Genomic DNA, 115,343 nt, shown 5'->3' on the forward strand with positions numbered 1-115,343 from the left:
AATAATCATAAAGCGAGTTTTAATAGAACGAAGTTTAAATGTAGTTTAAATAACATATATTTACTCCATGAGTAACAAAATACAGTTTGTTTGGAGGTTTTTAGACGAACTGACGTTAGCAGATATTTTACCTAAAAACACGAAAAATGAAATCAAAAAACATAATTGTATTTTTTATAATTCTTTTATTTAGTAACATAGTAATTAGTCAAGAAAAGAAATTTACTATTGAAGAATGTAAAAAAATAGACAGAAATGAGTTTATTGAAATTCAGAAAGAAAATCCGAAAATCATAATCAAGTCTATATTCGAAAATGGTAAGCCATACACGAAAAAAGAAAATGATTCTTTAATAAAAAACTCAAAAATTTTTAATTACACGCAAATACTTTTAAAAGATACAATAAGAAATGAACTTGTAATTTTGAATAAAGAATTAAGTAAAGAAGAAATCAAGAATAAAAAGACAGACATTAAAAATAAACTTAAAGCTGAAAAAGATTTTAGAAATGAATTAGACGGTTCAAAAATTGGTGAACTAAATCTTGAAGATTTAAATGGGGAAAAATTTAATCTTGAAAATCTTAAAGGAAAAATAATCGTTTTAAATTTTTGGTTTACTCGATGTAAACCTTGTGTCGCTGAGTTTCCTGAATTGAACAATTTAAAACAAAAATACATAAATCAAGAAGTAGAATTTTTCGCTGTAACTTGGAATAACACAGAAACAATAAACAAATTTCTAATAAATCATAAATTAGATTTTACAATAGTTCCAAACGGAAAAACAATCATTGATCAATTTAAAATTCCGCATTATCCTTATAATATCATAATAGATAAAGATGGAAAAATTGAATATATAAATGACGTTCTGACATTTAACGTACTAAAAAAATTAGAAAATAAAATAAATGAACTACTAAAAAAGTAAAAAAACATCTGCTAACAGATAAGGTTTCGTTGCGGCTGCAAGCCGAACAATGAAACCTGTGTTGAACGGAACCGATTACATGCCGTCAACACTTATGGAGTTATCCCCCGCTGCTCGAAGTGTTAAAAAAAACGTCCTTTAAATCTTGAGCTGCTGTGCGAATGTCTCGAGCTAGACTAGTTAGTGTTTGGGAAGTTTTTTTACTTACATCCAATTTATAGACCATGTTACCAAAAAAATCGAAATAGATGAATAAATCATTATTTTTTTTAATTTTAGTTATAATTAGTTGTAATTCAACTAAAGAAATATCGAATTCTGATAAAGAAAAAATAACTTCCGAACTGGATTACATATTTACTATTGACCAAAAATATAGTTTTGCAACTCCTTCTGAAGACCTCATTAAAAAATTTGGAAAAAATGAAGCTTGGAAAATTTTTGAAATGAAAAGAGATAGTGTTGGTATTGATAATCAAAAAAAAATTAAAAAAATATATTCAGAATATGGTTATTTGGGATATGATAAGATTGGTCAAGAATACTCGAAAAAATTCTGGATTACTATCCAACACGCGGACAATGATATTAAGTTCCAAAAGAAAATGCTTAAAGCATTAGCAAAAGAAATTGAGAAAAATAATGCCGAAAAATCTAATTACGCAATGCTTGAGGATAGAATTGCAATTAACCTAAACCAAAAGCAGAGATTTGGTTCGCAAGTTACATACAATAAAGTAGGACAAGCAATTCCAAAAAACGGATTACTTGATTCATTAAATATTGATAATCTGAGATTAAAATATAATTTATCTTCATTTAAAGAATATTATAATGAAATGACGACAAGTCACTTTGAAATGAACAAAGATTATTATTTAAAACAAGGAATTAAAGAACCAAAATTATATCAATAAAACTCACCAGCTAATTTGAAGTGTTTTTGAGAAAACGCTCTTAAAAACCCCGCTGCTCGAAGTATTATTAATAAAAACGCGCTTTAAATTCTCGACTACTGTGCGAATTTCTCCGATTTCGCACCCACACCCTAGTACATACAGCAAAAAAATTAATATCCACAATCTTCACTGAATTAACTGGAAAATATTCAGATGGAATTGTAAAAACTCAAAAAAGAATAAAAGCAGGGCGTTAAAAACGTAAGTTATGAGACAAAAAACCGTATTTCTTATTTTTGTAACAATTGCATTCTAGTTTACTAGATGTTCTTCAATTGAAAAAAGCCTAATCCCTACATACAATAAAGGTGGGTATAAAATCATTCCAAATAACACAATAAGTACAAATGATTCTGATGAAATTAATATTAGTGGTAAAATATTTGACGTGTCAACAGGCAAACCTATTGGCGATGCTAAAATAACAGCCGTATGTGTTAAAGCCAATGTTTCGCCTGCAGGGAAATACTCTTTTAAAACTGAAAAATCTACATATAAACATTTTTTTATAACGGCTAATGCATTTGGTTATAAAACAATAGAAACTAATTTTATTGATTTAAGTAATAATATAGAGGTGAATTTTTACCTAATGGAAGACGACAAACCTTTTATTCATTGCGTAAACATTATAAATTATAAATAATCGATTTTTTATTCCGCAGGCGTTGGTTTGCAATGAGTATCTACTTACCTTATAAAAAAAGTAATATCACTTTTCGCGCGACAAACTATAAAAGTTGCAGCAACATGAAAAAATAGCTACATTTATTTCCTCATCCAGCTGTTAATTTACTTTCAATAACAATTAAAAGACGTAAAACCATAATTTTGATGCTGTTTTTTAATTCGATAGCATTCGCTCAAGTTTCAAATGAAATGCATAAAAAACAAATTCAAAATTTAGTACTCGAATCGTTTGATGAAATATGGTCCAAAATAGAAGCTAAAAACATTGAGAAATATTACACCAAGGATTTCTTGCTTTTGGAACACGGAGAAGTGTGGAATAACGATATTATTGCAAAGTATTTGAATACAGCCAAACTCAATTTACCCATCCCAAAACGAGTAAACACCATTCAAATTATAGATATCAAAGTTACCAACAAAACCGCTTGGGTGTCCTACCACAACTATGCTACCATTTCCGTTAACGATAAAGTTATTAGAAAAACACATTGGCTAGAAAGCGCCACGGCGATTTCAACCCCTAAAAGTTGGAAGTTTGATATGCTGCATTCTACAAGAGTAAAAAGTGAATAAAAAAAATGCTATTAAACACTATCTTTGTAGTTGAACCAAAAATCCTATTGGTGCCTTACTTTATTACAGACCCAAAAGATTGAAAATATAGTTCTGCCAGAAAGTATGGATATAGCAATTTAACGATTTTAGTGATTAATTTGAATTGATAAAGATTATGAGCACGAGCTAAACACATAACGCTACCCATACGTTCAAGACGGCGAGGTTAATTTTACATAACCTCTCATCCTAAAAAAAGATAAGATACATATGAAGTTCAAGACATTTATTTTAGCAACATTAATATTTTCGTTTCCATCTTGTAGTAAAGACGATGATAATCTTGACAATGAAACCGAATTCAAACAAAAAATGAGAGAGTTTGTAATCGGGATCAGTCAATACTCGAAAGCAATAAAACCAAATTTCCTTATTGTTCCACAAAACGGAATAGAGTTAGTAAGTAGCAATGGTCAAATATCAGGACAACCTCATACAGATTACCTAAAGGCAATAGATGCTAATGGGCAAGAAGACTTGTTTTATGGTTATGACAATGACGACCAAGCAACCTCTTCAATAGATAATAATTACTTGAGAGAACTATTAAATATTTCAAAAAACGCAGGCAAAACCATTTTAGTAACTGACTATTGTTCTACTCAATCAAAAATGACAAATTCTTATCTTGAAAACTTTAATGCGGGATATATATCTTTTTCAGCAAATCAGAGAGAACTAACTAACATACCAGCCTATCCCAATTCAATATATCAAGAAAACAATGTAGTAATCAATAATTTATCTCAAGTAAAAAATTTCTTGTATCTAATCAATCCTACAAATTTCACATCAAAAAGTGAATTTATTAAAGCTGTTGCATCAACCAACTATGATTTACTCATAATGGACTTGTTTTTTAAAGACAATACACAATTTACAAGTTCAGAAATTACACAATTAAAAAACAAAGCTAATGGTGGAAAAAGATTAATCCTTTCTTATATGTCTATTGGCGAAGCAGAAAATTATAGATATTATTGGCAACCGAGTTGGAATACAAATAAACCAAGTTGGTTAGATACCCAAAACCCAAATTGGGCAGGAAATTATAAAGTAAAATATTGGAATAAAGAATGGCAGAACATTATTTATGATAACAACAACTCTTACGTAAAAAAAATAATAGATTCAAATTTTGACGGAGTATATTTAGACATAATTGACGCTTTTGAATACTATGAACAATAAAACTACCATTAGCAGCTAGAGTTTTTTGCGTGTACAGCACGAATAATAAAAACCTGATGTCAAACAAATAAAGCCGTTCTTTCTCAACTAGAAAAAACGGCTTTTTACAAAGATCAATATATTAAAAAAGGCCTAATCGTACGCTAGGAGCACGCACTCCTATTTGTGTACGTACCGAAGTATTGCTTGGTCCTCTTTGATAATTTCTTTGATCGTATTCATAATAATAAAATCCTGCGTGTCCATAAAAGGCATCGCTGTGTTGACAATGGGAATCACAATGAGAATGATGCCTTGTGTAAACATCTTCCTTGCTGGCAATATAGGCCTGATACGCTTTTCTATTCTTTTTCTTTAACTCCTTTTCGTACTCTTTTTGCTCTTTCCAAAAAGCCTTTTCTTCGGCTTTAGTTTGAGCTGTAAAGGTCAACTCGTAATTGGCATCTTCTCTGCCCCTTTGCTGATAATACGTAATTTTATCCGTATTGAAATTTACATTTGTTTCACTTTTTACACTGGCTTCTTGTGCATGTGCCGTTGCTATTGTTCCCAAAAAAAGTAGGATCAGTAAAGATTTAATTGTTCTCATGATTATAATTTTTTGTTACAGTTACTATCTATTTTATTTCTAACTTCAATAGTAAGACAACTAGAAAGTATTTTACCCTACCCAAGAATAGTATTATTTTAAAAAAAAAGTAAGAAACTGCACGGTAATCCTTCACTTTTAAGCATATCCTCCTTTACTAAGTTGACCAATGAACGAGACTTGAACTTAAAAAAGTCTTCTCCTTTTTTGCTTTTTCAAATCTCAAAAAAACAAATCAAACGTGTAACAAAATCTCAAAATAAGCTACTAAATGAAGAACCAAACTCTTAATTAATTATGAATTTAAAATCATCTCTATATTGTGGCTTATTGTTAGTAGCAAGCACAGTATCATTCGCACAAGATGCCCTCTGGTTGCGCCATCCAGTACTTTCTCCTGATGGCAAAAACATTGCTTTTGGCTACAAAGGCGATATCTATGTAGTCAATGCCCAAGGCGGTACTGCCGTTCCTATTACCATTCATGAAGGACATGACATGATGCCTGTGTGGAGCAAAGATGGCAAGCAAATTGCTTTTGCTAGTGATCGCTACGGTAATTTTGATGTGTTTACGCTACCCGTAACCGGAGGAACTCCTACCCGATTAACGTTTAACTCAGCCGCTGATTATCCTTATGATTTTTCACCTGATAGTAAAAATGTATTATTTGGTTCTAGCCGTCAAACGAGCAGCAATAACATTCATTTTTACTCGCCGCGTTTGTTCCAAAATTTATATACGGTTGCGGCAACTGGCGGAAAACCGGTGTTGGTTACTGAGGGCGGAATAGAATATGCTCGCTACAATGCAGCTGGAAATCAAATTGTTTTCCAAGACCGCAAAGGATATGAAGATGCCCTACGTAAACACCATACCAGCAGTGTAACCCGAGATATTTGGGTGTTTGATGTCAACAAAAAAACATACACGCAGTTAAGCACTTACGAAGGTGAAGACCGCGAACCGGTATACAGCAACGACAATCAACATATTTTCTTTTTGAGCGAAGCTGACGGCAGCAATCAAAACATTTTCAAGCAAAACCTATCTGCTAAAACAGCAACGGCTTTAACTACTTTTAAAAACAACCCAGTAAGACATTTAAGTGTAGCACAAGATAACACCATGTGCTTTTCGCAAGACGGTGAAATTTATACTTTGAAAGAAGGTCAAAGCCCAAAAAAAATAAAAATTACGATCCAAAATGATGGTAAAGGCAATGTAGAGAAAAACGTACCTATTGCAGGTTCCATTTCAGAGTTTGTGCCAAGTCCAAACGGAAAAGAAATTGCAATTGTTTCTAGAGGCGAAATTTTTGTTACCAATGCCGACGGTGGAAGTACTAAAAGAATCACCAACACACCAGAGCAAGAGCGCCACGTGCAATGGTCACCAGATAATAAAACGCTGATTTACGCTTCAGAGCGTGGTGAAAGTTGGGATCTTTATACAGCCAAAGTAGAACGAAAAGAAGAAGCTTATTTTTATTCAGCTACCTTAATTAAAGAAGAAAAACTAATTCCTTCTGATAAGGAAGAGTTTATGCCTAAATTTAGCCCAGACGGCAAAGAAATTGCTTTTGTTGAAGAGCGCAATATTGTTCGTGTATACAATTTGGCTAGCAAAACTTCAAGAACCATTTTACCCGAAGGTAGAAACCACAGTTATTCTGATGGCGATTTTGGTTTTAACTGGAGCGATGATAGCAAATGGCTTTTTGTCGATGATAGCATGGGGAATTTTAATGCAACCCATACCGCGATGATCAAAGCCGATGGTTCTGAAACTAAATACCCAATTATGAGTGGTTTTGGCGAAGATGCGGCCAAGCAACAAATGAAAGGAAAAGCGCTTGCGTGGTTGAGCAGCAAAGAAGGTCGAAAATCACTCGCCAATCAAGGCAGTAGAGAACTCGATGTGTACGCCGTATTTTTCGATAAAAAAGACTTTGAAAATTTTAAATTATCCAAAGAAGAAGCGGCACTTGCCAAAGAAATAAAAGACAAAGAAAAAGAAGTCGAAGACAAAAAAACGGCTGCTAGCACTGATAAAAATAAGAAAGACACTCCTAAAAAAGAAGAAGTTGTAGTTTGGAATCCTGATTTAACAGATCTTGAAACCAGAAAAGTACGCGTAACCATCAACAGCTCTTCTATTGCTGATTTTGTGTTTAATGATGACGGGAGTAAACTGTTCTATTTAGCTTCTTTTGAAAAAGGATTCGACCTTTGGGTAACCGATACCAAAACCAAAGAAACTAAGATTTTAGCCAAACTAGGATCATCTCCAAGTACCTTATTTTTGAGTAAAGACAATAAAACATTGTTTGTACGAAACGAAGGAGGCTTATCTAAAATTGAAACCGAAAGTGGTAAAATTACGGGAATCAGTGTATCGGCAGAGATGGTTTTAAACACTGAAGCAGAGCGCAACTATATTTTCAATCACATGTGGAGACAGACCGCTAAGAAATTTTACGACCCAAAATTACATGGCGTAGATTGGAAAATGTATAAAGAAACTTATGCTAAATTTTTACGACACATCAATAACAACTATGATTTTCAGGAATTATTGAGTGAAATTTTAGGAGAACTCAACGCCTCACACACCGGAGGACGCTACAGTTTTACGCCTCCTAATATGGATGCTACCGCATGTTTGGGTTTGCTATACGATGAAAAAAATGCCGCTGACGGTTTAAAAGTTACTGAGGTTATCGTAGGCGGGCCTTTTGATAAAACAGGCTTAAAGCTAAAAGCAGGCGCCACTATCAACAAAATTGACAATGAGCAAATTACTGCAAATACGGATTGGGCTAAGTTTTTGAACAGAAAAACAGGTAAATTAATCCTAATTTCTGGAGTTGATGCTAATGGTGTGGCGTTTCAAGAATCGGTTAAGCCGATTTCATTTGGTGAAGAATCGGGTTTAATGTACAACCGTTGGATTCGTAAGATGAATCAAATTACTGAAAAATTGAGTAACGGTAAAGTAGGCTACGTACACGTACAAGGCATGAATGACGGTAGTTTTAGAGAAGTTTTTGACCAAGTAATGGGTAAAAATTTCGAAAAAGAAGCTTTGATTGTCGATACTCGATTTAATGGTGGTGGCTGGTTACACGATGATTTGAATACGTTATTGAGTGGCAAACGCTACCTTGAATTTGCCCCACAAGGCAACCGATTAAAAGATGCAGAACCATTAGGTAGATGGACCAAACCAAGTTGTGTATTAATGGGCGAAGGCAATTATTCAGATGCATTTATTTTCCCATACGTGTACAAGCAAAACGGAATTGGGAAATTAATTGGAATGGGCGTACCAGGAACAGGAACCGCCGTTTGGTGGGAAACCCAAATTGATCCTACTTTAGTTTTCGGAATTCCAATGGTAGCTACTATCGGAAAAGAAAACAGACCCACTGAAAACTTACAAGTAAATCCAGATATTCCAGTTGCACTGAAATACGAAGATTATTTGAACGGACAAGACAAACAATTAGAAAGAGCTGTTGAAGAAATGCTAAAAACCATTAAATAAGATGCTTATTTTAGATTGCTCCATCAAAAGTTAAGCAACGTTGAGTGAACGAAAATAAAAAGAGGCTGTTCCAAATAATTTTGGACAGCCTCTTTTTTTGGTTTACTTATTGTACAATTCTATAAAAACAAACATCGATCGTGCAAATTTACAATCCGTGCTCGCATGGTATATCGGACAAAAGAAATCCTCAATTTAAAAATTTCAAAAAAGCATCCTAAACCATCTAACATTGACAATTGGAATACGCATAGATAGCAAATCCTCTGACGGTTTCCAAATAAGACAAGAACCTTCAATCGCAAACTTGCAGGTTTTTTTTTATGCTATTTCATTTCCATTGTTATAAATAGTTTCGTCTACAGTTTTTAAGGCTTTTAGATATTCAATCGCCTCAATTTCAGCTCTTGTAATTTCGTTATTATCCGAATAATGGTTGTTTTCATAGTGTTTCAGAATGCCTTAAAACTCTAAAGTTTTTATTTATTGTTTCGCCTTCTGATTAAAATTAGCCAACTCGACTTCAATAGTATTGAGTTTTTCCTTTGAGATTTTTAAATTCCCGTTTTCATAATTCGATAAATTGTAAATGGTCATCTACCTCGCTCTGAAAGAGCTCGTGTGGCAATATGGTAATCATCCTGAAGTAGTTTACAGCAACAAGTTTATGTGGACAAAGCTAGATTATATTCATCTGAATCCTGTAAGGGCTGGAATTGTCGAGAAAGCTTCTCATTATGTTTATTCCAGTGTCAATAATTATGTTTCAGATTCAGGATTATTGAAAATAGAAAAAGCTGACACTATAATTGTTGATGTTCTGAATTTAAATAATTTTACCAAATACAATGAATATTGGGTTTGATAAAGTTGGAACGGCATATAGGAATGGGTGCGAAGTCAGAGACATTCGCACAGCAACTAGTTCTAATAACATTTTGTGCTAAAAAGGAAGACTTCGGGGAGCGGGTTAGAAGTCTATTTCGTTGATTTTTAAATGATTTATTGTTTTGGCAATTACTGCTCTTTGTTGATGATATCCTATAACTGTTCTTTTTATGTCACGCTATTTCAGGACTAGACAAAATAATTTTAATAAAGCTTTCAGATAATATTCTTGAAAGCTTTTTTATTTAGAGACAATAAATTATTACTTTTACTTACAAAATATAACCTATTCTAAAAAGCAAAATAGTAACCCATGGAGAACAAACAATGCCTAAACTGTGAACAAGATGTTTCTGGTAATTATTGTCAGAATTGCGGTCAAAAAAGCAATACACACGCCATAACCTTAAAGCATTTTTTTGCCCACGATATCATACACGGTGTGTTCCATATAGAAAAAGGAATCTTATTTACTTTAAAAGAAACATTTACAAGACCTGGGCAAGCAGCTTTAGATTACATTCATGGCAAAAGAGTAAACTACTATAATGTTTTTGCACTCTCTTTAATAATAATCGCTTTGAATATTCTAACGGTGCATTATTATCATGACCTGAATCCTCCATCAGTTTCTAAAAATACAAATGAGGGAATACAATTAATGAACTTCTTATCGAATAATGTAAAATTAATTCTATTTGGATTAGTTCCGTTATTTGCGGTAAATGCTTTTCTGATTTTCAAAAGATTGAAAATCAACCTAGCGGAGCATTTCATCATTGCCGGAATAAATTTGTTGGGAATCTTGGTTTTGTGTTTATTTGTCAACTTATTGTCACTTTTGAGAGTCTTTGAGGAAATTAAATCCTTTTTAGGTATTTTAACAATCATTTATTTCTTCTTGATTGTATTGTTTCCTTTTTGGGTCTATTTTAATGCGACCTATAAAAAGTATTCCATGACAGGGTTTATATGGAGAATAATTGTGTTTTATACACTTCTGTTTTTTGAAATTGTAGTTATAATGTCACTTATTGCAAAAATCGTTACTAATACTACATCCATTAAATTACACTTCAATGCATAAAATTATTTCTGCTCTTGTTCTAAAAAGGAAGTCTTCAAGGAGTGTAGCAGATTTACGTTTATCTTTTGCAATAATATTCTAATAATAGAAAATATCCCAGCTGCTCGAAGTATTATTAAAAAAAACGTTATTTAAATTCTGGGCTGCTATGCGAATGTCTCTGACTTCGCACCTACTCCAATAGGCAACAAACACAATTTTTTACTTATACGATAAATAATTACATTTGATAAAAAGTAATGTCAGAAGGATATAAAATAAGAGCCCAAACTTAACCGCATTTTATTACTTTCACCGTTGTAGATTGGATTGATGTTTTTACAAGACAAACTTATAAAGATGTAATAATTGAAAGTTTAGATTATTGTATCCACAATAAAGGAATGATTTTGTACGGATATGTTATAATGAGTAATCATATCCACATGATAATACAATCACAAGAAGCAACACTATCTGACTTGATTAGAGATTTCAAAAAATTTACAGCGAAATCAATTTTAGAGAAAATTCAAAATAGCCCTGAAAGCAGAAGAGAATGGATGTTGGAACGCTTTAAATTGGCAACCGAAAGTCATTCCAGAAATAAAAATTATCAGTTTTGGCAATATGGCAATCATCCTGAAGAAGTTTACAGCAACAAGTTTATGTGGACAAAGCTAGATTATATTCATCTGAATCCTGTTAGGGCTGGAATTGTCGAGAAAGCTTCGCATTATGTTTATTCCAGTGCCAGCAATTATGTTTCAGATTCAGGATTATTGAAAATAGAAAAAGCAGATAATTCAATTGTTGATGTTATGAATTTAAATAATTTTACCAAATACAATGAATATTGAGTTTGATAAAGTTGGAACGGCATATAGGAATGGGTGCGAAGTCAGAGACATTCGCACACCAACTAGTTCTAATAATATTTTGTGCTAAAAAGGAAGACATCGTAGAGCGGGGGACATTCGCACAGCAGCTAGTTCTAATAACATTTTGTTCTAAAAAGGAAGACTTCGGGGAGCAGGGTTCTCACTGCTATCGGGGCTATGTGAGACGGATAATTTTTACAAACTCGTATTTCAAAATTACAATTTGTAAGATTATTTTAATATATTTGAGCAATGCATAAGATGAAATAAAAACGCTTTAATCCGGCTAGATTGGCTGGTGCTAGTTTATTGTGCTTGTTTACAACTTGGCAAAAATTTTAAAAACTAGAACCATAAAACAATGAAAGACTACAAAGTAGAAACCTTAATTTATTATTCAAAATTTTCTTTTGACAAAAATCACATTGTAATAACATCCAAACAAGAAATTCAAGAAAAACTTAATGAATATTCTAAAAATGGATATAGATTGGTTACAACAAATTCAACAAATTTTGGATTAGCAATTTATATTTTTTTGTATTTTGAAAAAGATATTTAATATACAATTCTTATTGGCAGAAAGTTTTAAAAACAAAATTTTAAATGTAAATAACTTATTTAAAGTAAAATAATTATATAGAAGTACATCACCACGGACATCATGAAGGAAAAAAAACTTGGAAATCTTATATTCGGGAATTTTTAATGTTATTTTTTGCTGTTTTTTGCGGATTTCTCGCAGAATGGAGACTTGAAGTCATGATAGAAAATCATAGAGAGGATGAGTATATTCATTCTATTGTCGAGGATATCTCTGCTGATGTTAAGCAAACTGAAAATTTACAAATCGATTTAAGAAATAGAATAACTTTAATAAATGCTTTATTAAAAGAAATAACTTCTAAAAACATTCAAGAAAATTCAAATAAAGCTAATAAATTATGGTTATCCACTCTTGGATTTCCTGATTTTGTTCAGAATGACCGAACAATTCAACAACTAAAAAGTAGTGGTTCTTTAAGAATTATAAGAAATAAAAAAGTTTCTGATAAAATTATGGAATACGACCAAACTGTAAGATTGCTCTATATTACTCAAACGAACATGAATACGATTGCTTCAAACAATACTTTATATGGTCAGTTTTTTGATTTAATAAAACTCCAAAACGAAAATTCTATAGCTATTCCTATAACAGAAAACGGGAAAAATTTATTAAATGAAGCTTACTCAAGTAGGTTTTTTTGGAGGATTAACCTACTAAGTTTAAACAAACGTCTGATTACATTAAATAAAAAAGGAAAAGAGGTAAGAGAAATAATTACTGAAGAATATAAATTACGTAAATAAACTAAAACTGCCACTAATAGCTAGCGATTCGTTTCCTGCACAGCACGAACAATGAAACTTCGGTTGAATAGCTTGTCCCGTTCTTACGGGAGAGCCAGTCATTGGCAGATACTATGGAATTATCAGAAAGTTTTAATAAAGAATATCAATAGGATTGAGTGTTCTCTTTTATTTTGAGAAGCAATTTTGTGTTTGCTATTGTGTTTCCACGCTCATGCGGATTTGACTTTTTTTACACAGCCATTACCAATCGTGCAAATTTACAATCCGTGCTCGCATTGTATATCGGACAAAAGAAATCCTCAATTTAAAATTTCAAAAAAGAATCCTAAACCATATACCATTGGAATACGCATGGATTGCAAATACTCTGACGGTTCTAAATACTACAAGAACATCCAAGCGCAAACTTGCAGGTTTTTTTTTATGCTATTTCATTTCCAATGTTATAAATAGTTTCGTCTACAGTTTTGAAGGCTTTTAGATATTCAATCGCCTCAATTTCAGCTCTTGTAATTTCGTTATTATCCGAATAATGATTGTTTTCATAGTGTTTCAGAATGCCTTTTAACTCTAAAGTTTTTATTTGTTGTTTCGCCTTCTGATTAAAATTAGCCAACTCGACTTCAATAGTATTGAGTTTTTCCTTTGAGATTTTCAGATTCCCGTTTTCATAATTAGATAAATTGTAAATGGTCATCAACTCCATTTCGACTACTTGCTGAATCAAAATTTTTAAATGAAAAGGGTTTTGCACCAAAGGAAGAATGATTCTAATGGATCTAAGAATACGCTTAACAACTGTAGGATCGTACTTGCCCCACTGAAAAATTTGATCGTAGCAGAAATCTATAAACTGTTCAAAACTAAATTCGTTGACCTGTATGTTTTTGGACTCGACAGCTCTAGAATCAGCTGATGGAAATTCTTTCAACGCTAATTCTTTGGCTATTTCGCCTATTTGGTCAATACAATTCAAACAAGTCGTAGGATCATTAACTGCTGGCGAAATTGCTTTGATGGCAATATCAACTAATTTGCGTACGCCAAAATTTATGTCTTGCGTATGACTCCTAAATTGCTCTACCTTGAACGCATCACGTACAATACTATTCACTTCCTGTCTTAATTCGGCAATTTGGTTGGGTGCAATTTCCTGATTAAAAACCAATGCCAAAAGTACGGTTGTGTCTTTCATTATAAATTCGCCAACGATTGGTTTTTGATACGCATTTTCAAAATAAGGAGCTATAGCTGAACGTGAAATATAAGTTGATACTCTTTCTAATTTCTTATAATTTACACTGTCTAAGTAACCTGATTCAAACGGACTCACAATCTGGATTTTGAACTTATTAGGATCAATGAGAGAACGTTTGTTCAAGAGATTTTTACCCACACACCAAGTGTCCGGATACAAAATATTGATTTCCTCAACCATATCAATCTTTATGCGATTCGTAATGCTGGCCACATTCATATTAATGCTCAAATAGGTAATCATCCTAGGATAAGACCAAGCCAAACCATAAAAAGCAAAAAGGGAACCCACAAAAAGTGTTAAAAGAAAAGGAGTTTGAGGGAAAAACACCGATACTAATTGCGGCAAAACACAAAGCGAAATAGTACCTACAAATAAGCCCACAAACTTTTGCATTTTAAAATCATTGACTAAAAAATGCCTCAAAATTCGGGGAGAAAATTGCGACGAAGCCAATTGCATTACCACAAATATCACTGAAAATGTAGTGAGTGAAATCCCAATAAGAATAGATATCAAGATATTAGCTACCCCTACTAAGCGCGTGTAAGTTTCTAATTTGTTTATTTGAAACAACGATCCAAAATCAACGTGGTATTCTAGAAACATCAAAGCCGATCCAATAAAAAGGGCATAAACCGCACTTAAAAAGGTCCCGAGATCTTTCAATCGGTGAATGAATATTTTTTTAAGCGTATATTTCAGTTTTTGTCTCATGGTCTATCTATAAAAAGTAAAACTACTAAAAATCAATTTACAAACGTTGATAAACTTTCGATACAAAAACAATATTTCTTTAAAAATGAACATTTCAAAATTATGGCTCCAAGTAGGGCTTTTTACTGGAATCTTATTTACATTTAATGGGAATAAACCAGCAAAATTGAGTTCTATATTTATGCTAAAATGTATTTACTGATCTCGGTTTTACAATCCGTGCCCACAAAGTTGAACAAACAATTCGAGTAAAAAAGTTATATTTTTTAAAACTACGAAAATTATTTTAAGTTGAGATTTGTAGCATTCCTGCTTGGTTAAAACATCGCGTTTTTTTGTTGCCAATTAGAGTGATACAGCATAAACAAAAGCGATAGCGAACTGAAGAAGTATTTCGGCGCTACTGGAGTTTTCTTATTTAGAAAATGAAATAGATTTTTTTGATTAGATTTGTTTTAACATGAAGCCTTTGTAGCTTTGAATTGCAAGTTCTCGCGACCAAAAGGATAATTAGAATTTTAAAATGTACCATAATGAAGAAAATATTCCTATCACTTTGTTTTTTAATTGCTTTCATCAATGGCAAAGCACAAAATTTATCTAATACAGAAAAAAAGATAGTTGCCTATATCAATGAGCATTTGCCAGAAACTAAAGATTTACTGATTAAAACAGTCAACATCAATAGTGGAACACTAAATATTGAAGGTGTAAAAAAAGTAGGCGCCATTTACAGTGCCGAGCTAGAAAAAGCTGGACTTAAAAGCGAATGGATAAGCTTGCCTGATAGTTTGCAACGAGCTGGTCATTTAGTGGCCACCAAAAAAGGAACTAAGGGAAAACGTATCTTTATTATTGGGCATTTAGATACGGTTTTTGAACCAAATATGCCTGCCAATAATTGGACAATGTTAAATGACTCAACAGCCACAGGGCAGGGTGCTATTGATATGAAAGGGGGTGATGTAGTAGTTATTGCAGCATTGCAAGCCTTAAAAAATTTAGGCTTATTAGACAGCGCATCAATAATAGTTTATTTTACAGGAGATGAAGAAAGAGCTGGTCTACCCATTAGCGTAAGCCGAAAAGATTTTATAACACGAGCTCAGCAATGTGATGTAGCATTAGGTTTTGAAACAGCCATCGGTCTCAACACGGTTACAACAGCTCGTCGTGGAGCTAGCAGCTGGACATTAAATGTGACTGCCAAAACTGGCCACTCTCAGGGTATTTTCAGTAGTAATTCTGGCTATGGTGCTATTTATGAATCTGCAAGAATTCTAAATGATTTTCGTTTGCAATTGAGTCAAGAAAAGTATTTGACCTTTAATCCAGGATTGATAGTTGGCGGCTCAGAAATGAATTATGATGCTGATAAAGCCAAAGGTGATGCAATAGGTAAAACAAATATCATTTCGCCTACAGTTACCGTTGTTGGTGATTTACGTTTCTTGACCGATGAACAAAAAGAAACAGCCAGAGAAAAAATGAAAGCTATTGTAGCCAATAATCTAAATGGCACAAAGGCTACAATTAGTTTTAGCGATGGTATACCTGAAATGGCTCCAAAAGAAGGTAATAATCGCTTACTTGCTACTATTGATAGTATTTCTCAAGACATGGGAATAGGTAAAACAGTTGCCGGAGACCCTGGTTCTAGAGGTGCTGGTGATATTTCGTATATAGCTAAATATGTAGATTGTATAGATGGTTTAGGTTCTTCTGGCAAGGGTGCCCATGCTGCTGGTGAAACTATTAACCTAAAAGAATTTCCGTATTTAATTCAACGAGCTGCGATTTAAATTTACAGATTAACGCAAAATTAAAAGGCATTTACAGCTTTTTATAGGAGTAGCAGTTTACAATTGAATGGAATTGAATTCCATTTAAGAATAAACAAGCCTACTTTATAAAATTCTCTATTTAAAGCAATTAACAACTTTTGTACACAAGAAAGTAGTTATCCCAATTTGTTTATTGAAATTTGCATCTTCAATTTAAACTATTAAAAATGATATTACAAATAGAAACTCCTGCCCTACTTTTTGGTGCTACTTCACTAATTTTACTGGCGTATACCAATCGTTTCTTGACACTTGCTACTATTGTACGTGGGCTGAAAAAAACATACAAAGAAAAAGCAAACGACCTGATTTTATTAGAAATTAAAAATCTAAACTTGCGCTTAACCCTTATTCGAAATATGCAATTAGCGGGCGTATTGAGTTTGTTTCTATCTGTTTTTGCAATGCTACTCTTATTTTTAGAGCAACAAACTGCTGGAATTTATCTTTTTGGGATGAGTTTATTGGGATTATTAATTTCCTTGGGATTATCATTTTGGGAAATCAGTATTTCTGTAAATGCCTTGCGTTTGCATTTAAGCGACTTGATGCATAAATAAGCACCTGATTTTACAAAAAAAGAGCTGTAAAATAATCTTACAGCTCTTTTTATTATTATTGTAAAATGTTATTGCGTTATAATTCCTTCTTCTTCTTTCTTCTCTTTGTTTAATAAATTCGGGGTTTCTTTGGCCAATTTATTTTTCGTTGGAATTTTATAATTTAAGCTAAAGCCAAATTTCCTAGTGTCTTGTTTGCTGCTAATTAACAAAGGTGTTTCAAAAGCGTTGAAAGCATTCCTATTGGTATTCAAAACATCATCGGCAAAAACAGAAAGTGTCAATTGGTCTTTCAAAAACTTTTTAGAAAAGGTTAAATCCAATGAATTTCTTAGCGGTTCTACTGCGATAAAATAAAAATAGTTTCCTTTTGGCACAACGTAATTATAGTTGGCTACAAACTTTATCTTTTTTGGAAGTACTATTTGCGACATGAAGTTAAACATCCAAAAACCATTGGTATCAACGTTGGGAATTTGGTGGTATTGATAACCTGTATACACGTATAAAAAGTTCATGGTATCTGGATTCACATTCATTTTCATAGTTTCAGCGAAGCCTTTAGTAAACAACATATACGGAATTGGCATGCCCACACTAAAATTATGAATCTTCACTTCGGGAATATTCTCATTTGTATTGCTCACTACATCATTATTAAGCGTCACTCTATTGATCACTTGGTTCTTTGCCGAACTGATGTTGTAACTAATAAAAGCATAATCAAAGGCGCTTAACTTTACTTCGTAATTATCAAAAATCGTAGGCTGCAGGTTCGGATTACCAGAATAATCTACATTTGGGTTTTGATAATTGGTATTGTTTGGGTTCAAAGCAGAAGTGCTTGGTAAGGTGATTTTTTTATTATAATTCACATTAAAATTAACGGATGTACTAAAATTGTACTGCGCGCTTGCATTTGGAAAAAAGCGAAACTGTTTGAATGAACTCAAAACAGCCACGTCAGTTTTACCTGTTATGTTGTAATCTTCGGCACGACCACCAACAATAAAATTTATTTTGTCAAACTTAGTCTGGAATTCTAGATACGATGCGGTCGTTCTACGTTTGTATTCCAAGTTAGTGGTTCCCATACTCTTTGCATCAAAAAGCAACTCTTCGTATAATGCTCCAAAACTAATTTTCCCTTCATCCGAAAACTTCATAGGTTGAGAATAATCAAACTTAGCGTTGTATAAATTTTGATTCGATGAATTATCTAACGTTGACGTTGAGCTTCCCACTGGATTCAATTGAAAATCATTAGTATTGTTGTTATAATTGAATTTAAATTCCAACTTTTTAGCAGCTTCTTTAAATTTTTTCTGATAGGTCACGACAGCATCTTGGCGCAAGCCCGTACTTTGAGAAGCATCATTGGTGCTAAATCCTGGTCCGCTTCCTAATGTATTGCTATCATTATTGTTGTGCGTTACATCATAATTAAGCAACAAACGATCTTTCCCAATATCAAATGTCAGCGCCGATTTGATAAAATTATTTCTCCCTGTACGATCCGCATCTGTTTTAGAAAGTAAGGAATTCATGCCATTTTCCTGTTTTTGAAGAGAAGACCACACGGCGCTTTCTCTATAATTTTGGCCAAGATTTAACTGCCATCCAAAATATTTATTCTTGGCACTCAACAAAAGACTGTTGTTCATTCTCAACCGCACATCATCATAACTCGTAAAACTTGTACTGTTGGTATAGGTTGCACTCAGGTAGTTTTTTGCATTTTTATTGGTAATAATATTTAAAATTGCACCACCAGAAGTGGCAGGAAACTCTGCTCCTGGTTGTGTAATAATTTCAATTTTTTCAATTGCATTAGCTGGCATCCCCTCTAGAAAAGCGTTCAACTCATTCGTAGAAATATTCAATGGTCTACCGTCCATAAAAACGTCCAATTGTTTTCCTTGGTACATCATTCCAGCAATATCTGAAGCGATTAAACCAGGTAATTTTTTGATCCCTTCTAGCACAGAACCAGTATTTAAATTGGGCTGATCGGCAAAGTTAAATATTGTACGATCGGCTTTTTGTTCTATCGCTTTTTTAGTTTTTATAATAGTAACCTCGTTTAATTCGGTTGTTTTTTCAGGAGCTTTTTCGGGAGTAGTTTGAGCCGAAAGGGTATAAAAACTGGTAAGACTCAACAAGGCAATCAACTGTATTTTTTTCATGATTTTTATATAGATATTCCATAAGTCCGCGTTTTAGCTGATATGTTACAACAAGAATGAAAAAATATCAACAGCAATATACCAATCAAGCTTTAGATTAAACCATAGAACACGTTTTAAGTCTAACTCGTATAGCACTTTACGATTATGAACAACCACACCCTTTGGTCTTTACGACTCGGATATTCAGCGCAACAAGCGGCGACCATCAAAAAATTAGGTTTAAAAAACTTCTTGGAGCAATCCTTTGCCACTCCATTTGATGCAAAAATTCCTGATTTTTTAGAAAATAGTCCAAAAACCATCAGTGAATATAAAGAACTCCGAAATAAGCTGAAAAACGCTACTCCAGAGCAAGTAAAGGAAATTCGCAAACAAGAAGGTCAATCGACCCTTGCCATGAAAGCGTGGTGGATTGACAAAATGTATCAAAATGAGTTGCCATTGCGTGAAAAAATGACCTGCTTTTGGCACAATCATTTTGTCACTACTTCCCAAAAAGTAAAAGTAAATTACTGGATTTTTCAGCACAACCAAATTTTACGCGAACATGCTTTTGGTAATTTCAAAACCTTGACCAAAGCGATTATTCAAAGCAATGCAATGGTGCGTTATCTGGATAATATGGACAATCGAAAAGGAAAACTGAACGAAAATTTAAGTCGTGAATTATTGGAACTGTTCACACTAGGAATAGGAAATTACTCGGAGGAAGATATAAAAAATGGCGCTAAAGGTTTGGCTGGACTCGGTATTGGTGAAGACAACGCGGTTTATCGTAAATTTTTTGAAGAGCAAGATAGTTTTACTTATTTAGGAAAAAAGGGAAATTTCAAACTGAACGAAATGGTGGATATTATTTTTGATCAACCCAATATTCCGTATTTGATTACTCGGAAAATTTTGCAATGGTTTATTTACGATCGTCCAACAGAAGATTTGGTACGCTATTATGGAGACTATTTTAAAAAGATGAACTTTGAAATCAAGCCGCTTTTAGAAAAAATTTTTACCGAAGAGTTTGCTAAAAACACTGCTGGTTCTAAGATTAAAAACGCTTTAGAATACAGTTTGCAGATCATGAACGAACTACAAATTGTTAATCCGAATACCAAACTAATTGCCTTTTTGATCAAACAACAAGGGATGGATTTATTTGATCAACCCAACGTGAAAGGCTGGGACGGTGGAAATTCTTGGTTGACATCACAGATCTTTCTGCAACGAAATAATGCCGCCGATTTACTTTGCAATGGTAAAAGTTTGAACCGTGGTGCAAAAAATGAAGACAATATGATGCGACAAAATCCCAAAAAGCTACTCTCTGTGCAATTAAATTGGAACAAGACTGGCACTAACAAGGAAATCATAAACGAACTTAAAGACCGATTGCTGTTTCAAACAGACGATTACAGTCAAACCGATTTTGAAAAAATATTGAAATATGATTTTGATCCTAAAACAGCGGGTTCCGAAAACGCTGTGATGCGCTTGTTCAATTACATGATTAAAACACCTGAATTCCAACTCATCTAAAACTACAATTATGAACAGAAGACATTTTTTGACACTGACCGGAACCTTTACAGGAGGTTCACTTCTATTGCCTGATTTTCTGTATTCCTTCGGTTCGCAAAACAATCTAGTAATCGGCGAACAATGTGTTGTTTTTGTACAATTAAATGGTGGAAATGACGGATTAAATACATTCATTCCGTTTGAAGATGCACTCTATTATGACTTGCGTCCAAAAATTGCACTCACTAAAGATGAAGTACTAAATGCAGCTAAAGGAATGGCGTTTCATCCTGCTTTGAAGGGATTTGCGCGTATGCAACAAAATGGAGATCTATCGGTTATTCAAAATGTGGGCTATCCCAATCCTGCACGTTCTCATTTTCGAAGTCAAGAAATTTGGCAAACTGCTCCCACTAATCAAGAGTATTTAAATAACGGTTGGTTGGGTCGCTACTTGGATTTGCAATGCAAAGAACACCAACCTACAGCAGGTATAAATATTGACAGTATCGATAATTTGGCACTCAAAGGCGAAGAACCCAACTCGCTTACTGTTAAAGATCCGAACCGATTTGTTACTAAAAATAAACTGGAAAATGACAGCCAGTTATCGAATAACCCACAGTTAGATTTTGTTCGAAAAATAGCCAATTCTGTTGTAGAAGGCTCTGATGACATTCAAAAAGCCATAACAAAATCAGCATCCTCGGATGTAGTGTATCCAAAAACAGGATTATCAAAAAATCTCGAATGGATTGCCAAACTGATCAAAGGCAACCTGAATTCAAAAATATATTATACCTCATTGGGTGGTTTTGACACGCACGACAACCAACTCGCCATTCATAAAAACAAGCTCACAGAACTGAACGATGCTGTTTTTAATTTTTATGAAGATTTAAAAAAAGCACAGCTGTTGCAAAATGCAACCATTGTAGTGTTTTCAGAGTTTGGTCGCCGCGTTAGAGATAACGGAAAAGGAACTGATCACGGAACAGCCGCTCCAATGTTCATCATTGGTGGAAACAACCAAGGAAAAATAATAGGTCGAAACCCTGATCTTGCTGATTTAGATCAAGGTGATTTAAAACACGATATTGATTTTAGAAGTGTATATGCTTCGATTTTGAGAAACAAACTAGACTTTGATCCTACTCGAATTGGCATACAAAACCCTATTTTGAAAGGACTTTTTTAAGTTTGCCAGGAATCACTTTAAAAACCTATCTTTGCCCGCTTTTTAAAATTGAAAAAATGACAAAGAATAGTGTATTAAAAGGAGTTTTCTTAGTAGGTCTTGGCGCAACCAGTTATGGTATGCTAGCGACTTTTGTAAAAATAGCCTACGGCGAGGGGTTTACTACGCCCGAAGTTACGATAGCCCAATTTGTATATGGCATCTTAGGAATGCTGCTCATTAATTTGTTTCAAAAAGCAAAAAAGGGTAATGACGTTGTAAAAGCATCTAAGAAAAACATTTCTCAATTAATGCTGGCAGGAACTTCGCTGGGCATGACGAGTATTTTTTATTATTTGGCCGTTAAATACATTCCCGTTTCGATTGCTATCGTTTTATTGATGCAAACCGTTTGGATGGGCGTTTTATTCGAAATGATTTTAGAGAAGAAAAGACCTTCTACCCAAAAAATAATTTCTGTTATCATCGTTTTAACAGGAACGGCGTTTGCTACGAATTTGATCCAAAGTAATGTAGAATTGGACTGGCGCGGTATCGTTTTAGGACTTTTGGCGGCAACATCTTTTACCACAACCATGTTTACCGCTAATCGGGTGGCGACAAATATCTCATCGGCACAAAGAAGTTTGTATATGCTCTTGGGCGGTGCTGTGATTGTTACCGGTTTTGCTATTGCTACACAAACAGCTCCTTTTAATTTTGAAATTTTCATGAAATGGGGAATCATCCTAGCATTGTTTGGAACTATAATTCCGCCTTTATTGTTTAATGCGGGTTTCCCACTAACAGGAATTGGCCTTGGGAGTATCGTTTCGGCATTAGAATTACCCGTTTCAGTATTAATGGCTTATTTTTTATTGAATGAAAAGGTAATTCTGATCCAATGGATTGGAATTATTCTAATCATTTTGGCAATTATAATAATGAACGTAAATTTTAAGAAAAAAGGGTAATTTCTATTTAAAACATTTGTGCTAATTTCATTTAAATTTTTATAAATTCGTCATAAATAACTTTATTATGAATTTACCTTGGCATTTATATGTGATGGCTTTTGTTTACTTTATTGCAGGATTAAACCATTTCAGAAACCCGAGATTGTACCTGAAAATCATTCCGCCTTATTTCCCGAATCCAAAATTACTAAATCACATCAGCGGTTTAGCCGAAATCATTTTGGCCATTGCCTTATGTATTCCTGCGCTGTCCCACTATGGCGCTTGGGGAGTAATTGCTTTGTTGATTGCTATTTTTCCAACGCATTTGTATATGTATTTTGACGAAAAGGCGCGTATGGGCTTGCCAAAATGGGTGTTGCTCTTGCGCATGCCGTTGCAATTATTTCTAATTTTTTGGGCGTACCAATATACCTAATCCCGTGCAATCACTTTTTGAATCCCAATCAGAACCACTCATTCTTGACTTGCCAGACGCTGAGATAATTTATTATTCTCAATTTTTTGATACAGAATTAGCTGATAGTATTTTTGCTCAACTCACCCATGATATTCCTTGGCAGCAAGATGATATTAGAGTATTTGGAAAAATTCATCCGCAACCTCGTTTAACGGCTTTATTTGGAAATGAAGGAAAACCGTATTCGTATTCGAATATTACGATGCAACCGCATCCATGGAATTTGCTGTTGCAAAAGCTAAAAACACAAATAGAAGCTGTCGCAGAAACCACATTTACAACCGTATTACTCAATCAATATCGAAACGGGAAAGACAGCAATGGCTGGCATGCTGACAACGAAAAAGAATTAGGTATAAATCCAATAATTGCCTCAGTAAGTTTTGGGGCAGAGCGAACGTTTCAACTAAAACACAATACCATAAAGGACCTAAAAAAAAGCATTGTACTGCAACACGGAAGTTTACTATTAATGAAAGGTACTACACAGCATTTCTGGAAACACCAAATACCAAAAACCGCAAAACCTATTGGTCACAGAATTAATGGTACTTTTCGGGTAATCAAATAATTATTTTAATAAAAAGCATTAAATTTGAAATAAATATTTTTTTATGAATGACATCATAGCTTATTTTTCTACTATTCCGTCTTCCCATAGAAGCTTAATTTTAGTGGGGGGTATCACTTTTTTTTGGTTGATAGAAAATGCATATCCACTTTTTAATTTCACGTATAAAAAATGGCATCACGCAAGCATTAACATTTTCATGACGATTACTACCATTATTGTCAACTTTTGTTTGGCTTTTATATTATTACAAACCGCTGATTGGACGATTGCTCATAATTTTGGAATTTTGCAGTGGCTGCCAGCGTTACCCGTTTGGTTGTACGCGTTAATCGGGTTGTTATTGTTGGATTTAATTGGTGCTTATTTGGTGCATTTAGTAGAACATAAAACCAAATTCTTATGGCGTTTTCATTTGATCCACCATACAGATACATGGATTGACACCACAACTGCCAACAGGCATCATCCTGGAGAAAGCGTAATTCGGTTTGCGTTTACCGCGATGGGAGTTTTACTTATTGGAAGTCCGATGTGGTTGGTTTTCTTATATCAAACCCTATCTGTAGTAGCTACACAATTCAACCATGCTAATATTTCACTTCCAAAAAAAGTAGATACTATTTTAAGTTATTTCATAGTCTCGCCAGACATGCACAAAGTGCACCATCATTATGTTTTGCCCTATACCGATAGTAATTATGGCAATATATTTTCTATTTGGGACCGTCTTTTTGGAACTTTTATGACCCTCCCAAAAGAGGAAATTATCTATGGAATAGATACCCATCAGAAGCCCGAAGAGCACAATGAACTTAAAAATTTATTAAAAATACCCTTTCAAAAAAAGCTGCAAAAGGAAACTAATTAAATTATAAAAAAAAATGCCTTTTTGAGAAAAAGTATTATTTATTTTTCTTAATATTGGATGTAATTAAAAATGCAATTTATTAATCATTAACAACTTATTTGAATTAATTTTCACGTGATGAAAAAGAGTAACCGAAAAGAATTGAACTGGGAACAAACAGAAAAACTTGTTACGATGGCTTTAGAAGAAAAAAATCCTTTTGAAATCATAAAAAAAGAATTTGGTTTAGTCGAGAAGGAAGTTCTTGAAATTATGAAAAAGAAAATGCCCGCAGAAAAATTCGAAATGTGGAAGAAAAAAGCGGCTGCGAATAAACCCAAACCAAAACCAGTTAAAATTGATGATTTTGATGAAGATTTAGATGGAAAATATTACATAAAAAATAAATTAGATTAAACACAAAACTCCTGATATTTAGGAGTTTTTTTTTAACTAATCCTCAAATTAACTATGGTCTCAATAACAGCAACCGAAAACGAATTTATTTTTGATATTCTAGGTAGTCATAAATTTTGGGCTTTCGAAAATAAGATTAGTGTACCTAAAAATAAAATTATCAAAGCGTACCAAAACCCGAATGAGTTTACTTTTTGGATTGGTTGGAAAATACCAGGAACTCAAGTTCCATGGGTGATTACAGCAGGAACGTTTATAAAAAAAGGAAAACGCAATTTCTGGGACGTTTGCAATAAAAAAAATGCAATTATTATTGAATTAACCGATTCCTATTACCACAAATTAATTATCGAAGTTGAAAATCCAGAACTCGTGATGCAACAACTTAATGCTAAATAACATGAAAAAAATACTATTCTTTTTACCAATCCTTTTTGTATCATTAGGATATTCTCAAACTAAGACTGAAATTTTCAATAAGGAGGAAATTAACATCAACAGCTTACTAAAAGGCTCGTTGTACACCCCATTAAAAAATTCAAAAAAAGAAACTCTAGTCATTTTGATTGCAGGTTCAGGACCAACAGACAGAAATGGAAATCAAAAGAATGTAGTTAACAACTCGCTGAAATATCTTTGTGAAGGCTTAACGCAAAATGATATAGCAGCATTTAGCTACGACAAACGCATGTTTGCTCAAATATCCTTAGGAACTCTTAATGAGGCTACTCTTTCATTTGAAGATTTTATCAATGATGCGAAAGCCGTTTTTACCTATTTCAAAAACCAAAAAAAATACAATAAGATAATCATTGCAGGTCATAGCGAAGGGTCACTCATAGGCATGATTGCTGCCAATGATAATGCTGATGCCTTTATTTCTATTGCCGGTCCTGGAAGAACTATTGATGCTGTTGTAGTCGAGCAAATAGAGAAACAAGCTCCCTTTTTGAAAGAAGAGGTGCTTAAAAATTTTGAAATACTAAAAAGTGGAAATACATTTGAATTGAAAAATGAAATGCTTGCTTCGATTTTTAGGCCAAGTGTGCAGCCTTATATGATTTCGTGGCTCAAATACAATCCACAAGACGAAATCAAAAAGCTGAAAATTCCAACTTTACTTCTTAATGGAACTAATGATTTGCAAGTTAGTGTAGGCGAAGCAGAATTACTAAAAAAATCAAAACCAGATGCAGAGCTAGTTATAATTGATGCTATGAATCATGTTTTTAAGGAGATAAAAGGAGATACTGCCGAAAATATGAAATCGTACAACGATCCAAATCTACCGATATCAGCTCAATTACTGAATACAATCACGCGTTTTATAAAAGCGTTATAGCTGTAACTAATTAGCACTTTGTACGACTGATACACAAAATAAAACAAATTAAAATGAAAAGAATATTTTTAACGTTAGCATTTGCTTCGGTACTGTGGAGCTGCAAAACGGCGAGTACTGCAACAAATAACTCGAAAACCGACACTAATCTAGTACAAGTTTCCATTAATTTGAATGATGTAAAAGAAGATAAAGTATTGGTAACCATTACTGCACCAAAAATAACCACCGATGAAGTAACGTATAGTATTCCTAAAATTGTCCCTGGAACCTATTCTATTGATGATTACGGGAAGTATATCCAAGAATTCAAAGCCTTTGATAGCAAAGGAATCGCATTAATAGTAACTAAAACCGATGACAATACTTGGAATATCAAGAATGCAAAATCATTGGCAAAAATTACCTATTTGGTAAACGACACTTTTGATACAGAAAAGGGTGGTGGTTTTGGTCAAAATGATATTTTTTCACCAGCAGGAACCAATATTGATGCCGGAAAAAACTTCATGTTAAACATGCATGGTTTTACTGGTTATTTTCAAGATAAAAAAGATCTTCCGTACCGAGTAACTGTCACGCATCCTGAAACATTATGGGGCGCAACTTCAATGACGGATCTTGATGCTAGTGCAACATCTGATGTTTTTACCACTCCACGTTACGCTGAGTTAGTAGAGAATCCAATCATGTATGCAAAACCAGACTATACCACTTTTACTGTTGATGGAATGGAAATTTTAATTGGTGTGTACTCCCCGTCTGGAAAAGTGACAGCTGAAAGTATCACTCCAGAAATGAAAACAATGATGATCGCCCAAAAAACCTTTTTAGGAAAAATAAATGCGACAAAAAAATATACCGTGCTACTTTATCTTTCAAGCATGACGCCATCCGACGCCAAGGGTTTTGGAGCCTTAGAACACCCAACGGCAACCACGGTGGTTTTACCTGAAATGATGCCTAGAGAGGAATTAGTTAAATCAATGAAAGATGTCGTTTCACATGAATTTTTTCATATCGTTACACCATTAACCATTCATTCTAAAGAAATCCATTATTTTGATTATAATTCACCAAAAATGTCAGAACATTTATGGATGTACGAAGGAGTAACAGAATATTTTGCCAATCTTTTTAAAATCAATCAAGGATTAATCCCTGAAGAAGAATTCTATTCGCGTATGGCCGAAAAGATCGAAAATGCAAATGCTTTGAATGATACTATGCCATTCACTACAATGAGTGCAAATGTATTGACAGAACCTTATAAAGCACAATACTTGAATGTGTACGAAAAAGGCGCACTTATTGGTATGTGCATCGATATCATTATCCGAGAAAAAAGTAATGGCACAAGAGGAATCTTAGATTTGATGCAAAAATTATCAAATGAGTATGGAGCCGCTAAACCATTTGATGATGCTGACCTTTTTACCAAAATAACTTCCTTTACCTATCCTGAAGTAGGTGCGTTTTTAGCTACTTATGTTTCAGGATCAACTCCAATTCCGTACCAAACGTATCTTTCTAAAGTAGGCGTTACAAAATCAATCGAAAAAGTACCTGGGAATGTATTTCTAAAAGGACAAACACCATACATAACTGTCAATCAAGCGACCAAAGAAATTATCGTTCTTCCAAATATAGAGTTGAATGTTTTCTATACCAACCTAGGATTGAAAGGTGGAGATATTATAGTATCGATCAATGAAAAACCGTATTCATTGGATACTATCTATGAAATGATAACGGAAAGCACCAACTGGAAAGAAAATGATGCGATTACTGTGAAAATAAAACGCGATGGTAAAGAGCAAATCATAACTGGAACAGTAAAATTCCCGTATGAAGAGAAAGAAGGCCTTAAGGCTACAGATGTAACCAAAACTGCTTTGAAGGATGCTTGGTTGAAATCTTAATTTCAAAAACTGTTAAAAGAAATACCAATTTTAGACTGCCCCCAAAAAGTTAGACACTATTTGGGGGTATTTTTTTTGAAAATTGAACGCATTAGCAAAATCATTCCAACAATTTTCTTTATTTTGCACCACAATAGTAATGACTAGAAAATAATAGCGATGGAATCGCAAAATTTAAAATTAATCAAAAAAATAGCGAAACCTTTGCTTCTCAAACAAATTAACTAAACATGAAAAAATCGATTATTGCATTTGTCACACTTATTCTTTTGGCCTCTTGCAACAACAATACATCAAAAACCAACTTACATATTACGGGAAATATTAAAGGACTAAAAAAAGGCACTTTGTATATCCAGAGAATCCTTGATAATAAATTAGTGGCGATTGACACTATAAAAATGGATGGTAGTTCTTCTTTTGAAAGTAATCTAGACCTTAAATCTCCAGAAATGCTCTATTTATTTTTAGATAGAGGCGTAACCAATTCTTTAGACAATAATTTACCATTTTTTGCTGAACCAGGGAACATTACTATTGAAACAAGTTTAGATCGGTATTTATCCGATGCTAAAATTAAAGGATCAAAAAATCAGGAAATATATGAAGAGTATAAAAAAATCAATACTCGTTACACAGACGAAAATCTTTCTTTGATTGAGCAAAAATTCAATGCCATCAAAAGTAAAAACACGAAAAAAATTGATAGCATCATCATAAGACAAGATTCAAATATCAAAAGAAAGTATTTATTTGCCACTAATTTTGCACTAAATAATAGGAAATTCGAAGTAGCGCCTTTTATCGCACTTTCAGAAATATACGATATCAATATCAAATATTTAGATACAATACAAAAATCAATGTCTCCCCAAGTAGCCAATTCATTATACGGAAAAAAGCTAACACAATATATTGCCAGTATTAAAAGTCAAAAATAGAAAGCACTGTCTAAATTTTACTTTTCCTTTTTAAAACAAAAAATCATCTTGATTTCACAAGATGATTTTTTTTGTTTTAAAACCCAAGCAATACTTAAAGCACAATAAAACAGAATTAGATATAAATACAAATTAGATGCTACCCATTGCTGCACCACCAATAAAAGCAATAATGATCATTAAAAAGTATAAAGAAAAAATAACTATGGTCATTATGCCAATAAACTTGTAATGCGATTTTAAGTATTGAAATGAAGCCGTCAATTTATCGGAATCGTTTGTCGCACATGCAATTTTAGCATTTGAGGCAAACTTATTTAAATAATATACTGGAAAGAAATAAAGAGCGGCGATGAGTAAATAAACGACAGCCATTATTATTCCAAAAGAGCTACCCATACTGCTCATGGCAGGGTTCATTTTTCCCATTGTAGAGAATAGTGTACCTGCAAATAAACCTGCAAGAACTATAAAACCAATTCCTACATACCCCAAAATGGATAAAAAATAAGCCCATTTCGCGGTCTCTTTCAAAAAGTCTTTTGCAGACTCGTTTAGTTTCATTTCTAAATTCTCAGTAATTGAATGCTCTTCCATAATTTCTTTTTTTTAGTTAGTCATCAAATTTAACATAAAAAATAGGACATCCAAATAAAAAGAATTTTATTCCTGTAGTACTAAAAACAAAAAACCATCCCGAATGAAAGGGATGGTTTTATTAAGAGCCGGCGGAGGGACTCGAACCCACGACCTGCTGATTACAAATCAGCTGCTCTAGCCAACTGAGCTACGCTGGCGACTCATTACGGGTGCAAATATAAGTCTGAATTTCTATTTTGCAAAACAAATTCAAACTTTTTTTGCTTTTTTTTTGACTACAATTCGTTGATTTTAGCAATCAATTGATTAGCAGTTTGTTCCAATTCAACATTGATTTGTTTGAAATGTGCTTTTTTATTTTCAACTTTTTTTGTATTCACTTTTGTGATTAAAGCGTCAAAAGCAGCGATAGCTTCATCAATTAAATCATTAGTTTCAGTTGTTGGTTTTCCTGTTGTAGAAATTTCGAACAAGTAAACTGCTTCAATAATATCTCCTAAAACGTAGTTGATGTCTTTTTTTAAATTTTTAACGTTTGCCATTTTTATTTTTTTAAAATTTGAATTTTAATTTGCGTTTGCAAAAGTACACATAATCTTTCTATTACCGACTATGAAATGTAAATTTCTAAAATGGAAGCTTTTCCACTGAGAATGAACGCATTCATTGCCGCAGGAATCAAAACAGTATCTCCTTTTTTATATTGCGTTTTTGAGCTACTATATTCCAGTTCAAATGCCCCTTCTGTACACATATAAACCGTAAAGGATTTAGCAGATTTAGAAATAGAAATCTGTCCGTCTAACGGAATAAAATTAGTCGTAAAATAAGGACACTCAACAATTTCGTTTGAACAATTTATTTTCTTAGTATACTCTTTCTTCGTTTCCACCTTATCATAATTGATAGCTTCCAAAGCTAAATCAACATGTAATTCTCTTGTATTACCATTAGCATCTAGCCTGTCAAAATCATAGAGACGGTATGTAATATCCGAAGTTTGTTGTATCTCAGCAACCACTAATCCAGCACCAATAGCGTGAACGGTTCCTGTTTCTAAAAAGAAAACATCACCTGATTTTACTTTTATATCGTCCAGAATAGAAAGTAAGGTTTTGTTTTTTAGATTTTCTAAATACTCAGTGGCATTAGATTTTTCTTTGAAGCCCACAATTATTCGGGCGTCATCATCAGCTTGCATGATATACCACATTTCTGTTTTACCAAAAGAATGATGTCTTTTTTTGGCCAACTCATCATTTGGATGCACTTGTATGGACAAATCTTCACGAGCATCTAGATATTTGAAAAGCAACGGAAATTGTTTTCCAAATCTGGCATAAACTTCAGTTCCCAAAATTTCGACCGGTGCATCATCAATAATAGTGGTCAATGATTTACCTTTCCATGCTCCGTTTGCTACAACACTTACATCACCTTCAACAGTAGACAACTCCCAACTTTCTCCAGTAATTGTTGACGTTATTGGTTTTTTAAGTAGTGTTTTTAGTTTTTCGCCGCCCCAGATTCTTTCTTTAAAAATGGGATCAAATTGTAAAGGATAAAGTTTCATTCAGATGATTATTTTGAAATTGTAAGATATAAAAAATACATATTATTCTCGAGAATATAGATTCTCTTTTTATAGAAATCAATAAATGGCCAAAAACAAGGCATAAATTGAAATCTATCAGAATAGCCTTCAAGTAGATTTTTACTATAAATTACAATAATTTTTTAATAGCCTCCAGCGCTTTGGGAATATGTTTTGTAGCCAGCATACTGTCAAATATCATTTGAATCACTCCATTTTTATCAGTGACATAGGTAACTCTTCCCGGCAGTAAACCGAACATTCCGGTGGGAACACCAAAAAGTTTTCTGATTTTTTTATCTGAATCTGACAAAAGAATAAAAGGAAGCTTGAATTGCTTAGCAAATTTTTGATGGGAAGCAATAGTATCACTACTAATACCTATTACTTCTGCCCCAAGATCCTTAAAATCTTCGTATAAATCTCTAAAACTACAAGCCTCAGCTGTACATCCTGGTGTATTATCTTTTGGATAAAAATAAATCACAAGCGGCTTTTGGCCTACTAGAGTTTTACTATCAAATTCACTCCCTGTAGCATCTTTAGCAATAAAATGGGGAATGGTATCCCCTACTTTTAGTTCTTTCATTCTCCTTTATACGTTACAAAATTTCTAGGGGTTTCATATAGAACCACTTCTAGTTCAAATTCTGGTTTGATTCTTTTTCTGATTTTATTCCAAATAACGACTACTATATTTTCGGCAGTTGGATTCAAATCCTGAAACTCTGGCACATCCAGATTTAGATTTTTATGATCAAATTGATTCTCTACATCTTCTTTAATGATGTCGCTTAAAAACTTTACATCCATAACATATCCTGTTTCGGGATCAATCTGGCCTGTTACACTAACTATTAGTTCATAGTTATGACCATGAAAATTGGGATTATTACACTTCCCAAAAATCGCATCGTTTTGTTCCCATGTCCAATCCTTTCGGTGTAATCTGTGAGCCGCATTAAAATGGGCTTTGCGCGAAATAGTAACTTTCATGATATATAATTTAAGATTGCGATGCGTTAGAAAATCTATTTTTAATGTCCCGTTATTGATCTTCTCGCAACAGCGCTATATTTTGTGGTCTTCTAGAAAATGGTAAAACTCATCGAAAATAATTTTGAACCAAACTGTATACAAAGCCGGATGCGTCTCCATATCTGATTTAACATCCTCAATTTTCATCCACTTCCAGTCTTCTACTTCCTCCCGATTTATATTTGGTGCATCGTCATAATACCCAATCATAACGTGATCAAGCTCATGCTCTGTTAAACCATTATCAAAAGGAGCTTTGTAAATAAAATGAAAAAGCTCTTTAAGTTCTGTATTAAAACCCATTTCTTCAAATAATCGACGACTTCCTGCTTGAATATTAGTTTCTCCGTCGCGCTGGTGACTGCAACACGTATTCGTCCATAGCAATGGCGAATGGTATTTTTGACTGGCGCGCTGCTGTAACATGATTTCATTTTTGTTGTTTAAAACAAAAACTGAAAAAGCACGATGTAAAACTGCTTTTTCATGTGCTTCAAGTTTAGGCATCAATCCGATTTGCTCATCGTTGTGATTAACTAATATTACGTTTTCTTCTACCATAGTATTCTTTTACTGATCAAAAATACAAAAAAGATTATTAGAGACCGGGGCTTTAACGTTCTGTTTCGAATTGTTGAAGTGAATTTATTTTGTTACTAATCTAAGCAAATTCAATGTTTACTTGCAAAAGTTTTTTTTGTAATTTTAAATACTATAATATTCAATAAGATGCACCAAATAATCATTCGAAAAGCACATCCAAACGATTTAGAAAAACTCCTTGAATTTGAACAAGCAATTATTACTGCCGAACGTCCTTTTGACCCCACTCTAAAAGCAGAAAAGATACATTATTATGATATCGAAAAAATGATTTCAGCACCACATATAGAAGTATTGGTAGCCGAAATTGATTTGGAAATCATAGGATCAGGATATGCGCGAATAGAGGTAGCGAAGCCTTATTTGAATCATGTGAACTATGCCTATTTTGGATTTATGTACACAGTTGCTAATCACAGAGGAAAAGGAGTAAACGCTAAAATTAATGAAGGGCTCAAAAATTGGTGCATCCTTCAGGATGTATTCGAAATGAGACTAGATGTATACAACGACAATACTTCGGCAATAAAAGCCTATGAGAAAGTAGGCTTCAAAAAACACCTTATCAACATGCGAATGATTGTATAATTATAATGCTTTGTTAATTCTAAATCCAGAACTGTATTTTACGCGTAACTAACGTTAGTTAAAACTTACTTAAATAACTATTAATTTGCAAAGTAGGCGACATTTTTTGTTTCAAAATCGCTTTACATTTGTACTATAAAAAGAAAATTATGAAAACAGCAAGATATTTTTTAAGCCTATTATTTTTACTTCCTTTATTCATGTTCACTGCCTGTGGACAAACGAAAAATAAAAAGGACAGTACAGAAAAATCGATAGCAATGGGAAATTCAATCAACAAACCAGGGAATCCATATTATTCTAATACAGACACTAAAAAAATAAAGGTTAGTGATGCCGAGTGGAAAAAGATTTTACCCGAAGATGTTTATGAAGTATCCCGTAACGCAGATACCGAAAGACCTTTTACCGGAAAATATTGGGACACCGATGAAAAAGGAACGTATTACTGCGCCGCTTGTGGAAATAAACTTTTTCGCTCAGGGGCAAAATTTTCGAGCAATTGCGGCTGGCCAAGTTTTTTTGAACAAGACAGTAAAAGCAGCGTGGTGTACAAAACGGATAACTCTCTTGGAATGGAAAGAATCGAAGCCCTTTGTGGAAGATGCGATGGGCATCTAGGACATCTTTTTGATGATGGACCTGCGCCTACTGGCAAAAGATACTGCATGAATTCTATCGCACTTGACTTTATACCAGATACCAAATAAAATGAAAAAAATATTGCTACTGTGTTTAATAACCGCTACTAGTTTATTTGCACAAAAATCTGCAAACAAACAACCCAATTTTGAAACCATTACGCTAGCGGGAGGCTGTTATTGGTGTGTTGAGGCCGTTTATGAAAATTTAATTGGAGTAAAATCAGCCGTGTCTGGTTACGCTGGAGGTAAAAATGCTAATCCTAGTTACGAAGATGTTTCTACAGGAAGATCGGGCTATGCCGAAGTAGTGCAAATAACCTATGATAAAAACGTCACAAATCTTGATGAAATTTTTAAAGTGTTTTTCACAGTACATGATCCAACTACACTAAACCGACAAGGTGCTGATGTTGGAACACAATACCGTTCTGCTATTTTTTTTAAAAATGAGATTCAAAAAAAAGCTGCTCAATCGGTAATTACCGCGATGAAAAAAGCAAAAATTTATGACAATGCAATCGTAACCACATTAGAACCACTTACTAAATTTTACAAAGCGGAAGACTACCATCAAAATTACTATGTAAACAATAAAAGTCAACCGTATTGCCAAATGGTAATCCAACCTAAAATGGAAAAGTTTGAAAAACTTTTTAAAAGCCGATTGAAAAAAAAATAAAACACCAAACCAACGCCTTGTCCTTTAAAACATGGCGTTTTTTTTTGCTCATAAAAAAATTAAATTACAGTAATCTTTCATGCGACTGAAAACTTTAAAATTTTGTTATATTTGTTTAAATCGAAGTCAATTGACAGCCCTTCAAACTGAATTTCAGTAATGTAAATTGACATTAACCAACCAAAACCACCTTTCAATTCATGAAAAAAATCATTCTTTTCACAAGCATATCGTTATTCTCCGTTATTGCATCTGCGCAAAACACAGCGCTCAAATCTAAAATTGACACAAAAGCAGCATCATTAGAATCCAAAGTTATTTCTTGGAGAAGAGACTTTCATCAAAATCCTGAATTAGGAAATCGCGAATTTAAAACCGCTGAAAAAATTGCTGCACATTTGCGCAGTTTAGGTATCGAAGTACAAACCGGAATCGCAAAAACAGGGGTTGTAGGTATTTTAAGGGGAAGCAAACCAGGACCAGTTATTGCTCTTCGAGCAGATATTGATGCGTTACCCGTAAAAGAGCGCGTAGCAATTCCATTCGCTTCAAAAGTAGAAGGAGAATACAACGGAAAAACAGTTCCTGTAATGCATGCTTGTGGTCATGATACCCATACTGCAATACTCATGGGAACTGCAGAAATTTTAGCTTCTATAAAAAGCGAATTAAAAGGGACTGTGAAATTTATTTTTCAACCAGCCGAAGAAGGTCCTCCCGAAGGTGAAGAAGGAGGAGCAAAATTGATGGTTAAAGAAGGCGTTTTGGAAAACCCTAAAGTCGAGGCCATTTTTGGTTTGCACATTAACGCTCAAACCGAAGTAGGCAAAATAAAATACCGTTCACGTGGGACTATGGCAGCTTCGGACTGGTTTACCATAAAAATAAATGGAAAACAAACACATGGCGCCTATCCATGGTTGGGTATTGACCCTATTGCTACAGCAGCACAAATCATCATGGGAATTCAAACTATTGTAAGCCGAAATATAAATCTTGCAGAATCTCCAGCAGTGATCAGTGTCGGACAAATAAACGCTGGAGTAAGAAGTAATGTGATTCCCGAAGAACTAATCATGACGGGAACTATTCGTTCTCTTGATGTTAAAGTTCAGGAAATGTTGCATTCTAGATTAAAAAAAGTAGTAACGTCTATCGCCGAAAGTGCGGGAGCAACTGCCGAAGTTAACATAACAAACCAAACACTTATTACGTACAATGATCCCACATTGACGGAAAAAATGATCCCTACACTTGAAGCTACAGCCGGAAAGGAAAATGTTTCAATTACTCCTGCTGTAACTGGTGCTGAGGACTTTTCTTATTATCAGGAAAAAATTCCAGGTTTGTACTTTTTTCTTGGTGGTGCCCCAAAAGGCAGACCAATATCGGAGACAGCGCCGCATCATACACCTGATTTTTACATCGATGAAAGCGGTTTTCTGTTAGGAATGAAAGTATTATCCAACTTAACAATTGACTATATGGAAATGCAATCCAAAAAGTAACAACTAGCAATTTTTAGAACTATCGATATTAAAAACAAAATAGTTACATCGACAGTTCGAGCGCAATCGTGAACGAAAAGTCAATGTAGACTTATGATTCATCAAGGGCAGCCAAAAACTAGTTTTAAACAATTTTAATTACAAGGAGTAAATTTATTTGATAATTTAGTACTCTCAAGTGGTACTTTTTGAACCTTATATTTTTTGCTATCTACCATTTTTATGAAAAAGTGAACTATGACACAGATTAGATGTTTCTTTAAACACAAAATACTTTTTACACTAGCGTTACTTTTCATCCAAAATATAGCAATTGCTCAAGAAAAAAAAGTTGCCCCTACATCTGATGAACTGTATCGTGAAATAGAACAAATGGACGAGATTATGTTCAATGCCTTTAATGATAAAGACTTTGAGAAATTTAAATCTTTATTTACCAGTGATTTAGAATGGTTTCAAGACAATGGTGGATTGCTTGCGTATGATACAGTTTTTACTAATTTTTCTAATATGTTTAAAAATGAAAATAGACTAACGCGAAAACTTGTCAAAGGAACACTCGAAGTGCATCCCATAAAAGACTACGGCGCAATTGAAACAGGAATACACGAGTTCCGTCATATGGAAAACGGAAAGGAAGAAATTGGAACCTTCAAATTTCTTATGATTTGGCAAAAAAAAGACAATCAATGGAAGATTTCAAGAGTGGTGAGTTACGATCATTAGCGTAAAGCCCAACTTATTATTTGTTTTAAAAAAAAACCTAGCCAATCAATCAATTGTTAGCTATTTCTATACAAAGTGCGTAAACACAGATTTGCAAATTATTCTATTAATAAATATTTTAAAATCTGCGAATTTGCGGTGTGATTTTTTTTTAAAGTACAACGAAAAGCTCTAAAAATGGATTGTCTTGAACTTTATTAGAGCACAAAAAAACAACTACTCCTTATTGATTCAAAATAGCTCCAATCATCAGTGCACATTTTTCTCCATCAATAGCTGCCGAAATTATTCCGCCTGCATAACCCGCTCCTTCTCCACAGGGATAAAGCCCTTTTATTTGAAAATGTTCATACGTTAATGGATCTCTTGGAATTCGGACCGGTGATGAAGTTCTAGATTCTGGTGCATGAAGTATGGCTTCATTTGTCAAATAGCCACGCATCGATTTTCCAAATTCTGTAAAACCTTCACGTAATATGTTTGTTAAAAATTTGGGGAAAACCTCTCCCATTTCAACTGAAGTGGTTCCGGGCACGTAAGACGTTTTAGGAATATCTGAGGAAACTCTCTTTTGTGTAAAATCGATCATACGCTGTGCTGGCACTTTTTGACTTTGCCCAGCCAAATGCCATGCATTTTGTTCAATACTTTTTTGAAATTCCATTCCTGCTAAAGCACCAAATTTGGCAAAGGGTTTAAAATCTTCTAACTGTAGCTCAATGACGATTCCAGAATTAGCGGTAGCCTGATCCCTTTTAGACGGCGACCAACCATTAGTTACCACTTCTCCGGGACTTGTTGCACAAGGTGCAATCACACCGCCTGGACACATACAAAACGAATACATTCCCCTACCTCCTACTTGCTTCACGATTGAATATGGTGCTGGTGGCAAATAATCGCCCCGATAATCACAACTGTACTGAATGCTATCTATCAACGTTTGTGGATGCTCTGCTCGTACGCCCAAGGCAAAAGGTTTGGCCTCAATAAAAATTTGTTTTCGATCTAATAATTCAAAAATATCACGAGCCGAATGTCCAGTGGCCAAAATCAGTTTATTAGCAAGAATTGTTTCTCCTGTATGCGTAACAATACCCTGTACCTCATTGTTTTTTACTAAAATATCGGTCAAACGTGTTTCAAATAAAACCTGTCCGCCACATTCTATAATTTTCTCTCGAATATCTTGAATGATTTGTGGTAATTTATTGGTTCCAATATGCGGATGTGCCTCAATCAAGATATCTGGCGAAGCGCCAAAAGCAACAAACAGTTCTAAAACCCGCGTAACATCGCCTCTTTTTTTAGAACGTGTGTACAATTTTCCATCAGAATACGTTCCTGCGCCGCCTTCGCCAAAACAATAATTAGAATCTTCGTTTACAAGATGATCTACATTTATTGCTTTTAAATCTCTACGACGTCCACGTACGTCCTTTCCACGTTCAACCACAATTGGTTTTAACCCCAGTTCGATCAATTGTAAGGCTGCAAATAACCCTGCAGGTCCAGCTCCTACAACAAGTACTTCTTGAGCATTTGTTACATTAATATATTCTGGTATATTTATTTTTTCTTGATTTACTGTTTCTCCAATAAAATATACATCTGCTTTGATATTGAACTTAATTGCTTTTTGACGGGCATCAATAGAGCGTTTTAAAATTATAACTTTTTGAATTTCCTGCACAGAGGTATTGAAAAACTTTGCAACGTAATCATTCAATAATGATTCATTGTGAGCTACTTCTGGTGATACTTGGGTTTGAAATACGCGAGGCATAGTACGATTTTTGGCAAAAATAGTAATTTGAAAATTGTTATCGTAGTTTTGCCATCCAACAACAAATAAAATGTCTAGAAAAATAAAACTTATTTGGGATTTTCGTGGGCCTGCCTCAGCGAAAACAGCAGAACACCACGAAATTCATTTGAAAGAATATATTGCCATTGAAAAGCTGCCATTGAACATCACCGGTTTTGAAACGCAAGGTGAAATGCAAGCCATTGCTTTCATGGTGGTAACTGATGATCATATGATTCAAGTTCGCGATGCCTTAAAACCACATCGGGGCGAATTGTATCAGGAATAAATATATTTTATAGCTTTTGAATAGTTTCAAAAAACAATTGACTCAATTTCGCATCAGCCATCCCAGCAACTTCCATTATTTCAGGGATATTAACGGGTTTTAAATTGTCTGGATCACATTCATCTGTAATCACACTTATCGCTGCACATGGCAATCCTAGTTGATTCGCCACAATAACCTCTGGTGTGGTACTCATACCTACCATATCTGCGCCTATAAAACCCAAATACCTGTATTCTGCTCTGGTTTCTAATTGAGGTCCAAAAACAGAAGCATACACTCCTTTTTTTAGATTTACGTCTAAGTTTACTGCTTGCTCCACCAAAATACTGTTCAATCGGGCATTGTATGGCGCACTCATATCTGGAAAAATACCACCGTATTCAAAGCTATTCAAGCCAGAAAGCGGACTGCCTCCTTGTAAATTGATGTGATCATCTAGCACTATTAAATCTCCTTTTTTGAAGCTTTTATTGATTCCACCAGCCGCATTACTCAAAAATAATTGCTGAATTCCTAATTTTTGCAAAACGCGAATAGGAAACGTTATTTGTTGCAAACTGTACCCTTCGTAAAGATGGAATCTACCTTGCATCACAATAACTTTTTTAGAACCTATCGTTCCAAATAATAATTTCCCCTTATGAAATTCTACTGTAGAAACTGGAAAGTGTGGGATTTCAGCATAATCAATGGTCTGTTCTACTTCTAAATAATCTAAAAATTTACCTAGCCCTGTACCCAAAACGAGACCCACTTCTGGATTTAATATTCCCTTTGAAACCAGATAATCAGCCGACTGCGAAATTTGTTCTAAATATGCCATACTTTAAAAAACTATTGTTGGTAAATTTCGTAAATATTAATAGATTTACAAAAAAACATTCTATGAAACATCTAGTAATATTATTTTTTTTCACACAAATGGGTTGGTCTCAAACCACAGATTATGTTAGAATTTCACAAAAACTTATAGAATCTTTAAAGTCTAAAGAAACTAATACGAAGGAATATATAGACATTATTGCTAATGCAAATGAGGAGGAGTTAATCAACCAATTAAAAACTGATGATTTAAAAAAGACTTTTTTCATTAATGTGTACAATGGTTTTACCAATTATTCTCTAAGAAAAAACCCAGGACAATATAAAGACAGAGGAGCTTTTTTTAAATCGGAACAGTTTACTATAGCAAAGAATAAAGTGAGCTTAGATCTTATTGAACATGGGTTCTTGAGAAAATCGAGTGTTAAATTGAGTTTGGGTAAATTGAGTAAAATTTTCCCGCCCCAAATAGAAAAAAAATATCGAGTCGACAAAATCGATTACAGAATTCATTTTGCTTTAAACTGTGGGGCAAAAAGCTGTCCACCCGTTTCTGCATATGACTCAAAAAACATAAATGAGCAATTAGACAAGTCAACAAAGAATTATTTAATGACAGATGCTAAATACGATAAAACAAAAAACATTTTGTTTGTACCTTCATTAATGAGCTGGTTTAGAGGTGACTTTGGCAATAAAAAAGGAATTTTAAAAATTTGTAGTGACCTAAAAATCATTCCGAAAGAGGCAGATCCAAAGTTAGAATACAATGATTACGATTGGACTTTATATTTAGAAAATTTTAAATAATAATAAAAATAATAATACTTATGGACAAGAATTATTACAATTCAGACGATTTAAAAAAATTTGGTAACATAGTCGATTTTCAAAAGGAAATGGGCGAAAAATTCTTTGGGTATTACGGTGAAGTTTTCAAAGAAGGCGCCTTGACAGCCAGAGAAAAATCATTGATTGCTTTGGCGGTATCCCATGCTGTTCAATGCCCGTATTGTATAGATGCTTACAGCTTTGATGCTTATGAAAAAGGATATAGTGAGGCTCAAATGATGGAAGCAGTTCATGTTGCAGCAGCTATACGTGGTGGTGCAAGTTTAGTTCACGGAGTTCAAATGATGAATAAAGTTAAGAAAATTAGTTTATGAGTGAGTTCAAGAGAATCAAACTAAAATCATTAAAATCCAATGCCAATTCTTTGTCAAAGGCAGCCAATCAAATCAACCTTTTAGAACAAAATCCTGAAGATTTCACACCTTTTAGAACAAAATTAGGGGAAATTAATTTGAATCCCTTGCCACCGACTGCCTTGGAAGTGTTCCAAATCAATCTAGGTAAAATGTGCAACCAAGTTTGTACGCATTGCCATGTTGATGCAGGTCCCGATCGCAAAGAGATCATGACCAAAGAAACCATGGAGATAATTTTAGAAATTTTGAAATTAAACCCTAATTACAAAGTGGTTGATATGACTGGTGGCGCACCAGAGATGAATCCAAATTTTAGATGGTTTGTCGAGGAAATTAGTGCACTAGGCATTCAAATGTATGTAAGATGCAATCTAACGATCATCACCGCCAATAAAAAATACAATAACTTACCGGAATTCTTTAAAAAACACAAAGTAGAAGTAATATCCTCTTTGCCCTCTTACTCTAAAGATAGAACTGACAAACAACGAGGTGATGGTGTTTTTGAAAGCTCCATAAAAGCATTAAAAATGCTGAATGAAGTAGGATACGGGAAAGAGGCTTCTGGCTTAACATTAAATTTAGTTTACAATCCTGCAGGTGCTTTTTTACCTCCAGATCAAAATGCCCTCGAAAAAGAGTATAAACTTGCACTTGAAAAAGATTTTGGTATTGTGTTCAATAATTTATTTGCGATAACCAATTTACCAGTATCTCGTTATTTGGATTACTTAGTCTCATCTGGAAATTTTGAAGACTATATGAGTAAACTTATTGACGCTTTTAACCCAACAGCCGCATTGAATGTGATGTGTAGAAATACAATTTCTATTGGTTGGGATGGCTATATTTATGATTGTGATTTCAATCAAATGTTAGAGTTGAAAGTGGCTTGCAGAGATTCCCAACACATTTCTGAGTACAATTCCGATTCACTATTAAATAGAAACATCATTGTTAGCAATCATTGTTATGGTTGTACGGCTGGCTCTGGAAGTAGCTGTGGCGGTGCAGTTGCTTAATTAATAGCAACTAAAAAAATATAAGTCAACCTAAATTACAGCAAACAAAAATAAACTTTAGAAGTTCAATAACAAAAGAACAAACTTTAAAAAAACTACTTACTAAAATGGAAAATTATTTAGACGCAACCGTCAACTTATACCGAGATGCAGCACTAACCCCAGACGTAGGATTATGTTGCACAACCACACCTATTTGGAAATTCCCAGGCCTTGAAATTCCAAAAATAATGCAAGAAATGAATTATGGATGCGGAAGCACAATTTCGGCCCAAGACTTGATTAACAATCCAAAAATTTTATATGTAGGAGTTGGAGGCGGAATGGAATTATTGCAATTCTCCTACTTTTCTCGTCAAAAAGGGGGTGTTGTAGGTGTAGACGTTGTTGACGAAATGCTAGAAGCTTCACGCCAAAATTTTATAATCGCAGAGCAAGAAAATGATTGGTTCAAAAGCGAATTTGTAGAGCTTAAAAAAGGAGATGCTTTAAACTTACCAATAGAAGACGAAAGCATTGATATTGCAGCACAAAACTGCTTGTTCAATATTTTTAAGACGGATGACTTGAAAAAAGCATTGCAAGAAATGTATCGTGTGCTAAAACCACGCGGACGATTAGTAATGAGCGATCCTACTTGTGAGCAAGAAATGAATGAAACCTTGAGAAACGATGACCACCTGAGAGCACTTTGCCTTAGCGGAAGCATCCCAATTAAGGAATACATACAAATGCTGACTGATGTTGGTTTTGGAACTATCGAAATTAGAGGCAGAAGACCGTACCGAATTTTAGATACGGAGAACTATGCTACTGATGAGCTTATCTTTATTGAAAGTATCGAAGTGTGCGCTATCAAAGACCCAATGCCAGAGGATGGAGCATGTGTATTTACAGGTAAAGCCGCTATTTATTATGGTAAAAATGCCTATTTTGATGATAAAAAAGGACACACATTATTGAAAAATCAACCTTTAGCAGTGTGCGATAAGACCGCTCAAGCACTTGCTGATTTGAACAGAGACGATATTTACATTAGCGAATCAACCTTTCACTATAACGGTGGAGGCTGTTGCTAAAACAACAAAAGCTGCAACTGCAATTTTAGTTGCAGCTTTTATTATACTATTTATGCAAAATAAAAATGCCATACTACTCTTTACCAAAAATCCGGAACTTGGGAAAGTAAAAACGCGCCTAGCAAAAACTATTGGTAACGAAAGAGCACTTGAAATTTATAAAAAACTTTTGACCCATACCCAATCTATTGCAAGTCCAATTGATGCGGATAAATTTGTCTTTTATTCGGATTCCATCAATAATGACGATCAATGGAGCGCTACTGATTATTATAAAAAACTACAGTTTAACGGAGACTTAGGCCAACGCATGGCTGCCGCATTTGAAGAAGTTTTTAGCCTTGGTTATCAATCGGTTTGTATAATCGGAAGCGATTGTTTTGAATTGACCTCAGCAATAATTTCTGACGCTTTTTCAAAATTAGAGAATCATGATGTTGTTATCGGACCTACATATGATGGAGGTTATTATTTATTGGGAATGAAACTTTTGCATGAACCTCTTTTTCAAAATAAAAACTGGAGCACAGATACTGTTTTTCCGGATACCATAAATGATTTTGAAAAACTAGCGGTAACTGCATATCATTTGGAAAAATTATCAGATATTGACGAAGAAAAAGATTTACCTGAACATTGGAAATAAACTACGTTGTATCATCTCTTTAAAATAGCAGCTTCCCTCGCAATAAAAATCTATTGCAGGAAAACCGTGGCTTATTTTGATCCAAATTTTGTTTTGGATGGACCAAAAATCATAGCGTGCAATCATCCAAACTCTTTTTTTGATGCAATAAATATTGCAGTTCAGTACCCCAAACCCATTTATTTCCTAGCTCGTGGAGATGCTTTTAAGAAACCATTAGTTGCCTTATTTTTAAAAAGCTTGCATTTAATTCCCATTTACAGACTAAGTGAAGGAAAAGAAAATCTAAGTAAAAATATGGAGACTTTTGAAATGTGTCTGACGCTGCTAAAGCAGAATCAAACTATTTTAATTTTTTCTGAAGGAATTTGCGTCAACGAATGGAATCTAAGACCTTTGAAAAAAGGAACCGCTCGACTGGCTTTACTCGCTTTGAAGGAAGGTATAACAAACTTAGAAATTGTGCCTACCAACATCAATTATTCTTCATTTTCAAAAAACCCAAAAGACAGTATTCTTAATTTTAACGCGAGTTTCAAACCTGAAACTTTAACTAAAAACCCAGAAGCTACATTCTACAATTCGTTTACCGAATTGCTAAAAGTTGGTATTTTACAAAAAATGATTGTGAAAAACGATCTTTCGGATGTTACTTTATTTCCTAAGTTAAATACAATAGCAACCAAAATTAAGAAGATTTCGCTGGCTATTCCGGCATTAATTGGCTTTTTAGGGAATTATTGGATCTATCACATTTTTAAAATAATGGCTTTGAAGAAAACAAAAAATACGGTGTTCTATGATTCGGTACTATTTGGGATGCTACTACTTTTTTATCCAGTAATCATCGTACTACTTTCTATTGTGATTTCAGTAATTTTCAATTTCAAAATTGGACTTTTATTTTTCATGACAATGCCAGTAAGTGCTTGGTGCTACAAACTGTACAAGAGTTTCTAAATCACTTTACTTTACTTAAAGCGAGCATTTTTATCATCCATTTGGGTAATGGTTTTTCCTGATTTCGCTTTCTTAAATCTAAATACCAACCCATTTTTTTCAGGATAGGCACTCTATGTGTTTCAACGAGTTCAATTAAGGTACCATCAGGATCTTCTATGTAACAAAAGCGACCAGACGCATTATCCATTGCAAAGGTATTATTACTATCAACAGTAAAATCTAATCCCCGACTTTGTACGTGTGTTTTTAAATCGTCCATGGCTATAACATCAAAACAAAGGTGAATAAAACCACAATCACCCCAATACCTATTTCTATAAATTTTGGGTGCTTGTTGATCTAAATTTTGAATCAATTCAATCGTAACATTTCCTAATAATTTATTAAAAGCACCTTTACCAGTAGCGCTTTTATGGAGTCCAATTTTTCTGAAATTATGATTATTTTCATTGATTTTGATATCATAAAGTACGGTATCTAGCCCAAGAATAGTTTGGTAAAACTCGATCGACTTTTCTATATTTGACACTCCTATTACCGCCCCTATAACACCTCCCAAATCATGTTTGTCTTTTTGAAACCAATCCTCGGATGGAACTATTTTGAATGTATTGCCTTGGTTATCTGTTACATAAAAATAGTGAATACCACTTTGACAAATATGTAATTTTGAAGTATTTAGTCCCGAAATATTAGAAAGCCTTTGATGTGATTTATAAATATCAGCCGATTTAATAATGGCAGCAAAAATTCCGATATCACCCAAATTGACCGTATTTACTTTGCTCGGAACTCGATCCAAAAACTGCCATAGCTCAAAACCGCCTCCGCCTCGTAAATTCATCGTTAAGATTGCTCTTCTATTGAATTCTTGGCCGCCAGTATATTGCGTCATTAAGCTGGCTTTAGCCTCATCATCAAAAATTAAAACATCCATTCCAAATAAATGTTTGTACGTATGTTTAGCCTTTTCAGCATCACATACTCCTATTCCGATTTGTTGAATTCCTGATAAAAATTGATGCATACCCTACTTAAATTATTTTTGTAAACCTTTTGAATGTGCGATTTTATAGTACAGCGAAGGAACAAACCACCACAACCATAACAAGAGTCGCTCCGCTTGACCAATAATAACCGTTTTTTTATTGGATTTTATACCACTAATTATTTTTTTGGCACAAACATCGACTTTCATGCCAACTTCATTGTTCGCATCCGTCGCGCCAAATTGCTGACCATCACCCAATAAGGCATTTTTAGAAATATTGGTGTCGATCCTTCCTGGATATACGATAGAAACAGTAATATTGGTTTTATACAATTCGCATTGTAGCGTTTCTAAATACCCCTTAATGGCGTGTTTCGATGCGGAATAACCCGATCGTAGCGGAAAACCAATTAAACCAGCAATGCTACTAATTACGGTAATATTGCCTTTATTGTGTTTTTTAAAATGAGGTAATATGGCTTGTGTAATTGCTACTGGAGCAAAATAATTGAGGTCCATTAATTTTTTATAAACAGCAATAGCCGTTTCTGATGCTTCGGCACGCTGACTAATTCCCGCGCTTTGGATCACGCAGTCAATAGTACTTTCTAGTGCTAAAGCACGAGATACAAGATCAGGTATACCATCTAAATTCAATAAATCATACGGTAAAATATAGACTTTTGAATAATTCATTTCGGCTGCTACATCCTTCAAAAGTGATTCATTAGAAGAGGTTAGAATAAGTGTTGCACCTTGTTGAGACAATTGAATGGCTAATTCTTTGCCAATACCAGATGAAGCACCAGTAATCCAGACCACTTTATCTTTAAAATGCATTTTTTCGGTAGCTTAAAAGTTCTTTATATTCATTGATCATATCCGATTGCGAAGCACCTTTTTTATACATCTTAACTATTTTTAAATTAGCCAGCTGAACGGTTAACCAGGAGTTTTCCTCATATTTTCTTGCAGAAACTAACGTTGCTTTTGGAATAAGTTTGAAAGTAGCATTTTTCCAAAGACGCTCCAAGTAGTCATAGTCTTCCATAATAAACATTTCCTCGTTGTATGAGCCCACTTGATCCCACACTTTTTTGGTCACAAAAATGCCTTGGTCACCACCTCTAAAAAAAAGGTAATTAAATTGAGTAAAAAAAGAATTTATTCGTAGCAACAAATTAGAACTATCAAATCGTGTTCTAAAACTGCCACAATCGAAATTGTTTTGAATTGCATTTTCTATCAGATCAAAAAAAGTAGGTGGTGGTAAACAATCTGCATGAACAAAAAAGTAAACTGTTCCAGTAGCATTCTGTGCACCATAATTCATTTGTCCGGCACGCCCTTTGAGTGGTGAGTGCAATGCTTTTATGCCTAAACTTTCCGCTATTGCAATGGTATTATCGGTACTGCCAGCATCTGAAATAATTATTTCATACGCTTTACCCAACAGATTATTTTGCAAATACGTGATTGTTTTTCCAATTATTGCTGCTTCATTAAATGTTGGGATAATAATGCTTAAAATCATACAGAGAAATTTAATAGTATTCTAATGCCTTTTTGAAAGTGAGAGCATGTTAATTAGCTACTTCACTTATGAATTTGATGCGCATCAATCGCAGTTCATCAATATCATAATCTCCATCAAATTCTCTGAGTGCATTTTCTATATTATCTGATTCCGATTCCATGAAATAGTCATGAATTTCTTCCTGTTGCTCATCGTCAAGCATATCATCAATCCAATATTTAATATTCAGTTTGGTTCCTGAATACACTATTTGTTCCATTTCTTTTATCAAATCATCCATCTTCAACCCTTTAGCGGAAGCGATATCATCAAGCGATAATTTTCTGTCGATGTTTTGAATAATATATAGCTTATTGACTGAGTTGACTCCAGTTGACTTTACTACCAAATCTTCTGGGCGAATAATATCATTATCAGCGACATAACGGCTTATTAATTCTAAGAATGCTGCACCATATTTTTTAGCTTTACCCTCTCCTACTCCATGGGCGTTTATTAATTCCTCTTGTGAAATAGGATATTTCAGAGCCATGTCTTCAAGCGAAGGATCTTGAAATACCACAAATGGAGGTACGCCTAATTTTTTAGCTACTTTTTTACGCAAATCACGCAACATACCCATTAATACTTCATCGGCGGTACCACCAGCTTTGGCGGCGGTGACTATGGCTTCATCTTCTGACTCGTTGTATTCATGATCTTCAGACATCATAAAGGATTCCTTATTCTTGATAAAATCCAATCCCTTTTCGGTAATTTTTACAATACCGTACGTCTCAATGTCTTTCGATAAAAATCCAGCTACAAGAACCTGCCTCAATAATGCCATCCAATATTTTTCATCAAACTCAGAACCACAACCAAAAAACGATTGCGTATCTGTTCGATGTGCCTTTATGACCGCATTGACTCGTCCAATAAGCGTAAAAACAACTTCTTTTGATTTGTATAAATGTTTGGTATCGCGAACTACTTCTAGTAATTTCACCACTTGATCGCAAGCTTCTACTTTTCTTTTTGGGTTGCGAACATTGTCATCCATATCTGCACCATCTCCTGTCACTTCATCAAATTCCTCTCCGAAATAATGCAACAAGAATCTCCTTCTAGACATTGATGTTTCGGCGTAAGCCACAACCTCCTGCAATAAAGCAAATCCTATTTCTTGCTCTGCTATAGGTTTGCCCGACATGAATTTTTCTAATTTTTCTACATCTTTATAGGAGTAATACGCTAAACAATGCCCTTCGCCACCGTCACGACCTGCACGACCCGTTTCTTGATAATAACTCTCTAGTGATTTAGGGATGTCATGGTGTATCACAAAACGCACATCCGGTTTATCAATTCCCATCCCAAAAGCAATGGTAGCTACTACAACATCTACATCTTCCATCAAAAACATATCTTGATGTTTGGCACGAGTTTTAGCGTCTAATCCCGCATGATACGGCACAGCACTAATTCCGTTTACTTGTAGCACCTCTGCAATAGCCTCTACTTTTTTGCGGCTCAAGCAATAAATAATTCCTGATTTTCCTTTGTGTTGTTTGATGAAACGAATAATATCCGATTCTATATTTTTCGTTTTGGTACGTACTTCGTAATATAAATTTGGCCTGTTAAAGGACGCTTTGAAAGTTGTCGCATCAGACATATCCAAGTTTTTAAGGATATCTTCTTGTACTTTGGGTGTAGCAGTTGCGGTAAGACCAATAATAGGAACATCGCCTAATTGCTTAATGATGTGCTTTAGATTTCGATATTCCGGTCTAAAATCATGGCCCCATTCAGAAATACAATGCGCTTCATCTATCGCTACAAACGAAATTGTTACATTTTTAAGAAAGTTCACATTCTCCTCCTTTGTCAAGGATTCAGGCGCCACATAAAGCAATTTTGTCAATCCAGACGTAATATCTTTTTTTACTTGTGTGATTTCAGTTTTCGTAAGAGAAGAATTTAATACATGAGCGACCCCATTTTCTGAAGATAAACTTCGAATGGCATCCACTTGATTTTTCATTAAAGCAATTAGAGGAGAAACTACTATAGCAGTACCCTCTTGAATCAAAGCAGGCAATTGATAACACAGTGATTTTCCTCCTCCTGTAGGCATGATCACAAAGGTATTCTCTTGGTTTAAGATACATTTTATGACTTGTTCCTGCAGCCCCTTAAATTGGCTAAAGCCAAAATATTTCTTTAATTCTTTGTGTATGTCAATTTCGTTTGAATTCATTCCTTATTATATGGTATTTTGTTTAAATTTGCGATACCTAAAGGTACAAATTTCTTTTACACACACAAATTTTAATCATTCTGTTTTGATATCTAAAGAAAATATATTGGCTAGCGCCAAAAAAACTATTTTATCGGAAAGCGAATCTATTGCCAAACTAACTGATTTTCTTGATGAAAACTTTATTGAAGCAACACAAAATATCTACAATTCTAAAGGACGATTAATTGTAACAGGAATAGGGAAAAGTGCTATTATTGCTCAAAAAATGGTCGCAACATTTAACTCGACTGGAACGCCATCGCTATTTCTTCATGCCTCAGAGGCAATACACGGAGATTTAGGAATGATTCAAAATGATGACAGTATCATTTGCATCTCTAAAAGCGGGAACAGTCCAGAAATTAAAGTTCTGGTACCACTTTTAAAACGATTTGGAAATACAGTAATAGCCATAACAGGAAATACAGGTTCTTTTCTGGCAAAAGGTGCCGATTTTGTTTTGAACACCACAGTAGATTCTGAAGCTTGTCCTAATAATTTAGCGCCAACAAACAGCACAACTGCGCAATTAGTTATGGGCGATGCACTTGCCGTTTGCTTAATGGAAATGCGTGATTTTAAGCCGGAAGATTTTGCTGTTTACCATCCTGGTGGTGCATTAGGCAAAAAATTATTGTTGCGCGTAAAAGATATATTAGAACATACTCTAAAACCTATGGTTTCACCTGATGCGTCAATTAAAAAGGTTATTTTCGAAATATCTGAAAAACGTTTGGGTGTTACAGCAGTGGTCGATGCAGAAAGAGTAGTAGGAATTATCACAGATGGAGACATAAGACGCATGTTGAACGACAGAGATTCATTTAGCGATTTGACTGCAAAAGACATTATGACCAAAAATCCAAAATTAATTCCATCTACCGCTATGGTCGTAGATGCATTGAATATCTTGGAAGATTTTTCAATCACACAATTAGTTGTGGTCGATGAAGGTGTGTACCAAGGAGTGTTACATTTACATGATATTTTAAAAGAAGGTATATTATAATGGCAAAAAAAAACTTAAACGAAATGTCGTTTTTAGATCATCTTGAAGAATTAAGATGGTTGTTGGTTCGAAGTACTATTGCAATTTTAATCCTTGCAACCGTTACTTTTTTTGTGAGTGATTACATCTTTGACGTGATCATTTTTGGTCCAACTAATGCTAATTTCGTTACCTATCGGTTTTTTTGTGACCTGTCTAATCAATTGGGTTTCGCCGAGAGTATTTGTGTAACAGACATGCCTTTCATCATTCAAAACACCAATATGGAGGGCCAAATTAACGTTTTGATTTGGACCTGTATCACTGCCGGATTTATTCTGGGTTTTCCATTTATCCTTTGGGAAGTATGGAAATTCATCAGTCCTGCCTTGTATGAAAAAGAGAAAAAACACGCAAGACTTTTTATTGTCTCCTCTTCTTTACTTTTCTTTTTAGGAGTATTGTTTGGCTATTATGTCATTGTACCCATGTCTGTTAACTTTTTTGCTACGTTCACCGTTAGTACAGTTGTCAAAAATCAGTTTAGTATCGACTCGTACATCGGAATGGTAAAAACAAGTGTAATCGCTTGCGGATTATTTTTTGAATTACCCATAATTATCTATTTCCTAACTAAACTAGGATTAGTAACGCCTGAATTCTTACGAAAATACTGGAAATATGCAGTTATTATAATTTTAATTGTAGCAGCAATTGTTACTCCTCCAGACGTTGTGAGTCAAATTATTGTAACCATTCCGATGTTGTTAATATACGAAGCTAGCATCTTCATTTCAAAAATAGTAGTAAAAAATCAAAAAAAAGTAAATGGCTGATATCATAGAAGAATTCAACGAGTACCGTTCTAAAATGAACGAAAAATTATTGGCAGACAACAATAAAATTGTAAAACGCATTTTTAATCTAGACACCAATGCCTATGCTGCGGGAGCGCTAGATGTGAAAACAAAAGAACTTCTGGGACTAGTAGCCTCAGCTGTTTTACGTTGTGATGACTGTGTAAAATACCATTTGGAAACCAGCCACAAGGAAGGGGTTACCAAAGAAGAAATGATGGAAGCCATGGGAATAGCGACTCTAGTTGGCGGAACAATTGTGATTCCTCATTTACGAAGAGCCTATGAATTTTGGGAAGCATTAGAAGAAGCAACAACCAAATAAATTGTTAAGAAGTTAAATCGTTTAATTGTTTATTCGTTTATTTGATACGATTAAACGAATAAACAGTTAACACATTTAAACGATCAAACTAAAAAAAATGAAATTAAGAGCCGAAAATTTAATCAAAACCTACAAAGGAAGAAGTGTAGTAAAAGGCATTTCGGTAGAAGTGAATCAAGGCGAAATCGTGGGGCTCCTTGGTCCTAACGGTGCCGGAAAAACAACTTCATTTTATATGATTGTAGGATTGGTTAAACCAAATTCCGGGAATATATTTCTAGATAATCTGAATATTACAGATTACCCGATGTACAAGAGAGCACAACAGGGAATTGGATACTTAGCACAGGAAGCTTCTGTTTTTAGAAAATTAAGTATCGAAGACAACATATTAAGCGTACTGCAATTAACTAAACTTTCCAAAGCCGAACAAGAGGCAAAGATGGAAAGTCTAATTGAAGAATTCAGTTTAGAACACATTCGCACCAACCGTGGGGATTTACTATCTGGAGGCGAACGCCGTCGTACCGAAATTGCACGTTGTTTGGCTACTGATCCAAAATTCATATTATTGGATGAACCTTTTGCGGGTGTCGATCCTGTAGCTGTTGAAGATATTCAAAGAATTGTAGCCCAATTGAAAAATAAAAATATCGGAATTCTTATTACCGACCACAACGTACAGGAAACCTTGGCTATTACTGACAAAACCTACCTAATGTTTGAAGGCGGAATTCTAAAAGCTGGTATTCCAGAAGAATTAGTAGAAGATGAAATGGTACGCCGCGTGTATTTAGGGCAAAATTTTGAATTGAGAAAAAAGAAATTGGAATTTTAGGAAAGCTCGAAATAATTTTTTTGTACTTGCTATATCCTAATTAGAAAATAATCATTTCAAAAAACACACATCTAAAAAAACTATACCTTTGAAAGATGAATATAATTAACCAAAACAAAGAAACAATTAAAAATTTATGTGAAACACATAATGTAGAAAAGTTATATCTTTTTGGTTCTGCAACGACTTCTTCTTTTAATGAAAAAAGTGACATTGATTTTTTAGTAAAATTTAAATCTTTTGATTTAAAACTATACTTCATAAACTACATCGACCTTAAAAACAAACTTAAAAGTTTACTACACAGAGATATTGATTTAGTGGAAGAACAAACTTTAAAAAACCCTTACTTAATCAGTTCCATTGAAGAAAATAAAGAATTGATTTATGGATAAAAAAATCCTAAAATGGCTCTATGATGTCAAAGTATCTATTGATGAGATAAATAGTTATTTTAATGATGAAAAGATGGGTTTTTTTGAATATAGAAAAAACTTGATGAGAAAAAGAGCCGTAGAACGGAATCTTGAAATCATTGGAGAAGCCATAAATAGAATATTAAAGACCGACAGTTCTTACACTTCAAAAATTACTGATGCAACCGCAATCGTTGGATTGAGAAACCAGGTTATTCATGCTTATGATAACATATCTGATGAAACTATTTGGGCTATACTCACTAATCACTTGCCAAAATTAAAAATCGAAGTAGATAAATTATTGAAAGGCAACTAAAAAACTACTCCACAGTAATAAACCGCAACTGTTGCAAATCTCCATTGTAAATATTGACATCGACATTCCCTTTAATTCCAGGAATGGAAGCCTTTTCGGTAAATTGCCAAAACAACCAATCTTCGGCTATTTCTTCTCTGTAAAAATTATAATTGGCTATCCAAAAAAGATAATCGCTGAACTCTTCTTTCAAAAAATCATCGTAATACCGTTCACCAGTATAAATGATAGGTTTTACACCATAATGCGCTTCTACAGCATTTAACCATCTTTTCAATCCTAATTTAAGATTTTCAATCGACTGGTTTTTAGGCAATTTTTCAATATCTAAAACGGGAGGTAAATCACCTTTTTGGAGTTGTACTGTTTTAATAAAAAGTGCCGCTTGTTCGAGTGAATTTTCATTGGGACGATAGTAATGATAGGCACCACGAATCATTTTGTTTTCTTTGGCGCCAAGCCAATTTCTATTAAACTGAAGATCCTTCCGGTCCTTTCCAATAGTAGCTCGAATAAATACAAAATGCAACGGGTATTTTTTTTCTAAAGTATCAACATAACTCCAACGTATCCTTCCTTGGTATTCGGATACATCCAAGCCGATACTTTTTCCCTCATGTTTTTCCAAAACCTGATAGTTTCGAACATCAGAAATACGTTTGGCCTCGCTTTCTTCCCGCAGTACTTTATCTGATTTAAAACTAAAATAGTACGCTAAACCACCCCTGTAATGATAAACTATGACAGCAAAAAGCATGAATAAAACAGCAACAATACAATAACGCAAAAGCTTTCCGGATAAAACAGTTCCTTTCTTTTTAGGTTTACGAACTACCGTAGTTTTTCTTATGATCGTTTTTCTTTTCATCCAAAAAAAACTACTTTTTAAGCACTTTATTATTCACTATAGACAACACGACATAAAAAATAATCACTAACGGAATTCCTAAATAGCGCAAGAATATCAATAGCAAAAGGGACAAAGTTAAAAAGACAATTTGAAGTGCATTTTCTTTAAAACTAAATTTCTTGATCTTCAAAGAAAATAACGGAATTTCAGCATTCAACATATAAACACTCAAAACAGATATCACTAATAAAAACCAAGGATTTGTCAATAGTTCGATGATAATCAAAGAATCAGTATATTTTAACACCAAAGGCAAGCTTAAAATAAACAAGGCATTTGCTGGCGTTGGCAAACCTATAAAAGAGTCGGTTTGACGGGTATCGATATTAAAATTCGCTAAGCGGTAACAAGAACCCAATGTAATCAAAAAACCCAAATAAGGAAACCATTGCATATGGGCGACCACTGCTGTAGACGAATGATCAATCATCATTTGAAACATTACTAAACCCGGCACCACACTACTGGTGACCATATCTGCCAAAGAATCCAATTGTAAACCTAGCGGACTCGAAACGTGGAACAACCGTGCAAAAAAACCATCGAAAAAATCTAAGAAAATACCCAAACAAACAAAATAAAATGCCATTTCAAAATCTTGGTTGAATGCAAAAACAAGGGCGATGCAACCGCAGAAAAGGTTGAGTAAAGTAATCGTGTTGGGGATGTGTTTTTTGATTGTCATATGTATACTATTTGGTAAACCACAGTTGGCAAATTTAGTATAATATGTGGATCGAAAATACGTTTTGTAAGGAAGATTTGAAAGAAACTCTACTGGCATTATTATTAACAGCACCAAAATTTAGAAACGTCTGAATTTCTAAAGAGACAAAAGATGTACTAACAATATTCTATTGCAGCTCATTCATTCTTAAATTTATTTGTTGAAAAGGAGAAATAAGCTCGCTAAAAAATTATATTTTTGATAAAAATTAAACAGTCCTATCGATTGTAAAAAACACCCCATTGAAAACAAGCTTCCTAATAGCCGCGGTATTGGTCAGTACACTTCATTATAGCCAAACCGTACGTAAATACTCGAATGAGTTTATGAATATCGGCGTGGATGCCAGATCATTAGGCATGTCTAACACGATGGTGGCTGCGACTAGCGACGTGAATTCTGGGTATTGGAACCCATCGGGATTAATCAATCTTGAGGACCAACAAGTGGCCGCCATGCATGCTAATTATTTTGCCAATATAGCCCAATACGATTATTTGGCTTATGCTAGCCCTATTGATGATAGAAGCGCTTGGGGAATTTCCTTAATCCGTTTTGGTGTTGACGATATTTTAAATACAACAGAATTAATCGACAGTCAAGGCAATATTGATTACAATCGCATCAGTCTTTTTTCAACGGCTGACTATGGCTTTACTTTTTCGTACGCACGCAAACTGCCTGTTCCTGGATTTCAATATGGTGTAAACGCGAAAGTGATCCGAAGAATTATAGGTAAATTTGCCAACTCCTGGGGTTTTGGTTTTGATGTAGGAGTACAATTCGAAAAAAACAATTGGCAATTTGGATTGATGCTACGAGACATCACAACAACCTATAATGTGTGGAATATAGACGAGGAGGAATATAAGAAAATCGCAAATGCCATACCTGGAGAGAATCAAGAATTACCAGAAAGTACTGAGATTACAGCCCCAAAAGCACAATTGGGAATCGCTAAAAAATTCATTATCCGATACGATTATAGCATTCTGGCTGCTGCCAATATGAACATGCGGTTTGCTAAAACCAACGACCTTATTGCTACTAATTTTGTAAGTGTGGATCCGGCTTTGGGATTAGAATTTGGCTATACTGATTTGGTTTTCGTTCGTGCTGGTGTAGGTAATTTTCAAAATGTACAACAACTTGACAATTCTGAAAAAATAGGTTTTCAACCTAATATTGGATTGGGATTCAAATACAAAGGCATTCAAATTGATTATGCTCTTACTGATCTAGGCAATCAAAGCACAGCGTTGTACTCTAATATATTTTCTATTAAGGTGGACTTAGGCATGTTCCGAAATTAATTTAAAATTCAAACATTTAAAAAAATGAACCTACCTTCTTTCAAAAAAACAGTACTACTTTTTCTTTTGATTTATACTGCTAGTTATAGTTTTGGACAAACCATTTCCTTATCAAATGCAGCAAAAGTCAGCATTATTACTTGTGGAACAGGAAATGAATCCTACTCTCTTTTTGGACATACAGCTATTCGCGTAAGTGATGCGGTTCTAGGTGTTGATGTGGTATACAATTATGGTGCTTTTGATTTTAGTACTCCAAATTTTGTTATGAAATTCGTGAAAGGTGATCTACAATATTTTGCAGTTGCACATCCCTATCTGGAATTCATTAATCAATATGGATACGAACAGCGATCGGTTTATGAGCAGGAACTTACTATTTCGCTAGCCATGAAACAAAAATTATTTGATAACCTTAACACCTCTTTAGCATCGGGCGATAGCCATTACACCTATAAGTTTATAGACAAAAACTGCACTTCGATGGTTGTTGATATTATCAATAAAACACTAAACACAACCGCTATTGTCAAAAATACAGATACAAATCGTACCTACAGAACCATTTTATTTCCCTATTTCGACGGTCATTTTTATGAAAAACTAGGAACCAGCGTTATCTTTGGTACTAAAGTAGATGAAATGGGAACCAAAATTTTCCTACCCTTTGAACTGCTTAAAAGTTTAAAAAAAGTTTCTTTTGAAAGCCATCCTTTAGCCTCAGAAAATAAAACTTTGCTAGAGTTCAAAAAAGAAACACCGATTTCGTGGTGGAATAATCCCTACACCTATATTATTTTCCTTGCATTTATTGTAGTACTAAACAAGAAACCCATCAATCTATTTTACCTCAGCGTAATGGGATCATTAGGAATCTTTTTTACATGGATTGGTTTGTATTCGTCACATTTAGAATTAGGATACAATTACAATATATTACTTTTTAATCCTACATTATTGGGGTTGCTTTACTTCTATTGGACCAAAAACAAAAAAGGTATTTACAATCTGGCGGTGGTAAATGTATTCTTTTTAATTATTTACATTTTTGTACTGATCAACAAAGCACATTTTCTGTTAGTCTTACCTTTAGTAGTATGCAACGGATTTATTTTAGTGAGAATAGCAATTCAAAATAAAAAACGCATTCCAATTATCATTTAAAATTGCACTAAAATCTTATGCAATTGAGTAACACCTATTTTTATTACAAAAAGCAAAGGCACAATCAGAATTTGAAATAATAATTTAAGAATTTGAATTACTGTCCTCTGTAAAATAAAACAGTTGTAATTGTTTTGAATGCAATGCTTAAATCCAGAAAAATACTTCGGTGTTTTATATAATACAAGTCGTATTGTAATTTTATCAAACTCTCATCTATAGTGGCACCATACGAATAATTCACTTGTGCCCATCCTGTGAGACCTGGTTTTATAATATGCCGTGTTTCATAAAAAGGCATAATTTTAGCAATTTCTTTAACAAAAAAAGGACGCTCAGGTCGGGGACCAATCACTGCCATATCGCCTTTTAAAATATTTATAAATTGAGGAAATTCATCAATTCTAGTTTTTCTTAAAAATTTACCAAATATCGTCACTCGATCATCATTTGTAGTTGTAAAAACGGCACCATTCGTTTCGGCATTGCTAACCATAGTCCTAAATTTAAAAATTTCGAAAATTACGCCATCTTTTCCCACACGTTCTTGGGTATAGAACAACTTCCCGCGATTTCCTATTGTATTTCCTATAACTACAAATGGAGTAACTATAATACCAATACCTGCACCTAACAATGAAATTAAAATTTCAAAAAGCCGAACATTTATGAGGTAGAGTTTGTTTTGGTTGCTTCGGCTAAAAGGAAAGAAACGATAAAAATCCCGAGACATATACTGTACCGGAATGCGTTGCGTTTTGCTTTCATATACCTGAGTATATTCTCTAATGATGATGCTTGATTCTAATAAACGAAGTAATTGCTGATACAAATCAGGAGTCATTCCCGCCGTTTTTTGGGACGCGATCACTACTTCGGATATGTTGTTTTGTTTCACAAAAGAGAATAAGTAATCTCTTTTTATATTTTTACAATAAGGATAATCTGCTGTGGCGTCTTCGGCACTATCGATATTTACGAATGCTATTATTTTGTAGTGAGGATCAATGTTCTCTAATCCTGAAATCAATTCTTCAACCTGCTCGGTATCACAAATTAAAACTGCATTTTGAAAAAAACGATTAGAAGCTAAAAACGAAACATAAAACATGCGCCACATCAATAGAGCAAAAAAAACAACCAGATAAAATAAAACAATCTGAATTCTATTCGAAGGAAGTTCGGGAGAATAAATCGGTGTTAATAAATACACAAAAACAGTTGTTGATGCCGTAAGGATTAAACTCTTGAAAACTTGAAACTGATTGCTGGCAACCTGAAGATTATACATTTCGAAAATAGTACCAAAAAAATTAAGGTAGACACCAAGAAATACCATCCAATACCAAGTATTTGTAACTCGAACTAAATAATCTACATCAAAATAATTTCCAATTAAAATTAAAAAAACAAAAACAAAAAACACATCGAAAACTCGAAGGATCATCTTTCGCTCTGATATTTCAAAATGTATTTTGTGATCTAAAAACATAGTTTATATAGCTTTACAATTGCAATTTAACGCTTTTGATTTTAAATAAATTTAAGAAATGTTACTGTTTTTAACAATTTTTTAAATAATTGGCAATTTTGTTTATTATCTGTCAATTTTGAAGTCCAAACTTGAAAAGTAGTTTTACAAAAGAAGCATTAAAAAGTTAAAGATTTATGATAAAATTTGTGTGTACCACTATCAATCGTCTCCCTTTTTGCGAGGAAATCCCAACTGGATATTTAATAGTGATAAGGAATAAACAAAAGCAGGCGCTGCGGTTCGCATGGCGGCATGATTAATAGTCAAAAACCAAAAAGCAACAAAACACAACAAAAACATATTAAACTTGTTCTCTAAGTACAATACTAAAGGGGTGAAAAATAAAATCAATAATCCTAAGATTCCAAGCGTTCCGTGTTCGGCCAGCATGCGCGTAATTTCATCATGAGACAAGACTTTAACTCCTGTTTCGTCCTCTCTAATTTCGGCTCCTTTGCCCACTCCTACCCCAAAAATTGGGTTTTTCAAGAAGCTGACAATCTCGTTTTGAGCAACATCTTCCCTTCCTGTAAATTGACTCTCTTTAGCCCTTCCTGCGGCATCTTGATTGGCGTATCGTTTGTCAATAAGTCCGCCCGTTTGATAAGACGTATAGGTCCAAGTAGCAATTATACCGATAATCATAAAAACAATAATGTAGTTGAGTTTGACCCTGCCACTAAAATTAGATTTAAAATATAAAAAAGCCAACAACAAAATAATCATCAAAAAACCCGTAATCATACCTCCTCTAGAAAACGTAACCATCCCCCGATACGTGATATTTAAAACTAGTATCAGGTTAAGAATGGTTTGGAATTTTGTTTTTGAGTCTAAGATGATTCTCGAAAAAAAAATAAACATTCCCAATCCTAAAATAGTAGCCACTTGGTTGGGCCCGTAACCACCTGAAGTTTCAAAACTAGACTGTGTACTAGTGATCACATCGCGAATATTAGGAGTGTACAACGTTAAATACACCATACAAGAAACAATAGGCAGTCCCATACTTAACAAAATCGTATTAATTTGTTCTAGTGCCATCTTACGTCTAAAAGTGTATAAAGAGGCTAAACCCAAACAAACTGGACCTGAAATATTGAATGCTATCGCCTTTCTAATATTCGTATCAAAATTCAAAGTAAATGTTGAAATAATTACACTTGGAATTAATAACAGAAGAAAAATCCAATAGGGGGCAGCCCCTTTCGCAAAACCATTATAATACATTCCTATAAAAATAAAAACAATAACCCCATACTTAGAAATCTCATACAAAGGATTGCCATCGGTCATTCTCAAAAAAACTTCACTCCCTACAACATAAGCCGCTGCAATTAGTGCTTCATTATTTCTATTTTGTTTTTTAATAATGTAGTATGCCCCAAAAATAAAAATACCGTATCCAAATATTTTTGAAGTCAAGGGTACATAGAAAGCCAATGCTCCAATAAGGACATGGAACAAAATTAAATAGAGATAGGATTGGTCTTCTTTTTTCATTTTTTACACTAGAATTGCCGCATACTTTTGTACTACTGCTTGAATAATTTTTTCTCTCGAATAGTTTTCAATCACTTCAAGCCTCAAATTTACAGCAATATGATTTCGAAAATCCGAATTACTTATCAATATTTTTAATTGATTTTGAAGCTCTTGAATATCATTCGGATTGAAAAGCAAACCACTAAAATTTGGCTTAATAAGAATCGAACAATAGCCGACATTAGTAGATAAAACTGCCAGTTGCGCTAATCCATATTCGAGTAAAACTAAAGGAAATCCCTCAGCTGTTGAGGCCAGTATTCCAATAGTTGCTTGAGATAAAATATGCTGAATGTCATCTTGAGCATCATAGATAAAAACACTAGTATTCAAATCAAAATTGTTAACATACTCTTTCAAAGCAGTTGAATAATCATCCTGAAAATCCTTGCCTACAAAGTGCAAACTCCATCCTAATTCATACAATTGTAATTGATGAAAGGCACAAAGTAACGCCATATGATTTTTAGGCTTTTTTAAATTTGCTATACATACAATTCGTTTTCCCACCTGTCCTTTCAAAATAGTTGACTCCAGATTCACATTTGCAACCTCAACAAAATTGGGAATAAAAAATACCTTTTTAGTAAATAAATTACTTAGAGCCCATTCTTTCATTTTTGGGTTTACGACGAAAATGGCAGAAAATGTGACAGAAGTAAGTAGAAGCGCAAGATTTTGCATTTTACTCTGCTTTTCTCGTACCCCTAAATGATCATGCCAAACCAATTTTATAGATGGCAAAACTAACTTCAACAAAAACGCAAAGAAAAATGAGGTACCATGTGCGTGAATAATTTCAATATTATTTTTTAAAATGAATTTTCGTAATTGGAGTAACGCAATACTATCCAACGTACTGCTTTTATTTAGAAACAAATACGGAACATTATTGTTGATCTGATTTCGCAAATTACCTTCCTTTCGAGTTACCACGAGTGCCGAAAAATCAATTTCATTAGCCAACGCATTAGCATAATTTACTGCCATTCGTTCTGCTCCTCCTGCCTCAAGTGAATCTATAATTTGAACAACGCGCATTATTTTAAAATCTTTAGTATTTCTGATTCAAAAAGCTCTGTAGTATATTTTTGGGACCAACTTACTGCTTGATTTTGCATGCTGTCATAAAGAGGTTGATTTTTTATGATTTTTTCCATTTGTAAAGAATCATTTGCTAAATCCATAGTCAGTAGTAACCCCCGATTTCCAAAGTCTAGCATAAAAGGAATACAAGAAACTTGAGTTGAAATAGGAACACATCCCCAAAACATACCTTCTGCAATAGCTTTGGGCCAGCCTTCGCTAGCGGATGGCAAAATCACAAAATGACTTTCTTGATACGCTCTTTGAATTATTTCTCTATTTTGATTTCCATTTAAAAAAACTACTGAGTCTAGCTGCTTTGTTTCGATATAATTTTCGAGTAGTTTTCGTTCAATACCTTCTCCATAAATACGCAAACGCACCGGATGACCTTTGAGATGTATACTCTCTATCATTTTAATGGCGTATAAAGGATTCTTTCCTTTGACTAAAACTCCAACAAACACAAAATCAATCGGTGTTTGTGATTTTTTTGGAACTAATCGCACTTTGTCTATCTCAGAATAGCTCGCCGTAAAAAAAGGATAAATATTTTGGGACTGACCATCCCAAACTCCATACACTAAAACTTTCATATTTCTGGTTAAGAAAGTATTGCTTAAAATCCATTGTTGCAATTGGTACGACCAAGGTTGTTTGGATTTAGGATCCCAATTACCAGCGTATTTAGCGGACTTAGGTGTTTTAGGAAAAAGAATTTGAACCAAGCAACCCATCAACCCAACATTACCAGGGCAACGCAAATGAATATGATCTGCAACTCGCATGGCTTTGTATAGGGTCCAAAACAAAACAGGAAGTTTAAAAAAAGTACGCAGAATAGCTTTTACAGATAATAAATCAAAACTTGGAACCGAAATAAACTGCATGTTTTGATGGCTATAGGAAGCATCAATAACCGTTACCTCTTTACATACTAAAGGAGCAACAACTAGAAATTCATCCACATTTTTTGCCCAAATATTCATTTCGGTCACATAAGGAGAATACGCAAAGTACAAGTTGTCAACTTGATGGTGCGGAACATGTGTGAAGAGTACAAACTTCATAACGGTTTTATTTTTGGTTTATTGAACCACAAACTCCACCAACCTACAGTTCGTCCCACAGCCTCCGTAAAAGCTTGTTTTTTTGTAGGTGTTGTTAGTGCATTACCAAATCTGATGCCTGTTAATAAAAGCGTAATGGCATGCCACTTGAACCAGTCTCTCCATGCAGGATTTGGATTTTTAACTCGCCAAACATACCAACCATTTCGCACCACCATTTTTCCGTATTGGTATTGATTGGGTCTTCCCTGAACATCATGATAATGGTGCAATTGTGCTGCTGTATTCAAATATAGTTTTCCCATTTTTGCAACTCTCAAAGCAAAATCAGCATCTTCATACAAACCATAACCTTCAAAATAGTTTGAAAATTGTTGATTTTTAAATACCTCTTTTCGATACGAAGAAACTCCTCCCATCAACAGCTCTACTTCATAAATTTTACCACTTGGAGGCAGGAAACCCACACTTCTACCATGTGAATATAATGAGGAATAGCCCGGCGGACAATCACTGTCTAATCCCAATTTCTTTCTTAAAACAAAACGGCTTCCATCGCTTCTAGTCCATCCATCAAAATAATATTCCGTTACTTTTGGCTGATAATCTATACCTACAAATTCGGTTTTAGACTCATTAACAATATAACCACCTGCACCCAAAGCTTCGGGATGGATTTCGTATGTTTTTAATAATTGTTCAAAATAATCCCATTCTAAAACGGTATCGTCGTCCAGAAAACAAATTACCTCAGCATCAACATTTACTCTTGCGATACCATAGTTCCTTTGTTTGGTGAGTCCGCGTGTTTCTGGCGGTACTTTATAGTACTGCAAATTCTCAAAAGTACTTTCTGCAATTACTTTTTGTGTCGCTTCGTCAGTTGAACCATCTATAATTAAAATTTGATTGGGATAAAACGTCTGTTTTGCAACCGATTGCAATAAAGTAAGCAAGGGCTGTGGACGCATATACGTGCATACAATTAATGAGAAATTTATCATTACTTAGTTCTTTTTCCTAGTATTAACAATTTTCTTGCATAAAATAGGGATTTGGCAAATTGCCTATTTTTATAAGGCATTCGGATTAAACGCCATATGAATGAAATTTTAGAGCCTTTAAAAAGATACAGAAAAAAATACTTTTTTTTGTATTCTAAAACTTGTTTTACGGTATAATGTTTAAGTATCCCATACAAAACCGTTGGACTTGGTACTGGACGTATGCCACTTACAGGTACATCCAGTTCCCAAGGTTGTTTTTTTCTTACTTTTCCACTAATCTTTGCTTGGTTTCCCCAAAAACGATAACCGCCTATTGCTGGTTTGAGATGCAAGTTTACAGAAAAAGGATTGTGCAAAACTACAACTCCAATTTGCGATAAGGACATCCCAAAATCACTATCCTCTCCGTAACCTCCGTCAAAATTAATATCGTTTCCTATTAATTGATTGACAAAAGTTCTTTTTACACAGGAATTGGCATTGCTGAACATCTGTGTTGCGCCAACTATCCATCTTTTGGATTCATAATCCAATATCTTTTTTTGTAAATCCTCTAAATTTTGAGTCTGATTATCCGCTCGGATATCCAAGCCGTTGCAAGCACCAGCATTATAGGTTTGCAACAAGCGAATATGATTCTCTATAAAATCTGGCGGAATACGAATATCATCATCCCCGAAAACAATATAATCCCCTTTACACAAAGCTATTGCTTCATTACGGGCGCGACAACTTCCCTGCGTATTTTGATGCTGAAACTGTACATCAAAAGGATAGTTATCAGGATTGTACAAACTGAAATTAAGTTGGTCGATTGGTGTTGCGTCTACAACAATTACTTGCGTTGGCAGATAAGATTGGTTCTTCAAATCACTCAATAAATTCAATGTGAAATCCTGCCGCATCATGGTTGGAATAATATAACTAACCGTTGGTTTACCATGAATTGGATTCAATTTTCTTGGTATAATTCTCGGGCCTATCGTTCTTTTTTGATGATTTTTTATCGCATACAATACCCCTTTCCATTCTTCTATTCTCCAAAAACCTTGACGGTACAACATGTAAAAAGAATGTTCTATTTTAAAATTTTTTCTAAAAAAAATGTACCGGTCTGCGGCAGTTATTTTAATTTTTTCATGAGTTGATAGCACAAACAAACCTTTAACATATAACGGAACTGCACCTCCATTTCGCAAGGCATTATACCCAAAATCGAGCGCCATTAGTTGCTTATTTTGATACTCTTCATCAAATCCATTTAAGGTATCCCAAACTGATTTCCGAATTACAAATGCGTGTGGATTAATTCGCCAACTCACACATTGGTCCAAACCATCAAAATCATTTAAATACCAGAAAAAAACTGCCGTTTGATATACCAATTCTGAAAACGCATTTTTGTAACCTTGTTCAAAACTACTATGCCAAATATCTCCCGATTCGAGTACTAAAACTTCTAATTTTTCAAAATCGGGAGCTCCACAGTACAACAGTATCTCTCCTGATTTTGTCTGGTACTGTTTAAGATCGATTTTCATAAACTTATATTTTTTTGGATGCAAGACAGGATATACATAAGCAATATTGCTACTACTGATTTAATTTAGTGGTTAGTACAGTATGGTAAAATAATACACTTTGTTGCGCTACTGTTGTTGTACTGAATTTTTCAATTACACTTTTACGGGCTGATAAACCAAATTGATTTCGCAAATCAGGACTTTCAAGCAAAGTTACAATGCGATTAGCATACGCTTTATGCTGCGTTGGATGAACCAAATATCCATTGACCCCATCATCAATTACTTCACTAGCCCAGCCAATATTGGAAGCGACAATTGCTTTTTCCATAGCCATTGCTTCGATCCAGGAAACAGGCAAAGCTTCTGCAAATGTTGGAAACACACATACCGTTGTTTCAATAATGTGTCTTTTTATTTCTTGGTAAGGAACAACTCCTAAATAAGTAACATTTGCAATTGCCTCAGGTGTAAACAATTGCTGCATCATTTTCCAAGTAGACACATTGCCCGATGCAATATCTCGGACATCTTTACCTACTAAAATCAATTTGGTATCTGGACTTTTTCGAATGACTTCATTAAAAATCAATGGCAACTCCAACAATCCTTTTTTTCGAATTAAACTCCCAAAATACAAGATAGAATTATCATTACTACTACTATCAACATCATTGCTAAAGACGTTCGTATCAATACAATTTGGAATGACGGAAAATTTTTTATCTAAATGAAACACGGTGTTGGTGGTGTCAGCAGTAAACTGACTTACAGAGAGCAAAGCGTCAGCAGTATTAAGCGCTCGCTTTTCATGAAATTTATTAACCCATTTTACAGGACGCTGGTCTAAATGACAAAAATAAGCATCTGATCCGTTCAATTTTAGTACAATAGAACATTTTTTTGGACGTATAAACGAGGTGATTCCTGTCCAATCGGGCGCTTCTACCAAATCGATTTCCTTTTTTTGGTATAGCGCATCAATAATCCGCTGGAGTTTTTTTCTGGTGAGATACCACGATAACCCTTTAAATTTTACATTTTTTATCTGTTGAATGCAAATACCGGCATCATCAAAAATGCTATCTTTCTTTTGACCATATACCAAAACGCGAACAGTACAACCAACTGCCAATAGTCCGACTGCTAAGTTTTTGATACTCGTTCCCAGTCCGCCAGAACTGCCAGTAAAAGCATGTGGATATTCAGGCGTTAGAAAAGCTATTTTCATCCAATTTTTTGATTTTTGAGTAACGATTTTTGGTTTCAGGGGTAATACACTTGAAGTGATGCTTCGTATTTTTTTTAAAGTAGTATATGGTTATTTTTTTTGAAAAAATCCTTAATAATTCTCATCGTAAACAATCTTGCTCCTGCATCATTCATATGCCCACAAGAAGAGAAATACTGGTCGCCTTCTACTGCGTTTTCATAATTATGGATTTCAGGATACATTTTATTCACTTTTTCAAAATAATCCAACCCCTTTGTATTGGCGCACATTGGCGTCATAACAGCAATTAAATTGATGTTGTTTGCTTTACAAATTTTCTTTATTTCTTGGTAATATTTATTTCGTATGGGTTTTAAAGCGCTGATATCATTTTTCATATTTCCTTTTTTGTTTACCAAAGGATAATATCCCAAATTTTGAAGATGTGAGGTTTTTTTATGTATAAAATTGAAAAACATTTCTCGAAAACCAATTTGAGCATCGAAAACAATGTACCGGTAAAAAGGAATATAAAACAACTTTGAAAAATCCTTTTCCTGACTAAAATGTTTCTCTATTACATTTGAATTATGAATGTAAGGTAAAAACTTAGATGAAATGCCGTCTGCTCTTTTTTCATTAGACAAATTGAGATCTGTTTCAATAATCACGTTTTGAATTTTATATTTTCTCTCAATCATTAATTTTAAAATTAAAGATGCTTCGAATAAATGACCTCCGCTCATTCCGTAATTAAAAGTTTTCAAACCGTTTTTTTCAAACATAGGTGCTACGAAATGATTGTTCGCGCGGGATGAGCCAAGAATAACAACATCATAATTCTTTGCAGTGGAGTTGTATACGTGTTCAATTTTTCCTCTCGAGGAAGATTGCAAATACACAGTGGTATATAAAAAGTCTAAAACAAAAGTAGTTACTACAGTTAAGACTACTATTTTTAAAGAGAATAATAAGAAATTTTTCATTAAAACTGGAAATATATAAATTCTTTATAATCAGAATAGGTTCCTAATGCTACAATTGCCGCCAGACAAAATGTTAATTTCAGCCACGAATACCTTCCTGAAATAGGTTCAATTTGGGTTCTGCTGTTCCACTCCACCAGTACAAAAGCCAAAATCAGCAATAGCAATTCATAATTATAACGTTCGTTCTCCAGATATTGCGAATCAAAGCTAAGATCTAAAAACATTCGTTTAATGTAATCAAAAGCATCTCCAATTGATTTTGCTCTAAAAAATATCCATGCTAAACAAGTCAGTGCAAATGTGCTTAAAATGTTTAAAAACACTCGAACCGAACTTAAATGCCACTGCAATGAAACGGTTTCCATGTTGGATCGGTTTTTATTCAAAAGTAACAACGGCAAAAAATAGAGCGCATTGATAAAACCCCAAGCGATAAAGGTCCAATTAGCACCGTGCCAAAAACCACTAACCAAAAAAATAATAAACGTATTCCTTATTTTCATGCCAATGCCTCCACTGCTTCCGCCCAAAGGAATGTACACATAATCCCGAAACCAGGACGACAATGAAATATGCCACTTGCGCCAGAATTCAGCAATATCTCTAGAGAAGTATGGATAATTAAAATTTCGCAACAAATCAATTCCAAAAAGCTTTGACATTCCCAATGCCATATCCGAGTACCCTGAAAAATCACCATAAATCTGGAAAGCAAAATACACGGCTCCCAAAATCAGAGAAAGCGAATTCATAGATTCATAATGATCAAAAATAGCATTGGCATAGGTAGCGCATGTATCTGCAATGACTACTTTTTTTAATAAACCCCAAATAAATTGGTAGATTCCTTCTTTTGCTTTTTGATAATTAAAACTGCGTTTTACTTTTACTTGAGGCAACAAGTGGGTCGCTCGTTCTATAGGACCTGCTACTAGCAAAGGGAAATAACTAACAAACAACGAATAATCGACAAAGTTATATTCGGCTTTTATTCTTTTTAAATAAATGTCAATTACGTAAGAGAGGCCATGAAAAGTATAGAAAGAAATACCAACAGGGAGAACAACATTTAATAGTAGCGGACTCGTTTGCAGTCCAAAACCATTCAAAAGTTGAGAAAAAGAATCTGCAAAAAAGTTGTAATATTTAAAAATTCCCAAAAAACCAAGGTTCATACTAATACTCAACCAAAACCAAAATTTCCTACTATTTTCAGATTTAGCTTTCTCAATTTGGATTCCAGTATAGTAATCTAAAAAAGTGGAAAAAACCAGCAAGAATAAGAACCGCCAGTCCCAGCAAGAGTAGAAGTAATAACTCGCAAGTATTAAAATAGCATTTTGACTGCTTTTGGTTTTATTGAAAACAAACCAGTATAATACAAATACAAGTGGCAAAAAAAGAGCAAAAGAAAGAGAGTTGAAGAACATAATATCGTATTGTAGGGCTGTGCTAAATTAATTTAAAGTAATTATCCACCATCGAATCTAATGAAAAACGAGTTTCAACTAATACTCTGGTGTTTTGAGTGATTTTAAAATCGCCCAAATATACTTTTTTAATTACATGTTGTAGCGCCGAAATATCTTTTGCAGCAGTAATAAAACCATTTTTATTGTTTGTTATCACTTCCTGGTTACCGCCAACATTAGTTGTAATTACGGGAACATTTGCCGCCAAACTCTCCAGAATAGACAAGCTAAAACACTCCATGTGTGTGGGCTGCAACATATAATCATAATGACAATAAAGTTCTTTTAAGTTCGAAACACTACCTTTAAAAATAAAATTAACCTCCAATTGTTTGTCCCTTATTTTATCGAAGAGGGCAACTTTATAAGGACCGTCACCATAAATATCGATTACCAATTTAGATTTTATAGCAACAGGTAAACGTGCAACAGCCTCGATTAAATCTTGAATCCCTTTTGACTCTCTTAAGTGTGACGCTACTAAAAACGTAGCGTTTGTAAAATTTCTTTGCGTTCTTACTTTTATGTCTTCAATAACAACGCCGTTGTAAATGGTTTTTATCTTATGTTGTAAGTGATTCCCAAAATCATGTACTAATGCATTTACCGTATATTGAGAAACGCCAACAAACAAATCAATGTATCTTGAAAAGAGTATTCCTTTTAATCTTTTTTCTATTTTCTTTTTTACTGAATATCCGCTGATAGGTCTAGGATTATGATCAACTGCAATAACTTTTGCATTAGATAGTCGCTTTATTTTTTTAAAAATAGGCGTGCATAGTTCTACAAAATGAGTAATCACATGAGTATAGCTTGGATTATTTTGAAAACAAAAATCAAGAAAAAAAGACTCCAGATTTTGATTATTACTGTCAAAAATTGTCAAATTTCCATATTCGCCATGCTCAGATCGATTGGGAAAGAACCAATTTACTTCTATATTATTCTGCTTACACTTAACGTCAAATTGCCAAAAAAAATAATCCATTCCGCCTACTCGTTCTGAGAGCAATTCATAATTGCATAGGATTGCTATTTTTTTATTTACACCCATTTTAATAGTGTTGCTGCAATTCGGTTTCCAGTTTTAGAAACTGGTTTACTCACTTGTAACTGTAATAATTTTTTTCGATTTACAGAATCTAAGTGTGGATTTTCTAGGTATACTTGTATGGCATTGACCAGTTCGTCTTGAGTCTTTACAATTTTAGTAGCGTTGCTGCGCACCACATTTACAATATGGGCGTAGTTTAAAAATCGTTGGTCATCGTACAATCCGTTTGTAGCAGAACCAAAAACAATATTAATTACTGGCTTATCAAATTGAATAAAATCCAAACTCATTGTAGACAACATATTGATATTCAAGTCAGAAAATTCCAGTAAGCTTCTCAAATCTTTGATGTCTTCAATAGTCGGTATGCGTTGTGACCACGCTTCTTGGTGCCCTTGACGCGATAAATTCCATTTGGGATAATTCCATTTTATAAAAGGATATCGTGCTACATAGTCAGTAAAACGTATCGGATCCTCAGCTGGTGATGTTCGCACCATAAAATTTATATTTCTAATTTTTTTGGCGACAATCGCATCCGCAATGGTTTCAATATACAATTCATCATTTTTACTCGTTGAAATATCCCCACAACTAAAACAAATGGTTTTCAAAGTATCATCTAAATTAAACTTCTCTACAAATTCTGCTTTAGTTACTTGGTACCTTTCTAACACATAAGGTTCAAATTGTGGCGTTCCAACTACCTGAATGTCTTCTTTTTTAACCGAGGTGTAAAACTGTTGCAATTCGGTTTTCATTAAATCACTCCAAACCAAATAATAATCAAAATTGGCTGCCATTCTTCCTTTGGAAGCCAAATTATCCCAAGAAAAAATAAATGTAGCGGTCTTCACTTTTAATTGTGCTGCCTGAAAAACCAAAGGGGCAATATAAGGCGGTCGCTGGTGTGTAAAAAACAATAAATCAAAATTCTCGTTTTCTAAAATTGTTTTATATTGAGTAGTTATCGAATTACTTTTAAATGATTTTTGTTGGCAAAAATTAAAGCGTTGAATCCATTTTTCAGAATGCAGAAAGGCGGTAAGTTTAAAAATAAAACGGGTTGCATAGCCTCTCGGTGATTTAGATGCGGTCGTGTTGACTCTTAAACTATCTTGAATTCCAAAATTATTATTTTTATACAATTGCAAATGCGCTATATCTTTGGCTTTTCGAAAAAACCATGTTTTGAACCTTTCTTCAAAAACATCCAGTTCAATAATTCTTGATTGCGTAACAAAGCCTCTATAGATGTGGTCTGGCAAACAAGAGAGTATGACTACCTCATCGAATAATTTCTCGGCTTCTGCCAAAAAATCGCTCAATATAAAATTCCGGAACCCTACTCCATCAGTAATTACAACTCCAAGTTTTTTCATTTGGTCAATTTTCTATAGATTTTCTCGTAAAATTTTAGCACGAGCTGCTCTAGTGCAAAAGTACTTTTTTTGTAAAGCTTTGTTTGAATTGACAATGAGTTTTTTGGAATTGCTACGATCTGCATTTTTTCTATGACACAATTGATTCTTTTGGTGTGCTTTTCATTTTCTCCGTAGCTTCTAGCATACCAAGTATGACATAAGATTTCTTGATTATTGAAAACTACTTTGTTTGAAATTCCATCTGAATCCATTACAGCCTCTAAAAAAAGAAATTGTTTCCCTTTTCTTCTCAGCCAGAAATAAAAGCAGTAATAAGGTTCGTAAAGACTAGTGATATCATAATCAAATGGTAATCTAGTTAAGTCATCATGAAATTCATTAGGAATATAAAACTGATTTTTGAGCATTTCCTTTGTATTCCAAATGGCTTCAATTTCTTTGAAATGTAGTATTGAAAAAAAAGTGTTTATAACAAATGGATTTTTATTTCGATGGGCAATACTTCCCCCGTCTCTAACACCACAAACTGTGATTTGATTTGCTTTCATTTCGTTGATAATATCAAAAACCGAATTCGGATTATAAAAAATCACATCCTCATCTGACATTATTAGCCACTCAATTCCTTTGCCTTTCAGCCTTTTCATCATGTATTTGAGGCTATGAATTCCATGCATTCCGTTGGTCCCATCAATTATATAGTGCGGGATTCCTTTTGGAAAAAACGATATAGTTTTAGCATACAAATCAAAATTTGCAACAGTAGTTAATAGTGCTATTGAAGAAGTATCCAAATCCTTAAATATTAAAAATTGTCTTTGAACTGTTTTTGATGATTGATCTGCCAAAAACTGCTCTTTTGAAGGGTTTTTACAAATAATTGAGCACTATTTCCTGCTCCAAAATGGCCTGTATCAGTACTAACTTTATGTAAAACCACACTTTCTAAAGCTTGTTTAATAGTGTTTGCGTCATAATCTATATTTATAATATCTGAATTTAGCACTCGATTTTGTTGGCGCGTGCCAATGTTTATAATCGGAATTCCGTAATACGGTGCTTCCCGGATTCCGGCACTACTGTTCCCGATAATAAATTGTGCATTTTTTAATAAGGTTAAAAAATATTCAAATCGAAGGGATGGAATAATACGAAATCTAACATTGCCTTTCAATTTTTGATATTCATCAATTATACATTGGCTTCCTAAATCGTTGTTGGGATAAATAACGATATAATTACGGATATCGACTTGTAAAGCTGCTACAAAATTTTGAACGTAGGCTTTCATGGCAGTAGCTTCGGTTGTCACAGGATGAAACATTACAATAGCGAAATTCTCAAAAGGAATTTCGTAATATTTTTTTACGTCTTCAATATTTGGTAAGTCTCCGGAAAACATAATATCAATATCGGGAGAGCCAATAGTATGTATTGAAGATTCCATTTCTCCCATTTGTTTTAAGCGCCTTGCAGCGTCATCGTTTGAAACAAAATGAATGTGACTGAGTTTAGAAACACTATGCCGAATTAGCTCGTCTACTGTTCCCGACAATTCACCACCTTCTATATGAGCGACTAGAATATTGTTGAGTGAACCCACAATCGCGCCTGCCAAAGTTTCTACTCGATCTCCATGAACTACAATTAGATCAGGATTTACCTTTTTGCAATAGCTAGACAATCCTTCGATGGTTTTAGCCAAAGTCAAATCCATGGTGGTTTCGTGAGTACTATTTTCAAACGTATGCACGTTCTTAAAATCACATCGTTCAATTTCAATCAGCGTAAGTCCATATAATGCTTGCAAATGCATGCCTGTAACAAAAACAAATACTTCAAATTCTGGATCGTTATCTAGTATCGAAATGAGTGATTTTATTTTACCAAAATCAGCTCTTGTTCCAGTTAAGAAAACTACTTTTTTCATTTTAAAATTTTAATCTTATTGAATCACAGCCAATCTCGACTGTACTCGATTTAATATTGTGTGATTGAGATTTTTTTCTATTCAGAACTGTTTATTATATATTTCCATAAATAAACTTTTGAAAGTATATGTTCCAAATAACACACCCCTAGCCCCTCTCAAGAGGGGTATTCGAATATTGCTACTATTTTTATTTCATTTGTCAACAGGTTTGATTTAGGAAAACTTGTTTAATTACAAACTTCTAGCCGCTCTCAAGAGGGGAATTCAACTATTGCTACTTTTGATATACTATTTGTCAACAGGTTTGATTTAGGAAAACTTGTTTAATCACACACTTCTAGCCCCTCTCAAGAGGGAAATTCGAATATTACTACTATTGTTATTCTATTTGTCAACGACTTTACTTTAGGAAAACTTGATCAATTACACACTTCAAGACACTCTCAAGAGGAGAATTCAAATATTGCTTCTATTGTTCTTTAAGTTCTCAACAGTTTTATCAATTAAAAATCTTTCTCTATTTACGGTCCTCGCTCCCCTCTTGAGAGGGGTTGGGGGTGTGTTTTTTATTCAAAATCAGAAAAGTCTAACTGTTCGTCATTCTCAATATCGCGTCTTGCAATTTTTCCCAATACTTCATTAAAATGTTCTGCTAAAATTTTTCCTGTTCCTGGACGTTTTACCCAAATATTTTCTTGGGTCAGTACTTCCCCTTTCTTTATTGTAGCAATAGTACAAACCGTTGCAAAAGCAAAGTCTATCGTTACCTGTTCTTCTAAAGCTGGTTCCTTAGTCCCGCCGCGCATTTGCCAAATCTCATTGGAAGAAACTATTAATTCAGAGGCCGTTTTTTCATCCATACTACATACAATATCTGGTCCTGTACGTTGCATATGATCTGTAAAATGACGTTCTAAAATGCTCGCACCTAAAGCAACTGCTCCCAAACACGCATTGTTGTTTAAGGTATGATCAGAAAGTCCAAAAACCTTGTCAGGAAAAGCTTCGTGCATTTGCGTCATAGCACCATAACGCACCAAATGAATGGGTGTGGGATATAAATTAGTCGTATGTAAAAGTGCTACTGGTATATTATGTTTGTCAAAAATAGCAAGCGCTTTTTGAACACTTTCAATAGTATTCATTCCAGTGCTTAGAATAATCGGTTTGCCAAAAGTAGCAATGTGCTCCAAAAGTGGGTAATTATTGCACTCACCAGAACCTATTTTGTAGGCTGGAAGATTCATTTTTTTCAACCTTTCGGCTGCAGCACGTGAGAAGGGCGTTGATATGAAAATCATTCCCTTGCTTTCAACATAATTTTTCAATTCCAACTCGTCACTTTCATTCAATGAACAGCGTTCCATAATTTCATAAATAGATACGCTTGCATTACCTGGAATTACTTTTTTTGCCGCACCACTCATTTCATCCGCAACGATATGCGTTTGGTGTTTCACAATTTCTACTCCTGCACGTTTTGCTGCATCGACCATTAGTTTAGCAATTTGCAATGAACCTTCATGGTTAATCCCTATTTCGGCAATAACTAAAGGGGAGAAATCTTGCCCTATTTTTCTACCAGAAATTTCTATATATGGATTCATAATACCAGTTAGGAGTTATATCGCTCGACTTGACTCGAGGTGATAATCATTTAAGATTTATCATGCCAAGTCCTGTCGAGACACTTTTTTTATTAAATATTCAGCGTAATCGAAATCCTCTTGTGTGTCAATATCAACTTGGGCAAAAATATGATTTACAAGGTATGGAAAAGCTTTTTCTGAGATGATATTATTGTCCAAAATCAGTGTAGCTTTTGTGATATAAAGCAAGCCATTCTCAAAATAAAGCGGCTTTAGATCTTGGCTGCGTTGACCTATTTCGTAATTGAACGGAATAAAGATCCCAGATTTAATTTCTCCAAATTTCTGCTGGTTTTGAGTAACGGTAAACAAACTATCGACTTTTTCGTTTTGGAATTTCTCAAAGCACTCGTTTAACAAATTTGGTGGGCGCAACGGATTAGTGGGTTGCAATACTATTACATTTTCAACTCCCTCATGAATAGATTGCAGTACGTGTTGCAAAATAGTAAGGGTTGGTTCTAAATCTCCAGAAAGTAAGGCTGGCCGATCAATCACTTGGGCTCCAAAAGCTAAAGCAATTGCTTTGATTGTAGAATCATCAGTTGATACATAAACCGCATCAATGATGTCGATATTGGCTTGCGCATATAAAATACTATGAACCAATAACGGATAATCGCCGAGCAAGAGCCTATTTTTATTAGGCAATCTTTTTGATCCGCCACGAGCCGGAATTATGGCAATGGTTTTACTTTTCATTTTCAAAATTATTTTTTTATTGCAACCATACCATAACTCATTCCTATTGTTTTTGGGTTTCTTTTTTCGAGAAATGTTTCTATTTTTCTTTTAAACATATCTTTCAAATTAGATTTTCTATTTTTTGAATTAGATATATCTATACAAGCATACTCTAAAATTTCAAATCCACATTCTTCAAGAAAAAAGCGAACGATATGCTCCCAAGGAGTAAAAACATGATGCTCAACGAGGTGTTTTTCTTGAAAGGAAAAAAGTCTTCCTTTTAAAAACAAGTTGACAGTGTTTTGGCTTGAGCTAGGATTTGGAGTAGTTAAAATTAAAATTCCTCCTACTTCCATATGATTAGTTATATTTTGCAACCCTAATTGCGGATTTCCTAAGTGTTCTAAAACCTCTAAAAAAACGACTGCTCCTGCATTTTTAGCTTCAATTGGGCACGATTTGTTTAAATCCCAAATTATGGCTTTGTCAATTTTTCTAACATAATCAAAAGGTTGCCAAGTTGCTCCAAGCGATTCAATTTTGTTTTGCATGTGTCCAAAACCAGATCCTACATCACTAATAATAGTATTGGGAGAAGTTTGATAATATTTATCAAGCATTTCATTTGCAAAAATTGCTCGATCATTAAAAATTTTAATTTTTTCTTTCATCTTTTGGAGTCCAATAGATTTTTGCATTAGGTAATTGTAAATACTTTTTATATTCGGTAGAAGATAATCTATTGCTTTGAAGAATGATTTTCGGCAAATTTAAAAGTACATTCCCTAGAGCTTTGCTGATAGCAAGCGCAGCTCGAAAATCTCCTTTAAGAACTTTATTTTTAATTTGCATTCCTATCGAATACAAAAAGGATTTTGGTATGCATTGCAACGGATAAAACATAAAAAACAAGTACCATCCAGAACTTAAACTTCTTGTTAATCTATTACAGTAATCTGTATTGGTTTTTCTAGAAATATTATCCACTCTATGTTGTACTAAAACTTGTGGAAGATACTGTATTTCTATATTTTTTTTAAACAAATGGTAGGAAGCAAAATCTTCTTCTCCATAAAATACAAACCATTCTGGATAATTAGGAATTTTTCTCCAAGAATCCATTCGCCATGCATGACCACATCCTACAAAGCTTTTCACTTGCAAAGGTTTCTCCTCTGTTTCTAGATAATCCGTTTTGTTTTTTCCCCAAAAAATTCTAAAAGCAAGTAAACCACAGTTGGCATTTTTCAAAAAATAGTCTTCTATAATTTCTAAAGGATTTTCAGTCAAAAAATGTGCATCATCATCAAGAGAAATAGCAAAATTTGCACTGGTTTCACTGAGCATTTTGTTTCGGCAGTAGATATAACCTTTTGAAACTTCATTTCTTAAAAGTATAATAGTAGGATAGTTACTTTTTATATACAAATAAGTATCATCGTTTGAGCCATCATCATAAACAATGCATTTTACATCCTTTCTATCCAACAAACTACTAATCCTTTTTAAAGTAATAACCAGATCATGCAGACGATTCTTAGTAGAAATGTGAATAGAAAATTTTATCAAAAATGGGATGTATTAAAAATAGTATCTGTGGATTGTTTAAAAAAATCGTCTGAGAAATAAGATATTTCGTTTTGAACTAAAACTTCAGACAAAGTTAAAATCTCACGCAATTTTTCTTTTGCCTCTTTAATATTATTCATATCATAAGTATACTTATAATCTTTAAATATTTTTTTTAACTCACTCCTTTTTGGTGAAGAGATTAACACATGCTTATTCAATGCGAATAAAAAAGGTACTTTCCCTCCTAATATATTTGAATAGTACGGCCCGTTTTCAAGAATTACGGTAACATCGCTCTCGTTAATTTGTTCATTAGATGAATTAGAAAAGTCTAGTGTATCTAAGACGACAATATTATCTATTGAATTAGCTATTTCTTTTAATTTATCTAGTCCTTCGCCTTTAACTCTTAAAACAAATTCTACATCCTCTTTTATCCAAACTTCTTCGTCAATCAATTGTTTAAAAGCTTCTACTAATACCAATATATTTCTCCCAAACATTAAAGCGCCATGATAGGAAATTTGTATTCTTTGTTTTTTTTCTCTTACTTTAGTTGTATCAGATAAATCAAAAACAGAACTATCAAATTGATGAGGCAAAGTGTAAAAAAATTTATCTGAGGCATAGAGATATTGTAAATCTTTAGCCATGTAGTATGCTGAAGCGCAACATCCTTTAGCAAAATTAACCACTTCAATCATTTTCTTTAACCTTAAAAGTTCCCTCTTTGTTATTTTGTCGGGATTTCCAGAATACCAAGAATTAGGGTAAGGATCGTGAAAATTAATAATACTATGCTTAAGAATCGGAAGTTTGTGCATTGCTAATATAACTTCATGATTAAGACCAGCACTTCTAACCATTATATGATCGTATTTTGTACGATCCACTCGCGAAATTTCGACGGCGTATTTTTCATGTAGATAATTTTCTGCATATAGAACATTGAAAAATCTATACGTTATTCTACTAATCCATTTTATATGAAAAGGAATTCTTGATGAAATAATTTTTCTCTTTAAATTATCAACAGGTAAGATTTCTAAATTATCATTTGTGGAATGTCCACTTAAATATAAGACATCAATTATAGATTCTGGATAAGCTCTTCTCATTTTACCCAGAAAAGAACGCTCTATTATACCTTGACTTGTACCTGATACACGTAGGTCTTGTGTTATTATCAAAAATTTCACGAAGTATATTTTTTAATAACCATTTGACCCATTTTTAAAATTAAATTAAAGTATCTTTTTATATAAATTCTTGAAAAATACAGCTTAGTAAATGTTTTCCAAAAATGGACATTGCGTTTGTTGTCTAAAAATACTTTTTCAAGTTTATGCAGTAAAAAATGCTTTTGCAGAGCATCAAAGTAACGAGATTTTTTATCAATTAAGTAATAATAAAATGCATAAGTAGCGATATTTTTATTGACAAGATTATCGTTTTTACTTGATATGTTTTGACCACTTAACCTAAAATAGACTAAAGTCTCATTTATTGTGAAAATATTTTTAAAATCTGAAAATTCTAAAACTCCTAATAAATCACTGTACCAAGCAAGTGGAAAATCTCTGAATTGTGTAGTTATCAATTTGTTTTTATCAAAAATATATTCGCTTAATGAGCTTCTTGTATGACCTTTTAATTTCCGCATTACAAATTCTACGCTATTTTCTATTTTTGGATGGTAAAAAATATCTGAAATTATTTTGTTATCTTGATTAATAACTTGTGTTGCAAATCGTACTACTTTACAGTCATTTGCATTTATTTCACTTAAATTTGCATAAAAAGATGCTACACAATTTTCTTGTAGGACATCATCATCACCTAAAATCATGATCCATTGTTCATCACCAGTCATAGCAATGCAACGCTCCCATTGCTGCACTAAGGAGATTCCACCAAGATTGCCCTGAAACCTACAATATTCAAAATCAAACTTTCCTTTGTATTTTTCTAATAAATCATTTGGATTTTCAAGACTAGCATCATCACCTATATAAACTTTAAAATGCATATTGGTTTGAATTGACAAGGATGCTAAGGTGGCATCAAAAAAAAAATGTTTGTAATATGGAATTACTATTGCGAGCATGAGCTAATCACTTTAAAGGATTCAGGGACACAAACACAGCTTTTGCCACAGTTATTAACCCTATTTTTTTGATTATTTTTTTACACAACAAACCAAATTGATAGGTATTGGATTTTTTTAAGTTTTGTTCTCGTTTTCGCCAGTACAACATGCCTATATTATTTCTGATAATAGCCGATTCATACAACAACCGAAAATCATCTCCATTTAAAAATTCTTTTAAATAATGGATAGCTTGCAGCGTTTCATCAAAAAAATCTCCCGTTTGAATTCTTCCATTTGGATTCAAACGGTACAAAGCCAACGGTTTCTGCAGATAAAATGTTTTGGGTTTCTGTTGAAAAATTAACAACCACATCGCCCAATCCTCTTGGGCTGTTAAATCTAGTGGAAAAGACATGTTTTCGAACAGACTGGCCGTAAAAAACCAACAATGACATGGAACAGTAAAGCCATCATTCCAATATCTCGCAAGATTATAAAAATTAAATTCGAAATGATCCAAATTTGAAAAAGGTGGCTCAATAACTGTTACTTTTGCAGAAAAAACCAAATAATTGGAGCAAACTATACCAACTTTATATTTTTGTACGGCATCAAGCGATAGTGCTAATTTATCAGCTGTTAGTAAATCATCCGCATCAAGAAATTGTACGTATTCTCCTTGTGCTATTCGCAATCCATAGTTTCTGGCTGCACTAACACCCGAATTTTTGGTTTTACAATACTGAAATCTTTTGTCCCTTTGTACCCAATCAAGTATAATTGATTCACTGTTATCTGTACTGCCATCATTTACAATAATACATTCCCAATTTGAATACGTTTGATCAAAAACGGATTGCAAGGTTTCTGCCAAAAATTGATCTTGATTGTAGCAAGGGATGATAACCGAAACTAATGATTTCATATTTTTATAAAAATATCTAACTAATTATGTTTTTGTAAATGAAAGCCCATTTTTCCTGTATTATGTGGAGAGCGTACTCAGTTTTAACAAATAGTGTAGCTTGCGTACCCATTTTTTTAAGTAATAACCTATTTTGATATAAAAGCTCAATCTTTCCCACAACAGCAGTTGTATCAAATTCACCACATATAAAGCCTGAATATTCATTTTGAACGGTATACTTAACGCCTCCCGAATCAAAAACAATTGCAGGTAGCCCGCAAGCTTGTGCTTCTATTGTTGCTAAACCTTGCGATTCTCTTCTTTCAAAATCAACAGGCACAGCTAATAACAAATAAATATCATGTGCTTGTAATTCATTCCTAATCTCTTGCGCATTCTTACTGGCTAATAACAAAATATATTTTTCAAGTCGATACTGCTGAATTAAAGTTTCTAAAGCTAAACGTTCAGATCCTTCACCAATGATCGTTAAAGAAACGTTTAATCCTTTTTGTACTAATTCATTAACAACTTCTATACAGTACAAATGTCCTTTAACTTTATCTAATCTTCCAACAGTTATTAATTTTAAAACCTCTCTTGTTTCTCTATAATTTTTAGCTGGGGTGAAAAACTCGGTATCTACTCCCACTGGCACAATTTTTAACATTTCAGCTAGGCAACCTAATTCGATCAGCTGATTCCCTAAATAAGGTGTATTTGCAGTTATTAATGTGCTATTAGTGAATAGTTTTTTATAGTAGCCGTTATTTTGAATGTTGCCATATATTGGAAAAAATGCATCGTGACCATGAAAGGTGACGATCACTTTTGGTTTGAAAATATTTTTATGGTTGATTACCCTATAGGGATAAGAGTTGGTACCGTACTGCACATGGATAATAGCTGCCTCATTAAATTGAAAATAAAAATGCCATTGATACAACCAACTTAAACTAAATTTTGCAAATTCTCTATGAAAATTAATTATGGAGCGCAAGTGATACAAATTAGTCAACAACAACAGAAACCACCTTAACAACCTGACCCCTTTATTTTTTGGAATTTTATAATCTTCAATTATAACACTATCCAATAATTTATATTTACCTATTGCAGATGCCATTAATGAATTTTTATTCACAATCTTCCTTGTTACTATTTCTATAACATACCCTAGTTCGATAGCTGTTACTAGTTGAGCAATAATAAAAGTTTCTGAAATATGTGGAAATTCAGGTACTTTAAAAACTATTTTATTTACTTCATTCATTTTTTAAACAACCTCCTTCTTAATTCTCTTACTTTTAGTCTTATAACAAACTTTAAATCACTTAATGGCAGATAGAGCAGAATTTGAAATCTCCATTTCTTTGTTATGCCAATGTCAGTTTTTTTAAAATATAATTCAAAAAGCACTCTGCGCTTAATTCGTGATAAAACGGACTTAAATTGATTAGACGAATATATAAATGTTTTATTATTTATTTTTTGTAAAACTTCAATCCAATTAATAAATAACACAAATTCTTTAATTGAAATAAAATTATTCACTAATAATATTTTAGTTAATAATTCGTCCGAATATTTTAAAGAATTGTAATTTAATTTTTTAAGTAATGACAATTGTATTTTGACATCATCAATAATTTGTTGTGTTTTATTTTTTTTTGATGCTTGATTTTCATGAACTCTATAAAATAATAAAACTTCTTGAATATTATAAAATTCACCTAAACCAACAATTTTACACCAAAAATCATAATCCTCGCCGCTACGCTTTTTTTCATCATAGAAATAACTTTTTAACTCTTTCCTTCGAAACATTGCGGTACCCATGCAAACTGAGCATGATATAAGTAACTCAGTGACAATTTCGCGATTAGTTTCCTTGTATTTAATTATACTGTTTGTACCCCCTAAATATTTCACTAAACCACCACACACAAATATATCTGGATTATCTTCTAAAATTCGTAATTGCTTTTCAAATCTGTCTTTTACAGCTATATCGTCTCCGTCCATTCTAGCAATATATTTTCCTCGAGCTAGTTTAAAACCTTTATTTGTGGACTTAGATACACCTTCATTACTTTGATTATTAATAATTTTAATTCTAGGATCAACAAACTTTCTTAAAACTTCAACCGTCCCATCAAATGAACAATCTTCAATAATAATCAGTTCAAAATCTTCAAATGTTTGTTTCAATATACTATTTATAGATTGTTCTAAATATAATACACAATTATAGACAGGCATAATTACTGAAATTAAAGGCCTATGATTCATACTTGATACAATCTTTTAGCATTCGTTTTAAAACTTTCTTTAATGAAACATAATCAAAATATTTTACGTAGCTGAATAGTATTAATAACCATTCATAAATAAACAATTTTCTACTATTTTTAATTGAATATTCGTATCTATCTAATATGCGATGTCTAATATATTTATCATAATACTCAAGCTTCGAACATACAATGTATTTTAAAAAGTGATAATTCGCAGTATTTTTATCATATTCATTACCTTTACTTCCTGACAAACTTTGGTCAGACAATCTTATATAAATTAATGCTGTATTTATAGTATAAAGAGGTTTATTATCTGAAAAATCAAGCCAAGCGCGATCATCACTGTTCCAAGCGATGGGATAATCATAAAAACCATATTTACAATAAGACATTCTTGAAAAAATATGCTCAGACAAAGAACTTCGTGTTTGATGTTCAAATTTACGATAAAAGGAGTCTGTAGCTGATTCCCAAACCTGATGCGTATACGTCTCAGAAACTGTTTGTGTTTCCTCAAATACTAATTTAGTAACAAAACGAATTACTTGCGCTTTTCCATTAAATACGTTGTGATTTGCATACCATGATGCAACTACGGTAGAACTCAAATAATCATCATCTCCCAAAATCATCAACCATTCTTCGTCGTTTGATAATTTAATACATCGTTCCCATTGTTTAGTAAGCGAAATTCCACCGAGATTTTCCTCAAAACGATGGTATTTAAAATCGAATTTACCCTTATATTTTTCTAATAAATCAGCAGGATTCTCTGGACTAGCATCATTACCTATATAAACCTTAAAACGTTGATCGGTTTGATTTGCTAAAGAATCAAGTGTAGCTTCAAAAAAAGTAAGTTTGAAATATGGAATAATTATGGCAAGCATTTATTTTATCTTGAAATAGGACAAAGTCGTTTTTATAAATAGCTTTAAAACAAATTTTTTACTTTTAAGTCTTTCTTTAAAATATAATGTTTGTTTGCGATTTACATCATTTAAATACATAAAAGAGCCAAATTGCGTTACAAAAAAGTCGGCATGTTTAATGCTCAAATATTCAAATAAAGTTTTTCTTTTCTCTACATTTAATTGCTCAATCATCGATTTAGTTTTAATTCTGCAGTAGAAATTCACTTCATCTAAACATTTAACTGTTCCCCCATTCTTCAGAATAGCAATCCAAAATTCCCAATCTTCTAAACCATAAATCATCTTTACATCATATCCTCCCACTAATTCCCAATCTGATTTTTTAAAAACACCGGAACAGAAAATCATATTGTCAATAGCTAAATTTCTTCTAGAATAATAAGGTAATTTCCATTCACCCACTGCGTTTCCAAATTTTTCAGCTTTACAATACACCACTTTTAGCTCGTCATCATTTTGAAAAGCATTTAATGCAAATGACACGTAGTTTAAACCAATTCTATCGTCGGCATCTAGCGGTAAAATAAAAGTGCCTTTTGCATAATTTATTCCCTCATTTCTAGCACTACTTAAACCTCCATTTTCTTTAAAAATATATTTAAATCTTGAGTCTTTTTCTACCCATTTTTGTGCTATTTGTTTTGTATCATCGGGACTTCCATCATTGACAATAATGCATTCCCAATTTTCATAAGTCTGTTCTAATACAGATTTTAGTGCCTCGGACAAATACTGAGCTTGATTAAAACAAGGGACGATGATAGAAACTTGAGGATTATTCATTAGTTTTTTTTTGAAATAACCATAATTGATAAATTTCAATTTTTGGTTTACCTATAACTGGAGAAATAGAAAAACGATCTAAAATTTTTTTGGTAAAACCATTAGTAGTGACAAGATTTTCTAATTCTGATTCCGAAATCCAGTCTTCAATTGGCTGATTTGGGTTACTATATTTAATCCATTCCTTTTGAGCCTCTTTTCTCGGTGTCGTCACTATTAAATGTCCGTTATCATTTAATAATCTAAAGATGTCTTTTATAAATTGTGTTTTATTTTCATTAGGCACATGTTCAATGACTTCTGAAGTAACAATTAAATCAAACTTTTTAAATTCCCGCTTTTTTAGCAAATCTTTTGAATTCCCACACATAAATTTTATTTTAGGAAATATTTTTTTTGCATACTCAACAACAGGTCTTACTGGCTCAATCCCAATGACATCGCCATAATCTGACAACAAATTAGTGAGCCATCCTCTCCCACATCCTAAATCTAAAATAGAAAAGCCTTTAAATCCTTTTTTTAATTCTATTGTCTTCAAAAAGGTTTCAATAATTTCCCATCGTATTTTTTCCTCTTCATTTGGCTCAGTTGAATTCCAGTGGGAGTTTTCAATAAACATTTTTTTGTAATACTCTGTTTCTTTTTGCCTTTTTGATTGAAAAACATTTACTAAAAAATTAATAGCTTTTTTAAACATTACCTAATCATTTATTTTATTATACCTCCAAACAATCGTATCGTGAAACACTTTATTAAGCTTAAAATTTAAACTATTAAGTACTCTATTATCAAAAGATTCACCTATTGTAAACTTTATTGCATCATTTACAATTTCAATATCAGTTGCAGAGTCTCCTAAATACAGATCTATTTTATATTCACCTGGAAAAAGTTTTAGAGATTCAATATAAACTGTCACCATACCATTAAAGGTGTCAGAACTATTAATTTTTTCTTGATGATAATGTCTGTTATTAACTCCTATTAACGCGACATCATTCAAATCTTTAATTACTAAACCAAGAACCAAATTTGTTATATTATTATCAGCTTCAAAATAGACATCTAATTTAAAACTACAATTGTATTTAATCAAACCATTAGAAGAGTGTAGTAACGCTTTTTTTATAATTTTAATTCCATTGTATTGAGTTTCATTTTCAAAAACTGAATCAGAATTATATTTTTCAATACTCTCCTCAATTCCCCCCTCAAAAACCACTTTCCCATTTTCTAAAACAATACCTCGAGTACACAAACTTTTCACCGCCGCCATATTGTGACTCACAAACAGCACAGTTCTTCCTTCGCCTTTAGAAATATCCTGCATCTTCCCAATGGCTTTTTTCTGAAACTCAGCATCACCTACTGCTAAAACCTCATCTATGACTAGTATTTCGGGCTCTAAAAATGCCGCTACTGCAAAAGCCAACCGCACCGTCATTCCAGAGCTGTAACGCTTTACAGGCGTGTCTATATAACGGGCACAACCCGAGAAATCTATAATCTCGTCCAGCTTAGAGGCTATTTCTTTTTTGGTCATGCCAAGTATGGCCCCGTTCAAAAAGATGTTTTCTCTACCCGTCATTTCGCCATTAAATCCTGTCCCTACCTCCAATAATGAAGCAATGCGACCTCTCGATTTTATGCTTCCGGTTGTAGGTGCTGTAACTTTGGATAATATCTTGAGTAAAGTAGACTTCCCCGCACCATTTTTACCTATAATACCCAAAACTTCGCCTCGTTCTACTTCAAAATTGATGTCTTGTAGCGCCCATACGTACTCGCTTGTGCCTTTTGTAGCACGATCATTGCTATCTCCAATCTTTAAATACGGATTCTCTTTGCCTAGAATTTCATGCCACCAGCGGTTCAAATCGTGACTTAAAGTACCCGTACCTACTTGACCTAAGCGGTATTGCTTCGAAATATTTTCGGCTTTTAATATGATATCCTTCATAATTTGTGAGAATTGAATAATGAACGGTGAATAGAGAATAACTTGTTATAATTCACAATTCCTCTTCATTTTACTCGTTTTTTAGCTATATGATATTTTCTTTTTTATTTGTTTTGCAAAGGAATATTGTATCTCACTCTACACTTCTCACTCCCCACTATTCTCAGTCCTCACTTTCAACTTCGAACTCTTTCCACTTCTAACTCCTCACCATTAAAAAATTAAACCGTATCTATAAAACTCTTCTCGGTTTTATTGAAAATCAATATACCTATTAATAAAAAAACAAAGGTCACAATTGTTGTGTACGTCAATCCTAAAATAGATATCTGCCCCACATCAAGCAACATGTAGCGTGTGGTTTCTATAATATAAGCAAGCGGATTGTACTGAACCAACCAAACATAGTCTGGCATTTTTTGTTGTACTAGTGCTATAGGGTAAACAACAGCGGAAACATACATTATCAATTGAACTCCAAAACCTATCAAATAACTAAAGTCTCTGTATTTTGTAACCAACGATGAAATAATCATTCCCAATCCTAATCCCAGTACGCCCATTAAAACAATTAAGAAAGGCAATAAGAAAATCCAAATGTTCAAACTAATCGCTGCTCCTTGAAAGTAGAAATAGAGGTAAAAAATGATAAAAATAAAAAATTGGATTCCAAACTTAATTAAATTGGAGATCACAATGCTAAGGGGAACAATAATTCGAGGGAAATAAACCTTTCCAAAAATTCCAGCATTGGCACCAAAAGTATTAGAAGTTCCTGTTAGACAAGCCGTGAAATAATTCCATACTGTAATTCCTGCAAGATTAAACAAAAATGGAGGAACAGTTCCAGTATCTATTCCTGCTAAACTATTAAAAATAATAGTAAATGTGACTGAGGTAAACAAGGGTTGAATTAAATACCATAACGGACCTAAAACTGTTTGTTTGTACACTGTTACCACATCCCGCTTTACAAAAAGCAAAAGCAAATCACGGTATTGCCAAACCTCTTTTAGATTTAAAGAGAAAAATTTATTTTTGGGCTTTATTTCAAAAAGCCATTTAGACTCTATTGGTTCTGTCGAATTCATTGCTTAACAAAAATCAATACATTCATATTTCTTATGCTTTTTAAAATACTAAACCATGCCAAGGCTTCGCCCTCTTAACCCCCAATGGAGTAAGAGGACTGCACCAAATATAATAATTTAATGATGAAAAGTGCTTGTACAAGAATCCTTTTTTGACCGTTGCAAAACATAACTCAAAATGAATAGCAAACACATTAATTCCTTTTAATTTATAAAGTTCCATGATCCTAAAAATAGTCCTAAATAAGATTCAATACGTACTAGTTTACGGCTTTAGAATTGTAAAGAAATTACATTTATAAAAATCAAACTAATACTTTCTTTAAAAATATCTATCGAAACAAAGAACCAAACTTTTAATGAAAAAAGCGAATTAAAACAAACCACAACATTTCGCCCCCTAGCTATAAGGACAAAAATTCCGTTAACCAAAACACATTAGAGCAACTAAAATAACAAACCTTTTGACTAATTTTGTATCATGTTTACATTTTTTAAATCAAAACCAGTACTCAAAGATCTAATTCCAGAGGGTCATATTGACATTCACTCTCATTTGTTACCCGGTATCGATGACGGAGCCAAAACTTTTGAAGATACACTGAGATTAACCAGAGCCTTACAAAAAATTGGAGTTTCAGAGTTCATTACTACCCCACATATAATTCAACATGTTTGGGACAACACGCACGAACAAATTATAGAGAATCAATCGATTACTGTTTCTGCATTGGAGAAAAATACTATTGCGGTACCGTTTCATGCTGCGGCCGAATATTTGATGGATGATCAATTTGTACAGCTGTTTCAATCCCATAACTTATTGACGCTAAAAGACAATTACGTTTTAGTCGAAATGTCATACATCAACCCGCCGATTCAGTTGTACACCATACTTTTTGATCTGCAGGTTGCAGGCTACATTCCCGTTCTAGCGCACCCCGAGCGGTATTTATTTTACCATAATAACTTTAATGAATACCAAAAGCTGAAACGCGCTGGCTGTTTATTTCAATTGAATTTACTTGCTGTAGTTGGTTATTACGGTGCTGGAATTGCTAAGGTCGCTGAGGAACTACTCCAAAAAGGCATGTACACCTATGTAGGCTCAGATGTACACCATGACAAGCATATTGAGGCTTTCAGTCAAAAAATAAGTCTAAAAGACACCTCCCCACTTCAAGAAATTATTGCAAATAATCAATTTTTCAAAAGGTAATACTATCTTTTCTAAACAAAAAAAGACCCAAAGTCTATACTTTGGGTCTTTTTTTATCTTTAAAAAGGCTTGCTACTTGTCTAACAACTCAAAAGTGGAATTCATACTCTTAAACTCCGGTACGATCTGCTTCATTTTTGCTACAATTTGACCGTCGTCAAAGTGATTAGCAATACGGATTAGTTCTTCAATATCAGCATTCAAACCATCAAAATCATCTAATATTTCTTCAGCAATCATAATTTTTTCATGATATGTCGGAAGTGTTTTTGAGGTATCATTCAATAACTCTTCATACAATTTCTCACCAGGTCGCAAGCCTACAATTTGTATTTTGATATCCCTTTCAGGTACAAATCCGGCCAACTTGATCATTTTTCTGGCTAAATCCACAATTTTCACTGGCTTACCCATATCAAAAATATAAATTTCTCCTCCATTACCCATAGCGCCAGCTTCTAAAACCAATTGGCAGGCCTCGGGAATAGTCATGAAATACCGAATAATATCGGGATGTGTAATCGTTATGGGTCCACCATTTGCAATTTGTTTGGTAAACAAGGGAACAACAGAACCATTCGATCCTAAAACGTTTCCAAAACGGGTCGTAATAAATTTAGTATAGTTTTTTTCGCTGGTGATTTTATTTTTAAATTGCAAAGATTGCACGTATTTTTCGGCAATTCTTTTACTAGCTCCCATCACATTACTAGGATTTACCGCCTTGTCGGTAGATACCATCACAAATTTTTTAACTTTATACTGGCAAGATAAATCAGCCAAAATTTTAGTACCTTCTATATTGGTCAAAATAGCTTGCGATGGATTTTCTTCCATTAGCGGGACATGCTTGTATGCGGCTGCATGAAAAACAACTTGAGGTTCGTATTTTTGAAAAACATTTTGCATGGCTTCCTTATTACGAACATCACCAATTACTGAAAAAATTTTCGAATTTAGATCTAGTTCATTCATCTCTAAACACATATGGTGTAATGGAGTTTCGGATTGATCTAAAATAACAACTACTTTCGGATTAAAACCCAATACTTGACGCACTATTTCACTCCCAATTGAACCCGCTGCACCAGTAATTAAAATCGTTTTATCTTTTAATTGCTTGGAAATAGATTTGTTGTCTAATACAATCGGTTTACGTTCTAGCAAATCTTCAATTTGAATGCTCTTTACTTTTTGAGAAATCTCTTTCTGGTTTTCCCAGTCAGAAATTAAAGGTACCGTGAACACATTGTAATTAAATTCTAAACATTGGTCCACGATTATTAATTGCTCTTCTTTAGACAAACTTTTATCAGCAATAATAATCGCTTGGGCATTAACCGAACGCATTAAAGGTGGTATTTTTTTCTTTTTAATCAAAATGGGTAAATCCAGCATCCGCTTTGTTGCATTTTGATTGTTTTTATCCACAAAACCAACAATTTTAAATCGCGATGGGGTTTCAAATTTTAAAGCGTTTGCAACAGATATAGCATTCGCATCAGTCCCATAAATAATAGTTCTGATTAATTTGTTCGTTCCTTGTTCTGAAAAGTACATCTCAAAAGTTTGCTTAATAATTACGCGATACAAAAACAAGCCACAGAAGGAAAGTACGATATTAATAAAAAAAGCAGTGTTTAAAAATGCTTTCTCACCATGCATTAATTCATAGACAAAATTAAAAAAAAGAAACAGCACTAAAACTGACAGTTGAGAGAACAAAAGCTTTACCGCATCTATATAAGAGGAGTGCCTGATGATTCCCGAATACGTTCTGAATAACCAGAAAAAGAAAACGTTGACACAAAACAAACTAATAATAAAACTAAAATTATAGGGCGTAATAACATAGTCTAATCCCGTTCCTTTAAAAATAAGAATGGTAAAAAAAAACGATACTACCAAGACTGAAACATCCATCATTACAATGATCCATCTGGGTAAATAACGTAAATTATGAATATTGAATTTCAAATTTTCTCTTGAAAAAAAATCTGGTTTTTCCGGCTGTGAATCTATATTTTTAGTCGTATTCAAAATAGCTTACTATATAAGATTATTTATTTTATTAGTGCAAAAATAACAATTAATAAATGGTTATTGAAACAAATTGAAAGAACAGTAACTCCCTTTTAACAACTGAACTACTATAAACTTGATATCCATTGATTTAGTTTGACAGACGTAAAGCTGCAAGGTTAAGCTTTTTACTTTGGCACAGATTAATCCGTGATAATACATTTAGTCTGTGGCCAAACATTTCTGGGAAGCTAAAGCAAAATGTACAAAAATTTATATTTTTAACTTTTCATAGAGCCAATAAAAGTGCTGGGACCAACTACGCCATAAACTACTTTTGGCTTATTGATTCTATGCTGAGTATCGGTGTTTACAACAAGGAGGTGATAGCATCATACAATATATATTATGTTTTAAAAGATTCTATTCTGATTTCAGAATAAATTATAATAATAATAATAATATTAATAATGGTACTAATTTCGAGCGTTTCCACCCATTCACTTCTCACTCTTTACTTCTCACTTCTCACTTTAAACCTTTTGCTTCAACAAGCCCAAAAGATATTCTCCATAACCCGATTTTTTCAAAGGTGTCGCTAATGCAGCTAGTTCTTCATCTGAAATAAAACCTTGACGCCAAGCAATTTCTTCGATGCAACCTATTTTCAATCCTTGGCGCTCTTCAATAACCTGAACAAATTGTCCAGCTTGCATCAAACTGTTAAATGTTCCAGTATCCAACCAGGCCGTTCCTCGGCTTAAAATACCTACCTTTAAAGCTCCTTTGTCCAAATACACTTTGTTAACATCAGTAATTTCATATTCGCCACGCGCACTTGGTTTAATATTTTTTGCAATTTCTACTACAGAGTTATCATAAAAGTACAAACCTGGTACTGCATAATTAGACTTAGGTTCCAATGGTTTTTCCTCAATAGAAAGGGCCTTAAAATTAGCATCAAACTCCACTACCCCATAGCGCTCTGGATCCGATACGTGGTAAGCAAATACAACACCACCTTGCGGATTGGAATTTGATCGCAACAATTCATCCATATTGGCACCAAAGAAAATATTATCTCCTAAAACCAATGCGACACTATCATCGCCAATAAAATCTTCTCCAATGACAAAAGCTTGCGCCAACCCATTAGGAATAGCCTGTTCTGCATAACTGAACCTACAGCCTATAGATGCACCGTCGCCCAACAGTTTTTTGAAATTAGGCAAATCGTGCGGAGTCGAAATAATTAATATTTCATGAATTCCAGCCATCATCAAAGTGGATAATGGATAATAAATCATGGGCTTATCATACACTGGCATCATTTGCTTGCTCATCGCCAAAGTCAGTGGATGCAAACGCGTTCCTGAACCTCCTGCTAATATTATTCCTTTCATAGTATTTTTATTTTTACGAATTAATTCGAATGTCGCGAATTAAAAACGAATTATTCCAATTAATTATTTCCTTAAAAGTTAAGAAAGTCCTGCTGAATTTAAGCAGCATAGCCTACTAATGATTTTAATTTGGTACTATAATTACTATGTATTTTTTTACCACAAATTTCACAAATTACCACTAATTAAATCATTTCATATTGTAACAGATCTTTTTAATGCTCTCATTCTGAGACAAAAATGTCTTTAATAATTAAGACAGTATATTTTTCACACTTCGTATTTATTACTAACATAAACGCTCTCCAAACCAATACTCACAACGCCCTAAAATCAAAAACGTAAAAAACATTAAAAAAACGAAGTGGCAGCAGTCCGCGAGTTGAGCCTGAAAGGCGAACGGCTCGCGCTGCGAAGCATAGTTTTGGGGTAGTTTTTAATTTTAAAGCTTGAAATCGAAGATTCATGAGTGCAAAAAAAACAACCCATGAACATTTTTTTGTTACTTTTATAATCAAGCGAAAAAGTAAAAACATCATTCGAAAAAACTACTCACCTAAGTACCACAAATATTTTATCCCTTCAATAATAACCATCTGCGACTGATCACTGAACACTGACCACTAATTATACTGTTTCTCGTAATAATTCGAATACTCCCCACTTGTAATATTATTCAACCAAGTCTGATTTTCTAAATACCAATTTACGGTTCGTTCTAATCCCTGCTCAAAAGTAACCGAGGGCTTCCATCCCAACTCTTTATTTATCTTACTTGCGTCAATGGCATAGCGCAAATCATGTCCGGGACGGTCTTTTACATAAGCAATCAATTGTTCTGATGTTCCCGCTGCTCTTCCTAACTTGTCATCCATTATTTCGCAAAGCAATTTAACCAAATCAATGTTCTGCCATTCGTTAAAACCACCAATATTATAGGTATCGTGATTTTTACCTTCGTGAAAAACCAGATCAATGGCAACGGCATGATCTTCTACAAATAACCAATCACGCGTATATTTCCCATCACCATAAACGGGTAAAGGTTTATTTTGAATAATATTATTAATAAACAACGGAATCAATTTTTCTGGAAAGTGAAAAGGTCCGTAGTTATTAGAGCAGTTGGTCAACACATACGGCAAACCATAGGTTTCGCCATAGGCACGCACAAAATGATCTGAACTCGCTTTTGAGGCAGAATACGGAGAGTTGGGGTCGTAAGCCGTAGTCTCTGTAAACAATCCTTCGGCACCCAAACTTCCATATACTTCATCGGTACTGATGTGATAAAATCGCTTGCCTTCCATGCTATCTTTCCAAATGGTTTTGGCTGCATTCAACAAATTCATCGTACCAATAACATTCGTTTTCACAAAAGCCAACGGATCTGTGATAGAACGATCTACATGAGATTCTGCGGCCAAATGCAATACGCCATCAAATTGATGCTTAGCAAACAACGCATCAATAAAATCGGCATCCACTATATCCCCTTTAATAAAAGTATAGTTAGGCGCTTTTTCGATATCAACAATATTTTCTAGATTCCCAGCATATGTCAGCGCATCCAAATTAAATATCTGATACTGCGGATATTTTTTTACAAAAAGCCTTACAACGTGTGACCCAATAAAACCGGCCCCACCGGTGATTAGTATTTTTTTCATTTATTTTTAGTTTTTGGAATTAAAACGAATTTTACAAATTAGTTTATATTGTCTATTCTTTTTTGTTTTCTCTTACCCTAAAGGGAGCAAAAAAGAATCAAGACAACTAGTTAATTCTTTTTTGTTTTCCCTTACCCTAAAGGGAGCAAAAAAGAATCAAGACAACTAGTTAATTCTTTTTTGTTTTCCCCTACCCTAAAGGGAGCAAAAAAGAATCAAGACAACTAGTTAATTCTTTTTTGTTTTCCCCTACCCTAAAGGGAGCAAAAAAGAATCAAGACAACTATCATACATATCATAATTCTTCTAATTCTATATATCTTTTTAACTTATTGAGAACATTTTTGATATCCTGCATAACTTCTTCATTAGTAAATCGAATGACTTTTAATCCCTGAAATTCAATCGCAGCAGTTCTTGTAGCATCTAACACCTTTTGTTCAGCTGTTTGATGGTAACCACCATCTATTTCAATAACTAGTTTTAATTTATGACAATAAAAATCTGCAATATAGATATTCAACGGATGTTGTCTTCTAAATTTATATCCTTCTAATTTATTATTTCTCAACTCCAACCACATGCTCTCTTCTGCTTTTGTGGCTTTATCTCTTAAATCTTTTGCATTAGAAAATATCTTAGGACTAGCACCTTTCCACATATCATCAGGTTTGAACGGATTCTTCTTCATTTTAAATTATGTAATTAAAACACTCAATTTTTTTTAAATTTCTCCCTTTAGGGCTAGGTAAAAAATTTAAAAAAAATCATTTAAGCAGCCCCATACATCTCGTTAAACTTTCCTTATAATCTGGAACAAGTACTCCAAAACTAGCTTTAATTTTACTTTTATCCAATAAAGAATACTCCGGACGTTGAGCTGGAGTTGGATAATCCGAAGCTGGAATTCCGCTAATTTCACAATCAAAACCACCAATTTCCTGAATAGCTAAAGCAAATTCGTACCAACTGATTTCCCCTTCATTCGAAAAATGATATATTCCTGGCTGCCAATTGGCGTGATTTATGATCTTCACAATCGCTTGTGCCAAATCGGCTGCATACGTAGGAGAACCTATTTGATCGTTAACAACGTTCAAAGTAGCTCTTTCTTGCATCAACTTCGACATCGTTTTTACAAAATTAGCACCAAAACTAGAATACACCCAAGAAGTCCTGATTATAATTGAATTTGGATTTTCTTCTAAACAAGCCTTTTCACCAGCTAATTTGGTCACCCCATAAACATTGATAGGATTTGTTGCAGCAGTTTCCGTCAATGCAATGGCTGCAGTACCGTCAAAAACATAATCGGTAGAAACATGCAGCAGTTTACAGTTGTTGTTCTGACTCCATTTTGCCAGTAGTGCAACAGCTTGATGGTTCAAAATATCCGACAACTCCAATTCTGTTTCTGCACGATCAACAGCAGTGTGAGCAGCGCAATTAATAATAAATTGTGGATTAATTCTAGCTACTTCAAATGCTAATTGTTCTAGATCACACAAATCTAATTCCTCCCTATCCGTAAAAACCCATTCAAACTGACTGTAGTCTTTTGACAACACCTGTAATTCAGAACCCAATTGTCCTTTCGCTCCTGTGACTAATATTTTATTCATTAAAATTGGCTATTACAATTAATAAAATCAGGCAAAATCTGGTCTTTTTCAGATACTATGGCGTTTTTCAAATCCATTCCCCAGTCAATAGCCAAAGTAGGATCATCAAATCGGATGCCGCCTTCGCTCTCTTTATTGTAATATTGATCACATTTGTATAGCACCACAGCGGTTTCGCTAAGTACTGAAAAACCATGGGCAAATCCTTGTGGAACGAGCAACTGTTTTTTATTCTCAGCCGAAAGCAAAACAGAAAAATGCTTCCCAAAGGTGGGCGAATCTTTACGTAAATCAACTGCTACATCGATGATTTCACCTTGTAGCACCCGTACGAGTTTGGTTTGAGCAAAAGGAGGATTTTGATAATGTAAACCACGTAGCGTCCCTTTTTGTGAAAAAGACTGATTGTCTTGCACAAAATCGATACTAATACCTAAATCACTAAATTTACTTTTGTTATACGCCTCAAAAAAATAACCTCTAGCATCTTCAAAAACACCAGGGGAAATCAGTACTAAATCTTGTATAAAAGTTTTTTCTATATTCATTTGGTTAAAAAATAATGGTGAGCTTTGCCTGCCGTACTATTAAAATTTTATTTTATTATGTTTGCAAAAAAAATCTCGAACTACAACCGCTATTCTTTCCCTCTCGACATCCGTAAGATTAGACCCAGAAGGAAGACACAACCCATTTTCAAATAAGGTTTCAGCAACTGCGGTGCCATAGTATGTGTACTTCTCAAAAATAGGCTGCAAATGCATCGGTTTCCATAACGGTCTTGATTCTATATTTTCAGCCTCTAATGCCAATCGCAAAGTCTCACGAGTTAACCCATTTGCTACAAGCGGATCTACCACAATAGCACTCAACCAGTAATTAGCAAAATAATCACTGTTAGGCACCGTAAAAACGGTTACTGCTTCAATATCACTGAATAAATCAACATAAAAATCATTCATTTTTCTGCGCAGCGCCACATGGTCGTCTAAAACTTCCATTTGACCGCGGCCGATACCAGCACAAATATTACTCATTCTATAATTATACCCTATTTCACTGTGTTGGTAATGAGGAGCGTTGTCTCTGGATTGAGTCGCAAAAAACAAAGCTCTATCTTTCAACTCCTTCGTACGAGTAACAATAGCCCCACCACCAGAAGTAGTAATGATTTTGTTCCCGTTAAAAGACAATACCCCAATATCCCCAAAAGTACCGCACTTTTGTCCTTTGTAGGAACTCCCTAAAGCCTCCGCACTATCCTCTAGAATTGGGATTTGGTAGGCATCGGCTACTGCTCGAACTGCCTCAATTTGATACGGAACCCCATACAAATGAACGGCGATTATCACTTTTGGTTTTTTGCCTTTGGCTATTTCACTTACTATAGCTTGCTCTAAAGCTACGGGACACAAGTTCCAAGTTTGTGATTCACTATCAATAAAAACAGGTAAAGCGCCTTGATACAAAATAGGATTTGCTGATGCCGAAAAAGTCATGCTTTGACACAAAACTACGTCCCCTGCTTGTACCCCTAACAAAACTAAACCCAAATGAATAGCAGCTGTCCCAGAACTTAGAGCTCCGACGTGAACTTCATTACCTAGGCAATTTTCAAGGGCCAATTCAAAGGCATCAACATGAGGTCCTCCAGTGGTAATCCAATGGGTTGTTAAAGCTTCGTGGATATACCGTTCTTCGAAACCACTTCGCTGAGACAATGATAAAAAAATTCTATTTCTACTCATTGAGCTTCCAATAATTGGCTTCGTAACGAACATCATCATCACTAACATTGTGCAATGGCAAAGTCGAAAACGATAGCAATTTCGAATGTGATTCTAAGGATTCAATGGCATTGGCATAACCGGCCGGAATATGAACCATTTTACTTTCTAACACTGTTAAAGTGGTGGTCTCTATTGGTAAATCTTTAGATGGACAATCCCAATCATCAATTTTTACATAATGAATCCTGAAAGACCCACTTAAACAATAAAAATTTTTGGAGTCTAATTTATGTCCTTGCCAAGCACGCACAGGATGCGCATCTGAATTGCTGATAATATAAAATCGTTCGATGCCATTAAAACTAAAATCATTGACATAGGATACCATACCGCGGTGATCCGAAAAATTTCCTCCTGTAATTATTGTGGGCTTCATGTATATTAAATTTTGTCATTATAAAAAAGTCCCGTTTCCAGTTCGAAGTATATTTTTTTTAAAACCTGACTTCAAATGTTCTTAGCTACCTCCGTCGCGCGTCAAACATTAGAACAATCTCTAACCCGACTACCTGATAACTAAACACTTCTTACTATTCACTACTGATAACTCACTCCTCTCCCGCCCTTACATTAAAAACGTAAAAAAACAAAGATAAAATGACGTCGCAACTGTGTATGGGATAAACCTGAAAGGCGGATGAATGTGGCTGCAGAACATAATTTGAAGTAGTTTTTAATTTTTTTATTTTCAGTCTAGGTTTTTTGTTTCTTTTGCATCAAGGAAAAAGAAAAAGTTAAACAACGGTGACTTATAATTAAAGTAATGTGATGTAAAAAATAAAAACTAGTCTCATTCTCTCTAACCAAATTAACAGTTTAAGTAGCAAGAAAGATATAGTGTCGCAATTATTAAAAAGAGTTTGTGCCACAGATTGTAAGGATTAAAAAGATTTTTAAAATTACATAACGAATTAATCTGTGCTAATCTGTGAAACTGTGGCAAATAAATTTAGTGCTTTACTAAAATACGACATTAAATTTTAGTCATTACTTACTGTTTTATATTTTTTTTATGCAACAAATAAAATTTCATACAATAAATAAGTAGCAACGGCCCAATAACAAGCACAAGCAAACTAAAATCCGAAATGTTCTGATACAAACCAATTACCATTACCGAAACAATTACCTGAACCATACCATAAAACGCTGCAATAAATCGGTGTTGAATTTTATATTCATTACTCAAAACCTGATAGAAATGCAACCGATGTGCCTCGAAAATATTGTCTTTTAAATACAATCGGTGCAGAATCGTACAAACAGCATCTACTCCATAAACCGCTAAAAATAAAAGCCAAACCAACGAATTTGTGACCAGAATAAGTTTCAAAACCAAATAAATTACCCAAAAAGCTATCGCAATACTACCCACATCTCCGGCAAAACATTTGGCCTTTTTTCTGTAATTAAAAAATAAAAAAACCAAACTGGCAAGCATCGCATATTTGATAAAAGCTTCGTCTATAAAAACGTGGATATTTTGATTCACATACAACAATGACCCCATCACCACCAAAGTATACAAACCCGTTATACCATTGATACCATCCATGAAATTATACGCATTAATCAAACCTATGGCTAGAATATAAGCGAACACAATGCCTAAAATGGCAATAGAATTAAAAACACCTAAATCATAAAAAATTACGCTAATAGCGAGAAAATGAACCGAAATTCTAATTTTATTAGACAAACTCTGAATGTCATCCCAAAAACTCACGACACTGACCAATGTAATTCCTATAAAAAAAAAGTAATTGTTTTGGAGGTGCTGTGCAAAATAAAGTAAAGCCGCAAACCAAAAAATAATACCGCCTCCTCGTAGCGTAATTTCAGTATGTGCCGACCGATGATTGGGTTTGTCCACGATGTTATACCGATCAGCTACTTTGAAATAGAGCAATTCTAATAGGAATAAAACAACAGTAATGAGTAGGTATTGCATGTGAATAGAAAAAATTTGTAAATATAGAGCGAAATGTAATTTTTTTTAAGTTCACTCTTTAAGAAAGTGAGGAAGTATTCTCAAAATTTATGCGTTTTCAAGGTGTTGTAGATGCTCAAAAAAAATGTTGTAGGTATAACCAAGTGTAATGACATCACAACATAGCAGTACTTTGAGATGTAAAGATTTAATAGACAACTGACTACAAACGTATTTTAATTAAAAATTAAGATCAAAGAGTATTGTGTAAAAAAGAAACAATAGTAATTAGGATTAAAAAATTCTAAGATCATGTATTCTAAAATAACTCAATTCATACTGGTTGTGAACCAAAAGACTTGAATGTTACAATCAAACCATCTGGAGAAGAAACGGGTAGAGGTTTGCCCATGGCTTCTATAATTTTTTTATTACTTACCACATAATTCTCCGTCAATTTTTGCAAACGTTCAGAGTTAAGTGGCAGATACAAAAAATCGCCAAGTTTTGCAATACCTTTAATAAATGAGGAAGGAATCTTCCAAATTGTATTTTTTTTCTCTAAACTTTCTCCTAATAATTGAATCAATTCATTCGTTGACAAAGGTATGTCGTCTGCAACTTGATAAACGCCTGAAGGAATTGTAATATTCTCTAATAACTCTTGTATTACAAAACAGAGATTTTCAATGCTTAAAAAAGAACGTTTATTTTGAAAATCTCCTAATGGCCATGGCAATCCTTTATAAACCAATTGGTACAATAAGTTCAAATTGCCTTTGTTACCAGGACCATGAATCATACAAGGTCTTAAAATATAAACTCTTTTTGCTTGTTGTAAATCATGCGATAAAATATACTGTTCTGCCTGCTTTTTGGATATCCCATAATGAGTTTGAGGGTTTGCAAGAGCATCTTCTGTTAGTATTTCATTGACTGTGTCAGCAATTGCTTTTACTGTACTCATAAATATAAAAACGGAAGCAGTCGATTTTAAAAAAGAATCAAACAGCTGTTTGGTTAATTCAAAATTAGCATCATAATAATCTTGTGGAATAGATACTTTCTTTAAATCATGTGCTTTTCCTGCAAGATGAATAACAACATCCGTCTCAAACTCAAATTTTTGATTAGGAATATAACGAGCACTCATCGATTCTATTTTATGTGAAGTCTTCAAATAGTCTTTTAGATTTGTGCCAACAAATCCTGTGGTTCCTGTTATTACTACTTTCATTTATTTGAATTGAGATAAAGCTTCCTTATTTATTTTCTTCCTTTCAGAATCAAAAAACCAACCCCATTTATTAAAATACGTTATTGCTGACTTTATAAATATTTTAAATAATTTTTTACTTTTATTAGCCCCTGATTCATATTCGTGTATGACCGAAACTTTTGGGAAATAAATGGTTTTATAGTACATATGGATTCTACGCGACAAATCCCAATCTTCAAAATACATAAAAAAAGTATCATCGTACATTCCCACTTTTTTTATAGCTTCAAGATTTAGTAAGGTAAAACAACCCGAAAGTACTGGCGCATTGTAAATCACATCTCTGGGTACTTGACGAAGTTCATATTGATTAATAAACTTTTGATAGGCTGCTTCAGGTCTTTTTAATTTCCTCCATAAAACACTGAATGGACTCGGCAAAAGTTTGGGCAAGTTTTGAATCGTTCCATCTTCATTCAAAATTTGAGGCATCATCATTCCAATTGTGTCATCATTTACCATATAATTAACCATTGGCGAAATCACATTTCCCTCAAAATAAATATCAGGATTGACTATGAAATGGTATTTCGACCCCCACCCTAGTGCTTGCACGATAGCTACATTGTGGGAAGCTCCAAATCCAGGATTAGCAGGATTGTGGATATATTCAATTCTAGAATCGGTAACCAGTATTTTTAATTCGTCCGTAGGGGAATTGTCAACCAAAAAAATTTTATCAATCCCCCCTGTTTTTGTTATAGATTGGATTGCATTCTGCAACATAAAGATGTCGTTTCTATATAGAACAATACTAGAAGTTATTTTTTTATCCATTATTTTTTATTCCCATAAATAAAATGTATCCTGATTTACAATTATTTATCATCCCGATAAAATTCATTTTATTCATAATTTAAGTAATGAGCTATGATAATTTACCATCATAATAAACCTCTAGACAGCTTATTTCTTATAAATATGCTTTGTCTCTACAATTCGTTTCCCAGTAAAACTTCTAATTGTTTGTCTTAAAAATGCATCTGCTCTTAAAAAAATATTCTTAACCGTTTCTTCTGGCCTTCCGTAAAAAGAAGTTACATGAAAATACTCAGAAGCTTCAGCTGGTTTTTTAGAAAAATAATAATTTGACACACAACACCTTTTACCTAAGGCTGTGACCTTACTTACTGAGTGTATCGAAGTTTTATTAGTAATCATAAGTACCAACCGATTAAATTTCGAATGAATCACTCTTTGAGGTTCCCCCATACCGTTATCCCACAACTCTAAATTTCCTCCATTATTTATATCCCAATCTGGGGTAACATAATACAATAAATTCAAAACACGGTAATTTTCTCTGTCATTATCATGAGAATTATCCAAATGAGGATTTAAAAAATTACCCGTAGCCATCAAACTAATACCTCCCGCATACAAATGCTCATCTGGAGTCATTTCTTTTAGACCAGTAATCTCTTCAACTATTTTAACTATTCTTTCATCCTGGAATGCAAATACCGCTTCTTCTAGTAACGGATTATATAAATCCATTTGAGCTGCAATACGTTTATTTTCTCTCATAGATTTATGCAATGCCATTTCCTCTGGAGAAGGATAGGCAGCGTAAATTTCTTTAGCCACATGTTCAGGCAAAAGATCATCAATAACACATGAATTAATCCTTCCTTCTTGATTAAATTCTTTCTTTAATTTCTCTTTGTGAATTAATAATTTATCAAATATCAATTCGGCTAAATATGCCCTAGTTAATTTCATAATAATTTATTTTTTTATCCATTTATTAATTTTAAAATCATACTCTTTAACGACTTTAGCGGGGCTTCCTACTGCTATTGAATATGGCGGTATCGATTTCGTGACAACCGACAATGCACCTATAACACATCCTTCGCCAATTGTCACTCCTGGCAAAATACAAACCGATTCTCCCAACCAAACATTATTTCCAATCACTACTGGCTTACATATTGCTTTTCTATCCATCGGTATACTCAAAGGGTGATCACTTATTAACTCATCATAACTTCCATGATTATGATCAGAGATGTAAATTTTACTAGCCATCAAAACATTATCACCAATTGTAATAGACCCAACAGCCCCAATATGAACATAATCATTTATTTGTACATTTTTACCAATTGAAATGCAGATTTCGTTATCTACATTCAAAGGAAAAGCTTCAATTCTACAACCAAAACCTGCGGTGAAATTTTTACCAATTTTTATATATCTTTTATTTCTTATATCGAATGGTAGCCTAATGAGTCTAGCCTGTCTGAAAACTATTTTTGTATAAATCAATGATGCGAGTAATCGCATCGTTCCTAAAATACCATATCTCTTTATCATAACTACCCTTATCTTGCTTTAACAATCAGTATTCTTCTGTAATATTTCAAGATTGAAAACACAAGCAAACACGAATATTCTAAATGATTAATTATTTTTAAATTTAAAGCATCTTTTAGATTCTTTAATTCGCCTTTCTCCATGGCTACTAAATTTCCCGAAAGGCCCGAATGACCAAAATGTGCTTTACCATCTCCGGTTATTACTAAGCTTTCATTCAAAAGAAAACAATTATATTTTTGAGCAATTCGTATAAAATAATTCCCCTCTTCAGCATATTTTTGAGTTTCATCAAAATATCCAACATCAGAAACAATATCTTTCCTAAAAATGACGGTAGGAACAACAAAAATAAATTTAACCATTAACAATTTAGGGGAAATCCTAGTTAAGACACTGAGCTTTTTCCATAAGATTTTATCAAAATATTCCCCATTACGATTAGTTCCTAAAAAATCAATTGTAGGATTGGCTCTTAGTACTTGAATTTGTCTTTCGAGTTTATTAGATAACCATTCATCATCGCTGTCTAATAAGGCAATCCAGTCCCCCTTTGCTAATTTAATCCCTGCATTTCTTGCCGAAGATACACCTCCATTCTCTTTATTAATTAACTGAATTTCAATATCTGAATTATTATTTTTTATAATTTCTTCAACTATTAATTGTGAATTATCTATGGAACCATCATTTATAACGATGATTTCTATTTTTCCTTTATAGGTTTGATTTAAAGCTGAATAAATACAGGTTAAAATTGTATTTTCAGAATTAAACATAGGTATTATAACAGACAAATGAATCATATGCATTTTACTTTTCATAATAAATTTCGTGTTCAGACACCATTTTTTGTATTGAAAAAATTTTAGAAAACAATAATGCGTTTTTACTTATCTTATTATATAATTTATCATCTTCAATTAAATTAGAAATACATTTTGCCAATTCAACTTCGTCAAACATTGAAAACAGTAAACCATTTTCTCCATTGCATATAAGTTTTTTAAATATTTGATTATCCGCGGCCACTACTGGAAGACCCATTGCCATCTTTTCAATCAAAGTCAATGTAAATCCTTCAAATTCAGAAGGAAACACTGCTATCTTTGTAACCATCAAAAGTTCTTCTACATTTGAAATAGAACCTAATAGTTGAATATTATCTTGCAAACCGTCTTCAATAATAATTTTTTCAATTTCTGCCCGCATATCTCCGTCACCTGCTAAAAACAATTTAACTGAAGGATGCTTCTTTTTAAGAAGTGTGATTGCTTTCAATAATGTAAAATGATTTTTGCCTTTGCACAATCTTGCTACATAAGTTATCACAATATTTTCATCCAATACTCCAAACAATGAAGAATGAACTTTAATTCTTTCTGTATTAAAAATATCTAAATCTATTCCGTTAGGTATATATATAGATGTCTTCGTTTGACTTTTAAAATATTTAATATTGTTCTCCTGAACTATTTCAGAAATACCAATAAGCGTAGGTCTATTCAAACCTAATGCAAACCCGTCAATTGACAACTTAATCTTGTCTAACAACCGATTTGAATCATAATACATCCCTGATGTATGAACTGTATGAAAATATTTAAAATTATTTGAAATAGACTTCATAGCAATACCTGCTATTAATAATCTATGTAAATAGGAATGAGTATGAATTATATCAGGATCAATAGAAACTAATAATTTTCTTAAACTAAAAACAGCTTTTCTAAAATTCAAAAAAGTATTGAATCCTACCAAATCATTATGCTTTATTGGCAATGAAAAAAATATGATATTTGAATTTAATTTTATTTTAGCATCATTTTCATCATTTGTCAATGTTATGACAAAAACGTTATACTTTTCAATATCTAAATTATTACAAATATCAATTACAACATTTTCTCGGCCTCCGATACATAAAGTATCTACAATATGAACGATATTTTTCATAATTTTTTTTTATAACTCTAAATAAAATTGAGTAAATAATTCAATTGGCGAAAATCTATCAATAGCCCAATTTGAAAAATTTGATTCTTTTCTTTTATTGCTATCTAAATAATATTCTTCAATAATTTCACAAAAACCAATCACATCTAATGGATTTACCAGTTCTTTATGTAATTTTTGTGGTGTAGTTTCTATTATAGGATTAATATTAGAAGTAATTATTGGTAATCCTGCAACCATAGCCTCAATTAATGCATTAGGTTGCCCTTCAGTTATTGATGGAAAGAAATATAAATCACAAATTGTAAGAATACTTGATACATCATCTCTGTACCCCAATAATTTAACTTTTTTTCTCAAAATATCGTTCTCATCAATAGTTTTTTTTAAATAAATATCTGTGTTTTTTCCACACAATACAAAATAAATATTGTCAAATTTAGAACAGATCTTTTCGGCAACTTTAATAATTGTTTCATGATTTTTAGCTCTATTAAATCTTCCTGTATGACCGATTACAAAGCCATCTTGTGGAATCCCGAAATCAATTTTATCATATCTATTAAAAATCAATTTATTAGTATCAATTCCATTATAAATTACTTGATATTTTGGGTTATTAAAATCTCTTTTGGGAAAATAAAAATCAAATGCAGCTCTTGAGTTGGCTAAAATTTTCGTTGCATTTAATCGAGCTAAATTCTTTAAAAAGTCAACGTATAATATTTTATAAAAAGTAGGCTGAAAATCATGACTTGATCCTCTGTAAAATAAAACTCTTTTTTCTAAGCCTGCTAAGTTTGCTAATAGCATCAAAATTCCTGCATAACTTCCAGTAAAATCAACAAAACTGTCAGCTTTAGATTTTCTTAAAATTGTATAAAATTTAGAATATGAAACAACATTATATCTTATTAAATCCAATTTAATTAATTGTATTTTATCTATTTTACGATATTCAGTTTCTAATTCGCCGAAATGATTCCCCCTACAAATTACAATTGGTTCTATTTTATTTTCAAAGAACCTCAAAAATCGCAATAAATAATTTTCAATACCACCAGAATCTAAGGTAGTAACTACAAAAACTGTTTTTTTCATTTTTTTATTCTATAAAATCACTACTTTTCATTGGCGGATTGCTCATAATTAAAACTAATACCAAAGAATTTTTATTAATAAATGTTTTCGTAATATTAGGCAACGAAAATAATATTTGAATAAAAAGTATTAAACTTAAAATGACTCCAAAAAAATAGACCCCTAATTTTTGTTTATTTTTATACAAATCGATGATCAGTAAAATAACAAAAAAGAAACCCAACACGATAGAATACCTAAAATAGACTGTGGGGACTGAGAAAAAGATATTAATTATCGTGGCAGTAAATAGGACTATATTTTTAAAAATACTTTTATTCTTTATCTTAAAATAAGTATAAAAATAAATTCCGAAAATCCAAATTAGTGATAAAAAATACATTATCTTTTGCAAATATGATTCTTCTAAACCTTTTTTTACGAAATCATCACCTCCCAAATAAGCTTCGCTTTTCATTTCCAATCCCTCGGAAATACCCAACGAGTTGAAAAAAAACATAAAATAATCAATCGGAATTAATACAAATAAAAATGAACCTATAAATAAAACTTTATATAACTTGTCCGTGTTAGGAAACAAATACAATACAATAAATATTAAAACAAAAATAAAAACACTAAAATGTATGCATACTGCTAATAAGAGTAATAAAAATGCTATTTTACTTCTTTCAATTAAGCCTTTATAAAAAGCCATTAATACAAATGAAGCTGCAAACATAAACCTAGTACCAGACAATAAATCCACATAAGGAATAGCAAGACACAATAACACTATAGCAATAAACCTTAATTGTGGAGTTGTAGAGTAATAATCTAAAGTAATTTTGCTATGAATGTATAGTATAAAACTCATTGTAACAATTGTCGTAAATGCAAAAACAAATTGGGCAGGAAGACTTATTTGTGATGCTAAATAAAACATCGTTTGTAAAACAAAATCCTGTCCTGTTAGCATTAAATAGGCAAATAACTGCAAAAATGTACCATCTTTAAAATCTTCATACAATTCAAAATATCTTGCTCTGTCATCAGATAGATTAGGAATGTAAATATAACTGACTACTCCAAACATCAATACCAATAATTGTAATGAGAATTTTGATTTATTTACAATCCCCAAAAAAATTGTGGGAATAGCCATAAATGGAGATATTACAAATAGACTTCCATTCAATAAATCAGACTTTTTTAAAATTATTTTCATATTCAATAATTCATTCTTAACGACTGTTAGTTATGTATATATGCTATAAATACTAAAAATCGAATTCTTTATACCATTTCGCCAAAACAAATAGTTTCCAAATATTAAAGGTGTAATCTGTTTTACCTTGTAAATGTAGTTTAAGTTGCTTTTTAAATTTCAAAACATCTAGATTAGGAATCTTATTTAAAAACTCATCCGACAACTCCTCTACTATAACTTGATTTAAATCTTCTCTTATCCATTTATTTAATGGAACTGCGAACCCTCGCTTTGATTGATTAAAAACTTCTTCGGGTATATACTCCGATAATATATCTCGCAAAATTTTCTTCTTTAACCCTTTGTCATACCTATACGTAACTGGTAGAGTTCTTGCAAATTCTATAATTCTATAATCTAAAAAAGGACTTCTCACTTCTACTGAAAAAGCCATACTAGCACGATCTACTTTGACATTGCTATCATTCTCTAACCATAATTTAATATTCAAATCAGCCATTCTTTGTATAGAATTAGTTGACCATTTCTTGTATCCCTTATAAAAGTCAAACCAACTATTTTGCTTTTTAAGCTGAATACTATCAAAGCTAGTAAAAATACCTTTGGAATAGTCATCGCTATCTTTCGTTTTTAGCAATGAATTTATTCCATCAGCTCTAAATTTGAATAACTTTTCATTATAAAATAATGAGCAAAATTTTCTTAAAAAGTAAGGGACTTTACTAATTCTCTCAAATCTTTTTAAATAATCAAAATGATTATAACCTAAAAAACTTTCATCACCACCATCTCCAGACAAAGCAACGGTAACATATTTCTTGGTGATCGAATTTAAAAGTAAAGAAGGCAAAGCCGAACTATCGGCAAAAGGTTCGTCATAAACTTTGATTAACATAGGTAACATAGCTAAGGCATCATTTGGACCACAAATCGTCTCTGTGTGATTTGATCCTATAAAAGTTCCAAACTGAGCGGCTACTTTACTTTCATCAAATAAAGGGTCTTCAAAGCCAATGGTGAAGGTGTTTATTGGCTCTTTTGATAGCTTTGCAGCAATAGAAGACACTAATGCTGAATCTATGCCTCCAGACAGAAATGCCCCGATTGGAACGTCAGATTGAAGCCTGATTTTGACAGCATCAATTATAAGCTCATGTAATTGAAATTTAGCTTCTTCATAAGAAATATCACTCGTTTTAATCGGTTTAAGATTCCAATATTCTGAGAGTATCATGGTTTGATGATTCAAATCAATCATCATAGTATTCCCTGGAGGCAATTTGTAAACATCATCCAAAATAGAATAAGGACTAGGAACATAACCGCAATCTAAATACATTGAAACTGCTTCTTCAGATATTTTACTTTTAGAATGAATCAATGGTCGTAATTGACTGCATATTTCAAACTGACCTGCTTTCCAAAAATAAAAAAAGGGCTTTACGCCCGTTCTATCTCTCGCACAAAAAACCTTGTTAAAAATAACATCGTAAATAGCAAAAGCGAACATTCCGTTCAATTTTGAAGCAAGTTGTGCACCCCATTCTTTATAACCACAAAGTAAAACTTCGGTATCGCTTTTAGTATGAAACTCATATCCTAATGCAGTTAGTTCTTCTTTAATCTCTAAATAATTATAAATCTCACCATTGAAAACAATATGAAGATTTTCAAAAATCATTGGCTGATTAGATCGTTGATCCAAATCTAAAATCGATAATCTTAAATGTCCTAAAGAAATTAAACCAATTTTTTCATACCCTAAATTATCTGGTCCTCTGAATTCAATAGACTTTAATTTATCGACAACAACATCTTTTTGAAAAGGTATATTCGTTATATATATTCCGCACATAAATTACTAGTATTTTGGATAAATTAAACTTATAAAGTTTCTTGAAAATCGTCTTAAGAATTTGTGCTTCATGTCTGTAAAAGTTTATTTTTTATCCAATCCAAACCATAAATAAATGATGGAGACTTAAAAATAAAACTAAAACTTGTAAAAGAAATAAAACCTACAACTATCATAAAAATAAATTCATAAATCGATTTCATTCCTACACAAAATGTAACTTGAAATAAATACATAACTAAATACATTAGTAATGAATTAAGCAGAATAACGGAAATTATTTTTAACTGTAATTTTATGGGAAAATTCAATACAGTGTTTGAAAAATACATGCTAATAATTGTTGTAAATATAGAATTAAGAACTATACTCCATATGAATGCGTAAAAGCCAATAAAATATGAAATAAAAATAGTAATTACAATAAATACATTAATTATAATTTCTTTTTTTAAAATCAAATCGGAACGTCCATAAATTTTAATTACATTCATGTTTAATACCTCAATAGTATAAAAAGCGCCTCCGATACAAATAATTTGCAATATTGGTACGGAGGGCATCCACTTTTCTCCTAAAATAATCATTACTAACGGCTTTGCAATTGCAGATAACCCAAACATAATAGGTGCTGTAATAAAAAAAGAAAAATCAAGTAATTTTTTAAAAACAGCTACAAACTTATCTTTCTCTCCTTGAATTTCTGATAATATTGGTAACGTAACCTTACCTATAACTTGCGTTAAGATAATCAATGGATATTGACTTAAAGTCTTACCTCTGTCAAAATATCCAAGCTTTCTTAATGGATAAATTTTACCAATTATTAGGTTATATAGATTACTAACGAAACAAGAAATAAGAGATGAGATTAATAACTTAAAACTAAAAACATAGTGATATTTTAATTTATCAAAAGAAAATATCCATTTAGGTATCCATCCTGAACCAAACCATAATGTAATCATTTGAAATAATTGTGGTAATAAAAACATAGCAACTATACTCCAAACTCCAAAACCATAGTACCCCATTAGTAACGCTAAAATATTACCTACTAAAACTCCTGGAATGTTCAAATACGTAATTTTTTTGAATTGTAAACTTTTTAACAAAACTACAATTTGAACTGAAGAAAGGGCAGTTATAATAAAACTTAAACTATAAACCCTAATTATCGAAGTCAGCATTGGTTGCTTATAAAAGGTAGCAATAATAGGAGCAAAAAAATATACTATTAAGTACATAACTAAACTTAATAATAAGTTTATAAAAAACACTGTACAATAATCACTTTCTTCATTATTAACATTTCTAATCAAAGAAGATGATAAGCCACTGTCAACAATTATAGATCCTAGTGAAACAAAAATTGTTATAATTGCTATTAATCCAAAATCACTAGGAGTAAGCATTTTTGCTAATAATAATGTACCTATAAAAGAAAATCCTTTTAAGAAAACATTATCAACAAAAACCCAAAACATTCCAGAAATTGTTTTATTTTTTAAACCCAATTAATGTAATTTAAATATTATAACTTACCATCAACTTTATCTCCCATAACGCCCTTGACATCATACAAAATGCTAATATCTTTTTGCATCGAGGATAAATTCATTTCTAAAAATACTTTATGTGCAACACCCAAAACTACTCCATCAAATTTTTCGGCTGGTAAAATAGTGGTTGTTTCTAAATTATACTCATGTTTTACCTCCTCTGTATTAGCCACTGGGTCATATATAGTAACTTGAATTCCATAGTCCTTTAGTCCTTTTACTACATCCACAATTTTTGTATTACGCACATCAGGACAATTTTCTTTGAAAGTAATCCCTAACATCAATAAATTAGCCCCTTTTATAGCAATCCCTTTTCTAATCATCAACTTAACCACTTGCGAGGCTACATACTCTCCCATACTGTCATTTAAACGGCGTCCAGCCAAAATTATCTCTGGATGATAGCCAAATTCTTGAGCACGCTGCGCCAAGTAATAAGGATCAACGCCTATACAATGACCTCCAACCAATCCTGGCTTGAATGGTAGAAAATTCCATTTCGTACCCGCTGCCTCTAATACAGCATGGGTATCTATATCCATTAAATTAAATATTTTAGCCAACTCATTTACAAAAGCGATATTGATATCCCGTTGTGAATTTTCAATTACTTTGGCAGCTTCAGCAACTTTAATACTTGGAGCTAAGTGAGTTCCAGCAGTAATTACACTTTTGTACAATTCATCAACAACTACTCCTATTTCTGGAGTAGAACCTGCAGTAACTTTTAAGATTTTTTCTACTGTGTGTTCTTTGTCTCCCGGATTTATCCTTTCTGGTGAATAGCCTGCAAAGAAGTCAACGTTAAATTTCAATCCTGAAACTCTTTCAAGAACAGGAACACATTCTTCCTCTGTTACACCAGGATATACAGTTGATTCATAAATAACAATATCACCCTTCTTTAAAACGGAACCTACAGTTTCACTTGATTTATATAAAGGTGTTAAATCAGGACGATTATTTTTATCAACTGGTGTTGGTACAGTAATTATAAAAACGTTACATCCTTTTAGGACTTCTAAATTATGGGTACAATAAAGCCCATTTTCATCAGAAAGTTGATTTACTAAAACTGCTTGTAAAACGACGTCTTCCACTTCAAGAGTACTATCATGACCCATATTTAAGGCAGAAATTCTAGCTTTATTTATATCAAATCCTACAGTAGGATATTTAGTAGCAAATAATCTGGCTAATGGAAGCCCCACATAACCTAATCCAATAATTGCAATTTTTTTCATCCTTAATTAAATTCTTAATATTATAATTAACAACTATATAGATTATAAATCTTAACGATTTTATTTTAAATTATTGTAATACCACGCGACAGCATCTTTTAAGCCATCTTGTATAGAAAACTGAGGTCGATACCCCAATAAATTTTTAGCTTTTTCTATACTAGCCAAAGAATGGGGTATATCTCCAGCTCTATTAGGACCATGTATCACTTCAACATTACCTATTTTAGCATCAAAAACAGATAAATATTCTTTTAACAAACCAACTAATTGTGTCAAAGTAGTTCTGTCTCCATAAGCGGTATTGTAAACTGTATTTATAGCCTCTGGATTTTCGGTGGTCATAGCTAGCTCATTCATCTGAATGACATTGTCGATATAGGTAAAATCCCTAGAATAATTACCATCCCCGTTAATCACCGGACTTTCATAATTCATAAATTGCATCACAAACTTGGGTATTACCGCTGCATACGCTCCGTTTGGATCTTGTTTCCTTCCAAATACATTAAAATAACGCAAACCTATAGTTTCCAAACCATATGTTTTACTAAAAATCTCAGCGTACAACTCATTCACATATTTAGTAATGGCATATGGAGAAAGCGGTTTCCCTATCACATTCTCTACTTTGGGCAAACCTGCAGAATCTCCATAAGTAGATGAACTTGCAGCGTATACAAATCGCTTTATTTTGGCATCTCGTGACGCAGTAAGCATATTTAAAAACCCCGAAACATTTACATCATTTGTTGTAATGGGATCATTGATAGAACGCGGTACAGAACCCAAAGCGGCTTGGTGCAACACATAATCAACACCTTCTACTGCCTTCTGACAATCTGATAAATGACGGATATCACCTTCTATCAAAGTAAAATTTAAGTCATTTATAAATGCATCTAAATTATTTCTATGACCAGTGGCAAAATTATCTAAACAAACAACTTGGTAGCCTTTATTGAGGAAATACTCACTTAAATTAGATCCTATAAATCCTGCACCGCCCGTAATTAATATTTTCATAAATTTTTAAAAAGTTTATTTCCCGCTAAAAAAAGTAACATTATAAACCCGGCTAAAAAACCTCCTATTGCCAGTCCTTTCACTTTTCCTAACTTTTCCTTTTTCAAAGGCAAAATAGGACGATCTATCACCTGAATTAATGGGGTTTCCTTACGCAAAGTAACTTTCGCTAATTCTGTTTGTTTTACCAACTCGGTTAATATGGCCGTATTGGCCTGCACATCGACCTGTCTTCTGGCAGACGGTGCGCGACGAACATTCATAGCTGGATTCAATCCAAAAGTAATATCATTGGCAACAGCCACACCCGTAATCGCTCCGTTTAACTCACGACGAATAGAATCTGTTTGTCTTTGCAAAATATCCATGTTCATGCGGGCTTTTTTACTCTTCGTAGTAACGTAAAAATAGGATACTTCTTTTACCAAAGATTCGGTAAAATATTTAGCAAAAAACTCATTGGTAGACTGTGTCGTAATCGTGCCGATGGCCACTTTTTTATCCTTTTGTTCCACCGTTAGACCACTTTTTGATAAATCACTATAAATCAATCCTAAAATACTGTCTTGTTCTCTTGTAAATTGATTCCTATTGGCATTGGGTAAAAACTGGATACTTTTTAGTTTGGGTTTTTCCTTCCAGTTGTCACGCCACTTCTTGTCTTGAATGTACATCTCTGCCAGAGATATATTTTTTCCTTGAAATACTACTGGTGACAACAATGTTTTTTCAACCATGGAACGTGACTTAAAAAACTCCATTAGGTTGGCTGCAGAAAAAACTCCTCCGCCGCTGGATCCCAAATCCAAACCAAATGAACTCGCCAAACTTAAGGCCCCTAATCCCGAACCTGATTTTTCATCTTCTAATGCATAGGACAAAGTAGCGGTATACACTGGTTTTTTGATAAAAGAATAGGCTAATCCTAAAACAGCTCCTATTACGCCTGCCAAAACAATGATTTTCCATTGCGAAAGCAAATAAGAAAACCATTCCTTTCCTTTTTCAATTAGTTCTTTAAGCGATATTTCGTCGTTAGGTATTTCTTTATTCATTGTTTCAAGATTTTACGCTTGTATTTTGTTTAATTGTATTGAAATATTTATTTTAAATGGGCTCCTGTTATCTGAGACTGCAACCTGATCACTGAACACTGTAACCTGATCACTGATCACTGCAACCTGAATGCTGATCACTGAATACTGACCACTACCTTAATATCGCAATAATAACTCCTGCCAAACTCGCTAAAACTCCTGCAATACTTACAAATTCTCCCGTACTCATCTTTTTTCTCTCTGGTTTTTCAGGAACAATAATTTGAGATCCTGGTATTACTTTAGGATGGTTTCTTATGAATAAGAACTGACGTGTAACTGAAGCTTGTCCGTTTGGGTAAATGATGTATGACTTTCTTTTCCAGCCTTTGTTATCAGCGCCTCCCACAGCATCGAGATAGTATTCAAATCCTCTTCCTTTTTTATACGGAATTTCTGAAGTTAACAATACGTTACCCGTTACCTTTACTCCTTCGTTAAAAGTTGCCACTTCAATAGCGTCTCCAGGAAACAAAATAATGTTGGTGCTGCTTTGCTGATTTTTTAAAATCGCATCCCAATTCACTGGGATTGTAGCATATTTTAAATCCTCTTTTAGTTTCTTCTCTAATTTATTTTGAATGCTGTCTTTAGTTCCTAAATTGAGATTAATACTCTCTACTTCCTCAATTTGCTTGGCTTGAATTGGTCTTTTGATTTTAACACCATTCACATTGGCTACTGACGTTAATCCACCTGCTCTCATTACTACATCAAAAACTCTTTCTTTTTTGTTGGCCAAAACGTACTTACCTGCATACTCCACCGCACCAGTGATAGTTACCATCTCCGGTTTTTCATAGACCGCCATTTTTCTAATGTTAATGACATCAAACGGACGCAATTCAAAATTTTTGGCTTGCTCATTGTTGTCGGGAGCAATCTCGATGTTGAACAATTCTGCCTTATTCGGATTGGCATCGTCATTTTTTTCAGAAACGATCATCCTTGCAATCTCTACTCTCTTCGATGCAGAACCTGTTAAACCACCGGCTTGTACTAACAAATCGTTTAAAGTTAAACCCTCATTATAGTCATACACTCCTGGCTGTCTGATTTCGCCATCGATAGTGATTTTATATTCCTCAACAAAATCCAATATAGAATAAACGGTAACTAGATCTTCTTTTTTTAAAGCCACATTAGCGGCTTCATCACCTCGTAACGCTTGCTCTAAATTAACCATAACAATCTCAGTAGTCAAATCAGACTTGAGTCTAATAATTCGAGCTCTTTTACTGTATGCATCTTCTTTTAATCCATCGGCTTTGCTAATTAGATCCGAAATGCGC

112 protein-coding genes and 1 tRNA gene (1 of these 113 running past the window's edge) are annotated in these 115,343 nt (G+C 33.4%); 45 read left to right on the forward strand and 68 right to left on the reverse strand.

Annotation, left to right across the window (positions count from 1 at the left end):
* The first annotated feature begins 146 nt into the window (after positions 1-146).
* From ACNQGO_RS01450 to ACNQGO_RS01470, 5 genes are all read left to right on the forward strand, one after another.
* On the forward strand, positions 147-935 hold the full coding sequence (locus ACNQGO_RS01450; RefSeq protein ID WP_417983938.1) for a peroxiredoxin family protein: 789 nt from the start codon (positions 147-149) through the stop codon (positions 933-935).
* A gap of 248 nt (positions 936-1,183) precedes the next feature.
* The gene (locus ACNQGO_RS01455) at positions 1,184-1,852 is read left to right on the forward strand and encodes a DUF6624 domain-containing protein (protein ID WP_417983939.1); all 669 of its coding nucleotides are present in this window, start codon (positions 1,184-1,186) and stop codon (positions 1,850-1,852) included.
* A 430-nt stretch (positions 1,853-2,282) separates the two neighbouring features.
* Entirely contained in the window at positions 2,283-2,540 is a 258-nt protein-coding gene (locus tag ACNQGO_RS01460; RefSeq protein ID WP_417947999.1) for a hypothetical protein, read from the forward strand.
* A 233-nt stretch (positions 2,541-2,773) separates the two neighbouring features.
* A complete protein-coding gene (locus tag ACNQGO_RS01465) occupies positions 2,774-3,160 on the forward strand; it encodes a DUF4440 domain-containing protein (RefSeq protein ID WP_417948000.1) in 387 nt (128 codons plus the stop codon).
* 252 nt (positions 3,161-3,412) lie between these two features.
* Positions 3,413-4,393 (forward strand): endo alpha-1,4 polygalactosaminidase, encoded by a 981-nt coding sequence (locus ACNQGO_RS01470; protein WP_417983940.1) that lies wholly within the window; start codon positions 3,413-3,415, stop codon positions 4,391-4,393.
* Positions 4,394-4,514: 121 nt separating this feature from the next.
* Here ACNQGO_RS01470 and ACNQGO_RS01475 read toward each other — a convergent pair whose 3' ends face one another.
* Entirely contained in the window at positions 4,515-4,982 is a 468-nt protein-coding gene (locus tag ACNQGO_RS01475; RefSeq protein ID WP_417948188.1) for a hypothetical protein, read from the reverse strand.
* Positions 4,983-5,279: 297 nt separating this feature from the next.
* Here ACNQGO_RS01475 and ACNQGO_RS01480 point away from each other — a divergent pair, with 297 nt between their 5' ends.
* From ACNQGO_RS01480 to ACNQGO_RS01505, 6 genes are all read left to right on the forward strand, one after another.
* Entirely contained in the window at positions 5,280-8,531 is a 3,252-nt protein-coding gene (locus tag ACNQGO_RS01480; protein ID WP_417983941.1) for a S41 family peptidase, read from the forward strand.
* 589 nt (positions 8,532-9,120) lie between these two features.
* Positions 9,121-9,396, forward strand: coding sequence for a hypothetical protein (locus ACNQGO_RS01485; protein ID WP_417983942.1), 276 nt, complete (start codon positions 9,121-9,123; stop codon positions 9,394-9,396).
* 336 nt (positions 9,397-9,732) lie between these two features.
* Entirely contained in the window at positions 9,733-10,506 is a 774-nt protein-coding gene (locus ACNQGO_RS01490; RefSeq protein WP_417983943.1) for a DUF3667 domain-containing protein, read from the forward strand.
* Positions 10,507-10,790: 284 nt separating this feature from the next.
* Entirely contained in the window at positions 10,791-11,345 is a 555-nt protein-coding gene (locus tag ACNQGO_RS01495; RefSeq protein ID WP_417984065.1) for an REP-associated tyrosine transposase, read from the forward strand.
* A 382-nt stretch (positions 11,346-11,727) separates the two neighbouring features.
* Positions 11,728-11,928 (forward strand): DUF4177 domain-containing protein, encoded by a 201-nt coding sequence (locus tag ACNQGO_RS01500; RefSeq protein WP_417983944.1) that lies wholly within the window; start codon positions 11,728-11,730, stop codon positions 11,926-11,928.
* A gap of 200 nt (positions 11,929-12,128) precedes the next feature.
* Complete coding sequence (locus tag ACNQGO_RS01505; protein ID WP_417983945.1) at positions 12,129-12,719, forward strand: hypothetical protein; 591 nt, start codon at positions 12,129-12,131, stop codon at positions 12,717-12,719.
* Between the two features lie 424 nt (positions 12,720-13,143).
* Here ACNQGO_RS01505 and ACNQGO_RS01510 read toward each other — a convergent pair whose 3' ends face one another.
* Positions 13,144-14,697 (reverse strand): DUF2254 family protein, encoded by a 1,554-nt coding sequence (locus tag ACNQGO_RS01510; protein WP_417983946.1) that lies wholly within the window; start codon positions 14,695-14,697, stop codon positions 13,144-13,146.
* 533 nt (positions 14,698-15,230) lie between these two features.
* Between ACNQGO_RS01510 and ACNQGO_RS01515 the strand changes: the two genes are divergently transcribed.
* Both ACNQGO_RS01515 and ACNQGO_RS01520 read left to right on the forward strand, forming a co-directional pair.
* Positions 15,231-16,499: a M20/M25/M40 family metallo-hydrolase gene (locus ACNQGO_RS01515; RefSeq protein ID WP_417983947.1), complete on the forward strand. Its 1,269-nt coding sequence runs from the start codon at positions 15,231-15,233 to the stop codon at positions 16,497-16,499.
* A gap of 209 nt (positions 16,500-16,708) precedes the next feature.
* On the forward strand, positions 16,709-17,101 hold the full coding sequence (locus ACNQGO_RS01520; RefSeq protein WP_417983948.1) for a DUF2721 domain-containing protein: 393 nt from the start codon (positions 16,709-16,711) through the stop codon (positions 17,099-17,101).
* Positions 17,102-17,169: 68 nt separating this feature from the next.
* On the opposite strand, the gene ACNQGO_RS01525 is transcribed toward ACNQGO_RS01520, so the two are convergent.
* On the reverse strand, positions 17,170-19,287 hold the full coding sequence (locus ACNQGO_RS01525; RefSeq protein WP_417983949.1) for a TonB-dependent receptor domain-containing protein: 2,118 nt from the start codon (positions 19,285-19,287) through the stop codon (positions 17,170-17,172).
* Between the two features lie 147 nt (positions 19,288-19,434).
* On the opposite strand from ACNQGO_RS01525, the gene ACNQGO_RS01530 reads away from it, so the two are divergent.
* The 11 genes from ACNQGO_RS01530 (at position 19,435) to ACNQGO_RS01580 (ending at position 29,462) form a co-directional block, all read left to right on the forward strand.
* Positions 19,435-20,823, forward strand: coding sequence for a DUF1800 domain-containing protein (locus tag ACNQGO_RS01530; RefSeq protein ID WP_417983950.1), 1,389 nt, complete (start codon positions 19,435-19,437; stop codon positions 20,821-20,823).
* A gap of 10 nt (positions 20,824-20,833) precedes the next feature.
* A complete protein-coding gene (locus ACNQGO_RS01535; RefSeq protein WP_417983951.1) occupies positions 20,834-22,003 on the forward strand; it encodes a DUF1501 domain-containing protein in 1,170 nt (389 codons plus the stop codon).
* 56 nt (positions 22,004-22,059) lie between these two features.
* Complete coding sequence (locus tag ACNQGO_RS01540; protein WP_417983952.1) at positions 22,060-22,956, forward strand: DMT family transporter; 897 nt, start codon at positions 22,060-22,062, stop codon at positions 22,954-22,956.
* Positions 22,957-23,023: 67 nt separating this feature from the next.
* Entirely contained in the window at positions 23,024-23,377 is a 354-nt protein-coding gene (locus tag ACNQGO_RS01545) for a DoxX family protein (protein WP_417979337.1), read from the forward strand.
* Between the two features lie 4 nt (positions 23,378-23,381).
* Entirely contained in the window at positions 23,382-23,990 is a 609-nt protein-coding gene (locus ACNQGO_RS01550) for an alpha-ketoglutarate-dependent dioxygenase AlkB family protein (RefSeq protein WP_417979336.1), read from the forward strand.
* A 43-nt stretch (positions 23,991-24,033) separates the two neighbouring features.
* Positions 24,034-24,861, forward strand: a complete 828-nt coding sequence (locus ACNQGO_RS01555; RefSeq protein ID WP_417947477.1) for a sterol desaturase family protein — start codon at positions 24,034-24,036, stop codon at positions 24,859-24,861.
* 117 nt (positions 24,862-24,978) lie between these two features.
* A complete protein-coding gene (locus ACNQGO_RS01560; RefSeq protein WP_147673428.1) occupies positions 24,979-25,257 on the forward strand; it encodes a DUF2805 domain-containing protein in 279 nt (92 codons plus the stop codon).
* Positions 25,258-25,311: 54 nt separating this feature from the next.
* The gene (locus tag ACNQGO_RS01565; RefSeq protein ID WP_417947478.1) at positions 25,312-25,656 is read left to right on the forward strand and encodes a hypothetical protein; all 345 of its coding nucleotides are present in this window, start codon (positions 25,312-25,314) and stop codon (positions 25,654-25,656) included.
* Position 25,657: 1 nt separating this feature from the next.
* Positions 25,658-26,599 carry an alpha/beta hydrolase family protein gene (locus ACNQGO_RS01570; protein ID WP_417947479.1) on the forward strand — a complete coding sequence of 314 codons (942 nt, stop codon included), beginning with the start codon at positions 25,658-25,660 and terminating at the stop codon, positions 26,597-26,599.
* A gap of 53 nt (positions 26,600-26,652) precedes the next feature.
* A complete protein-coding gene (locus ACNQGO_RS01575) occupies positions 26,653-28,521 on the forward strand; it encodes a M61 family metallopeptidase (RefSeq protein WP_417983953.1) in 1,869 nt (622 codons plus the stop codon).
* 230 nt (positions 28,522-28,751) lie between these two features.
* Positions 28,752-29,462: a DUF4369 domain-containing protein gene (locus tag ACNQGO_RS01580; protein WP_417948226.1), complete on the forward strand. Its 711-nt coding sequence runs from the start codon at positions 28,752-28,754 to the stop codon at positions 29,460-29,462.
* Positions 29,463-29,594: 132 nt separating this feature from the next.
* On the opposite strand, the gene ACNQGO_RS01585 is transcribed toward ACNQGO_RS01580, so the two are convergent.
* From ACNQGO_RS01585 to idi, 7 genes are all read right to left on the reverse strand, one after another.
* Positions 29,595-30,059 (reverse strand): hypothetical protein, encoded by a 465-nt coding sequence (locus tag ACNQGO_RS01585; RefSeq protein WP_417983954.1) that lies wholly within the window; start codon positions 30,057-30,059, stop codon positions 29,595-29,597.
* A 126-nt stretch (positions 30,060-30,185) separates the two neighbouring features.
* Positions 30,186-30,259, reverse strand: a tRNA-Thr gene (locus ACNQGO_RS01590).
* A gap of 78 nt (positions 30,260-30,337) precedes the next feature.
* On the reverse strand, positions 30,338-30,604 hold the full coding sequence (locus ACNQGO_RS01595) for a hypothetical protein (RefSeq protein WP_417983955.1): 267 nt from the start codon (positions 30,602-30,604) through the stop codon (positions 30,338-30,340).
* Between the two features lie 68 nt (positions 30,605-30,672).
* Positions 30,673-31,635 carry a type I phosphomannose isomerase catalytic subunit gene (locus tag ACNQGO_RS01600; protein ID WP_417983956.1) on the reverse strand — a complete coding sequence of 321 codons (963 nt, stop codon included), beginning with the start codon at positions 31,633-31,635 and terminating at the stop codon, positions 30,673-30,675.
* Between the two features lie 151 nt (positions 31,636-31,786).
* Positions 31,787-32,245, reverse strand: coding sequence for a peroxiredoxin (locus ACNQGO_RS01605; RefSeq protein ID WP_417983957.1), 459 nt, complete (start codon positions 32,243-32,245; stop codon positions 31,787-31,789).
* On the reverse strand, positions 32,242-32,652 hold the full coding sequence (locus ACNQGO_RS01610) for a 6-pyruvoyl trahydropterin synthase family protein (RefSeq protein ID WP_309757837.1): 411 nt from the start codon (positions 32,650-32,652) through the stop codon (positions 32,242-32,244). Before ACNQGO_RS01610 ends, ACNQGO_RS01605 begins: the two co-directional genes overlap by 4 nt.
* Before the next feature lie 75 nt (positions 32,653-32,727).
* The gene (gene idi, locus ACNQGO_RS01615; protein ID WP_417983958.1) at positions 32,728-33,255 is read right to left on the reverse strand and encodes an isopentenyl-diphosphate Delta-isomerase; all 528 of its coding nucleotides are present in this window, start codon (positions 33,253-33,255) and stop codon (positions 32,728-32,730) included.
* Positions 33,256-33,423: 168 nt separating this feature from the next.
* On the opposite strand from idi, the gene ACNQGO_RS01620 reads away from it, so the two are divergent.
* The 5 genes from ACNQGO_RS01620 (at position 33,424) to ACNQGO_RS01640 (ending at position 37,442) form a co-directional block, all read left to right on the forward strand.
* On the forward strand, positions 33,424-33,885 hold the full coding sequence (locus tag ACNQGO_RS01620) for a GNAT family N-acetyltransferase (protein ID WP_417983959.1): 462 nt from the start codon (positions 33,424-33,426) through the stop codon (positions 33,883-33,885).
* A gap of 149 nt (positions 33,886-34,034) precedes the next feature.
* A complete protein-coding gene (gene msrB, locus ACNQGO_RS01625) occupies positions 34,035-34,595 on the forward strand; it encodes a peptide-methionine (R)-S-oxide reductase MsrB (protein ID WP_417946729.1) in 561 nt (186 codons plus the stop codon).
* 1 nt (position 34,596) lies between these two features.
* Positions 34,597-35,208, forward strand: coding sequence for a peptide-methionine (S)-S-oxide reductase MsrA (gene msrA / locus ACNQGO_RS01630; RefSeq protein ID WP_417983960.1), 612 nt, complete (start codon positions 34,597-34,599; stop codon positions 35,206-35,208).
* Between the two features lie 200 nt (positions 35,209-35,408).
* Positions 35,409-36,716 (forward strand): amidohydrolase, encoded by a 1,308-nt coding sequence (locus ACNQGO_RS01635; RefSeq protein ID WP_417983961.1) that lies wholly within the window; start codon positions 35,409-35,411, stop codon positions 36,714-36,716.
* A 237-nt stretch (positions 36,717-36,953) separates the two neighbouring features.
* Entirely contained in the window at positions 36,954-37,442 is a 489-nt protein-coding gene (locus tag ACNQGO_RS01640) for a nuclear transport factor 2 family protein (RefSeq protein WP_417983962.1), read from the forward strand.
* A 223-nt stretch (positions 37,443-37,665) separates the two neighbouring features.
* Here ACNQGO_RS01640 and ACNQGO_RS01645 read toward each other — a convergent pair whose 3' ends face one another.
* On the reverse strand, positions 37,666-39,228 hold the full coding sequence (locus tag ACNQGO_RS01645) for an NAD(P)/FAD-dependent oxidoreductase (protein ID WP_417983963.1): 1,563 nt from the start codon (positions 39,226-39,228) through the stop codon (positions 37,666-37,668).
* A 70-nt stretch (positions 39,229-39,298) separates the two neighbouring features.
* Here ACNQGO_RS01645 and ACNQGO_RS01650 point away from each other — a divergent pair, with 70 nt between their 5' ends.
* Positions 39,299-39,538, forward strand: a complete 240-nt coding sequence (locus tag ACNQGO_RS01650; RefSeq protein ID WP_309757850.1) for a hypothetical protein — start codon at positions 39,299-39,301, stop codon at positions 39,536-39,538.
* 7 nt (positions 39,539-39,545) lie between these two features.
* Here the strand turns inward: ACNQGO_RS01650 and ACNQGO_RS01655 are convergent, their stop codons facing one another.
* Complete coding sequence (locus tag ACNQGO_RS01655; RefSeq protein WP_417983964.1) at positions 39,546-40,364, reverse strand: purine-nucleoside phosphorylase; 819 nt, start codon at positions 40,362-40,364, stop codon at positions 39,546-39,548.
* A gap of 62 nt (positions 40,365-40,426) precedes the next feature.
* On the opposite strand from ACNQGO_RS01655, the gene ACNQGO_RS01660 reads away from it, so the two are divergent.
* The 6 genes from ACNQGO_RS01660 (at position 40,427) to ACNQGO_RS01685 (ending at position 45,278) form a co-directional block, all read left to right on the forward strand.
* Positions 40,427-41,173, forward strand: a complete 747-nt coding sequence (locus tag ACNQGO_RS01660; protein ID WP_417983965.1) for a DUF547 domain-containing protein — start codon at positions 40,427-40,429, stop codon at positions 41,171-41,173.
* Between the two features lie 20 nt (positions 41,174-41,193).
* Positions 41,194-41,529, forward strand: a complete 336-nt coding sequence (locus ACNQGO_RS01665) for an arsenosugar biosynthesis-associated peroxidase-like protein (RefSeq protein ID WP_417983966.1) — start codon at positions 41,194-41,196, stop codon at positions 41,527-41,529.
* A complete protein-coding gene (gene arsS, locus ACNQGO_RS01670) occupies positions 41,526-42,593 on the forward strand; it encodes an arsenosugar biosynthesis radical SAM (seleno)protein ArsS (protein ID WP_417979318.1) in 1,068 nt (355 codons plus the stop codon). Before ACNQGO_RS01665 ends, arsS begins: the two co-directional genes overlap by 4 nt.
* Before the next feature lie 107 nt (positions 42,594-42,700).
* On the forward strand, positions 42,701-43,672 hold the full coding sequence (gene arsM / locus ACNQGO_RS01675; RefSeq protein WP_417983967.1) for an arsenosugar biosynthesis arsenite methyltransferase ArsM: 972 nt from the start codon (positions 42,701-42,703) through the stop codon (positions 43,670-43,672).
* A 52-nt stretch (positions 43,673-43,724) separates the two neighbouring features.
* Positions 43,725-44,318, forward strand: a complete 594-nt coding sequence (locus tag ACNQGO_RS01680) for a TIGR04282 family arsenosugar biosynthesis glycosyltransferase (RefSeq protein ID WP_417983968.1) — start codon at positions 43,725-43,727, stop codon at positions 44,316-44,318.
* 66 nt (positions 44,319-44,384) lie between these two features.
* The gene (locus ACNQGO_RS01685) at positions 44,385-45,278 is read left to right on the forward strand and encodes a 1-acyl-sn-glycerol-3-phosphate acyltransferase (RefSeq protein ID WP_417983969.1); all 894 of its coding nucleotides are present in this window, start codon (positions 44,385-44,387) and stop codon (positions 45,276-45,278) included.
* Position 45,279: 1 nt separating this feature from the next.
* On the opposite strand, the gene ACNQGO_RS01690 is transcribed toward ACNQGO_RS01685, so the two are convergent.
* Genes ACNQGO_RS01690 through recQ form a run of 4 tightly spaced genes read right to left on the reverse strand, consistent with a single transcriptional unit; the run spans position 45,280 to position 50,051 of the window.
* Positions 45,280-46,308, reverse strand: coding sequence for a VOC family protein (locus ACNQGO_RS01690; RefSeq protein ID WP_417983970.1), 1,029 nt, complete (start codon positions 46,306-46,308; stop codon positions 45,280-45,282).
* A gap of 12 nt (positions 46,309-46,320) precedes the next feature.
* Entirely contained in the window at positions 46,321-47,112 is a 792-nt protein-coding gene (locus ACNQGO_RS01695) for an SDR family oxidoreductase (RefSeq protein WP_417983971.1), read from the reverse strand.
* Positions 47,102-47,806, reverse strand: a complete 705-nt coding sequence (locus tag ACNQGO_RS01700) for a TIGR04283 family arsenosugar biosynthesis glycosyltransferase (RefSeq protein WP_417983972.1) — start codon at positions 47,804-47,806, stop codon at positions 47,102-47,104. The genes ACNQGO_RS01695 and ACNQGO_RS01700 overlap by 11 nt, the downstream gene beginning before the upstream one ends.
* Positions 47,807-47,855: 49 nt before the next feature.
* Entirely contained in the window at positions 47,856-50,051 is a 2,196-nt protein-coding gene (gene recQ, locus ACNQGO_RS01705) for a DNA helicase RecQ (protein WP_417983973.1), read from the reverse strand.
* Positions 50,052-50,136: 85 nt separating this feature from the next.
* On the opposite strand from recQ, the gene ACNQGO_RS01710 reads away from it, so the two are divergent.
* The 6 genes from ACNQGO_RS01710 (at position 50,137) to ACNQGO_RS01735 (ending at position 53,836) form a co-directional block, all read left to right on the forward strand.
* On the forward strand, positions 50,137-51,102 hold the full coding sequence (locus tag ACNQGO_RS01710) for a KpsF/GutQ family sugar-phosphate isomerase (protein WP_417983974.1): 966 nt from the start codon (positions 50,137-50,139) through the stop codon (positions 51,100-51,102).
* Complete coding sequence (gene tatC / locus ACNQGO_RS01715; RefSeq protein WP_417979313.1) at positions 51,102-51,917, forward strand: twin-arginine translocase subunit TatC; 816 nt, start codon at positions 51,102-51,104, stop codon at positions 51,915-51,917. Before ACNQGO_RS01710 ends, tatC begins: the two co-directional genes overlap by 1 nt.
* On the forward strand, positions 51,910-52,263 hold the full coding sequence (locus ACNQGO_RS01720; protein WP_417983975.1) for a carboxymuconolactone decarboxylase family protein: 354 nt from the start codon (positions 51,910-51,912) through the stop codon (positions 52,261-52,263). The genes tatC and ACNQGO_RS01720 overlap by 8 nt, the downstream gene beginning before the upstream one ends.
* 97 nt (positions 52,264-52,360) lie before the next feature.
* On the forward strand, positions 52,361-53,101 hold the full coding sequence (lptB, locus tag ACNQGO_RS01725) for an LPS export ABC transporter ATP-binding protein (RefSeq protein WP_417983976.1): 741 nt from the start codon (positions 52,361-52,363) through the stop codon (positions 53,099-53,101).
* 95 nt (positions 53,102-53,196) lie between these two features.
* Positions 53,197-53,496, forward strand: coding sequence for a nucleotidyltransferase family protein (locus tag ACNQGO_RS01730; protein ID WP_417983977.1), 300 nt, complete (start codon positions 53,197-53,199; stop codon positions 53,494-53,496).
* Positions 53,489-53,836 carry a HepT-like ribonuclease domain-containing protein gene (locus ACNQGO_RS01735; RefSeq protein WP_417983978.1) on the forward strand — a complete coding sequence of 116 codons (348 nt, stop codon included), beginning with the start codon at positions 53,489-53,491 and terminating at the stop codon, positions 53,834-53,836. The genes ACNQGO_RS01730 and ACNQGO_RS01735 overlap by 8 nt, the downstream gene beginning before the upstream one ends.
* A gap of 4 nt (positions 53,837-53,840) precedes the next feature.
* On the opposite strand, the gene ACNQGO_RS01740 is transcribed toward ACNQGO_RS01735, so the two are convergent.
* Together ACNQGO_RS01740 and ACNQGO_RS01745 are read right to left on the reverse strand one after the other, a co-directional pair.
* Complete coding sequence (locus ACNQGO_RS01740; protein ID WP_417983979.1) at positions 53,841-54,704, reverse strand: glycoside hydrolase family 25 protein; 864 nt, start codon at positions 54,702-54,704, stop codon at positions 53,841-53,843.
* Positions 54,705-54,714: 10 nt separating this feature from the next.
* A complete protein-coding gene (locus ACNQGO_RS01745; protein ID WP_417983980.1) occupies positions 54,715-55,431 on the reverse strand; it encodes a CDP-alcohol phosphatidyltransferase family protein in 717 nt (238 codons plus the stop codon).
* Positions 55,432-55,715: 284 nt separating this feature from the next.
* Between ACNQGO_RS01745 and ACNQGO_RS01750 the strand changes: the two genes are divergently transcribed.
* Entirely contained in the window at positions 55,716-56,786 is a 1,071-nt protein-coding gene (locus tag ACNQGO_RS01750; protein ID WP_470303415.1) for a putative type IX sorting system protein PorV2, read from the forward strand.
* A 24-nt stretch (positions 56,787-56,810) separates the two neighbouring features.
* Entirely contained in the window at positions 56,811-57,950 is a 1,140-nt protein-coding gene (locus ACNQGO_RS01755; RefSeq protein WP_417983981.1) for a lipoprotein N-acyltransferase Lnb domain-containing protein, read from the forward strand.
* A 97-nt stretch (positions 57,951-58,047) separates the two neighbouring features.
* Here ACNQGO_RS01755 and ACNQGO_RS01760 read toward each other — a convergent pair whose 3' ends face one another.
* The 27 genes from ACNQGO_RS01760 to ACNQGO_RS01890 form a co-directional block, all read right to left on the reverse strand.
* A complete protein-coding gene (locus ACNQGO_RS01760) occupies positions 58,048-59,442 on the reverse strand; it encodes an exopolysaccharide biosynthesis polyprenyl glycosylphosphotransferase (RefSeq protein WP_417971450.1) in 1,395 nt (464 codons plus the stop codon).
* A 201-nt stretch (positions 59,443-59,643) separates the two neighbouring features.
* Positions 59,644-60,987, reverse strand: coding sequence for an O-antigen ligase family protein (locus ACNQGO_RS01765; protein WP_417971448.1), 1,344 nt, complete (start codon positions 60,985-60,987; stop codon positions 59,644-59,646).
* A 3-nt stretch (positions 60,988-60,990) separates the two neighbouring features.
* The gene (locus tag ACNQGO_RS01770; RefSeq protein WP_417983982.1) at positions 60,991-62,070 is read right to left on the reverse strand and encodes a glycosyltransferase; all 1,080 of its coding nucleotides are present in this window, start codon (positions 62,068-62,070) and stop codon (positions 60,991-60,993) included.
* Entirely contained in the window at positions 62,070-63,185 is a 1,116-nt protein-coding gene (locus ACNQGO_RS01775; protein ID WP_417983983.1) for a glycosyltransferase family 4 protein, read from the reverse strand. The genes ACNQGO_RS01770 and ACNQGO_RS01775 overlap by 1 nt, the downstream gene beginning before the upstream one ends.
* The gene (locus tag ACNQGO_RS01780) at positions 63,182-64,189 is read right to left on the reverse strand and encodes a glycosyltransferase family 2 protein (RefSeq protein WP_417983984.1); all 1,008 of its coding nucleotides are present in this window, start codon (positions 64,187-64,189) and stop codon (positions 63,182-63,184) included. Before ACNQGO_RS01780 ends, ACNQGO_RS01775 begins: the two co-directional genes overlap by 4 nt.
* Positions 64,189-65,733 carry a glycosyltransferase family 2 protein gene (locus ACNQGO_RS01785; protein WP_417983985.1) on the reverse strand — a complete coding sequence of 515 codons (1,545 nt, stop codon included), beginning with the start codon at positions 65,731-65,733 and terminating at the stop codon, positions 64,189-64,191. Before ACNQGO_RS01785 ends, ACNQGO_RS01780 begins: the two co-directional genes overlap by 1 nt.
* A gap of 52 nt (positions 65,734-65,785) precedes the next feature.
* On the reverse strand, positions 65,786-66,946 hold the full coding sequence (locus tag ACNQGO_RS01790) for a glycosyltransferase family 4 protein (protein ID WP_417983986.1): 1,161 nt from the start codon (positions 66,944-66,946) through the stop codon (positions 65,786-65,788).
* 74 nt (positions 66,947-67,020) lie between these two features.
* The gene (locus ACNQGO_RS01795) at positions 67,021-67,914 is read right to left on the reverse strand and encodes a hypothetical protein (protein WP_417983987.1); all 894 of its coding nucleotides are present in this window, start codon (positions 67,912-67,914) and stop codon (positions 67,021-67,023) included.
* On the reverse strand, positions 67,914-69,347 hold the full coding sequence (locus ACNQGO_RS01800) for an MBOAT family O-acyltransferase (RefSeq protein ID WP_417983988.1): 1,434 nt from the start codon (positions 69,345-69,347) through the stop codon (positions 67,914-67,916). The genes ACNQGO_RS01795 and ACNQGO_RS01800 overlap by 1 nt, the downstream gene beginning before the upstream one ends.
* A gap of 22 nt (positions 69,348-69,369) precedes the next feature.
* Positions 69,370-70,446 (reverse strand): glycosyltransferase family 4 protein, encoded by a 1,077-nt coding sequence (locus ACNQGO_RS01805; protein WP_417983989.1) that lies wholly within the window; start codon positions 70,444-70,446, stop codon positions 69,370-69,372.
* On the reverse strand, positions 70,437-71,828 hold the full coding sequence (locus tag ACNQGO_RS01810; protein WP_417983990.1) for a hypothetical protein: 1,392 nt from the start codon (positions 71,826-71,828) through the stop codon (positions 70,437-70,439). The genes ACNQGO_RS01805 and ACNQGO_RS01810 overlap by 10 nt, the downstream gene beginning before the upstream one ends.
* Complete coding sequence (locus tag ACNQGO_RS01815) at positions 71,825-72,679, reverse strand: hypothetical protein (protein ID WP_417983991.1); 855 nt, start codon at positions 72,677-72,679, stop codon at positions 71,825-71,827. Before ACNQGO_RS01815 ends, ACNQGO_RS01810 begins: the two co-directional genes overlap by 4 nt.
* Positions 72,637-73,761: a UDP-N-acetylglucosamine 2-epimerase gene (neuC, locus tag ACNQGO_RS01820; RefSeq protein WP_417983992.1), complete on the reverse strand. Its 1,125-nt coding sequence runs from the start codon at positions 73,759-73,761 to the stop codon at positions 72,637-72,639. The genes ACNQGO_RS01815 and neuC overlap by 43 nt, the downstream gene beginning before the upstream one ends.
* Positions 73,762-74,330: 569 nt before the next feature.
* A complete protein-coding gene (locus tag ACNQGO_RS01825; RefSeq protein ID WP_417983993.1) occupies positions 74,331-75,371 on the reverse strand; it encodes an N-acetylneuraminate synthase family protein in 1,041 nt (346 codons plus the stop codon).
* Between the two features lie 60 nt (positions 75,372-75,431).
* On the reverse strand, positions 75,432-76,115 hold the full coding sequence (locus ACNQGO_RS01830) for an acylneuraminate cytidylyltransferase family protein (protein ID WP_417947940.1): 684 nt from the start codon (positions 76,113-76,115) through the stop codon (positions 75,432-75,434).
* Between the two features lie 8 nt (positions 76,116-76,123).
* Complete coding sequence (locus ACNQGO_RS01835; RefSeq protein WP_417983994.1) at positions 76,124-76,771, reverse strand: methyltransferase domain-containing protein; 648 nt, start codon at positions 76,769-76,771, stop codon at positions 76,124-76,126.
* Positions 76,755-77,669 (reverse strand): glycosyltransferase family 2 protein, encoded by a 915-nt coding sequence (locus tag ACNQGO_RS01840; protein WP_417948090.1) that lies wholly within the window; start codon positions 77,667-77,669, stop codon positions 76,755-76,757. The genes ACNQGO_RS01835 and ACNQGO_RS01840 overlap by 17 nt, the downstream gene beginning before the upstream one ends.
* On the reverse strand, positions 77,666-78,871 hold the full coding sequence (locus tag ACNQGO_RS01845) for a glycosyltransferase family protein (RefSeq protein ID WP_309754926.1): 1,206 nt from the start codon (positions 78,869-78,871) through the stop codon (positions 77,666-77,668). Before ACNQGO_RS01845 ends, ACNQGO_RS01840 begins: the two co-directional genes overlap by 4 nt.
* A complete protein-coding gene (locus tag ACNQGO_RS01850; protein WP_417983995.1) occupies positions 78,868-79,779 on the reverse strand; it encodes a glycosyltransferase in 912 nt (303 codons plus the stop codon). The genes ACNQGO_RS01845 and ACNQGO_RS01850 overlap by 4 nt, the downstream gene beginning before the upstream one ends.
* A gap of 7 nt (positions 79,780-79,786) precedes the next feature.
* The gene (locus ACNQGO_RS01855) at positions 79,787-80,689 is read right to left on the reverse strand and encodes a glycosyltransferase family 2 protein (protein WP_417983996.1); all 903 of its coding nucleotides are present in this window, start codon (positions 80,687-80,689) and stop codon (positions 79,787-79,789) included.
* Between the two features lie 16 nt (positions 80,690-80,705).
* Positions 80,706-81,944 carry a glycosyltransferase gene (locus ACNQGO_RS01860; protein WP_417947793.1) on the reverse strand — a complete coding sequence of 413 codons (1,239 nt, stop codon included), beginning with the start codon at positions 81,942-81,944 and terminating at the stop codon, positions 80,706-80,708.
* Positions 81,941-82,963 carry a glycosyltransferase family 2 protein gene (locus tag ACNQGO_RS01865; protein WP_417983997.1) on the reverse strand — a complete coding sequence of 341 codons (1,023 nt, stop codon included), beginning with the start codon at positions 82,961-82,963 and terminating at the stop codon, positions 81,941-81,943. The genes ACNQGO_RS01860 and ACNQGO_RS01865 overlap by 4 nt, the downstream gene beginning before the upstream one ends.
* Entirely contained in the window at positions 82,953-83,861 is a 909-nt protein-coding gene (locus ACNQGO_RS01870) for a glycosyltransferase family A protein (protein ID WP_309754916.1), read from the reverse strand. Before ACNQGO_RS01870 ends, ACNQGO_RS01865 begins: the two co-directional genes overlap by 11 nt.
* The gene (locus ACNQGO_RS01875; RefSeq protein WP_309754914.1) at positions 83,862-84,689 is read right to left on the reverse strand and encodes a glycosyltransferase family 2 protein; all 828 of its coding nucleotides are present in this window, start codon (positions 84,687-84,689) and stop codon (positions 83,862-83,864) included.
* Complete coding sequence (locus tag ACNQGO_RS01880) at positions 84,682-85,389, reverse strand: class I SAM-dependent methyltransferase (RefSeq protein WP_417983998.1); 708 nt, start codon at positions 85,387-85,389, stop codon at positions 84,682-84,684. The genes ACNQGO_RS01875 and ACNQGO_RS01880 overlap by 8 nt, the downstream gene beginning before the upstream one ends.
* A gap of 3 nt (positions 85,390-85,392) precedes the next feature.
* Entirely contained in the window at positions 85,393-86,652 is a 1,260-nt protein-coding gene (locus ACNQGO_RS01885; protein ID WP_417983999.1) for an ABC transporter ATP-binding protein, read from the reverse strand.
* A 221-nt stretch (positions 86,653-86,873) separates the two neighbouring features.
* Positions 86,874-87,743, reverse strand: a complete 870-nt coding sequence (locus ACNQGO_RS01890; protein ID WP_417984000.1) for an ABC transporter permease — start codon at positions 87,741-87,743, stop codon at positions 86,874-86,876.
* Between the two features lie 481 nt (positions 87,744-88,224).
* Between ACNQGO_RS01890 and ACNQGO_RS01895 the strand changes: the two genes are divergently transcribed.
* Entirely contained in the window at positions 88,225-88,962 is a 738-nt protein-coding gene (locus tag ACNQGO_RS01895) for a tyrosine-protein phosphatase (RefSeq protein WP_417984001.1), read from the forward strand.
* Between the two features lie 72 nt (positions 88,963-89,034).
* Here the strand turns inward: ACNQGO_RS01895 and ACNQGO_RS01900 are convergent, their stop codons facing one another.
* The 23 genes from ACNQGO_RS01900 to ACNQGO_RS02010 all read right to left on the reverse strand — a co-directional run.
* A complete protein-coding gene (locus ACNQGO_RS01900) occupies positions 89,035-91,002 on the reverse strand; it encodes a polysaccharide biosynthesis protein (RefSeq protein ID WP_417984002.1) in 1,968 nt (655 codons plus the stop codon).
* 515 nt (positions 91,003-91,517) lie between these two features.
* Positions 91,518-92,387 carry a glucose-1-phosphate thymidylyltransferase RfbA gene (gene rfbA / locus ACNQGO_RS01905; RefSeq protein ID WP_417969146.1) on the reverse strand — a complete coding sequence of 290 codons (870 nt, stop codon included), beginning with the start codon at positions 92,385-92,387 and terminating at the stop codon, positions 91,518-91,520.
* Between the two features lie 623 nt (positions 92,388-93,010).
* The gene (gene rfbB / locus ACNQGO_RS01910; protein WP_417984003.1) at positions 93,011-94,057 is read right to left on the reverse strand and encodes a dTDP-glucose 4,6-dehydratase; all 1,047 of its coding nucleotides are present in this window, start codon (positions 94,055-94,057) and stop codon (positions 93,011-93,013) included.
* Between the two features lie 295 nt (positions 94,058-94,352).
* Complete coding sequence (locus ACNQGO_RS01915; RefSeq protein ID WP_417984004.1) at positions 94,353-94,748, reverse strand: endonuclease domain-containing protein; 396 nt, start codon at positions 94,746-94,748, stop codon at positions 94,353-94,355.
* 76 nt (positions 94,749-94,824) lie between these two features.
* Positions 94,825-95,679 carry a dTDP-4-dehydrorhamnose reductase gene (gene rfbD, locus ACNQGO_RS01920; RefSeq protein ID WP_417984005.1) on the reverse strand — a complete coding sequence of 285 codons (855 nt, stop codon included), beginning with the start codon at positions 95,677-95,679 and terminating at the stop codon, positions 94,825-94,827.
* Positions 95,679-96,227 carry a dTDP-4-dehydrorhamnose 3,5-epimerase gene (gene rfbC, locus ACNQGO_RS01925; protein WP_417984006.1) on the reverse strand — a complete coding sequence of 183 codons (549 nt, stop codon included), beginning with the start codon at positions 96,225-96,227 and terminating at the stop codon, positions 95,679-95,681. The genes rfbD and rfbC overlap by 1 nt, the downstream gene beginning before the upstream one ends.
* 39 nt (positions 96,228-96,266) lie before the next feature.
* Positions 96,267-97,427, reverse strand: a complete 1,161-nt coding sequence (locus tag ACNQGO_RS01930; protein WP_417984007.1) for a DegT/DnrJ/EryC1/StrS family aminotransferase — start codon at positions 97,425-97,427, stop codon at positions 96,267-96,269.
* Entirely contained in the window at positions 97,420-97,845 is a 426-nt protein-coding gene (locus ACNQGO_RS01935; protein WP_417946908.1) for a cupin domain-containing protein, read from the reverse strand. Before ACNQGO_RS01935 ends, ACNQGO_RS01930 begins: the two co-directional genes overlap by 8 nt.
* A 615-nt stretch (positions 97,846-98,460) precedes the next feature.
* Complete coding sequence (locus tag ACNQGO_RS01940) at positions 98,461-99,420, reverse strand: MraY family glycosyltransferase (RefSeq protein ID WP_417946910.1); 960 nt, start codon at positions 99,418-99,420, stop codon at positions 98,461-98,463.
* Between the two features lie 313 nt (positions 99,421-99,733).
* A complete protein-coding gene (locus ACNQGO_RS01945; RefSeq protein WP_417946912.1) occupies positions 99,734-100,636 on the reverse strand; it encodes an NAD-dependent epimerase/dehydratase family protein in 903 nt (300 codons plus the stop codon).
* Positions 100,637-101,455 carry a glycosyltransferase gene (locus ACNQGO_RS01950; protein ID WP_417946914.1) on the reverse strand — a complete coding sequence of 273 codons (819 nt, stop codon included), beginning with the start codon at positions 101,453-101,455 and terminating at the stop codon, positions 100,637-100,639.
* Between the two features lie 129 nt (positions 101,456-101,584).
* Positions 101,585-102,400 (reverse strand): 2OG-Fe(II) oxygenase, encoded by an 816-nt coding sequence (locus ACNQGO_RS01955; protein WP_417946916.1) that lies wholly within the window; start codon positions 102,398-102,400, stop codon positions 101,585-101,587.
* Positions 102,401-102,406: 6 nt separating this feature from the next.
* The gene (locus ACNQGO_RS01960) at positions 102,407-102,997 is read right to left on the reverse strand and encodes a DapH/DapD/GlmU-related protein (protein WP_417984008.1); all 591 of its coding nucleotides are present in this window, start codon (positions 102,995-102,997) and stop codon (positions 102,407-102,409) included.
* 8 nt (positions 102,998-103,005) lie between these two features.
* Positions 103,006-103,821, reverse strand: coding sequence for a glycosyltransferase family 2 protein (locus tag ACNQGO_RS01965; protein ID WP_417946920.1), 816 nt, complete (start codon positions 103,819-103,821; stop codon positions 103,006-103,008).
* The gene (locus ACNQGO_RS01970) at positions 103,811-104,953 is read right to left on the reverse strand and encodes a glycosyltransferase (protein ID WP_417946922.1); all 1,143 of its coding nucleotides are present in this window, start codon (positions 104,951-104,953) and stop codon (positions 103,811-103,813) included. The genes ACNQGO_RS01965 and ACNQGO_RS01970 overlap by 11 nt, the downstream gene beginning before the upstream one ends.
* Before the next feature lie 9 nt (positions 104,954-104,962).
* On the reverse strand, positions 104,963-106,054 hold the full coding sequence (locus tag ACNQGO_RS01975) for a glycosyltransferase (protein ID WP_417946923.1): 1,092 nt from the start codon (positions 106,052-106,054) through the stop codon (positions 104,963-104,965).
* A 4-nt stretch (positions 106,055-106,058) separates the two neighbouring features.
* Positions 106,059-107,261 (reverse strand): EpsG family protein, encoded by a 1,203-nt coding sequence (locus ACNQGO_RS01980; protein ID WP_417946925.1) that lies wholly within the window; start codon positions 107,259-107,261, stop codon positions 106,059-106,061.
* A gap of 52 nt (positions 107,262-107,313) precedes the next feature.
* Complete coding sequence (gene asnB, locus ACNQGO_RS01985; RefSeq protein ID WP_417946927.1) at positions 107,314-109,119, reverse strand: asparagine synthase (glutamine-hydrolyzing); 1,806 nt, start codon at positions 109,117-109,119, stop codon at positions 107,314-107,316.
* A gap of 68 nt (positions 109,120-109,187) precedes the next feature.
* Entirely contained in the window at positions 109,188-110,636 is a 1,449-nt protein-coding gene (locus ACNQGO_RS01990) for a lipopolysaccharide biosynthesis protein (protein WP_417946929.1), read from the reverse strand.
* A 17-nt stretch (positions 110,637-110,653) separates the two neighbouring features.
* The gene (locus ACNQGO_RS01995; protein ID WP_417984009.1) at positions 110,654-111,928 is read right to left on the reverse strand and encodes a nucleotide sugar dehydrogenase; all 1,275 of its coding nucleotides are present in this window, start codon (positions 111,926-111,928) and stop codon (positions 110,654-110,656) included.
* Between the two features lie 60 nt (positions 111,929-111,988).
* Positions 111,989-112,954 (reverse strand): SDR family oxidoreductase, encoded by a 966-nt coding sequence (locus tag ACNQGO_RS02000; RefSeq protein ID WP_417984010.1) that lies wholly within the window; start codon positions 112,952-112,954, stop codon positions 111,989-111,991.
* On the reverse strand, positions 112,951-114,009 hold the full coding sequence (locus ACNQGO_RS02005; RefSeq protein ID WP_417947851.1) for a Wzz/FepE/Etk N-terminal domain-containing protein: 1,059 nt from the start codon (positions 114,007-114,009) through the stop codon (positions 112,951-112,953). The genes ACNQGO_RS02000 and ACNQGO_RS02005 overlap by 4 nt, the downstream gene beginning before the upstream one ends.
* A gap of 154 nt (positions 114,010-114,163) precedes the next feature.
* Positions 114,164-115,343, reverse strand: partial view of an SLBB domain-containing protein gene (locus ACNQGO_RS02010; protein ID WP_417984011.1) — the 3' portion only. Its footprint extends 1,235 nt past the window's final position; only the last 1,180 of its 2,415 coding nucleotides appear in the window; its start codon lies beyond the right edge, outside the window; the stop codon is at positions 114,164-114,166.

The organism is Flavobacterium frigidum (genome assembly GCF_048286735.1).
Classification (GTDB): domain Bacteria; phylum Bacteroidota; class Bacteroidia; order Flavobacteriales; family Flavobacteriaceae; genus Flavobacterium.

What these genes read in the sequence shown, in the direction of transcription:
- ACNQGO_RS01450 (WP_417983938.1), top strand. Translation starts at nt 147, where the DNA reads ATGAAATCAAAAAACATAATTGTATTTTTTATAATTCTTTTATTTAGT.
- ACNQGO_RS01455 (WP_417983939.1), top strand. Translation starts at nt 1,184, where the DNA reads ATGAATAAATCATTATTTTTTTTAATTTTAGTTATAATTAGTTGTAAT.
- ACNQGO_RS01465 (WP_417948000.1), top strand. Translation starts at nt 2,774, where the DNA reads ATGCATAAAAAACAAATTCAAAATTTAGTACTCGAATCGTTTGATGAA.
- ACNQGO_RS01470 (WP_417983940.1), top strand. Translation starts at nt 3,413, where the DNA reads ATGAAGTTCAAGACATTTATTTTAGCAACATTAATATTTTCGTTTCCA.
- ACNQGO_RS01475 (WP_417948188.1), bottom strand. Translation starts at nt 4,982, where the DNA reads ATGAGAACAATTAAATCTTTACTGATCCTACTTTTTTTGGGAACAATA.
- ACNQGO_RS01480 (WP_417983941.1), top strand. Translation starts at nt 5,280, where the DNA reads ATGAATTTAAAATCATCTCTATATTGTGGCTTATTGTTAGTAGCAAGC.
- ACNQGO_RS01485 (WP_417983942.1), top strand. Translation starts at nt 9,121, where the DNA reads ATGGTCATCTACCTCGCTCTGAAAGAGCTCGTGTGGCAATATGGTAAT.
- ACNQGO_RS01490 (WP_417983943.1), top strand. Translation starts at nt 9,733, where the DNA reads ATGGAGAACAAACAATGCCTAAACTGTGAACAAGATGTTTCTGGTAAT.
- ACNQGO_RS01500 (WP_417983944.1), top strand. Translation starts at nt 11,728, where the DNA reads ATGAAAGACTACAAAGTAGAAACCTTAATTTATTATTCAAAATTTTCT.
- ACNQGO_RS01505 (WP_417983945.1), top strand. Translation starts at nt 12,129, where the DNA reads ATGATAGAAAATCATAGAGAGGATGAGTATATTCATTCTATTGTCGAG.
- ACNQGO_RS01510 (WP_417983946.1), bottom strand. Translation starts at nt 14,697, where the DNA reads ATGAGACAAAAACTGAAATATACGCTTAAAAAAATATTCATTCACCGA.
- ACNQGO_RS01515 (WP_417983947.1), top strand. Translation starts at nt 15,231, where the DNA reads ATGAAGAAAATATTCCTATCACTTTGTTTTTTAATTGCTTTCATCAAT.
- ACNQGO_RS01520 (WP_417983948.1), top strand. Translation starts at nt 16,709, where the DNA reads ATGATATTACAAATAGAAACTCCTGCCCTACTTTTTGGTGCTACTTCA.
- ACNQGO_RS01525 (WP_417983949.1), bottom strand. Translation starts at nt 19,287, where the DNA reads ATGAAAAAAATACAGTTGATTGCCTTGTTGAGTCTTACCAGTTTTTAT.
- ACNQGO_RS01530 (WP_417983950.1), top strand. Translation starts at nt 19,435, where the DNA reads ATGAACAACCACACCCTTTGGTCTTTACGACTCGGATATTCAGCGCAA.
- ACNQGO_RS01535 (WP_417983951.1), top strand. Translation starts at nt 20,834, where the DNA reads ATGAACAGAAGACATTTTTTGACACTGACCGGAACCTTTACAGGAGGT.
- ACNQGO_RS01540 (WP_417983952.1), top strand. Translation starts at nt 22,060, where the DNA reads ATGACAAAGAATAGTGTATTAAAAGGAGTTTTCTTAGTAGGTCTTGGC.
- ACNQGO_RS01545 (WP_417979337.1), top strand. Translation starts at nt 23,024, where the DNA reads ATGAATTTACCTTGGCATTTATATGTGATGGCTTTTGTTTACTTTATT.
- ACNQGO_RS01555 (WP_417947477.1), top strand. Translation starts at nt 24,034, where the DNA reads ATGAATGACATCATAGCTTATTTTTCTACTATTCCGTCTTCCCATAGA.
- ACNQGO_RS01560 (WP_147673428.1), top strand. Translation starts at nt 24,979, where the DNA reads ATGAAAAAGAGTAACCGAAAAGAATTGAACTGGGAACAAACAGAAAAA.
- ACNQGO_RS01565 (WP_417947478.1), top strand. Translation starts at nt 25,312, where the DNA reads ATGGTCTCAATAACAGCAACCGAAAACGAATTTATTTTTGATATTCTA.
- ACNQGO_RS01570 (WP_417947479.1), top strand. Translation starts at nt 25,658, where the DNA reads ATGAAAAAAATACTATTCTTTTTACCAATCCTTTTTGTATCATTAGGA.
- ACNQGO_RS01575 (WP_417983953.1), top strand. Translation starts at nt 26,653, where the DNA reads ATGAAAAGAATATTTTTAACGTTAGCATTTGCTTCGGTACTGTGGAGC.
- ACNQGO_RS01580 (WP_417948226.1), top strand. Translation starts at nt 28,752, where the DNA reads ATGAAAAAATCGATTATTGCATTTGTCACACTTATTCTTTTGGCCTCT.
- ACNQGO_RS01585 (WP_417983954.1), bottom strand. Translation starts at nt 30,059, where the DNA reads ATGGAAGAGCATTCAATTACTGAGAATTTAGAAATGAAACTAAACGAG.
- ACNQGO_RS01595 (WP_417983955.1), bottom strand. Translation starts at nt 30,604, where the DNA reads ATGGCAAACGTTAAAAATTTAAAAAAAGACATCAACTACGTTTTAGGA.
- ACNQGO_RS01600 (WP_417983956.1), bottom strand. Translation starts at nt 31,635, where the DNA reads ATGAAACTTTATCCTTTACAATTTGATCCCATTTTTAAAGAAAGAATC.
- ACNQGO_RS01605 (WP_417983957.1), bottom strand. Translation starts at nt 32,245, where the DNA reads ATGAAAGAACTAAAAGTAGGGGATACCATTCCCCATTTTATTGCTAAA.
- ACNQGO_RS01610 (WP_309757837.1), bottom strand. Translation starts at nt 32,652, where the DNA reads ATGAAAGTTACTATTTCGCGCAAAGCCCATTTTAATGCGGCTCACAGA.
- idi (WP_417983958.1), bottom strand. Translation starts at nt 33,255, where the DNA reads ATGGTAGAAGAAAACGTAATATTAGTTAATCACAACGATGAGCAAATC.
- ACNQGO_RS01620 (WP_417983959.1), top strand. Translation starts at nt 33,424, where the DNA reads ATGCACCAAATAATCATTCGAAAAGCACATCCAAACGATTTAGAAAAA.
- msrB (WP_417946729.1), top strand. Translation starts at nt 34,035, where the DNA reads ATGAAAACAGCAAGATATTTTTTAAGCCTATTATTTTTACTTCCTTTA.
- msrA (WP_417983960.1), top strand. Translation starts at nt 34,597, where the DNA reads ATGAAAAAAATATTGCTACTGTGTTTAATAACCGCTACTAGTTTATTT.
- ACNQGO_RS01635 (WP_417983961.1), top strand. Translation starts at nt 35,409, where the DNA reads ATGAAAAAAATCATTCTTTTCACAAGCATATCGTTATTCTCCGTTATT.
- ACNQGO_RS01640 (WP_417983962.1), top strand. Translation starts at nt 36,954, where the DNA reads ATGACACAGATTAGATGTTTCTTTAAACACAAAATACTTTTTACACTA.
- ACNQGO_RS01645 (WP_417983963.1), bottom strand. Translation starts at nt 39,228, where the DNA reads ATGCCTCGCGTATTTCAAACCCAAGTATCACCAGAAGTAGCTCACAAT.
- ACNQGO_RS01650 (WP_309757850.1), top strand. Translation starts at nt 39,299, where the DNA reads ATGTCTAGAAAAATAAAACTTATTTGGGATTTTCGTGGGCCTGCCTCA.
- ACNQGO_RS01655 (WP_417983964.1), bottom strand. Translation starts at nt 40,364, where the DNA reads ATGGCATATTTAGAACAAATTTCGCAGTCGGCTGATTATCTGGTTTCA.
- ACNQGO_RS01660 (WP_417983965.1), top strand. Translation starts at nt 40,427, where the DNA reads ATGAAACATCTAGTAATATTATTTTTTTTCACACAAATGGGTTGGTCT.
- ACNQGO_RS01665 (WP_417983966.1), top strand. Translation starts at nt 41,194, where the DNA reads ATGGACAAGAATTATTACAATTCAGACGATTTAAAAAAATTTGGTAAC.
- arsS (WP_417979318.1), top strand. Translation starts at nt 41,526, where the DNA reads ATGAGTGAGTTCAAGAGAATCAAACTAAAATCATTAAAATCCAATGCC.
- arsM (WP_417983967.1), top strand. Translation starts at nt 42,701, where the DNA reads ATGGAAAATTATTTAGACGCAACCGTCAACTTATACCGAGATGCAGCA.
- ACNQGO_RS01680 (WP_417983968.1), top strand. Translation starts at nt 43,725, where the DNA reads ATGCAAAATAAAAATGCCATACTACTCTTTACCAAAAATCCGGAACTT.
- ACNQGO_RS01690 (WP_417983970.1), bottom strand. Translation starts at nt 46,308, where the DNA reads ATGCATCAATTTTTATCAGGAATTCAACAAATCGGAATAGGAGTATGT.
- ACNQGO_RS01695 (WP_417983971.1), bottom strand. Translation starts at nt 47,112, where the DNA reads ATGCATTTTAAAGATAAAGTGGTCTGGATTACTGGTGCTTCATCTGGT.
- ACNQGO_RS01700 (WP_417983972.1), bottom strand. Translation starts at nt 47,806, where the DNA reads ATGATTTTAAGCATTATTATCCCAACATTTAATGAAGCAGCAATAATT.
- recQ (WP_417983973.1), bottom strand. Translation starts at nt 50,051, where the DNA reads ATGAATTCAAACGAAATTGACATACACAAAGAATTAAAGAAATATTTT.
- tatC (WP_417979313.1), top strand. Translation starts at nt 51,102, where the DNA reads ATGGCAAAAAAAAACTTAAACGAAATGTCGTTTTTAGATCATCTTGAA.
- ACNQGO_RS01720 (WP_417983975.1), top strand. Translation starts at nt 51,910, where the DNA reads ATGGCTGATATCATAGAAGAATTCAACGAGTACCGTTCTAAAATGAAC.
- lptB (WP_417983976.1), top strand. Translation starts at nt 52,361, where the DNA reads ATGAAATTAAGAGCCGAAAATTTAATCAAAACCTACAAAGGAAGAAGT.
- ACNQGO_RS01730 (WP_417983977.1), top strand. Translation starts at nt 53,197, where the DNA reads ATGAATATAATTAACCAAAACAAAGAAACAATTAAAAATTTATGTGAA.
- ACNQGO_RS01735 (WP_417983978.1), top strand. Translation starts at nt 53,489, where the DNA reads ATGGATAAAAAAATCCTAAAATGGCTCTATGATGTCAAAGTATCTATT.
- ACNQGO_RS01740 (WP_417983979.1), bottom strand. Translation starts at nt 54,704, where the DNA reads ATGAAAAGAAAAACGATCATAAGAAAAACTACGGTAGTTCGTAAACCT.
- ACNQGO_RS01745 (WP_417983980.1), bottom strand. Translation starts at nt 55,431, where the DNA reads ATGACAATCAAAAAACACATCCCCAACACGATTACTTTACTCAACCTT.
- ACNQGO_RS01755 (WP_417983981.1), top strand. Translation starts at nt 56,811, where the DNA reads ATGAACCTACCTTCTTTCAAAAAAACAGTACTACTTTTTCTTTTGATT.
- ACNQGO_RS01760 (WP_417971450.1), bottom strand. Translation starts at nt 59,442, where the DNA reads ATGTTTTTAGATCACAAAATACATTTTGAAATATCAGAGCGAAAGATG.
- ACNQGO_RS01765 (WP_417971448.1), bottom strand. Translation starts at nt 60,987, where the DNA reads ATGAAAAAAGAAGACCAATCCTATCTCTATTTAATTTTGTTCCATGTC.
- ACNQGO_RS01770 (WP_417983982.1), bottom strand. Translation starts at nt 62,070, where the DNA reads ATGCGCGTTGTTCAAATTATAGATTCACTTGAGGCAGGAGGAGCAGAA.
- ACNQGO_RS01775 (WP_417983983.1), bottom strand. Translation starts at nt 63,185, where the DNA reads ATGAAGTTTGTACTCTTCACACATGTTCCGCACCATCAAGTTGACAAC.
- ACNQGO_RS01780 (WP_417983984.1), bottom strand. Translation starts at nt 64,189, where the DNA reads ATGATAAATTTCTCATTAATTGTATGCACGTATATGCGTCCACAGCCC.
- ACNQGO_RS01785 (WP_417983985.1), bottom strand. Translation starts at nt 65,733, where the DNA reads ATGAAAATCGATCTTAAACAGTACCAGACAAAATCAGGAGAGATACTG.
- ACNQGO_RS01790 (WP_417983986.1), bottom strand. Translation starts at nt 66,946, where the DNA reads ATGAAAATAGCTTTTCTAACGCCTGAATATCCACATGCTTTTACTGGC.
- ACNQGO_RS01795 (WP_417983987.1), bottom strand. Translation starts at nt 67,914, where the DNA reads ATGAAAAATTTCTTATTATTCTCTTTAAAAATAGTAGTCTTAACTGTA.
- ACNQGO_RS01800 (WP_417983988.1), bottom strand. Translation starts at nt 69,347, where the DNA reads ATGTTCTTCAACTCTCTTTCTTTTGCTCTTTTTTTGCCACTTGTATTT.
- ACNQGO_RS01805 (WP_417983989.1), bottom strand. Translation starts at nt 70,446, where the DNA reads ATGGGTGTAAATAAAAAAATAGCAATCCTATGCAATTATGAATTGCTC.
- ACNQGO_RS01810 (WP_417983990.1), bottom strand. Translation starts at nt 71,828, where the DNA reads ATGAAAAAACTTGGAGTTGTAATTACTGATGGAGTAGGGTTCCGGAAT.
- neuC (WP_417983992.1), bottom strand. Translation starts at nt 73,761, where the DNA reads ATGAAAAAAGTAGTTTTCTTAACTGGAACAAGAGCTGATTTTGGTAAA.
- ACNQGO_RS01825 (WP_417983993.1), bottom strand. Translation starts at nt 75,371, where the DNA reads ATGAATCCATATATAGAAATTTCTGGTAGAAAAATAGGGCAAGATTTC.
- ACNQGO_RS01830 (WP_417947940.1), bottom strand. Translation starts at nt 76,115, where the DNA reads ATGAAAAGTAAAACCATTGCCATAATTCCGGCTCGTGGCGGATCAAAA.
- ACNQGO_RS01835 (WP_417983994.1), bottom strand. Translation starts at nt 76,771, where the DNA reads ATGAAAGAAAAAATTAAAATTTTTAATGATCGAGCAATTTTTGCAAAT.
- ACNQGO_RS01850 (WP_417983995.1), bottom strand. Translation starts at nt 79,779, where the DNA reads ATGCTCGCAATAGTAATTCCATATTACAAACATTTTTTTTTTGATGCC.
- ACNQGO_RS01855 (WP_417983996.1), bottom strand. Translation starts at nt 80,689, where the DNA reads ATGAAATCATTAGTTTCGGTTATCATCCCTTGCTACAATCAAGATCAA.
- ACNQGO_RS01860 (WP_417947793.1), bottom strand. Translation starts at nt 81,944, where the DNA reads ATGAATGAAGTAAATAAAATAGTTTTTAAAGTACCTGAATTTCCACAT.
- ACNQGO_RS01865 (WP_417983997.1), bottom strand. Translation starts at nt 82,963, where the DNA reads ATGAATCATAGGCCTTTAATTTCAGTAATTATGCCTGTCTATAATTGT.
- ACNQGO_RS01870 (WP_309754916.1), bottom strand. Translation starts at nt 83,861, where the DNA reads ATGCTTGCCATAATTATTCCATATTTCAAACTTACTTTTTTTGAAGCT.
- ACNQGO_RS01875 (WP_309754914.1), bottom strand. Translation starts at nt 84,689, where the DNA reads ATGAATAATCCTCAAGTTTCTATCATCGTCCCTTGTTTTAATCAAGCT.
- ACNQGO_RS01880 (WP_417983998.1), bottom strand. Translation starts at nt 85,389, where the DNA reads ATGTTTAAAAAAGCTATTAATTTTTTAGTAAATGTTTTTCAATCAAAA.
- ACNQGO_RS01885 (WP_417983999.1), bottom strand. Translation starts at nt 86,652, where the DNA reads ATGAAGGATATCATATTAAAAGCCGAAAATATTTCGAAGCAATACCGC.
- ACNQGO_RS01890 (WP_417984000.1), bottom strand. Translation starts at nt 87,743, where the DNA reads ATGAATTCGACAGAACCAATAGAGTCTAAATGGCTTTTTGAAATAAAG.
- ACNQGO_RS01895 (WP_417984001.1), top strand. Translation starts at nt 88,225, where the DNA reads ATGTTTACATTTTTTAAATCAAAACCAGTACTCAAAGATCTAATTCCA.
- rfbA (WP_417969146.1), bottom strand. Translation starts at nt 92,387, where the DNA reads ATGAAAGGAATAATATTAGCAGGAGGTTCAGGAACGCGTTTGCATCCA.
- rfbB (WP_417984003.1), bottom strand. Translation starts at nt 94,057, where the DNA reads ATGAAAAAAATACTAATCACCGGTGGGGCCGGTTTTATTGGGTCACAC.
- ACNQGO_RS01915 (WP_417984004.1), bottom strand. Translation starts at nt 94,748, where the DNA reads ATGAAGAAGAATCCGTTCAAACCTGATGATATGTGGAAAGGTGCTAGT.
- rfbD (WP_417984005.1), bottom strand. Translation starts at nt 95,679, where the DNA reads ATGAATAAAATATTAGTCACAGGAGCGAAAGGACAATTGGGTTCTGAA.
- rfbC (WP_417984006.1), bottom strand. Translation starts at nt 96,227, where the DNA reads ATGAATATAGAAAAAACTTTTATACAAGATTTAGTACTGATTTCCCCT.
- ACNQGO_RS01930 (WP_417984007.1), bottom strand. Translation starts at nt 97,427, where the DNA reads ATGAGTAGAAATAGAATTTTTTTATCATTGTCTCAGCGAAGTGGTTTC.
- ACNQGO_RS01935 (WP_417946908.1), bottom strand. Translation starts at nt 97,845, where the DNA reads ATGAAGCCCACAATAATTACAGGAGGAAATTTTTCGGATCACCGCGGT.
- ACNQGO_RS01940 (WP_417946910.1), bottom strand. Translation starts at nt 99,420, where the DNA reads ATGCAATACCTACTCATTACTGTTGTTTTATTCCTATTAGAATTGCTC.
- ACNQGO_RS01945 (WP_417946912.1), bottom strand. Translation starts at nt 100,636, where the DNA reads ATGAAAGTAGTAATAACAGGAACCACAGGATTTGTTGGCACAAATCTA.
- ACNQGO_RS01950 (WP_417946914.1), bottom strand. Translation starts at nt 101,455, where the DNA reads ATGGATAAAAAAATAACTTCTAGTATTGTTCTATATAGAAACGACATC.
- ACNQGO_RS01955 (WP_417946916.1), bottom strand. Translation starts at nt 102,400, where the DNA reads ATGAAATTAACTAGGGCATATTTAGCCGAATTGATATTTGATAAATTA.
- ACNQGO_RS01960 (WP_417984008.1), bottom strand. Translation starts at nt 102,997, where the DNA reads ATGATAAAGAGATATGGTATTTTAGGAACGATGCGATTACTCGCATCA.
- ACNQGO_RS01965 (WP_417946920.1), bottom strand. Translation starts at nt 103,821, where the DNA reads ATGAAAAGTAAAATGCATATGATTCATTTGTCTGTTATAATACCTATG.
- ACNQGO_RS01970 (WP_417946922.1), bottom strand. Translation starts at nt 104,953, where the DNA reads ATGAAAAATATCGTTCATATTGTAGATACTTTATGTATCGGAGGCCGA.
- ACNQGO_RS01975 (WP_417946923.1), bottom strand. Translation starts at nt 106,054, where the DNA reads ATGAAAAAAACAGTTTTTGTAGTTACTACCTTAGATTCTGGTGGTATT.
- ACNQGO_RS01980 (WP_417946925.1), bottom strand. Translation starts at nt 107,261, where the DNA reads ATGAAAATAATTTTAAAAAAGTCTGATTTATTGAATGGAAGTCTATTT.
- asnB (WP_417946927.1), bottom strand. Translation starts at nt 109,119, where the DNA reads ATGTGCGGAATATATATAACGAATATACCTTTTCAAAAAGATGTTGTT.
- ACNQGO_RS01995 (WP_417984009.1), bottom strand. Translation starts at nt 111,928, where the DNA reads ATGAAAAAAATTGCAATTATTGGATTAGGTTATGTGGGGCTTCCATTA.
- ACNQGO_RS02000 (WP_417984010.1), bottom strand. Translation starts at nt 112,954, where the DNA reads ATGAAAATATTAATTACGGGCGGTGCAGGATTTATAGGATCTAATTTA.
- ACNQGO_RS02005 (WP_417947851.1), bottom strand. Translation starts at nt 114,009, where the DNA reads ATGAATAAAGAAATACCTAACGACGAAATATCGCTTAAAGAACTAATT.